The sequence below is a fragment of the Streptomyces sp. NPDC002669 genome (genome assembly GCF_042889165.1).
Lineage (GTDB): Bacteria > Actinomycetota > Actinomycetes > Streptomycetales > Streptomycetaceae > Streptomyces.
Window position 1 is genome coordinate 62,118 of sequence record NZ_JBIAQQ010000013.1, and the last position, 115,343, is coordinate 177,460.

The 115,343-nt window shown below is 71.5% G+C and carries 88 protein-coding genes and 2 tRNA genes (1 of these 90 only partly in view); 56 read left to right on the forward strand and 34 right to left on the reverse strand.

Annotation, left to right across the window (positions count from 1 at the left end):
* Window positions 1-151 precede the first annotated feature (151 nt).
* From ACFYW1_RS20485 to ACFYW1_RS20525, 9 genes are all read right to left on the reverse strand, one after another.
* Window positions 152-1,201: a glutamate ABC transporter substrate-binding protein gene (locus tag ACFYW1_RS20485; RefSeq protein WP_388994730.1), complete on the reverse strand. Its 1,050-nt coding sequence runs from the start codon at window positions 1,199-1,201 to the stop codon at window positions 152-154.
* 11 nt (window positions 1,202-1,212) lie between these two features.
* On the reverse strand, window positions 1,213-2,592 hold the full coding sequence (locus ACFYW1_RS20490) for a hypothetical protein (protein WP_388994733.1): 1,380 nt from the start codon (window positions 2,590-2,592) through the stop codon (window positions 1,213-1,215).
* 327 nt (window positions 2,593-2,919) lie between these two features.
* Window positions 2,920-3,894, reverse strand: coding sequence for an N-acetylglucosamine kinase (locus ACFYW1_RS20495; RefSeq protein WP_388994737.1), 975 nt, complete (start codon window positions 3,892-3,894; stop codon window positions 2,920-2,922).
* Entirely contained in the window at window positions 3,885-5,150 is a 1,266-nt protein-coding gene (locus ACFYW1_RS20500) for a 6-phospho-beta-glucosidase (RefSeq protein ID WP_388994740.1), read from the reverse strand. The genes ACFYW1_RS20495 and ACFYW1_RS20500 overlap by 10 nt, the downstream gene beginning before the upstream one ends.
* A 2-nt stretch (window positions 5,151-5,152) precedes the next feature.
* Complete coding sequence (locus tag ACFYW1_RS20505; protein WP_388994743.1) at window positions 5,153-6,055, reverse strand: carbohydrate ABC transporter permease; 903 nt, start codon at window positions 6,053-6,055, stop codon at window positions 5,153-5,155.
* A gap of 1 nt (window position 6,056) precedes the next feature.
* Complete coding sequence (locus ACFYW1_RS20510) at window positions 6,057-7,025, reverse strand: carbohydrate ABC transporter permease (RefSeq protein ID WP_388994746.1); 969 nt, start codon at window positions 7,023-7,025, stop codon at window positions 6,057-6,059.
* A gap of 7 nt (window positions 7,026-7,032) precedes the next feature.
* On the reverse strand, window positions 7,033-8,370 hold the full coding sequence (locus ACFYW1_RS20515; protein WP_388994749.1) for an ABC transporter substrate-binding protein: 1,338 nt from the start codon (window positions 8,368-8,370) through the stop codon (window positions 7,033-7,035).
* A 50-nt stretch (window positions 8,371-8,420) separates the two neighbouring features.
* Window positions 8,421-9,644, reverse strand: a complete 1,224-nt coding sequence (locus ACFYW1_RS20520) for an ROK family transcriptional regulator (protein ID WP_388994752.1) — start codon at window positions 9,642-9,644, stop codon at window positions 8,421-8,423.
* Window positions 9,645-9,936: 292 nt separating this feature from the next.
* Window positions 9,937-11,004 carry a mechanosensitive ion channel family protein gene (locus tag ACFYW1_RS20525; protein ID WP_388994755.1) on the reverse strand — a complete coding sequence of 356 codons (1,068 nt, stop codon included), beginning with the start codon at window positions 11,002-11,004 and terminating at the stop codon, window positions 9,937-9,939.
* 376 nt (window positions 11,005-11,380) lie between these two features.
* Between ACFYW1_RS20525 and ACFYW1_RS20530 the strand changes: the two genes are divergently transcribed.
* On the forward strand, window positions 11,381-11,917 hold the full coding sequence (locus ACFYW1_RS20530) for an HNH endonuclease (RefSeq protein WP_388994758.1): 537 nt from the start codon (window positions 11,381-11,383) through the stop codon (window positions 11,915-11,917).
* A 107-nt stretch (window positions 11,918-12,024) separates the two neighbouring features.
* On the opposite strand, the gene ACFYW1_RS20535 is transcribed toward ACFYW1_RS20530, so the two are convergent.
* Window positions 12,025-15,042 carry a beta-N-acetylglucosaminidase domain-containing protein gene (locus ACFYW1_RS20535; RefSeq protein WP_388994761.1) on the reverse strand — a complete coding sequence of 1,006 codons (3,018 nt, stop codon included), beginning with the start codon at window positions 15,040-15,042 and terminating at the stop codon, window positions 12,025-12,027.
* 313 nt (window positions 15,043-15,355) lie between these two features.
* On the opposite strand from ACFYW1_RS20535, the gene ACFYW1_RS20540 reads away from it, so the two are divergent.
* The 5 genes from ACFYW1_RS20540 to alc all read left to right on the forward strand — a co-directional run bounded on the left by ACFYW1_RS20540 (window position 15,356) and on the right by alc (window position 20,504).
* Window positions 15,356-15,610: a hypothetical protein gene (locus ACFYW1_RS20540; RefSeq protein WP_388994764.1), complete on the forward strand. Its 255-nt coding sequence runs from the start codon at window positions 15,356-15,358 to the stop codon at window positions 15,608-15,610.
* Window positions 15,611-15,625: 15 nt separating this feature from the next.
* Complete coding sequence (gene malQ, locus ACFYW1_RS20545; protein WP_388994767.1) at window positions 15,626-17,848, forward strand: 4-alpha-glucanotransferase; 2,223 nt, start codon at window positions 15,626-15,628, stop codon at window positions 17,846-17,848.
* A 103-nt stretch (window positions 17,849-17,951) separates the two neighbouring features.
* Window positions 17,952-18,182, forward strand: a complete 231-nt coding sequence (locus ACFYW1_RS20550) for a hypothetical protein (protein ID WP_148835232.1) — start codon at window positions 17,952-17,954, stop codon at window positions 18,180-18,182.
* A gap of 203 nt (window positions 18,183-18,385) precedes the next feature.
* Window positions 18,386-19,309 (forward strand): LysR family transcriptional regulator, encoded by a 924-nt coding sequence (locus ACFYW1_RS20555; protein ID WP_388994772.1) that lies wholly within the window; start codon window positions 18,386-18,388, stop codon window positions 19,307-19,309.
* 55 nt (window positions 19,310-19,364) lie between these two features.
* Window positions 19,365-20,504: an allantoicase gene (gene alc / locus ACFYW1_RS20560; RefSeq protein ID WP_388994775.1), complete on the forward strand. Its 1,140-nt coding sequence runs from the start codon at window positions 19,365-19,367 to the stop codon at window positions 20,502-20,504.
* A 175-nt stretch (window positions 20,505-20,679) separates the two neighbouring features.
* Here alc and pepN (ACFYW1_RS20565) read toward each other — a convergent pair whose 3' ends face one another.
* Window positions 20,680-23,256: an aminopeptidase N gene (gene pepN, locus ACFYW1_RS20565; RefSeq protein ID WP_388994778.1), complete on the reverse strand. Its 2,577-nt coding sequence runs from the start codon at window positions 23,254-23,256 to the stop codon at window positions 20,680-20,682.
* Between the two features lie 99 nt (window positions 23,257-23,355).
* On the opposite strand from pepN (ACFYW1_RS20565), the gene ACFYW1_RS20570 reads away from it, so the two are divergent.
* Window positions 23,356-23,586: a ribbon-helix-helix domain-containing protein gene (locus tag ACFYW1_RS20570; protein ID WP_356931459.1), complete on the forward strand. Its 231-nt coding sequence runs from the start codon at window positions 23,356-23,358 to the stop codon at window positions 23,584-23,586.
* Window positions 23,573-23,920, forward strand: coding sequence for a type II toxin-antitoxin system PemK/MazF family toxin (locus ACFYW1_RS20575; RefSeq protein ID WP_388994782.1), 348 nt, complete (start codon window positions 23,573-23,575; stop codon window positions 23,918-23,920). The genes ACFYW1_RS20570 and ACFYW1_RS20575 overlap by 14 nt, the downstream gene beginning before the upstream one ends.
* A gap of 70 nt (window positions 23,921-23,990) precedes the next feature.
* Here ACFYW1_RS20575 and ACFYW1_RS20580 read toward each other — a convergent pair whose 3' ends face one another.
* From ACFYW1_RS20580 to pepN (ACFYW1_RS20595), 4 genes are all read right to left on the reverse strand, one after another.
* Entirely contained in the window at window positions 23,991-25,019 is a 1,029-nt protein-coding gene (locus ACFYW1_RS20580; protein ID WP_388994785.1) for an aspartate-semialdehyde dehydrogenase, read from the reverse strand.
* A 193-nt stretch (window positions 25,020-25,212) separates the two neighbouring features.
* Window positions 25,213-28,524 (reverse strand): S8 family serine peptidase, encoded by a 3,312-nt coding sequence (locus tag ACFYW1_RS20585; protein ID WP_388994788.1) that lies wholly within the window; start codon window positions 28,522-28,524, stop codon window positions 25,213-25,215.
* Window positions 28,525-28,749: 225 nt separating this feature from the next.
* Window positions 28,750-29,832 (reverse strand): hypothetical protein, encoded by a 1,083-nt coding sequence (locus ACFYW1_RS20590; protein WP_388994791.1) that lies wholly within the window; start codon window positions 29,830-29,832, stop codon window positions 28,750-28,752.
* A 112-nt stretch (window positions 29,833-29,944) separates the two neighbouring features.
* Window positions 29,945-32,572 (reverse strand): aminopeptidase N, encoded by a 2,628-nt coding sequence (gene pepN, locus ACFYW1_RS20595; protein ID WP_388994794.1) that lies wholly within the window; start codon window positions 32,570-32,572, stop codon window positions 29,945-29,947.
* A gap of 132 nt (window positions 32,573-32,704) precedes the next feature.
* Between pepN (ACFYW1_RS20595) and ACFYW1_RS20600 the strand changes: the two genes are divergently transcribed.
* Complete coding sequence (locus ACFYW1_RS20600; RefSeq protein WP_388994797.1) at window positions 32,705-33,355, forward strand: DsbA family protein; 651 nt, start codon at window positions 32,705-32,707, stop codon at window positions 33,353-33,355.
* A 104-nt stretch (window positions 33,356-33,459) separates the two neighbouring features.
* On the opposite strand, the gene ACFYW1_RS20605 is transcribed toward ACFYW1_RS20600, so the two are convergent.
* Complete coding sequence (locus ACFYW1_RS20605) at window positions 33,460-34,698, reverse strand: MFS transporter (protein WP_388994800.1); 1,239 nt, start codon at window positions 34,696-34,698, stop codon at window positions 33,460-33,462.
* 87 nt (window positions 34,699-34,785) lie between these two features.
* Here ACFYW1_RS20605 and ACFYW1_RS20610 point away from each other — a divergent pair, with 87 nt between their 5' ends.
* Both ACFYW1_RS20610 and ACFYW1_RS20615 read left to right on the forward strand, forming a co-directional pair.
* Window positions 34,786-35,763: an ArsR/SmtB family transcription factor gene (locus ACFYW1_RS20610; protein WP_388994803.1), complete on the forward strand. Its 978-nt coding sequence runs from the start codon at window positions 34,786-34,788 to the stop codon at window positions 35,761-35,763.
* Between the two features lie 153 nt (window positions 35,764-35,916).
* The gene (locus ACFYW1_RS20615; RefSeq protein WP_388995084.1) at window positions 35,917-38,016 is read left to right on the forward strand and encodes a LamG-like jellyroll fold domain-containing protein; all 2,100 of its coding nucleotides are present in this window, start codon (window positions 35,917-35,919) and stop codon (window positions 38,014-38,016) included.
* Window positions 38,017-38,118: 102 nt separating this feature from the next.
* On the opposite strand, the gene ACFYW1_RS20620 is transcribed toward ACFYW1_RS20615, so the two are convergent.
* Together ACFYW1_RS20620 and ACFYW1_RS20625 are read right to left on the reverse strand one after the other, a co-directional pair.
* The gene (locus tag ACFYW1_RS20620; RefSeq protein ID WP_388994806.1) at window positions 38,119-38,958 is read right to left on the reverse strand and encodes an MOSC domain-containing protein; all 840 of its coding nucleotides are present in this window, start codon (window positions 38,956-38,958) and stop codon (window positions 38,119-38,121) included.
* Window positions 38,955-39,080: a hypothetical protein gene (locus tag ACFYW1_RS20625; RefSeq protein WP_388994809.1), complete on the reverse strand. Its 126-nt coding sequence runs from the start codon at window positions 39,078-39,080 to the stop codon at window positions 38,955-38,957. The genes ACFYW1_RS20620 and ACFYW1_RS20625 overlap by 4 nt, the downstream gene beginning before the upstream one ends.
* Before the next feature lie 153 nt (window positions 39,081-39,233).
* Between ACFYW1_RS20625 and ACFYW1_RS20630 the strand changes: the two genes are divergently transcribed.
* Together ACFYW1_RS20630 and ACFYW1_RS20635 are read left to right on the forward strand one after the other, a co-directional pair.
* A complete protein-coding gene (locus ACFYW1_RS20630) occupies window positions 39,234-40,079 on the forward strand; it encodes a hypothetical protein (RefSeq protein ID WP_388994813.1) in 846 nt (281 codons plus the stop codon).
* 107 nt (window positions 40,080-40,186) lie between these two features.
* Window positions 40,187-41,059 carry an alpha/beta fold hydrolase gene (locus ACFYW1_RS20635; RefSeq protein WP_388994816.1) on the forward strand — a complete coding sequence of 291 codons (873 nt, stop codon included), beginning with the start codon at window positions 40,187-40,189 and terminating at the stop codon, window positions 41,057-41,059.
* Between the two features lie 123 nt (window positions 41,060-41,182).
* Here the strand turns inward: ACFYW1_RS20635 and ACFYW1_RS20640 are convergent, their stop codons facing one another.
* The 4 genes from ACFYW1_RS20640 to ACFYW1_RS20655 all read right to left on the reverse strand — a co-directional run bounded on the left by ACFYW1_RS20640 (window position 41,183) and on the right by ACFYW1_RS20655 (window position 45,441).
* Window positions 41,183-41,824, reverse strand: coding sequence for a superoxide dismutase (locus ACFYW1_RS20640; protein ID WP_388994819.1), 642 nt, complete (start codon window positions 41,822-41,824; stop codon window positions 41,183-41,185).
* 165 nt (window positions 41,825-41,989) lie between these two features.
* Window positions 41,990-43,405, reverse strand: a complete 1,416-nt coding sequence (locus tag ACFYW1_RS20645; protein ID WP_388994822.1) for an FGGY family carbohydrate kinase — start codon at window positions 43,403-43,405, stop codon at window positions 41,990-41,992.
* 2 nt (window positions 43,406-43,407) lie between these two features.
* The gene (locus ACFYW1_RS20650) at window positions 43,408-44,472 is read right to left on the reverse strand and encodes an NAD(P)-dependent oxidoreductase (protein ID WP_388994825.1); all 1,065 of its coding nucleotides are present in this window, start codon (window positions 44,470-44,472) and stop codon (window positions 43,408-43,410) included.
* A 195-nt stretch (window positions 44,473-44,667) separates the two neighbouring features.
* Complete coding sequence (locus tag ACFYW1_RS20655) at window positions 44,668-45,441, reverse strand: DeoR/GlpR family DNA-binding transcription regulator (RefSeq protein ID WP_388995087.1); 774 nt, start codon at window positions 45,439-45,441, stop codon at window positions 44,668-44,670.
* 383 nt (window positions 45,442-45,824) lie between these two features.
* Between ACFYW1_RS20655 and ACFYW1_RS20660 the strand changes: the two genes are divergently transcribed.
* Window positions 45,825-47,252 carry an FGGY-family carbohydrate kinase gene (locus ACFYW1_RS20660; protein ID WP_388994828.1) on the forward strand — a complete coding sequence of 476 codons (1,428 nt, stop codon included), beginning with the start codon at window positions 45,825-45,827 and terminating at the stop codon, window positions 47,250-47,252.
* The gene (locus tag ACFYW1_RS20665) at window positions 47,249-47,884 is read left to right on the forward strand and encodes a histidine phosphatase family protein (protein WP_388994831.1); all 636 of its coding nucleotides are present in this window, start codon (window positions 47,249-47,251) and stop codon (window positions 47,882-47,884) included. Before ACFYW1_RS20660 ends, ACFYW1_RS20665 begins: the two co-directional genes overlap by 4 nt.
* Window positions 47,885-47,915: 31 nt before the next feature.
* Here the strand turns inward: ACFYW1_RS20665 and ACFYW1_RS20670 are convergent, their stop codons facing one another.
* On the reverse strand, window positions 47,916-49,370 hold the full coding sequence (locus tag ACFYW1_RS20670; RefSeq protein ID WP_388994833.1) for an amino acid permease: 1,455 nt from the start codon (window positions 49,368-49,370) through the stop codon (window positions 47,916-47,918).
* 462 nt (window positions 49,371-49,832) lie between these two features.
* Between ACFYW1_RS20670 and ACFYW1_RS20675 the strand changes: the two genes are divergently transcribed.
* Window positions 49,833-50,426 (forward strand): biotin transporter BioY, encoded by a 594-nt coding sequence (locus ACFYW1_RS20675; protein WP_388994836.1) that lies wholly within the window; start codon window positions 49,833-49,835, stop codon window positions 50,424-50,426.
* 92 nt (window positions 50,427-50,518) lie between these two features.
* On the opposite strand, the gene ACFYW1_RS20680 is transcribed toward ACFYW1_RS20675, so the two are convergent.
* Window positions 50,519-52,009, reverse strand: a complete 1,491-nt coding sequence (locus tag ACFYW1_RS20680) for an amino acid permease (RefSeq protein WP_388994839.1) — start codon at window positions 52,007-52,009, stop codon at window positions 50,519-50,521.
* A 282-nt stretch (window positions 52,010-52,291) separates the two neighbouring features.
* On the opposite strand from ACFYW1_RS20680, the gene ACFYW1_RS20685 reads away from it, so the two are divergent.
* The gene (locus tag ACFYW1_RS20685) at window positions 52,292-52,780 is read left to right on the forward strand and encodes a ribose-5-phosphate isomerase (protein ID WP_148835186.1); all 489 of its coding nucleotides are present in this window, start codon (window positions 52,292-52,294) and stop codon (window positions 52,778-52,780) included.
* A gap of 119 nt (window positions 52,781-52,899) precedes the next feature.
* The gene (locus tag ACFYW1_RS20690) at window positions 52,900-53,709 is read left to right on the forward strand and encodes an Fpg/Nei family DNA glycosylase (protein WP_388994843.1); all 810 of its coding nucleotides are present in this window, start codon (window positions 52,900-52,902) and stop codon (window positions 53,707-53,709) included.
* 21 nt (window positions 53,710-53,730) lie between these two features.
* On the opposite strand, the gene ACFYW1_RS20695 is transcribed toward ACFYW1_RS20690, so the two are convergent.
* Entirely contained in the window at window positions 53,731-54,963 is a 1,233-nt protein-coding gene (locus tag ACFYW1_RS20695) for a GNAT family N-acetyltransferase (protein ID WP_388994846.1), read from the reverse strand.
* A 105-nt stretch (window positions 54,964-55,068) separates the two neighbouring features.
* Here ACFYW1_RS20695 and ACFYW1_RS20700 point away from each other — a divergent pair, with 105 nt between their 5' ends.
* Window positions 55,069-56,214, forward strand: coding sequence for a PP2C family protein-serine/threonine phosphatase (locus ACFYW1_RS20700; RefSeq protein ID WP_388994849.1), 1,146 nt, complete (start codon window positions 55,069-55,071; stop codon window positions 56,212-56,214).
* A gap of 263 nt (window positions 56,215-56,477) precedes the next feature.
* Here the strand turns inward: ACFYW1_RS20700 and ACFYW1_RS20705 are convergent, their stop codons facing one another.
* Entirely contained in the window at window positions 56,478-57,680 is a 1,203-nt protein-coding gene (locus tag ACFYW1_RS20705; RefSeq protein ID WP_388994852.1) for a cation:proton antiporter, read from the reverse strand.
* 362 nt (window positions 57,681-58,042) lie between these two features.
* Between ACFYW1_RS20705 and ACFYW1_RS20710 the strand changes: the two genes are divergently transcribed.
* The 3 genes from ACFYW1_RS20710 to ACFYW1_RS20720 are packed head-to-tail and all read left to right on the forward strand — an operon-like array spanning window position 58,043 to window position 61,875.
* Window positions 58,043-58,894, forward strand: coding sequence for an ABC transporter ATP-binding protein (locus tag ACFYW1_RS20710; RefSeq protein WP_388994855.1), 852 nt, complete (start codon window positions 58,043-58,045; stop codon window positions 58,892-58,894).
* Window positions 58,894-61,359: an ABC transporter permease gene (locus tag ACFYW1_RS20715; RefSeq protein WP_388994858.1), complete on the forward strand. Its 2,466-nt coding sequence runs from the start codon at window positions 58,894-58,896 to the stop codon at window positions 61,357-61,359. Before ACFYW1_RS20710 ends, ACFYW1_RS20715 begins: the two co-directional genes overlap by 1 nt.
* Before the next feature lie 9 nt (window positions 61,360-61,368).
* Window positions 61,369-61,875 (forward strand): HD domain-containing protein, encoded by a 507-nt coding sequence (locus tag ACFYW1_RS20720; RefSeq protein ID WP_388994861.1) that lies wholly within the window; start codon window positions 61,369-61,371, stop codon window positions 61,873-61,875.
* A 78-nt stretch (window positions 61,876-61,953) separates the two neighbouring features.
* On the opposite strand, the gene ACFYW1_RS20725 is transcribed toward ACFYW1_RS20720, so the two are convergent.
* A complete protein-coding gene (locus tag ACFYW1_RS20725) occupies window positions 61,954-63,105 on the reverse strand; it encodes an acyltransferase family protein (protein WP_388994864.1) in 1,152 nt (383 codons plus the stop codon).
* Between the two features lie 478 nt (window positions 63,106-63,583).
* On the opposite strand from ACFYW1_RS20725, the gene ACFYW1_RS20730 reads away from it, so the two are divergent.
* The gene (locus ACFYW1_RS20730) at window positions 63,584-63,778 is read left to right on the forward strand and encodes a hypothetical protein (protein ID WP_148835170.1); all 195 of its coding nucleotides are present in this window, start codon (window positions 63,584-63,586) and stop codon (window positions 63,776-63,778) included.
* Between the two features lie 183 nt (window positions 63,779-63,961).
* Here ACFYW1_RS20730 and ACFYW1_RS20735 read toward each other — a convergent pair.
* Window positions 63,962-64,035, reverse strand: a tRNA-Gly gene (locus ACFYW1_RS20735).
* A 168-nt stretch (window positions 64,036-64,203) separates the two neighbouring features.
* Here ACFYW1_RS20735 and ACFYW1_RS20740 point away from each other — a divergent pair.
* From ACFYW1_RS20740 to clpX, 5 genes are all read left to right on the forward strand, one after another.
* Window positions 64,204-64,280: transfer RNA gene (locus ACFYW1_RS20740), tRNA-Pro, on the forward strand.
* A gap of 212 nt (window positions 64,281-64,492) precedes the next feature.
* Window positions 64,493-65,902, forward strand: a complete 1,410-nt coding sequence (gene tig / locus ACFYW1_RS20745; RefSeq protein WP_388994869.1) for a trigger factor — start codon at window positions 64,493-64,495, stop codon at window positions 65,900-65,902.
* A gap of 265 nt (window positions 65,903-66,167) precedes the next feature.
* Entirely contained in the window at window positions 66,168-66,773 is a 606-nt protein-coding gene (locus ACFYW1_RS20750) for an ATP-dependent Clp protease proteolytic subunit (RefSeq protein WP_187438547.1), read from the forward strand.
* Between the two features lie 79 nt (window positions 66,774-66,852).
* Window positions 66,853-67,533: an ATP-dependent Clp protease proteolytic subunit gene (locus tag ACFYW1_RS20755; protein ID WP_148835164.1), complete on the forward strand. Its 681-nt coding sequence runs from the start codon at window positions 66,853-66,855 to the stop codon at window positions 67,531-67,533.
* Window positions 67,534-67,691: 158 nt separating this feature from the next.
* Entirely contained in the window at window positions 67,692-68,990 is a 1,299-nt protein-coding gene (gene clpX, locus ACFYW1_RS20760) for an ATP-dependent Clp protease ATP-binding subunit ClpX (protein WP_148835162.1), read from the forward strand.
* 66 nt (window positions 68,991-69,056) lie between these two features.
* Here clpX and ACFYW1_RS20765 read toward each other — a convergent pair whose 3' ends face one another.
* Complete coding sequence (locus tag ACFYW1_RS20765; RefSeq protein ID WP_388994874.1) at window positions 69,057-70,049, reverse strand: hypothetical protein; 993 nt, start codon at window positions 70,047-70,049, stop codon at window positions 69,057-69,059.
* A gap of 150 nt (window positions 70,050-70,199) precedes the next feature.
* On the opposite strand from ACFYW1_RS20765, the gene ACFYW1_RS20770 reads away from it, so the two are divergent.
* The 18 genes from ACFYW1_RS20770 (at window position 70,200) to ACFYW1_RS20855 (ending at window position 98,177) form a co-directional block, all read left to right on the forward strand.
* A complete protein-coding gene (locus ACFYW1_RS20770; protein WP_388994877.1) occupies window positions 70,200-72,821 on the forward strand; it encodes a valine--tRNA ligase in 2,622 nt (873 codons plus the stop codon).
* A gap of 312 nt (window positions 72,822-73,133) precedes the next feature.
* Window positions 73,134-74,657, forward strand: coding sequence for a bifunctional folylpolyglutamate synthase/dihydrofolate synthase (locus ACFYW1_RS20775; protein ID WP_388994880.1), 1,524 nt, complete (start codon window positions 73,134-73,136; stop codon window positions 74,655-74,657).
* A gap of 3 nt (window positions 74,658-74,660) precedes the next feature.
* A complete protein-coding gene (locus ACFYW1_RS20780; RefSeq protein WP_356931422.1) occupies window positions 74,661-75,020 on the forward strand; it encodes a DUF4233 domain-containing protein in 360 nt (119 codons plus the stop codon).
* Window positions 75,021-75,116: 96 nt separating this feature from the next.
* Window positions 75,117-75,530: a nucleoside-diphosphate kinase gene (gene ndk / locus ACFYW1_RS20785; RefSeq protein ID WP_093898216.1), complete on the forward strand. Its 414-nt coding sequence runs from the start codon at window positions 75,117-75,119 to the stop codon at window positions 75,528-75,530.
* Between the two features lie 290 nt (window positions 75,531-75,820).
* Window positions 75,821-76,840: a rod shape-determining protein gene (locus ACFYW1_RS20790; RefSeq protein ID WP_388994885.1), complete on the forward strand. Its 1,020-nt coding sequence runs from the start codon at window positions 75,821-75,823 to the stop codon at window positions 76,838-76,840.
* 112 nt (window positions 76,841-76,952) lie between these two features.
* The gene (gene mreC / locus ACFYW1_RS20795; protein WP_388994888.1) at window positions 76,953-78,005 is read left to right on the forward strand and encodes a rod shape-determining protein MreC; all 1,053 of its coding nucleotides are present in this window, start codon (window positions 76,953-76,955) and stop codon (window positions 78,003-78,005) included.
* A gap of 11 nt (window positions 78,006-78,016) precedes the next feature.
* Window positions 78,017-78,679 carry a rod shape-determining protein MreD gene (mreD, locus tag ACFYW1_RS20800; protein WP_388994891.1) on the forward strand — a complete coding sequence of 221 codons (663 nt, stop codon included), beginning with the start codon at window positions 78,017-78,019 and terminating at the stop codon, window positions 78,677-78,679.
* A 61-nt stretch (window positions 78,680-78,740) separates the two neighbouring features.
* On the forward strand, window positions 78,741-80,906 hold the full coding sequence (gene mrdA, locus ACFYW1_RS20805) for a penicillin-binding protein 2 (RefSeq protein ID WP_388994894.1): 2,166 nt from the start codon (window positions 78,741-78,743) through the stop codon (window positions 80,904-80,906).
* A complete protein-coding gene (rodA, locus tag ACFYW1_RS20810; RefSeq protein ID WP_388994897.1) occupies window positions 80,906-82,096 on the forward strand; it encodes a rod shape-determining protein RodA in 1,191 nt (396 codons plus the stop codon). The genes mrdA and rodA overlap by 1 nt, the downstream gene beginning before the upstream one ends.
* A 51-nt stretch (window positions 82,097-82,147) precedes the next feature.
* On the forward strand, window positions 82,148-83,689 hold the full coding sequence (locus ACFYW1_RS20815; RefSeq protein ID WP_388994900.1) for a CHAD domain-containing protein: 1,542 nt from the start codon (window positions 82,148-82,150) through the stop codon (window positions 83,687-83,689).
* A 50-nt stretch (window positions 83,690-83,739) separates the two neighbouring features.
* Window positions 83,740-85,665 carry a TIGR03960 family B12-binding radical SAM protein gene (locus ACFYW1_RS20820; RefSeq protein ID WP_388994903.1) on the forward strand — a complete coding sequence of 642 codons (1,926 nt, stop codon included), beginning with the start codon at window positions 83,740-83,742 and terminating at the stop codon, window positions 85,663-85,665.
* A gap of 409 nt (window positions 85,666-86,074) precedes the next feature.
* Window positions 86,075-86,857, forward strand: coding sequence for a TIGR03936 family radical SAM-associated protein (locus ACFYW1_RS20825; protein WP_388994906.1), 783 nt, complete (start codon window positions 86,075-86,077; stop codon window positions 86,855-86,857).
* Between the two features lie 233 nt (window positions 86,858-87,090).
* Window positions 87,091-91,164 carry an Rne/Rng family ribonuclease gene (locus ACFYW1_RS20830; protein WP_388994909.1) on the forward strand — a complete coding sequence of 1,358 codons (4,074 nt, stop codon included), beginning with the start codon at window positions 87,091-87,093 and terminating at the stop codon, window positions 91,162-91,164.
* A gap of 375 nt (window positions 91,165-91,539) precedes the next feature.
* Window positions 91,540-92,658, forward strand: a complete 1,119-nt coding sequence (locus tag ACFYW1_RS20835; protein WP_388994912.1) for a DegT/DnrJ/EryC1/StrS family aminotransferase — start codon at window positions 91,540-91,542, stop codon at window positions 92,656-92,658.
* Window positions 92,655-93,674, forward strand: a complete 1,020-nt coding sequence (locus ACFYW1_RS20840) for a Gfo/Idh/MocA family protein (RefSeq protein WP_388994915.1) — start codon at window positions 92,655-92,657, stop codon at window positions 93,672-93,674. The genes ACFYW1_RS20835 and ACFYW1_RS20840 overlap by 4 nt, the downstream gene beginning before the upstream one ends.
* Window positions 93,664-95,241 (forward strand): glycosyltransferase family 4 protein, encoded by a 1,578-nt coding sequence (locus ACFYW1_RS20845; RefSeq protein ID WP_388994918.1) that lies wholly within the window; start codon window positions 93,664-93,666, stop codon window positions 95,239-95,241. The genes ACFYW1_RS20840 and ACFYW1_RS20845 overlap by 11 nt, the downstream gene beginning before the upstream one ends.
* The gene (locus ACFYW1_RS20850) at window positions 95,238-96,890 is read left to right on the forward strand and encodes a glycosyltransferase family 2 protein (protein WP_388994923.1); all 1,653 of its coding nucleotides are present in this window, start codon (window positions 95,238-95,240) and stop codon (window positions 96,888-96,890) included. The genes ACFYW1_RS20845 and ACFYW1_RS20850 overlap by 4 nt, the downstream gene beginning before the upstream one ends.
* Window positions 96,891-96,893: 3 nt before the next feature.
* Window positions 96,894-98,177, forward strand: coding sequence for a nucleotide sugar dehydrogenase (locus ACFYW1_RS20855; protein ID WP_388994926.1), 1,284 nt, complete (start codon window positions 96,894-96,896; stop codon window positions 98,175-98,177).
* 138 nt (window positions 98,178-98,315) lie between these two features.
* Here ACFYW1_RS20855 and ACFYW1_RS20860 read toward each other — a convergent pair whose 3' ends face one another.
* The 3 genes from ACFYW1_RS20860 to ACFYW1_RS20870 all read right to left on the reverse strand — a co-directional run bounded on the left by ACFYW1_RS20860 (window position 98,316) and on the right by ACFYW1_RS20870 (window position 101,098).
* Window positions 98,316-99,947 carry a glycosyltransferase gene (locus tag ACFYW1_RS20860; RefSeq protein ID WP_388994929.1) on the reverse strand — a complete coding sequence of 544 codons (1,632 nt, stop codon included), beginning with the start codon at window positions 99,945-99,947 and terminating at the stop codon, window positions 98,316-98,318.
* A gap of 51 nt (window positions 99,948-99,998) precedes the next feature.
* Window positions 99,999-100,409, reverse strand: a complete 411-nt coding sequence (locus ACFYW1_RS20865) for a hypothetical protein (RefSeq protein WP_388994932.1) — start codon at window positions 100,407-100,409, stop codon at window positions 99,999-100,001.
* 86 nt (window positions 100,410-100,495) lie between these two features.
* Window positions 100,496-101,098, reverse strand: a complete 603-nt coding sequence (locus ACFYW1_RS20870; protein ID WP_388994935.1) for an acyltransferase — start codon at window positions 101,096-101,098, stop codon at window positions 100,496-100,498.
* A 283-nt stretch (window positions 101,099-101,381) separates the two neighbouring features.
* On the opposite strand from ACFYW1_RS20870, the gene rplU reads away from it, so the two are divergent.
* The 10 genes from rplU (at window position 101,382) to ACFYW1_RS20920 (ending at window position 112,945) form a co-directional block, all read left to right on the forward strand.
* Window positions 101,382-101,702: a 50S ribosomal protein L21 gene (gene rplU, locus ACFYW1_RS20875; RefSeq protein ID WP_042812502.1), complete on the forward strand. Its 321-nt coding sequence runs from the start codon at window positions 101,382-101,384 to the stop codon at window positions 101,700-101,702.
* 14 nt (window positions 101,703-101,716) lie between these two features.
* Window positions 101,717-101,974 carry a 50S ribosomal protein L27 gene (rpmA, locus tag ACFYW1_RS20880; protein ID WP_018103204.1) on the forward strand — a complete coding sequence of 86 codons (258 nt, stop codon included), beginning with the start codon at window positions 101,717-101,719 and terminating at the stop codon, window positions 101,972-101,974.
* Window positions 101,975-102,150: 176 nt separating this feature from the next.
* Window positions 102,151-103,587 (forward strand): GTPase ObgE, encoded by a 1,437-nt coding sequence (gene obgE, locus ACFYW1_RS20885; protein ID WP_388994941.1) that lies wholly within the window; start codon window positions 102,151-102,153, stop codon window positions 103,585-103,587.
* A 287-nt stretch (window positions 103,588-103,874) separates the two neighbouring features.
* The gene (locus tag ACFYW1_RS20890) at window positions 103,875-105,374 is read left to right on the forward strand and encodes a D-ribitol-5-phosphate cytidylyltransferase (RefSeq protein WP_388994944.1); all 1,500 of its coding nucleotides are present in this window, start codon (window positions 103,875-103,877) and stop codon (window positions 105,372-105,374) included.
* 132 nt (window positions 105,375-105,506) lie between these two features.
* Window positions 105,507-107,555, forward strand: coding sequence for a hypothetical protein (locus ACFYW1_RS20895; RefSeq protein ID WP_388994947.1), 2,049 nt, complete (start codon window positions 105,507-105,509; stop codon window positions 107,553-107,555).
* 195 nt (window positions 107,556-107,750) lie between these two features.
* Window positions 107,751-108,923: a glycosyltransferase family 2 protein gene (locus ACFYW1_RS20900; protein WP_388994950.1), complete on the forward strand. Its 1,173-nt coding sequence runs from the start codon at window positions 107,751-107,753 to the stop codon at window positions 108,921-108,923.
* 136 nt (window positions 108,924-109,059) lie between these two features.
* Entirely contained in the window at window positions 109,060-110,130 is a 1,071-nt protein-coding gene (locus ACFYW1_RS20905; protein ID WP_388994953.1) for a glucose-1-phosphate thymidylyltransferase, read from the forward strand.
* Window positions 110,127-111,113, forward strand: a complete 987-nt coding sequence (gene rfbB / locus ACFYW1_RS20910; protein ID WP_388994955.1) for a dTDP-glucose 4,6-dehydratase — start codon at window positions 110,127-110,129, stop codon at window positions 111,111-111,113. Before ACFYW1_RS20905 ends, rfbB begins: the two co-directional genes overlap by 4 nt.
* 32 nt (window positions 111,114-111,145) lie before the next feature.
* Window positions 111,146-111,994 (forward strand): dTDP-4-dehydrorhamnose reductase, encoded by an 849-nt coding sequence (gene rfbD / locus ACFYW1_RS20915; protein WP_388995091.1) that lies wholly within the window; start codon window positions 111,146-111,148, stop codon window positions 111,992-111,994.
* Window positions 111,995-112,150: 156 nt separating this feature from the next.
* Complete coding sequence (locus tag ACFYW1_RS20920; protein ID WP_388995094.1) at window positions 112,151-112,945, forward strand: class I SAM-dependent methyltransferase; 795 nt, start codon at window positions 112,151-112,153, stop codon at window positions 112,943-112,945.
* A 73-nt stretch (window positions 112,946-113,018) separates the two neighbouring features.
* On the opposite strand, the gene rfbC is transcribed toward ACFYW1_RS20920, so the two are convergent.
* Both rfbC and ACFYW1_RS20930 read right to left on the reverse strand, forming a co-directional pair.
* Entirely contained in the window at window positions 113,019-113,618 is a 600-nt protein-coding gene (gene rfbC / locus ACFYW1_RS20925) for a dTDP-4-dehydrorhamnose 3,5-epimerase (protein WP_385599088.1), read from the reverse strand.
* Window positions 113,619-113,702: 84 nt separating this feature from the next.
* Window positions 113,703-115,343: the 3' portion of a glycosyltransferase family 2 protein gene (locus tag ACFYW1_RS20930; protein WP_388994958.1), read on the reverse strand. It continues 399 nt past the right edge of the window; 1,641 of the gene's 2,040 nt are visible here — the last part of the coding sequence; the start codon falls outside the window, past its right edge — the gene reads right to left on this strand; the stop codon is at window positions 113,703-113,705.

Below are 115,343 nucleotides of genomic sequence, written 5' to 3' on the forward strand. Positions count from 1 at the left end.
CCCCCCGCGCCCCCCGGCGCCCCCCCCCCGCCCCCCCCCCCCCCCCCCCGGCCCCCCCCCCCCCCCCCCCCCCCCCCCCCCCCCCACGCCCGGTGCCGGTGCCCTTCTCGATAACGTCTGCCCCGTCGTGCCGTCCGGTGCCGGGCTGCGGTCAGCCGGCCTCGGACCCGGGCTTCCCGGGCGCCGTCTTGCCGGGCAGTTTCTCCTCCAGCCACTTCTCGTACGACTTCGTCCAGCGGCCGTCCCTGCTGTAGTCGGCCAGCACCCGGTTGACCCGGGCCACCAGGTCGGTGGCGCCCTTCTTGGCGGCCACGCCGTAGTACTCCTCGGTGAACGGGGCGCCCTTGAACTCGACCGCCGGATCCTGGGCTATCTGCGCGGCCGCGAGGGCGTCGTCCGTGACCACGGCGTCGACCTCGCCGAGCTGCAACCGCGCCAGGCAGTCCAGCTGGTTGGAGACGTGGAGCCGGCTCCTGTCCTCCTCGCGGCGGGTCTGCGCGGGATCCTGGATGGCGTCGGGCACCTTCTGCTTCAGCACCGTGCGGGCGCTGGAGCCGTCGGCGGTGCACACCCGCTTGCCGGCCAGGGACTCGTACCCCTCGATGTCCGAGTCCTTCGACGCGATGACCTGCTGACCGGCCTGGAAGTAGGGCGTGGAGAAGGTGACGTTCTTCTCGCAGTTGATCGACATCGTGCGGACCACGAGGTCGATGTCGCCGTTCTCCAGCATCTTCTCCCGGTCGGCTGTGGAGACGACCCGGAAGACCACCCTCACATCCTTGCGCACCTCGGGCAGGATGTCCTCGGCGATGGCCTCGGCCAGGTCGATGTCGAAGCCCACGATCTCGTTCTCTTCGCTCTCCGGGTCGCGGGACGCCCAGAAGAGGCTGTTCTGGTCGACGCCCACGATCAGCCGGCCGCGTCTCTTGATCTCCCCGACCTTGTCGCCGGTCGCGTCGGCAGGGGAGACGCTCGCCCACGGGTCCGTCGTGCAGTCGGCGGCCCGGGCCCGCGTCACGTGCGTCGTCGACGTCGTCCCCGGGGCACCGGCGGAGGCGTCGGCGGCCGCGCCGGAACCGCCGAGGAGGAGCGGCAGCAGCGTGAACGAGGCCGTCACCGCGCAGGCCGCGGCCATGCCCGTCACACCGCCCCAGCCGCGCAGCCTGCCGGCGGCGTTGCCCGTCGTGCGTTTCCTGGTCATCGCTCCCCCTCTCACCGGTACTCCGAGACCCTGCGGTTGACACCGGCGATCACGGCGCCCGCCCCCAGCAGGGCGAGCAGGACCGCCCCGAACGGCAGCAGCGACAGTGCTCCGCGCCCGCTCTCCGCGGCCGTCCGGAACTGATCCCTCTCGTGGACGCGCGCGGCCTCCAGCTCGTCGCCCACCTGCTTGTACGAGGACGTCTTCGACCGGCCGATCTTCTCCCGCGCGTCCGTGTAGTCGCCCCTCTTCTCGCTCTCGCGGGCGGCCGTATGGCTCCGCCGCCACTCCTCGGTGGCGTTGAGCGCCCTGTTCACCGGGCCTTTCCCCTTGGAGTCCTCGGCAAGCTTTTCGGCCTTCGCCAACTGCCGACCGAGTTCTTCCATCTCGGTGGTGAAGCCGCTCTCGTACTTGTCCTCGCCCTCCGGGGTGAGGACCGAGCCCCGGGCGACCAGCGCGAGGTTCTCGTTGGCGCGGGCCTTCAGGGAGTCGATCCGCGCGGAGTTGAGCACGTCGAGGGACCGCTGGCCGTGCACGTCGGCGTCGCGCAGTCCGGACCTGGCCATCGTGTGCCCCACGGCCAGCCACAGCAGGACGACGGTGGACGCGGCGGTCGCGACGAGCAGACCGCGGTTGAAGACCCGGTTCGTCCTGCGGTAGTCGCGGCGCTGCGCCCAGTACAGCGCGCCCAGGGTCACGAAGCCCAGCCCGATCGAGAGGAACGGCCAGGTCCGGGCGTCGTCGCGGTCCCTGCCGAGCCGCTCGGTCTCCGAGACGTACAGGCTCTCGGCGGCCGGCAGCAGGCCCTCGGTCATCTTCTCGTTCGCGTAACGCAGGTACGCGCCGCCCAGCGGGAAGCCCTGGCGGTTGTTGTCGCGGGCCCGCTCGACCAGTCGCACGTACTCGGGAAGCTTCTCGTAGAGCTCGGTGATCCGGGCCCTGGACTCCTGCGACGCGCTCGTGTCGCTCGCCGCCGCCTGCAGCCACTTGTACGTGTTGCCGATGGCCTCGTCGTACTCCTTGCGGGTACCGGCGGGTTCCTGCCGTCCGGCCAGGAAGCCCTCGGTCACCGCGGCGTCGGCGGCGGCCAGGGACCGGAAGATGTCGGCCGCGTGGCTGCTCAGCGGCTGGCTGTGCTCCACCACGTCGTTGGCGGACCCCGCCCGGTCCTGGACCTCCAGCGCCGTCACGCCCCCGAACGCGACGACGATCAGGGCCAGTACGGCCCCGATGACCCGGAGCCTGCCCGGCTCGGTCGTGGCGGCGGCCCGCATCCGGTCGGTCGCCCGGGGCCGGGGCGTGCGCCGGTCGGGGCCGGGGGCGGTCACGGGCACGGACGGCTGAGCCCGCGCCTTTTCCGGCGCGGTGCGCGCGGTCGGCGGGTGTGTCACCTGACCTCCCCCTCGGTCGTCGACGTGGCCCGGCCCCGCCCGGTCCGGGGAGCCGTCGCCCGGCCAGAAGTATGGCCGCAGGGACCGCATCCGCACCAGGAACGTTCTGGATCGCGCACCGGTCCGTGACACGATCACAGCATTCGATCAAGGCGTGCGCCGTCGATCAAGCCCGATCGGCGGTCCGGTCCGCGGAACGGACCTTCCTCCCCATCCATGAACACGTGCGGAGCGACCGAACGGTTCCCGTCCGGCGCCGGTGCGCGAGGGGCGCCCCGCGACGCCGTGCGCCGTGGAACGCCCCTCGAAAGGACCGCAGTTGCGGGTTCAGGAGTACTGCGCGCGCAGCCTCCCGTGCACCTCGGCGCTCGCGCCCACGTGGTCCAGGCCCAGCAGCGCGGCCCCCAGCACCGGAGGCTCCGTCACCACCCGGATGTGTGCCCTCGGGGCCCGCGCCGCGAGACGTTCGGCGATCCCCCCGTCCAGCCGCGGGTGACGGGCCGCCAGCACACTGCCGCCCAGCACCACCGGCGCCTCCTCGTCCAGCAGCCCGAGCCGGCCCAGCGCGACCGAGGCCATCGCGACGACCTCGTCCGCCATCCGGTCCACCAGCGCGACCGCCGCCGGATCGCCGTCCGCCGCGGTCGCGAAGAGCACCGGGGCCAGCTCGTGCCGGCGCTCGGGCCCGATCCGGCCCAGGTGCAGGGCCTCGATCAGGGCGTACATCGAGTCCAGCCCGAAGTGTCCGGGCAGCGTGCGGGCCAGCTCGGTCGGACCGCCGCGGCCGTCCTCGGCCCGCGCGGCGACCCACATCGCCTCCTCGGCCAGACCGCCACCACCGCCCCAGTCGCCGGAGATCCGGCCCAGGGCGGGGAACCGCGCGGTCCGGCCGTCCGGCACCATGCCGACGCAGTTGATCCCCGCGCCGCAGACGACGGCCACGCCCCGCGGCTCGTCCACCCCCGCGCGCAGTATCGCGAAGGTGTCGTTGCGCACCTCGACCGAGGGGCTCCAGCCGCGGGCGTGCAGCGCCGCCGCCAACTGCTCCTCCTCCACCGGGAGATCGGCGTTGGCGAGGCAGGCCGAGACGTGGGCGACGGCGCCGGCGGGCACGCCGGCCCGCTCCAGCGCACGGTCGACGATCGCGCCGAGAGCGTCCACGGCCACGTCCACACCCACGAACGGTGGCTGGAAACCACCGCCGCGGGCCGTCGACAGAATCGTTCCGTCAGCGGCGATCAGCGCCACGTCGGTCTTGCTGTTCCCCGCGTCGATGGCGAGGACCGCAGTGTTCACGCCCACGCCAGGTGCTCCCGGTTGTGTGCGATCAGCTTGTCGGTGAGCGCCTCGGCGTAGGCGAACTGACCGATCAGCGGATGGGCGAGCAGGGCCTTGAACACCCGGTCCCGGCCACCGCGCAGGGCCGCCTCCAGGGCCAGGTCCTCGTACGCCGTCACATCGGCGATCAGCCCGGCGTACAGCGGGTCCAGCTCCGGCACGGCGAGCGGGACGGCGCCCGTGCCGTCGACCCGGGCCTGCACCTCGATCACTGCGTCGTCCGGCAGGAACGGCAGCGTCCCCCGGTTGTACGTGTTGACCACCTGCACCGCGGAGCCGCCCGAGCCGAGCAGTGAGGACGCCAGGTCCACGGCGGCCTCCGAGTAGAAGGCGCCGCCGCGCTTGGCGAGCAGCGCGGGCTTCTCGTCCAGCGCCGGATCGCCGTACATGGCCAGGAGTTCCTTCTCCATCGCGGCGACCTCGGCGGCGCGGGACGGCTTGGTGCCGAGCTCCCTGACGACCTCGTCGTGCGCGTAGAAGTAGCGCAGGTAGTACGAGGGGACGACGCCGAGCCGGTCGACGAGCGCCCGGGGCATGCGCAGGTCGTCCGCGATGGTGTCGCCGTGCTCGGCGAGCAGCCTCGGCAGGACGTTCTCGCCGTCCGGGCCGCCCAGGCGCACCCCGAGCTCCCACGTCAGGTGGTTGAGCCCGACGTGGTCGAGGTGCACCTCGGCGGGGGTGACGTCGAGGAGCCGGGCGAACTTCCGCTGGAAGCCGATCGCCACGTTGCACAGGCCGACGGTCTTGTGACCGGCCTGGAGCAGTGCCCGGGTGACGATGCCGACCGGGTTGGTGAAGTCGATGATCCAGGCGTTCGGGTTGGTGCGGCGGACCCGTTCGGCGATGTCCAGGACGACCGGCACGGTGCGCATCGCCTTGGCGAGGCCGCCGGCGCCGGTGGTCTCCTGGCCGACGCAGCCGCACTCCAGCGGCCAGGTCTCGTCCTGGTTGCGGGCGGCCTGGCCGCCGACGCGCAACTGGAGCAGGACCGCGTCGGCGTCGGCGACGCCCGCGTCGAGGTCCGAGGTCGTGACGATCCGCCCCGGGTGGCCCTGCTTGGCGAAGATCCGCCGGGCGAGGCCGCCGACGAGTTCCAGCCGGTCGGTCGCCGGGTCGACGAGGACCAGCTCCTCGATCGGCAGCGTGTCCCGCAGCCGGGCGAAGCCGTCGATCAGTTCAGGCGTGTAGGTGGACCCGCCACCAACTACTGCGAGCTTCATGGTCAGCCCTTTACTCCGGTCAGTGTGACGCCCTCGACAAACGCCTTCTGGGCGAAGAAGAAGACGAGGATCACGGGGGCCATGACCAGTACGGTCGCGGCCATGGTCAGGTTCCAGTCGGTGTGGTGCGCGCTCTTGAAGGACTCCAGCCCGTAGCTGAGCGTCCAGGCGGCCGAGTTCTCCGAGGCGTAGATCTGCGGCCCGAAGTAGTCGTTCCAGGCGTAGAAGAACTGGAAGAGCGCGACGGCGGCGATGCCCGGTTTGGCCATCGGCACGACGACCTTGAGCAGGGTGCGCAGTTCGCCGCAGCCGTCGACCTTCGCGGCGTCCAGGTACTCGTCCGGGATGGTCAGCAGGAACTGCCGCAGCAGGAAGATGGAGAACGCGTCGCCGAACGCCATCGGGATGATCAGCGGCCAGAGCGTGCCGGACAGGTCCAGCTGCTTCGCCCAGAACAGGTACATCGGGATGACGATGACCTGCGGCGGCAGCATCATCATCGAGATGACGAGCATCAGCGACAGGTGCCGGCCGCGGAAGCGGAACTTGGCGAGCGCGTACGCCACGGGCAGCGAGGAGACGACCGTGAGGACGGTGCCGAGCCCCGCGTACAGCAGGGTGTTGCGCCACCAGAGCAGGAAGCCGTCGGTCTCGAAGACCTTCCGGTAGTTGCCCCACTCGAAGGGGTGCGGCCACAGGTCGCGGGTCAGCGCCTGCTGGTCGCTCATCAGCGAGGTGAGCAGCAGGAAGACGAAGGGCAGCACGAAGAAGAGCGCGGCCGCGACGCCGAGCGCGTGCACGGCGATCCAGTTCAGCAGCGCCTTGCGGCGCGCGGTGCGTTCGGACGGCGTGGCCGGGCCGGGAACCGGTCCGGTCGTCTTCACGGGGTCGAGAACCTGCGCCACGTCACCCACCTGCCTGGATCAGCCCGCTGCGGCGCCGCATCAGCAGTGCGGTGAACGCCATGGCGAGGACGAAGAGAACGAGCGCGACCACGCAGGCGGAGCCGTAGTCGAAGCGCTGGAAGCCGAGGTTGTAGATCACCTGCGGAAGCGTCAGTGTCGACTTGTCGGGATAGCCCGGTTCGAACTGCTGTCCGGAGCCGCCCATCACCCCGGAGGCGACCTTCCCGGCCACGAACGGCTGGGTGTAGTACTGCATCGTCTGGATGATCCCGGTGACCACCGCGAACATGATGATCGGTGAGATGTTCGGCAGCGTGACGAAGCGGAAGCGCTGGAACGAGGACGCCCCGTCCAGCTCCGCCGCCTCGTACTGTTCCTTCGGCACGTCGAGCAGCGCGGCCATGAAGATCACCATCAGGTCGCCCACCCCCCACACCGCGAGCGCGGTCAGGGCCGGCTTGGACCAGGTGGGGTCGGTGAACCAGCCCGGCGCGGGCAGCCCCAGCTCGCCGAGGAACGAGTTGACCGGCCCGGTGCCGGGGTTGAGCAGGAAGACGAAGCCGAGGGTCGCCGCCACGGGCGGGGCCAGGTAGGGCAGGTAGAACAGGGTGCGGAAGACCCCGGTGCCGGTCTTGATCTTCGTGATCAGCAGCCCGACGCCGAGACCGAACACCACCCGGCAGCTGACCATGACCACGACCAGCCAGAGCGTGTTGCGCAGCGCCGGCCAGAACAGCGGGTAGTCGTTGAGGACGAACGACCAGTTCTTCAGGCCGCTGAACTCGGGGGGCGTGAAACCGTCGTAGGAGGTGAAGGAGAAGTAGACCGTGGAGATCAGCGGGTAGGCGAAGAAGACGCAGAACCCGATCAGCCACGGCGACATGAAGGCCGCGGTCCGCAGCGCCGAGCGGCGGCGCCTCGTGGCGAGCGTCGAGGGACGGCGCTTCGGACGGAGCGTGTGCGTGCTCATCGCGCTACTACTTCGCCTGCTCGATCGCCGCGTCGATCTCCGCGGCGGTCTTCTTCAGGCCCGCCGCGATGTCCTTCTGCTCGCCTTTCTCGACGGCGAACCCGAGGTTCTGCAGGGACACCAGGTACGCGCCGCCGTTCACCGAGGGCGGGGTGGTGGTGCTGGCCGGGTTCGCGGCGATGTCCAGGAAGGTCTTGAAGCGCGGGTCGTACTTCAGCTTCGGCGACTTCAGCGCCGCCAGGGTGGAGGGCACGTTGTGGATGGCGTTGGCGAAGTTCACCACCGCGCCGGTGTCGGTGGTCATGAACTTCACCAGCTCCCAGGCCGCGTTCTGCTTCTGCGAGGTGGCGGCGATGCCGGCGATGGTGCCGGTCAGATAGCCCCTGCCGTAGGTGTCGGCCCGGTCGTCGGGGACGGGCATCGGGGCGACGCCGATCTCGAACCCCGGCTTGGCCTCCTCGGCCATTCCCAGCCGCCACTCGCCGTCCAGCTGCATGGCCACCTGGCCGGTGTGGAAGGGGTGCTTGGCGCCCCATTCGTCGCCGAGCGAGGTGCGGAACTTCTCCAGCTTCTCGTACCCGCCCAGGTCGTCGACCAGCTTCTTCTGGGTGCTCAGCATGTCGGCGAACGCCGGGTCCTTCGCGATGTTCGACTTGCCGTCCGCGTCGAAGTACTTCGGGTCCCAGCCGCCGAGGTAGTGCTCGGTCGTCGTCTCGTACCCGTGGTAGTTCGGCATGAAGCCGAGCCGCTCGTACGAGTCGCCCCTGGTCTTCGTCAGCTTCTTGGCGACCTCGGCCAGCTGGGACCAGGTCCGCGGCGGCTCGGTGATGCCGGCCTTCTCGAACGCGTCCTTGTTGTAGTAGAGGCCGTAGGCGTCGCCGAGCAGCGGCACGGTGCACCGCACGCCGTCGAACTGCGTGTACTCGTTCATCGCCTTCGGGAAGGTCTTCTCCGGGTCGATGCCGTCCTTCTTCAGGAACGGGTTCAGGTCGACGAACGCCTTCGACGAACAGAACTTGCCGACGTTGTTCGTGGTGAACGAGGAGACGACGTCCGGGGCCTTCGAACCGCCCGCCCGCAGCGCCTGGTTGATCTTGTCGTCGGTCATGTTGCCGACGACCTTCACATGGATGTTGGGGTGTTCCTTCTGGAAGGCGTCGACCGTCGCCTGGATCGCCTTCGCCTCGCCCGGGTTGACCCAGCCGTGCCAGAAGGTGATGGCCGTCTCCTTGGACGGATCATCGCCGGCACCGGAGTTGTTCTGGCCGGTACAGGCCGAGGCGAACAGAGAGAGGGCGGCGGTCGCGGCGAGTGCGACGGCCGACTTCCGGCGGTTTCCGGACATGGGGGCGTCTCCCGGTGAAGGAATGGGGGCGGAGGGAAGGGACGATCGGGTCAGCGGGACGTGTCGAAGACCTCGTCACGGGTGGTGACGAGGGCGCTCTCCAGCGCGCCGCGCAGCACGGGACGGTGCGTCACCTCACCGGCGATCAGCCGGGGCCGGGAGGCGGCCAGTTCGGAAAGCTCGGACTCCACCCGGCCGCGCAGCGGTTCCCCGCCGGCCGCGATCACATCGCCGGACAGCACGACGACCTCCGGGTCCAGCACGGCGGTCATCGAGGCGAGACCGGTCGCGATCCCGGTGGCGAACAGGTCGAGCAGCCGGGGGTACGGGCCGTCCTCGCCGGCCTGCGCGGCCTCGGCGGCGCGGGCGAGCAGCCGGGCCGCGACCTCGTGGTGGGTGCCGGAGGAACGGATCAGCTCGTCGTCGATGCCCAGCTCCCGGCCCAGCCGGGACAGCACCTGCGCCCCCGCCAGCTCCTGGAAGCCGCCCGCGTTCACCTTGGTGACCTGACGGACCAGCGGGGCGCCCGGCACCGGCAGGAAACCGACCTCGCCCGCGCCGCCGGTGAAGCCGCGGTGCAGCCGTCCGTTGATGACGAGGGCGGCGCCGAGCCCCTCCTCGTTCCACAGCAGGACGAAGTCCTCGTGGCCGCGCGCGGCGCCGAGGCGCTGCTCGGCCACCGCGACCAGGTTCACGTCGTTCTCGTACTCCACCGGCATCGGCAGGAAGGCGGCCAGCTCCTCCAGCAGCGTGGGGGAGTGCCAGCCCGGCAGGTGCGAGGCGTACCGCAGCCGTCCGGTGCCGGGGTCGAAGGCGCCGGGGGTGCCGATGACGACCCGGTGCACGTCGGAGCGGGTGAGCCCGGCGTCCTTGACCGCCCCGTCCAGCGCGTCCGCCACCTGCCGCACCACGCTGTCGGCGCGCCGCCCGGGGGTGCGCAGCTCGAACTCCCCGACGGTCTGCCCGGTCACGTCGGCGACGGCGGCGACGATCCGGCGGGCGGTCACGTCCAGCCCCGCGACATGGGCGGCCCGCGCGTTCACCCCGTACAACTGCGCGTTGGGCCCCGGACGGCCGGCCACCGTGCCGGTCGCGACCACCAGCCCGGCCGCCTCCAGCCGCGCCAGCAACTGCGAGGCGGTGGGCTTGGACAGCCCGGTCAGCTTCCCGATCCGGGTCCGCGAGAGCGGCCCGTGCTCCAGCAGCAGGTCGAGGGCGGCCCGATCGTTCATGGCGCGCAGAACGCGGGGGGTTCCCGGTGTGGTTCCGGCCATGCGTGCGGCACCTGCCCTCTGTTAGGAAAGTTTCCTATTTGGTGAGAGGACCGTATGCGCGCGTAACCGGGCCGTCAATGGGGGGAGGCCCGGCGGCAACCAAAGCGTTACCCGCGACACTTACCGGAACGTGTGGGTCCATGACGGCGCGCCCCCAACCGCATCGTGCGTCCACGCAGTTGACGGGGTATGGGAGTGCCTCCGCCCGCCTCGCCCCCATGCGCCGTGTCCCCGGCGCCGGTGGTGACCGGCCGGGGACACGGGACGCACGGCATGACCCGGACGAGGGACCCTACTTCCCCTTGTTCAGCGGCGGGGTGATCGGGGCCGTGGCCAGGGACTGGGGCGAGGTGGCCGAGGCGTAGGCGGACGGGGCGGCCACGGAGGCCGAGGGGTCGGGGGCGGTCGCCTCCTCGGCCTGGGCCGGGACGCCGCCGACGATGCGGATGCCCGCCTCGTCGAAGGCCCGCTTGATCCGCCAGCGCAACTCGCGCTCCACGCCCAGCGACTTGCCGGGCATCGTCTTCGCGGAGACCCGGACCGTCATCGAGTCCAGGAGCACGGCGTCCAGCCCCAGCACCTCCACCGGGCCCCAGAGCCGCTCGGACCAGGGCTCCTCCTTGGCCATGGCGGCGGCGGCCTCGGTGATGACCGTACGGACCCGGTCCAGGTCCTCGGTGGGACGCACCGTCACATCGACGCCGGCCGTGGACCAGCCCTGGCTGAGGTTGCCGATCCGCTTCACCTCGCCGTTGCGGACGTACCAGATCTCGCCGTCGGCACCGCGCAGCTTCGTGACCCGCAGGCCGACCTCGATGACCTCGCCGGAGGCGACGCCCGCGTCGACGGTGTCGCCCACCCCGTACTGGTCCTCCAGGATCATGAAGACGCCGGACAGGAAGTCGGTGACCAGGTTGCGCGCGCCGAAACCGATCGCCACACCGGCCACCCCGGCGGAGGCCAGCAGCGGGGCCAGGTTGATCTGGAACGCGCCCAGGATCATCAGGACGGCCGTGCCGAGGATCAGGAACGACGCGACCGAGCGGAGTACGGAACCGATCGCCTCCGAGCGCTGGCGGCGGCGTTCCGCGTTGACCAGCAGTCCGCCCAGCGTGGTGCCCTCGACCGCCTGGGCGCTGCGGTTCATCCGTTCTATGAGCTTGGTGAGAGCACGCCGGACCGCGATGCGGAGCATGATCGCGATCGCCGCGATGAGCATGATGCGCAGACCGGTGCTCAGCCAGGTGGACCAGTTCTCCTCCACCCAGCTCGCGGCGTGGCCGGCCTGTTCGGCGGCCTCGTCCAGCGAACCGACGGGCTCGGGTGACGGGGCTGCGGCCAGCAGGGCGGACAGGGACACGGCGGAACCTCCAGATGGACTACGGCAGACCAACCACACTAACGGGGCATCGCACGTCGTCCAGGGGCGCGTCCGGGGCGGGAGGAGCCCCCCGCGAGGGGAAACGGAGGACGGAACGAGGCAGAGGGGCACAGGCCGCCGGGGCGGCGTGTGGCCGATCGCACACCACGCGCGACCGCCGTCGGCCCCCGGCCGGAACCTTCCGCTCCGGCGCGCGCCCGGGGCGCGGGCGGCGGTCCGCGGCGGCCGGCGGCGGAAAAATCCTTCCGGCCCGTTACCTGCACGTGGTGGCGCTCCGACCAGGCAGGAGGAGAAACTGAGAGCGGATCGTCCCGGCGCGAGCCACGCGCCGCCGGCGTACAAGGAGGCATCCACCGTGCCGCATGTCCTGGTTCTCAACGCGTCGTACGAGCCACTCGGCGTCGTACCGCTCCGCCGCGCGCTCGTCCTCGTCCTCGAAAACAAGGCCATCTGCCTAGAGGAGTCCGGCGCCTTCATGCACAGTGCCACCCGGGCCGTTCCGGCCCCCAGCGTCGTCCGCCTGAAGCGGTTCGTACGCGTCCCGTACCGGGGGCCCGTACCGCTGACCCGCCGGGCGCTCTTCGCCAGGGACGGGGGACGCTGCATGTACTGCGGTGCCGCCGCGACCAGCATCGACCACGTGATTCCGCGCAGCCGCGGCGGACAGCACCGCTGGGACAACGTGGTGGCGGCCTGCCGCCGCTGCAACCACGTCAAGGCGGACCGGCACCTGCCGGAGCTCGGCTGGCGGCTGCACCAGCAGCCCGCCCCGCCCACGGGCCTCGCCTGGCGGATCATCGGCACGGGACATCGAGACCCGCGCTGGTTGCCGTACTTGCAACCCTTCGGCGCGGACGACGCGATGGCCCGGATCGACGGCATATCGGCCTGAGATCCGGGCCATCGTCGTCCCCGGGGCCGGGAAGGGGCCCCGGGGCGGTCCGGGATGCCCTCGGACCGGGCGGGTGCCGGGGCCCGGTGCGGGGCGGGCCGTGAGTCCTATTCCTCGCCGGCGACGGCGTACGCCTCCACGGACCACAGCGAGTAGCCGAACTCGGTGCCCCGGGCGTCGCCCTGGACCCTGAGGAAGCGGGTGTCCTTCGCGTCCATCCGGACCGACTCGCGCCCGCCCCCGCCCTCCCGGACGGTGGCCGCCGTGCGCCAGTTGCGGCCGTCGGGGGAGACCTGGACGCGGTAGCGGGAGGCGTACGCGTCCTGCCAGTGCAGCACCACCTTGCCGACCCGGGTGGCCCGGGGCAGCTCCGCCTGCCACCAGGCGCCGTCCTCGACGGGCGAGGACCAGCGGGTCCCCGGATCGCCGTCCGTGGCGGCCGACGCCGGGAAGTCGGGCGTCTCGTCGCCGGACGAGGACGCGGTGGCGGTGCGCAGCAGGTCGGGGCCGCCGGTGCGCGGGAACGCCCGGACGGTGAGGGTGCTGCGCTCGTCGCCGAAGCCGATCGGCACCTCGTACTCGCCGGCCGGGGTGCCCGCCGGGACCGTGATCTCGACGGGGACGGCGGTGTGCGAACCGCGCGGCACCCTCGTCCGCTTCGGGACGTTCACCTCGATGCCCTCGGGCGCCTTCGCGGTGAGTTCGCCCCGCACCTCGGCGGGGCGCCGGGCGGCCAGGTGCGCCTCGACCCGCTGCGGACCGCCGCCGATCACGGCGTCCGTCTCGCCGCGCGCGAGGTCGAGCCGGGCGGCGGGCTCGTCCCCGAACCAGGGCACGAGCGCCCGCACGTCCAGGGGCCGGGACGACGTGCTCCCGTCGCCCGCCCGGCTCCCGGGCACGAACGGCGGCAGGGAGCCCGTGACGACGGAGGGCGTCACCGGGACCTCCGCGGGACGGCTGATCCGGATCGCGTCGGTCCGCAGCCCCTTGGCCGTCGTCTGGGTCCAGCCGGTCGCCGACAGCGTGCCGAGCGTGCGCCAGCCCTCGCCGGGCACATGGGCCTCCAGCGTCGCACCGGCCACCGAGCCGCTGCCCGGCGCGGTCATCGCCGTCACCGTCTCCACCGGGCGGGGCCGGTCCAGCCGGACCGTGTAGCCGTCCGGCGTCCTGGAGACCGTACCGGCGTCGCGGTCCGCGCCCGTCCAGGCGTCCGCCTCCCGGCGCACCCGGTCCAGGAACGGCCCGAGGACCCCCTTGCCGACCGTCGCGCCGCCCGCCTTCACGGCCTTGTGCACCGGCTCCAGCGCCAGCGACGCCCGCCACGCGGCGGCGCCGTCACCGCGCGACTGGGCGCCCAGCAGATCGAGGGCCAGCTCGCCCGCCCGGCCGTACCGGGACAACTGCTCGCTCCACGGCCGCACTTCCTCGCCCAGCCGTCCGTCCGCCACCTCCGCCAGCCGCTCCGGGGCCCGGCGCATCACGGTGAACGCCGCCCGCAGCTCACGGGCCGCAGCGTCCCGCGCCGCGGCGTCCTCGCCGGTGCGGGACTTCCAGAACGCGGCCAGCAGCGGCCGCAGATACGCCGACTCGTCACCGCCCAGCACGGACGCGGCGCTGTTCCCGGCGAGCGCGCGCAGCGCGTCCCCGGTGCGCGCGTCGCCGCCCGCCAGGTCGTCGATCGCCGCCCGCCAGGACTCCTGCGGCCGGTAGCCCCGCGGGTTCCAGGCGAAGTCGGCGGCGGTGAACAGCGGGATGCGGGACGCGGAGGACTGCTCCATCGCGTTGGCGATCAGCGCCGCGGAACCGGTCGCCACCGCCGGGTCCCGGCCGGTGTACGGGCCGAGGAAGAGCCGGTCCTGGGCATAGTCGTTGACCGGGTAGTTGTCCAGCGTGACCAGCGGGTGCCGGAACGCGGCACGGGCCCCGGCCAGCTCCCCGCCGGTGATGGTCCGCGGCACGACCCCGACGCCGGTCCAGGCCACCTGGACCCGGCCGTCCAGCTCCTCGGCGAGCGCCGTGCGGTACTCGGTCGCCCCGTCCTGGTAGAACTCCGTCGGCATCACCGACAGCGGCGGCGCGTCCGGGTGACGGTCCGCGAGGTGCCGGGCCACCGCGCTGGCCACGCGCGCCTGCGCCCGGGCCGCGGCCTCGGGGCCCCGGCCGAAGGTGTCGGCGTCGGCGTCGCAGTGCCACTCGCTGTAGCTGACGTCCTGGAACTGGAGCTGGAAGGCCCGCACCCCCAGCGCCCACATCGCGTCGAGCTTCTTCGTCAGCGCCCGCACGTCGTCGTCCGACGACATGCACATGGCCTGGCCCGGCGAGACGGCCCAGCCGAGCGTCACGTGCGCCGCCCGCGCCCGCTCGGCCAGCGCCCGGAAGTCGGCGCGCCGGTCGGCCGGGTACGGGTCGCGCCAGCGGGCCTGCCGGTACGGGTCGTCGCCCGCCGCGTACAGGTACCTGTTCTGCTTCGTGCGCCCCATGAAGTCGATCTGCGCCAGCCGCTCGGCGCGGGACCACGGCTGCCCGTAGAAGCCCTCGGCCATGCCGCGCACGGCGGTGGCCGGCCAGTCCCGGACGGTCACCCCGGCGACGTCGCCGTCCCGGATCAGCTGACGCAGCGTCTGCACGCCGTGGAAGAGGCCGTCCTCGCCGACGCCGTCCAGGGCGACGGTGTCCCGGCCCCCGGTCCGGCCGGCCGCGATCCGGTACCCGCCGGAGGGCAGATCGCCGCGGGCGGGGGCACGCAGGGCGCGCAGCGCGTTCCGGGCGCCGTCGCCGCCGAGCCGGACGACCGGGCCGCGGCCGGGCAGGGACTCGTGGAGGGTCCGTACGCCCGCGTCCCGCAGGACCCGGCGCAGCGCGTCGACCGCGTACGGATCGGCGTGCGCGTCGGCGACGAGGGTGGCCTCGGAGGTGAGCGGCACGGACCGGCCGGCGGCCTCGACGGACTGCGGCCGGGGCCACACGGCGGGCGGCGTCCCGTCCGTGCGGTCGGGCGTGGTGGCGGCGGGGGAGGAGCCGGGCCCCGGAGGGGCCGCGACGGCGGCCGGGGCCTGGGCGGAGAGCAGCCCGCCGAACACGGCCACCGCGATGGCCGTCGCCTGCCCCCTGCGTGTGAGCCGCATGGCTCTCCTCACCTCGTTCCCGCCGATGGGTTCCGAGCCCACCACCCGCGTGCGAGGGTGTCAATGCGCATGGTTGTTGTGCCTGAAATGCCCGGTATGACGGTTGGGGTGAGGGGTGGTCGGCCGGGGCCGTCCGGCATCAAGGATGACGCCGGATGGCCGAAAACGGCGGACAACTTACGGGGAAACGGCCCCGGGGGAACGGAATGTGACCCGGAGCACGTTGAACTCGTTGTGGTAACGCCTACGTCTGTGGCAGAGCCCGCTGGGTAGGTCTGCCGTGTCCTGCTTCCCCCACGGCCAGGAGGCCGCCATGCCCGCCGCCGCGCAGCTTCTGCTCTCCGCCCTCTCCGGACAGGTCCCTTCCCCCGCCGCCCCGCCGGCCGATCCGGCCCCGGAGACCGGCCCCGGACCGCTGACCAGCGAGCCGCCGCTCGGTGACGCGATACCCCTGACCAGCGAGCCGCCGCTCGCCGACGTCACCCCCCTGACCAGCGAACCCCCGCTCGCCGTCAACGCTCCGCTGACCAGCGAGCCGGCCACCTCCGGCGGCGTGTGGGGCCCGTAGTCCCCAGGAGTCCGCATGGGCTTGACCCGGCTCGCCGCACTGCACGGCGTCGCCACCTCCCACTCCCCGTCCGCCGGACCGGCGGTCCCCGTCCCCGACGACACGGTCGTCGCGGTGCTCGCCGCGCTCGGCGTGGACGCCACCACGCCCGAAGCGGTACGGGAATCGCTCGCCGCCGCCGAATCGGCGGCCCGTTCCCGGCTGCTCCCGCCGACCGTGGTGGTGTGGACCGGGGAGCCGCTGCCGCCCGCCCTGACCGCCCTGCCGCCCGGCACCACGCTCGACATCAGGCTGGAGGACCCCGGAGCGCCCCCGGCCGCCCCGCACACGCGCGTCCCGGCCGGGCGAACGGATCCGGCCGCCTCGCCGTCAGCCATGCTGCGATCGGTCGTTTCACGGTCGACCGTTTCGTCATCGGCCGGTTCGCGAGCGGCCGCCGGGACGGACCCGCCGGTGACGCCCGACTGGTGGACGGAGCCGCCGCTCGGGGTGCACCGGCTGGCCGTGCGCGCGCCGGGCGGCCGGACCGCCGCCTGCACGCTCGTCGTCGCCCCGCCCCGGGCGCCCGCCCCGCCCGTCCGCGGCCACGGTTTCCTGGTCCAGCTCTACTCCCTGCTCTCCGCCCGCTCCTGGGGCATGGGCGACCTCGGGGACCTCGCCGACCTCGCCGCCTGGTCCGGGCGGGCCCTCGGCGCCGGCTTCGTCCAGGTCAACCCGCTGCACGCCGCCGTGCCCGGCGACCCCACCGACCCGTCCCCGTACCGCCCCTCGTCGCGGCGCTTCCCCGACCCCGTGCACCTGCGCATCGAGGACATTCCCGAGCACGGGCACGTGACCGACCGCGCCGCCCTCGACGACCTGCGCCAGAGCGCGGCCTCGCTCACCGACACGGTCCTGTACAAGGGCGCCCTGATCGACCGCGACGCCGTCTGGGAACTCAAGCGCCGAGCGCTCGAACTGGTACGGGAGGTGCCCCTCACCCCGGGCCGCCGCGCCGCTTACTGCGACTTCCTGGCCGCACAGGGGCAGGCCCTGGAGGACCACGCCCTGTGGTGCGCCCTCGCCGAGGTGCACGGCCCCGACTGGCACGCCTGGCCCGCCGCGCTCCGCGACCCCCGCTCCCGGGAGACCGCCCGCGCCCGCGGCGAACTCCTGGACCGGGTCGACTTCCACTGCCGGCTCGCCTGGCTGACCGACGGCCAGCTCGCCGCGGCCCAGCGCGCCGCCCTGGAGGCGGGCATGTCCATCGGCGTCGTCCACGACCTCGCCGTCGGCGTGCATCCCGGCGGCTCGGACAGCTGGGCCCAGCAGGACGCCCTCGCGCACGGCATGTCCGTCGGCGCACCCCCGGACGCCTTCAACGCCCGGGGCCAGGACTGGGGCCTGCCGCCCTGGCGCCCCGACGCCCTCGCCGCCACCGGCTACGCCCCCTACCGCGGACTGCTGCGCGGACTCCTCGCCCACGCGGGCGCGCTGCGCATCGACCACGTCATGGGCCTGTTCCGGCTCTGGTGGGTGCCCGAGGGCCGCCCGCCCACCGAGGGGACCTACGTCGGCCACGACGCGGAGGCGATGCTCGCCGTCCTCGTCCTGGAGGCGCACCGGGCCGGCGCGGTCGTCCTGGGGGAGGACCTCGGCACCGTCGAACCGGGGGTCCGCGAGGCCCTGGCCCGGCGCGGCGTCCTCGGCACCTCCGTGCTCTGGTTCGAGCGGGACTGGACGGACACCGGCCGCCCCCTGGCCCCCGAGCGGTGGCGCGAGAACTGCCTGGCCACGGTCACCACCCACGACCTGCCGTCCACCGCCGCCCGGCTGAGCGGCGACCACGTGACGCTGCGCCACCGCCTCGGCCTGCTCACCCGCCCCCTGGCGGTGGAGGCGGCGGCGGACGCGACCGACACCGCCGAATGGCTCGCACACCTCTCCCGCCTCGGTCTGCTGCCCGAGGGCGAGGGCGACGAGGAGGGCGCCGTCCGCGCCGCCCACCGCTTCCTGCTGCGCACCCCGGCCCGGCTGGTCGGCGTCTGGCTCCCCGACGCGCTGGGCGACCGCCGCCCGCAGAACCTCCCCGGCACCTGGGACCAGTACCCCAACTGGCGGCTGCCCGTCGCCGACGCGGAGGGAAACCCGGTCACCCTGGAGGAACTGGCCGCCGCACCCCGGCTGCACCGGCTGATGGAGGTCCTCGCGCCCCTGCGGAAGGGGCCGGGACCCCTTCACGGGCCCGCCCGCGAATGAATGCGCCGGAATTCCGGGCCCGCGCCGGGCCCGGGGCCGGTCCGCGACCCCGTACGGCACCCCCGGGCGCGCGCCCGTCCAGGGCGTTCGCTACGTTTGCACCGTGGACAAGAAGAACGCTATGCGCGCCGGTGCCGTCGCGGCCGGAACGACGCTGATGATGCTGCTCATGTCGTCCCCCGCGCTCGCGCTCACCCGCGACGACGGTGACGACCCGGGACCCGGCCTGAGCGCGATGGAGACCATCGGCCTCTACGTCGTGGCACCCATCGTGCTGTTCCTGGTCATCACGGGCCTGGTCATGGTCCTCGACAAGTCCAGGAAGCAGGCCTAGGACCGCAGGTCCGGGCCGCCCCGGACGCCGACGGACCGCCCCGTACGGCAGACGGCGGCCCGGCGGCCGGACCCGGCATCCCGCTCCTTCCGTGTGCGCCGCGGGTACTCGTACCGCGCGGCGCACACGCATGTCCGGAACGCGGCGCGCACCCGGCCGGTCGGGGGCGGTGCCGCCCGTGGGGCGCCGGGTAGGTTTCGGCCATGACCGAGTGGGACCTCAAGAAGCTCCGCATCCTGCGCACCCTGCGCGACCGGGGCACGGTCACCGCCACCGCGGAGGCCCTGCTGATGACCCCGTCCGCGGTCTCGCAGCAACTCTCCAACCTGTCCAGGCAGCTGGGCGTACCGCTCCTGGAGGCCCGGGGCCGGCGGGTCCGCCTCACCGACGCCGCACACCTCGTCCTGCGCCACGCCGAGGCCGTCTTCGCCCAACTGGAGCGCGCCGACGCCGAACTGACCGGCTATCTGCGCGGTGAGGCCGGCCAGGTGCGGATCGCGGCGTTCTCCACGGCGGTGCCCGCCCTCGTCGTCCCCGCCGTCCGGCTGCTGCGCGCCGAGGACCGCCCGGGGCCCGGCGTCCGGGTGCGGGAGGCGGAGGCCGCGCAGGCGTACGAGCTCCTGGCGGCCGGCGAGGTGGACCTCGCGCTGTCCCTCGCCGCGCACGCCCCGACCGCCCGCGACCCCCGGTTCACCGTGCTGCCCCTGCTCGCGGACCGCCTGGACGTGGCGCTGCCCGCGGACCACCGCCTCGCCGCCGCGCCCGCCCTCCGCCTGGCGGACCTCTCCGGCGACCCGTGGATCTTCGGCGGCTCGGGCCCCTGGTCGCAGATCACCACCGCCGCGTGCGAGGCCGCCGGATTCGTGCCCGAACAGGCGCACAGCGCCTCCGGCTGGACGGCGATCCTGGCCATGGTCGAGGCGGGCATGGGCGTCGCGCTGGTCCCGCGCATGGCCTCGGCGCAACGGTGCGTCCGGGACGGCGTGGTGATGCGCGCGCTCGACGCCGACCAGCCGCGCCGCCACGTGGTGGCGGCGGTGCGGCACGGCGCCGAACGGGGCCCCGGGGTGGCCCGGGTCCTGGCGGCGCTCACCGCGGCGGCCGAATCGTTCACCTCAGCTGAATAGACGATGCAAAAACATTCGATGGACCTGATGGTTCGTTCGCCGCGACAGTGGACGCATGACCTTCGACCAGGATGAGAACCACCACGACGACCCCCACGCCAACGACGCGGCCCCGTACGGCGGCGGTGACCCGTACGCCGACTACCGCACCACCGACCTCCCCTTCACCGAGCTCGTCGACCTCGCCGACCGCCGTCTCGGCGCGGGCGTGATCGCCGCCAACGACGAGTTCTTCGCCCAGCGGGAGAACCTCCTGCTCCGGGAGCGCGCGGTCTTCGACCCCGAGCGCTTCGGCCACAAGGGCAAGATCATGGACGGCTGGGAGACCCGCCGCAGGCGCGGCGCCGACGCCGACCACCCGTTCCCCGCCCCGGACGAGCACGACTGGGCCCTCATCCGGCTCGGCGCCCCCGGCGTCATCCGCGGCATCGTCGTCGACACCGCCCACTTCCGCGGCAACTACCCGCAGCGCGTGTCGATCCAGGCGGCCTCGGTCGAGGGCACCCCCGGCCCCGAGGAACTCCTCGCCGACGACGTGAAGTGGGAGGAGATCGTCCCGCCGACCCCCGTGCGCGGCCACGCCGCCAACGGCTTCGAGATCACCGGCGGACGCCGTTACACCCACGTACGGCTGTGCCAGCACCCCGACGGCGGCATCGCCCGCCTCCGCGTCCACGGCGAGGTCGTCCCCGACCCGGCCTGGCTCGCCACGCTCGGCACGTTCGACCTGATCTCGGTCCTGAACGGCGGCAGCTACGAGGACGCGTCGGACCGCTTCTACTCCTCGCCGACCCAGATCATCCTGCCCGGCACCTCGCGCAAGATGGACGACGGCTGGGAGAACCGGCGCCGCCGGGTCCGCGGCACCAACGACTGGGTCCGCTTCCGCCTCCCCGCCCAGGGAGCGGTCCGCGCGGTCGAGATCGACACGGCCTACCTCAAGGGCAACTCGGCCGGCTGGATCGCCCTCCAGGGCCGCAACGGCGAGACCGGCGAGTGGTTCGAGATCATCCCCCGCACCCGGCTCCAGCCCGACACCAATCACCGCTTCCCGCTCCGCGCCCGAGCGGTCGTCACCCACGTCCGGCTCGACGCCTTCCCGGACGGCGGCGTCGCCCGGATGCGCCTGCACGGCAGCCTGACGGAGACGGGCGCGGCCGAACTGGCCCGCCGTCACGAGGAGTCGAGCGCCTGACCCGGCTCCGTGCCCCCGCTCCCGCCCGTCGGACGGCTGCGCGACGGCGCCCGACCGACGGGCGGGTCTCCACACCGGCGGCACCCGGCCGGGCTCCACGGGGGAGTGACCGGCCGGGTGCCCCGGACCGGCGAGCGGTCCGGGGCGGGTGGCCGGGGCGGCCTGCGGCCGGCCGTTACGCCGTGGCCGCCGCCGCGTCCGCGGCCCGGGCCCTGAGCGCGCGCTCCACGCCCGAACGGGACTCCGAGATCAGCCGGCGCAGGGCCGCGCCCGGCTCGGCCGAGGCCAGCCAGGCGTCCGTGGCGTCCAGGGTCTCCTGCGCGACCTGGAAGGTCGGGTAGAGGCCGATCGCGATCTGCTGCGCCATCTCATGGCTGCGCGCGTCCCAGACGTCCTTGACCGACGCGAAGAACTTCTCCGCGTACGGGGCCAGCAGTTCGCGCTGGTCGGACTGGACGAAGCCGGAGATGACCGCCTCCTGGAGGGAGTTCGGCAGCTTGTCGGACTCGACGATGGAGGCCCATGCCTCCGCCTTCGCCTCCTCGGTGGGGCGGGCCGCGCGGGCGGTCGCCGCGTGGCGCTCACCCGCCGCCGTCCTGTCCCGCTCGTACTCGGCGGCGATCCCGTCCTCCTCCATGAGGCCGGTCGCGGCGAGCCGCTCGACGAACGCCCAGCGCAGCTCCGCGTCGACGGCCAGGCCCTCGATCGCCTCCCGGCCGTCCAGCAGGGCCTGCAACAGGTCCGTCTGCTGCGGGGTGCGGGCGGTCTCCGCGAAGGCGCGGGCCCAGGCCAGCTGGTGGTCGCTGCCCGGCTCCGCCGCGCGCAGGTGCGCCAGCGTCGCCTCGGTCCACCGGCTCAGCCCGGCCTCGCGCCACTCCGGCGCCGCGTACAGGTCCAGCGCCAGCTTCACCTGACGGTGCAGCGACTGAACGACGCCGATGTCCGACTCCTTGCCGATCCCGGAGAGCACCAGTTCGAGGTAGTCCCGGGTCGCCAGCTCGCCGTCCCGGGTCATGTCCCAGGCGGAGGCCCAGCACAGGGCCCGGGGCAGGGACTCGGGGAAGTCGCCCAGGTGCTCGGTGACGACGCGCAGCGACTCCTCGTCGAGCCGGACCTTCGCGTACGACAGGTCGTCGTCGTTGAGCAGGACCACGGCGGGGCGGGCGGTGCCGGCCGGGAACGGCACGACGGTGCGCGGGCCGTCGACGTCCAGCTCGATCCGGTCCGTGCGGACCAGCTTGCCGTCGGCGTCGAGGTCGTAGCAGCCGATGGCGATGCGGTGCGGGCGCAGCGTCGGCTCGCCCTTGGCACCGGCGGGGAGGGCCGGGGCCTCCTGGAGGACCGCGAAGGACGTGACGTGACCGTTCTCGTCCGTCTCGATCTCCGGGCGCAGGATGTTGATGCCCGCGGTCTCCAGCCACGCCTTCGACCAGGTCTTCAGGTCGCGGCCGGAGGTCTCCTCCAGCGCGCCCAGCAGGTCCGACAGCCGGGTGTTGCCGAACGCGTGCGCCTTGAAGTACGCCTGGACGCCCTGGAAGAACGCGTCCTTGCCGACGTACGCCACCAGCTGCTTCAGGACCGAGGCGCCCTTGGCGTAGGTGATCCCGTCGAAGTTGACCAGCACGTCGTCCAGGTCACGGATGTCGGCCATGATCGGGTGCGTGGACGGCAGCTGGTCCTGGCGGTAGGCCCAGGTCTTCTCGGAGTTGGCGAAGGTGGTCCAGGAGTTCGGCCACTTCGTGCCCGGCGCGTCCGCCTGGCAGGCGACCGAGGTGTACGTGGCGAACGACTCGTTCAGCCACAGGTCGTTCCACCACTCCATGGTGACCAGGTCGCCGAACCACATGTGCGCCAGCTCGTGCAGGATGGTCTCGGCGCGCCGCTCGTACGCCGCGTCCGTCACCTTCGACCGGAACACGTACTGGTCGCGGATGGTGACCGCGCCCGCGTTCTCCATCGCCCCGGCGTTGAACTCCGGGACGAAGAGCTGGTCGTACTTGGCGAACGGGTAGTCGTAGTCGAACTTCTCCTGGAACCAGTCGAAGCCCTGCCGGGTCACCTCGAAGATGTCGTCCGCGTCGAGGAACTCGGCCAGCGAGGGGCGGCAGTAGATGCCGAGCGGGACGGTCCGGCCGTCCTTCTCGTAGCTGCTGTGCACCGAGTGGTACGGGCCGACGATCAGGGCCGTGATGTACGTCGAGATGCGCGGCGTCGGCTCGAAGGACCAGACGTCGTCCTTCGGCTCGGGCGTCGGCGAGTTCGAGATCACGGTCCAGCCGGAGGGGGCCTTCACGGTGAACCGGAAGGTCGCCTTCAGGTCGGGCTGCTCGAAGCTCGCGAACACCCGGCGGGCGTCCGGCACCTCGAACTGGGTGTAGAGGTAAGCCTGCTGGTCGACCGGGTCGACGAAGCGGTGCAGGCCCTCGCCGGTGTTGGTGTACGCGCAGTCGGCGACGACCTTCAGCTCGTTGGAGCCCGCGACCAGGTGCGGGAGCGCGATGCGGGAGTCGCGGAACACGGCCGCGACGTCGAGCGACTTTCCGTTCAGCTCGACCTCGTGCACGGCGGGCGCGACCAGGTCGATGAACGTCTCCGCACCGGCTTCGGCGGAGTCGAAGCGCACGGTGGTCACGGACCGGTAGGTGCCGCCCTCCTGCGCTCCGGAGAGGTCGAGATCGATCTCGTACGCGTCCACGGTCAGCAGGCGCGCCCGCTCCTGTGCCTCTTCGCGGGTCAGATTCGTGCCAGGCACGCGGTCATCTCCTTGGGATGTGACGTTTTCGGTCATCCTTCCACGTCGCGCACTTCGGTGCGGTAGCCATCCATGAGCTACTTCGGTAGCATCAATGGTATGAAGATCAGTGTGAGTCTGCCGCAGGAGGACGTCGCATTTGTCGACGAGTACGCCACGAAGACCGATGCCGACTCCCGGTCCGCGGTGATCCACGCCGCGATCGAGCTGCTGCGCGCCTCGAATCTGGAGGCCGACTACGAGGCGGCGTTCGCGGAATGGGACGCGAGCGAGGACGCCGCGTTCTGGGACCAGTTCTCGGGGGACGGGCTCAACGATGAGGCGCGGTGACATCTACCTGGTCGAGTACGAGCCGGTCCGGGGCAGCGAGGCGAACAAAGCCCGCCCGTCGGTGGTCGTCTCGAACGACGGGGCCAACGCTGTCGTCTCCAGGACGGAGCGCGGTGTGATCACCGTGGTGCCGCTGACGTCGAACACCTCCCGGATCTACCCTTTCCAGGTGCTGCTCCCCGCAGAGGAGTGCGGCCTGCCGAAGGACTCGAAGGTGCAGTGCGAGCAGGTGCGCGCGATGGCTCACGAGCGGTTCCTCCGACGCGTCGGCACCGTCCCCCGCCCGCGCATGGCCGAGATCGATGCCGCCCTGCGCCGCCACCTCGCCCTCTGAGCACACCCGGACGCACGCATGCGAAAGGGCGGCCACCGCACCCGGTGGCCGCCCTTTCGCGCGTTCGGCGTCAGCCCTTCAGCTCCGCCGCGACCAGCTCCGCGATCTGCACCGCGTTCAGCGCGGCGCCCTTGCGCAGGTTGTCGTTGGAGACGAAGAGCGCGAGGCCGTTCTCGATGGTCTCGTCGACCCGGATGCGGCCGACGAACGAGGCGTCCTTGCCGGCCGCCTGGAGCGGGGTGGGGATCTCGGAGAGCTCGACGCCGGGGGCGTCCTTCAGCAGCTCGTGGGCGCGCTCCACGCCGATCGGGCGGGCGAAGCGGGCGTTGATCTGGAGGGAGTGGCCGGAGAAGACCGGCACCCGGACGCAGGTGCCGGACACCTTCAGCTCCGGGATCTCCAGGATCTTGCGGGACTCGTTGCGGAGCTTCTGCTCCTCGTCGGTCTCGAAGGAGCCGTCGTCGACGATCGAGCCGGCCAGCGGCAGCACGTTGAAGGCGATCGGGCGCTTGTAGACGCCCGGCTCGGGGAACTTCACGGCCTCGCCGTCGTGGGTGAGCGCGTCGGCCTCGGCGGCGACCTCGGTCACCTGACCGTGCAGCTCGGCGACGCCGGCCAGGCCGGATCCGGACACGGCCTGGTAGGTGGCGACGACCAGCGCCTGGAGGCCGGCCTCGTCGTGCAGCGGGCGCAGCACGGGCATGGCGGCCATCGTGGTGCAGTTCGGGTTGGCGATGATGCCCTTGGGGCGGTTCGCGATCGCGTGCGGGTTGACCTCGGAGACGACGAGCGGGACCTCGGGGTCCCTGCGCCAGGCGGAGGAGTTGTCGATCACCACGGCGCCCTGGGAGGCGACCTTCTCGGCGAGTGCCTTCGAGGTCGCGCCGCCGGCCGAGAACAGCACGATGTCCAGACCGGTGTAGTCGGCCGTGGCGGCGTCCTCGACGGTGATCTCCCGGCCCTGCCACTCGATGGTGGAGCCCGCGGAGCGAGCGGAGGCGAAGAGCCGCAGTTCGTCGGCCGGGAACTCGCGCTCGGCCAGGATCCTGCGCATGACTGTGCCGACCTGACCGGTGGCGCCGACGATTCCGACCTTCACGGGAACTCCTTCGAACGTACGAACCGGCAGGGTTGCCGCATTCATGAAGCGTATGTCCACGGCTTCCCCGTCCAATCCATTGTCCGGGGTTCGGACAGCGGCCGTCCTGCCGGGCGGACACGGCAGTGGGGCGGGAGCCCGGATGAGCGCCCGCCCCACTGCCGTGCGTGTCGCACGGATCACATGGTGACCGTTACTGCGTGACCTTCTCGATCACGACGCTGCCGGTGCCCGCGGCGGTGCCGCGGCCGTTCACCAGGCTGACCTCGCCGAAGAACTGCCGGCCCTCGGGGGCGGCCCCGCCGACCGAGACCTCGGCGTCGATCTGTGCCGAGGCGCCGTTGGCCAGGTTCACGGCCTTCGACTCGTCGACCTTGATCGTGCCGAGCGACGCCGAGTAGTACACGTCGCGGTAGTCGTACGTGCTGGTGCCGGCCGGGACGCTGTAGCCGTCGATCACGACGGTGTACGTGCCCGCGGCGGGCTTGACCAGGCTGACCGCCTCCTCGGAGCCGGCCGTGGTGGAGGCACCGACCTCCTCGTCGCCCCGGTAGACGTACAGGTCCAGGTCGGCGTTGGCGTCCGAGGTGCCGCCGATGGCGACGTCCAGCTTCTCGACGCCCTCACCGATGGTGACCGTGTACTCCTGGGTGTCGCCCGTCTTGATCGACGGCTTGTCGACCTTGGCCGAGCCCAGCGAACCGCCCTTCAGACGGCCCTCCAGGTCACCCGCGTTGTTGGTGACCTTCCAGTTCACCGCGGCCGGCGTGCCGACCTTCGCCTCGGCGATGGTCTGCACCGCGGGGTCGAAGGTCGCGCCGAGCAGTGAGACGTTCAGCTTGTACGGGTTGTCCAGCAGCGGCGACGTGCGCCGCGACTCGACCTCGATCTCCCAGACGCCCGGCTGCGGGTCCTTGTACGAGCGCACGTCCGGACGGCAGGTGTTGGCCGGGTTCTCGTAGTTCGGGTAGCAGAAGACCGTGGAGCTGTCCTCCACCTGTACGCCGTACGGGTGGATGGAGATGAAGCGGGTCTGGCTGCCCGAGCGCAGCGCGCCCAGCGAGACCTCAAGGGTCTTGGCACCCTTCGGCACGGTCACGAAGTACGAGTCGCTGCTGTTGCGCTGCACCGAGCCGGACGCCTTGAACGTGTAGGCGGGCTTCACGAGCTCCTTGGAGACGACCACCGTGGTGAGGATCTGCTGGTCCACGCCGACGGTCCTGGAGTCGTCCACCTTCAGGATCGCGCTGTGCACGCCCGCGCTGCCCGGCTTCGCCTGGACCTTGACGGTCACCGGCTCGTCGAGCGGCAGGGAGACGGTCTTCGAGCCGAGGAGCTTGAAGGTGCCGTCGTTGTTCTTCCACGACAGCTTGTGCTTGACGTTCTTGTCCGGGCCCGTGGTGCGGGTGATCGTGACGTCGTACGTCTTCTTCTGGCCGGCCTGCAGGCCGCCCTCGCGGTCGTACAGACCGGTGCCGAAGCCGGGGGTCTTCAGCGCGAAGTCGATCGCGGTGTCGACCGGGGCCTTCACCGTGTACTCGTGCGCCGGGGAGCCCTGCTTCACGATCTGCTTCCAGGCGCCGACGATGTCGATCAGACCGGAGCCCTGGGCGTGCGCGGGCACACCCTTGATGTGGGTGGCGGTGCTGGTCAGCGCGGTCCGCAGGTCGGCCGGCGGCAGCTCGATGCCCTGCTGCTTCGCGGCGGACAGCAGCAGCGCGGTCGCGCCCGCGGCCTGCGGCGAGGACATCGAGGTGCCCTGCAGCATGGAGTAGCCCGCGGGAAGCGAGTAGCCCGCCTCCTTGACCGGGCCGCCGGGCAGCCAGGTCTGGGTGGTGTTGATGGACGCGCCGGGGGCCGTCAGGATCGGCGCGAAGCCGCCGTCCTCACGCGGACCGCGCGAGGAGAAGGGCAGCATGTCGTACTTCTTGGTGACGTTCGAGCCGTAGTTGGCGGCCCATGTCTCCTTGGAGATCGACGCACCGACGGAGATGACGTGGTCGGCGAGACCGGGGTCACCGATGGTGTTGACGCCCGGGCCGTCGTTGCCGGCCGAGATGACCAGCTGGACGCCGTAGATGTCGATGAGCCGCTTGTACAGCTCCGAGCGGGCGTTGTTGCCGTCGTTGAGCGGCGGCAGGCCGCCGATCGACATGTTGACGACGTCGACGCCGCGGTTCACGACGAGGTCGATCATGCCCTCGGTGAGCGCGATGTTGGTGCAGCCGCCGGACCAGGTGCAGGCACGCGAGGAGACGATCTTCGCGCCGGGCGCGGCGCCGTTCATCTCGCCGCCGAACAGGCCGTTCGCGGCGGTGATGCCCGCGACGTGGGTGCCGTGCTCGCCCTCGATGACACCGATGTTGACGTAGTCGGAGGTGTCGCCGGCGGCGTTGTACACGACGTCCTGGCGCGTCTCGACGACGAACGGGATGCGCTCGGCGACCTCGGTCCGCGGGTCGTCCTTGCCGAAGTAGGAGACCTGGTGCTTCTCCTTGTACGGCTTGAGGACGGCGTCGTCGGAGAAGTCCGCGTTGCTGTTCAGGTCGACGCGGGTGGTGCCGGTGACCGGGTCGTAGAGCACGGCCCAGACGTCGGTGGTGTCGCCGTCGCGGTTCAGGTCGCCCGCCATGTCGCCGCCCTTGGTGGCGGCCTCGGCGAACAGCTTGATCCGGTAGTCCCCCTTGGGGGCCTTGTACGTGAGGCCCTTGTAGGTGAACGTCGGGCCGGACACCGCGTCCGTCATCCGCAGCCAGGTGCCGTCGCCGTCGCTCACCGGGTCGGTGGCGGTCACCCAGTCGACGATCTTGCGCTCACCCGTGGTGGTCTTCTGCAGCGCCGGGTGGGCGACGTCGACGCCCGAGTCGAGGACGCCGATGGTGATCCCGCGGCCGTCGGCCTTCGGGTGCTGCTCGACGAAGTCGACCGCGCCCGTCTCGAAGGACGGGTTGTACGGGTTCTTCGCCGGGGTCTTCTTGCCGGGCGCCGGGTAGGAACCGGACGCCTTGACCCGGGACTTGGCACCGGCCGCGCGGTCGGCGGCGGGCGTCGGGTCGTCCAGCTTGATCTCCTGCTTGAGATCGATGCCGTGGACGGACGACAGCTTGGCCGCTGCCCGGATGGTCGCGTCGGCGGACGCGGTGGGCACGGTGGCCCGCACGTAGCCGAGCTTGTCGTACGCACGTCCCAGCACGGACCCCTTGACGGCGTCGAGCTGCTTGGTGACCTGCTCGGTCGCACCGGGAGCGGTGGCGACCATCATCGTGACGTTCTTCTGCCCCTTGGCCTTGGCCTTGGCCAGAACGTCGGCGTCCGCCGCGCCGAGCTTGTCGGCGGTGGTGCCCTCGGCGGCGGTCTTGACGGGGGCGGGGTCGGGTGCATCTGCGGCGAAGACGGGGGTGACGCCGGTGGCGGCCAGCGCGGCCACCAGGCCGGCTGCGGCCGCCACTCGGGCCGCACGTCTCGCCCCGGGTATGTAACTGGGGGACTCGGTGGTCATCAGCATCCCTGCAATAGGCAAAGAGAGAGTCCGGAATTCGGTACCGGATGACCGCTCACCCTTTCGTAAATGACAGGGGTTTGTGGAGAGTTGAGGTGGGTGAGATGTGGACATGGCAGAATCCCGCCACTGGTACTGATGCGCCATCAGGGACGAAGTGGTGAATAAGTGGTGCCGGTAGGGCGTGTTTCCGCCATGTACGGTTCCGCTCCCGGCCACCCGGGCGGGCTCTCAGCGGGGCAGGACCACCACCCGAGCCGCCGGTTCCCGGTCGGCCGCCGCCCTCAGCGCCGTGCGCACCGCGGCCGCCTGCCGCCCCCCGGCGTCGCGGAGTCCCTCCGGCGCGAGGCGGACGACGGTGATCCCGAGCCGCTCCAGATGCTCCCGCTCGGCGGCGTGCGCGGCCCATCGGGCCTCGCGTTCCGTCCGGTGCCGGCCGCCGTCGCCCGGCCCGCCGCGCCCCGGGCCGCCGGCGACGAGTGCCACGGCGACCGCCCGGCCGGGCCAGTAGGCGTCCACGGCCCCGAGGCGCGGACCGCCGGGCAGGCGGAGACACACGTTCCACAGGGGCTGCGGCAGATCGTGTTCCATCACCAAGTCGTAAAGTCGACTTTCGGCCATGGCTCGGTCCTCGGCGAGGAGCGCGTCCGCGGCCCGCGCCACGGGCGGACGGTCCAGCAGTCCGATCCGGCCCAACTCGTCCACCGCGGCGCCCGGTTCGCAGTGCCCGCCGCGGACCGCCCCGACGAGCAGACGGCGTACGGCCGACGGGGCCCGGAGCCCGGCGACCGCGTCCGCGAGCGCCCGCTCCACGGGGGCGACGGGCAGACCGCGCACCCACCCGGGCGGCGGCACGGCCGCGGAACGCACCGGGCGCACGTACCCGACCGGGCGCGACCGCCGGGCGTGCGGCACCAGCACGTCGATCCCGGACCACTCCCCGGGCGGCGGCACGACCGCGAACCCGCGCAGGGCGAGCGCGGCGAATCCGGTGACCACCGCCCCGCCGTACCCGGCCCCCGGGTCACCGCCGGGTGCGCCCCGACGGCCGGGGGCCGGCGGCCGTCCGGCGTACAGCAGGGCGGCGCGCAGCCGCTCGTCGGCGGTGAGCGGCCGCCGGTGCAGGACGTACACACCGGGCAGGGTCCGCTGCCACGGCCCGTCGGCCCCGCACCGCGCGGCGGCCCGCGCGGGGGAGACCCCGCACGCCCTCAACTGCGCCCGGGACAGCACGCTCGGGCGGACGTCGCGGACGTCGCGGACGTCGCGGGGACGGCAGGGGAGGGACGGGGGCTGCTGGATGTTCCGGGTCATGCTCCGGGACATGCCACGGGCCGCCGCGGCGCCAACCCCGTGTTACACGACCGTGGACCAGTCGGGACGACACCGCCCGCAGAAGACGCCCCCGCCCCCTGCCGTCCGTCCGTCAGATGCCGGTACCGCTCGCGGCCGCGGCCTCCGCGGCCGCGTCGCACTCCTGCGCCCGCAGCGCCCGCGCCAGGTCGTCCCGGGACTCCAGCACCAGCCTGCGCAGGGCGGGCGCCGCGTCCTCGTGCGCGGTCAGCCAGGCGTCCGTCGCCGCCAGCGTGGCCGGGTCGTCCTGGAGCGCCGGGAACAGGCCCTTGACCACGATCACCCCGATCTGGATCGACCGCTCGGCCCAGACCCGCTCGATCGCCTCGAAGTACTTGTCCGTGTACGGCGCCAGCAGCTCCCGCTGCGAGGACTGGGCGAAGCCCGCGATCGTCGCCTCCACCAGCGCGTTGGACAGGGCGTCCGACTCCACGACGCCCGCCCACGCCTGCGCCTTGACCGCGGCGGAGGGCCGCGACGCCAGGCACCGCACCTGGTGCCGCTTGCCGGACGCCGTGTCGTCACGGGCCAGCTCGGCGTCGATCGCCGACTCGTCCGCCACCCCGTGCGAGGCCAGCGGGGACAGCAACGCCCACCGCAGCTCCTGGTCGACGTCGAGCCCGTCGATCCGGGCCGACCCGTCGAGCAGCCCCGTCAGCAGCTGGAAGTCCGTCTCCGATGCGGCGACCGACGAGAAGAACCGCGCCCACGCCAACTGGTGCTCGCTGCCCGGCTCGGCGACCCGCAGCTCCCGCAGCGCGCCCTCGGCCAGCGCCCGGCCGCCCTCCTCGCGCCACCCGGGCGCCGCGTACTGCGTGAGCACGGTCCGGGTCCAGGAGTGCAGCATCTGGAGCACCCCGATGTCGGACTCCCGCCCGGCGAAGGCCAGCACCAGCGCGGCGAAGTCGCGGGCCGGCATCAGCCCGTCCCGGGTCATGTTCCACAGCGCCGACCAGCACAGCGCCCGCGCGAGCGGGTCCGTGATGTCGCCCAGGTGCTCCCGCAGCGTGGCCAGCGACACCTCGTCGAAGCGGACCTTGCAGTACGTGAGGTCGTCGTCGTTGACCAGGATCAGCTCGGGCCGCTCCGCCCCCGCCAGCTCCTCGATCACCGTGCGCGGCCCCGCCACGTCCGCCTCGGCGCGCGCGTACCGCACCAGGCTCCCGTCGGTGTCGCGGCGGTACAGCCCGACCGCGACCCGGTGCGGCCGCAGCTCCGGGTGGGACTCGGCCGCCTCCTGGAGCACCGCCAGTTCCGTGATCCGGCCCGCCGCGTCGTACGTGGCCACCGGGGTCAGCGAGTTGACGCCCGCGGTCTGCAGCCACGACCGCGACCAGGCGGTCATGTCGCGCCCGGACGTCTCGGCCAGCACGGACAGCAGGTCGCCCAGCTGCGTATTGCCGTAGGCGTGCTTCTTGAAGTAGCGCCGGGCGCCCTCCAGGAACGCGTCCCGCCCCACGTACGCCACCAGCTGCTTCAGGACCGAGGCGCCCTTGGCGTACGTGATGCCGTCGAAGTTCAGCTTGGCGTCCTCCAGGTCACGGATGTCGGCCGTGATCGGGTGGGTGGAGGGCAGCTGGTCGGCGCGGTACGCCCAGGACTTGCGGTTGTTGGCGAAGGTGACCCAGCCGTTCTCGAAACGGGTCGACTCCACCATGGAGAACGCGCCCATGAAGTCGGCGAACGACTCCTTCAGCCACAGGTCGTCCCACCACTGCATGGTGACGAGGTCGCCGAACCACATGTGCGCCATCTCGTGCAGGATGACGTTGGCCCGGCTCTCGTACGCCGCCTGCGTCACCTTGCCGCGGAAGATGTACTCCTCGCGGAACGTGACGCAGCCCGGGTTCTCCATCGCGCCGAGGTTGTACTCGGGCACGAACGCCTGGTCGTACTTCCCGAACGGGTACGGGTAGTCGAAGTTGTCGTGGAAGAAGTCCAGGCCCTGCTTGGTGATCAGGAAGACGTCATCCGCGTCGAAGTGCCGGGCGAGCCCCTTGCGGCACATCGCGCCGAGCGGGATCTCCAGCGTCGTGCCGTCCTCGAACGTGCGGCTGTAGGAGTCCGTCACGTAGTGGTACGGACCGGCGACGACCGCCGTGATGTACGTGGAGATCGGCTTCGTCCCGGCAAACCGCCAGACCCCGCCCTCCCGCGACTCCTCGGCCCCGTTGCTCCACACCGTCCAGCCCTCGGGGGCCGTCACAGTGAAACGGAAGGGGGCCTTCAGGTCGGGCTGCTCGAAGTTCGCGAAGACGCGCCGCGCGTCGGCCGGCTCGTACTGCGTGTAGAGGTAGACCTCGCCGTCCTCCGGGTCGACGAACCGGTGCATGCCCTCGCCGGTCCGGCTGTACGCGCACTGTGCGTCGACCACCAGGACGTTCTCGCCCTCCGGCAGGTCCTCCAGCGCCACCCGCGTGCCGTCGAAGACGACGGCGGGGTCGAGCGGGGAGCCGTTCAGCGTCACCGCGTTCACACCCGGTGCCACCAGGTCCGCGAAGGTCGACGCCCCGCCCCGCGCGCTGCGGAACCGGATGGTCGTCACCGAGCGGAAGGTCCGCGGACCGGACCCGGCGGCCTCCTCGTCCCCGTCGGGTCCCCCGAGGGCGGAGCGCAGATCGAGATCGACCTCGTAGCCGTCGACGCTCAGCAGCTCGGCCCGCTCGCGGGCCTCGTCGCGGGACAGGTTCTCACCGGGCACGGGCGCACTCCTTTGTGTCACGTTCGAATACTTTGATCCTCCCATGCCGCCACTCGGCCCGGCAGGCGGGAATGACCGGTGCGCCCGAAGGTGTTCTCGCGCACAGGTGCGCACGCTCTTACGAGGAGAGACATGTCTGACAACAGCACGGCGACGACCGGAAAGACCCCCGCCGACTTCTGGTTCGACCCGCTCTGTCCGTGGGCCTGGATGACCTCCCGCTGGATGCTGGAGGTGGAGAAGGTCCGTGACGTCGAGGTCCGCTGGCACGTGATGAGCCTCGCCGTGCTCAACGAGGACCGGCTCGACGAGCTGCCGGAGGAGTACCGCGAGCTGCTGTCCAAGGCGTGGGGCCCGGTCCGGGTCGTCATCGCCGCCCAGCAGAAGCACGGCGACGAGGTCGTCGGCCCCCTCTACACCGCGCTCGGCACCCGCTTCCACAACCAGGGGGAGGGCCCCACCCGCGAGGCGGTCCTGGGCGCGCTCCAGGACGTCGGCCTGCCCGCCGAGCTGGCGGACTTCGCGGACTCCGACGAGTACGACGCCGAGCTGCGCGCCTCCCACAAGGAGGGCATCGACAAGGTCGGCCAGGACGTCGGCACGCCGGTCATCGCCGTGCCGGGCGCGGACGGCGAGCAGATCGCCTTCTTCGGCCCGGTCGTCACCCCCGCCCCGAAGGGCGAGGAGGCCGCGAAGCTGTGGGACGGCACGCTGCTGGTGGCGTCCATCCCCGGTTTCTACGAGATCAAGCGGACCCGGACGCAGGGCCCGATCTTCGACTGACCCGTACGCCCCGGCCCCGCCCCGGCAGGGGGCGGGGCCGGGGCATCGGACGGCCCCTCTTCGAGCACACCATGGCGGAGGCCCGCCGCTGCTGGAGTACGGCCTCACGACGGGCTGAGCCCCGACCGGTCGGCGGCCCCTTCCCCGGCGGCCTCTTTCGCCGAGGACCGTTCCCCGGCGGGGCCGGCGGTCCGGCGCTCCACCGCGGCCAGGGCCAGGGTGACCGCGAGGGAGGCCCCCGCCATCACGGTCATCGCCGAGGCCGGGGAGGTCCACTGGGCGAGCGAACCGGCCAGCGCCGCCGCGACGCCCTGCATGGTGAGCATTCCGGAGGAGTGCAGCCCCAGCGCCTGCCCGGTGATCCCGTCCGGGGTCAGGGCCATCAGCCGCTCCTGGTACAGCAGGCTCGCGGCGAAACCGACCGAGGCGATCATCGCCAGCGCGAACGCCACGGGGAGCGCCGGGTGCACGGCGAAGAACAGGTACGGGGCGGCCAGGAGCAGCTGCAACGGCGTGGCCAGCCGCCCCCGCCGGGCGTGCGGGACGAACCGGCCCGTCACGACGTCCCCGACGAGCATCCCCAGCGCGGCGAAGGCGAAGAGGAGCCCCGCGTGGCCGGGGGCGTACGGGACGAACAGCGACTCGCAGCCGACGACCAGTCCGTTCGGCACCCAGAGCGCGAGATAGGTGCGGCGGCGCGGCCCCGAGGACCACAGCTCGGCGTTGGTCCGCCAGGTCTCGGCGACCGAGGGCCGCCCGGTGGTGCGCGGCGGCCGGCGGGCCAGCCCGAACCGGGCGACGGCCGCCCCCGTCAGATACAGGGCGGCGGCGACCAGCAGCGTGCCGCGCGCGGACAGCGTCACCACGAGGAGCCCGCCGAGCGCGTACCCGCCGATCTGCATCAGGCCGCCGCACATGTTCAGCACCGAACGGCCCAGCAGATAGCCGTCCTTGGGCAGCACCTCGTTCAGCAGCCCGTACCGCACGCCGCCGCCCACCGCGGCGACCACCCCCTGGGCCAGGACGATCGCGAAGGCCACCGGAAGCGGCAGCCCCGGAACGGCGAGGGCGGCGGCGGCCAGGGCGAAGACGAGCGCCAGGCCGGTCGTCGCGGCCCGGGGCGGCAGCCGGTCCGCCGCCGACATCAGCAGGGCCGCGCCGATCATCTGGGCGAGCGAGGGACCGAACATGGACAGGGCGGCGAGCAGCGGCGATTCGGTGGCGGTGTAGACCAGGGTGCCCAGGGCCAGTCCGCTCATCGTCGACGCCGCCACCTGCACGGCACTGGTCGCGAAGAACGGCCGGAACTGCGGCGTGCGGAAGAGTTCCCGGTAGGTGTGCATGCGGGGAGTCTCGGAGGACACGCGCGGCGACCGTTACTGTTTCGCACGGGGGCGAAACCTGGGGGCGGGACGCGGAGGCGTGACGGCATGGGCCTGTGGCGGATCAGCGCGGACACGCTGGCCGGGAGCCGGTTCGTCGTCTCACCGCTCGCCGAGACCGTCTCCGCCCTGGAGGCCCTGGAGCGGGGCCGTCCGGACCACCCCGGCGAACGCGCCTGGCTCGACGCCCATCTGCCCGCCCACCGCGCCCGCCGGGCCGCCGACCCGGTGACCGCGCTGCTGGTCGCGGTGGCGCTCGGCGGCAGCTGGAACGCGGACTTCGTCACGCCCACACCGACGGGCGAGGGCGCCCCGTCCTTCGAGGAGGAACTGGCCCCGGTCCGGGCGACCGCGCCCGACCGCGCCCGGGCCGACCTCGTGGTCTCGCTCGGCGGCGGCCCCCTCCCGCCCCTCCTGGACCGCGACGACCTGGCGCATCGCTTCGCCGACGTCCTGGAGTGGGTCTGGCACCGCACCGTGCTGCCCGACTGGCCGCGCCGCCGCCGGATCATCGAGGCGGATGTCGTCGCGCGGACCGGGGAGCTGGGCCGGGCCGGCTGGGCCGCCGCCCTGAGCGGTCTGCGCCCGGGGATGCGGTGGCTGGGCGACGGGCGGCTCCGGATCAACGCGCACGACTACCCTCCGAAGCAACTGACCGGGGTGAGGCTGCTGTTCGTCCCGGTCACCCGGCGTTCGGGCTGGGTCTCCTGGGACGACGGGGCGCAGCGGTACGCGATCGTCTACCCGTGCTCCGGAGCCCTGGCCGACGTGGGCCGGGCCAGGGTCCCGGACAGCCTGTCGCGCCTCCTCGGCCCCGCGCGGGCGACCGTCCTCGTCCTGCTCGCCGACCCGAAGAGCACCACCCAGCTCGTCGCCCTGACCGGCCAGGGCCTGGGCTCGGTCGGCCGTCACCTCAAGGTCCTCCTGGACGCGGGCCTGGTGGACCGCCGCCGCACCGGCCGCTCGGTCCTGTACTTCCGTACGGCCGCGGGCGACGTGCTGGTGGGGGCCCGGCGGGACGGCTGAGAGGGGGCTTCTGGGGGCGGGAGGAAAATCCCTCCGGCATTGTCGGTGACCTCTGTTAGCTTCGGGCGGCCCGTGCGTCCCACGGGCCTCGAAACGTTCACAGGGGAGGGCCAATTGACCGGATCAGGGAGAACGGGCAGACGCAGACGGACGGTGGTGGCCGGCTGCGTGGTGGCGCTGCTGGCCACGGCCGCCGGCCCGGCGCAGGCGTTGGACAACCTGCCGCCGAAGCAGCCGCTGGTCCAGGACCTCCGGACGGAGAACAGCCCCTGCGCGACCGGGGACGACCCGACGTACGTCTCGCAGCCGCCCAGGCTCAGTGCCGTGCTGTACGACCCGGAGGAGGACAACCAGCCCGTCGAGGCCAACCTGGTCAAGGGCGAGTTCGAGGCGTGGTGGACGGACGGGGCGGGGGTGGAGCAGCGCCGTACCCACACCACCCTCGTGTCGTTGTCGGGGACTCCCCGGTACTGGACGGTGCCGGACGACATCCCGGCGAACACGGTCGTCTCCTGGCACGTCCGCGCCGACGACGACGAGGCGACTTCCTCATGGAGCGACGAGGGCGACGGCTCGGCCTGCTCGTTCGTGTACGACGACGTGAGCCCCGAGAAGCCGACGATCAGCTCCCCCGAATACCCCGAGCCCGAGGACGTGTTCTGGGTGGACGGGGTCGGTGTCTACGGGCACTTCACCATGGACTCGCCCTCCGAGGACGTGGTGTCGTACAGGTACGAATTCCCGGGAAGCCCTCCCAGGACGGCCCCCGTCGAGCAGCCCGGCGGGCCCGCGACCATTTCGTACCTGCCGCTCACCTCGGGGCCCAAGTGGCTGAGGGTCCGCGCGGTCGACCGGTCGGGCCGGTGGAGCGCGGAGTCGGAGTACGAGTTCAACGTGCAGTCCGGGCGCGCCCCCGTCGCCCGCTGGAGGCTGGACGATCCGGCGGGCTCCCGCTCCGCCACGGCCGAGACGGGCACCGCAGCCCGGGCCGGCACCGGCGTGACCTTCGGCGGCCCGGCGCCCTCGGGCACGGGGGCCACCGCCACGGTCGGCCTCGACGGCAGTGGCCACGGCTTCCTCACCACCGACGCCCCGGCCACCGACATCCGCAAGTCCTTCGCCGTCAGCGGCTGGGCGCGGCCCGCCGAGACCGGTCGGAACATGACCGTCGCCAGTCAGGACGCGGACGGGGGGCCCGGCTTCGCCCTCGGCCTGCGCAACGGGGAGACCGGCCCCGCCTGGTCGTTCGCGATCGGGGACGCGACGGTGTCCGGCGGCGCGCCCGAGACCGGTGAGTGGGCCCATCTGCTGGGGCTGTACGACGCGGAGACGGGCCGCGCCCGGCTGTACGTCAACGGCCACGAGGTCGGCACCGAAGTGGCGGCGACCCCCGCCGAGGCGGCCGGCGCGTTCCAGATCGGCCGCGCCCGCGGGGCCGTGGGCTACCGCGACCGGTGGCACGGCGACATCGGCGACGTACGGGTCCACGACCGGGTCGTGGTGCCGGACGAGGTGACCGAACTGGCACGGCGCAAGCCGAAGCTGCTCGGCCGCTGGGCGTTGGAGAACGCGACGGACGGCACGAGCCCCGAGCAGTCGGGCGGCGCCCCGCTGCGGCTCGGCGCGGGAGCCTCGATCCACCGGGGCTCCGACGACTCCTGCATCCCGGAGCTGGACCCCGACTGCCCCTACGTGCCGCCGGCACTGGTCGGCAACGGGCATCTCGCCCTGGACGGCGAGACCGGGTACGCGGCTGCCGACGGGCCCGTCGTGGACACCACGGAGAGTTTCACCCTCGGAGTCGTGGTGCGGCTGACGGACTCCGCTTTGGACCGACCGATGACCGTGCTCTCGCAGGCCGGTGAGCACACCGACGTGTTCAAGGTGCGCTACGACCCGTCCACGCACAGCTGGCAGCTGGTGATGCCGGAGAAGGACGAGGCCGGGGCCCCCGAGAAGGTGGTGGCCCAGATCAAGAGCGCGGAGGGCGGTCAGAAGCGCCGTCTCGCCGTGGTCCAAGACGACGGGACCGACACGATCACGCTCTTCCTCGACGGTTCCGTCAAGGCGACCGCGAGCCTCCCGCGCGGGCTGCGCAGCACCGGCGCCCTCCAGATCGGCCGGGCCGGGGCCGGTGGCGGGTGGGGCGAGTACTTCCACGGGGACGTGGACGAGGTGCAGGCATACTCCGGCGCGCTGCGGGAGAGGGACGTGCCGTTCCTGGGCACGGGCGTGGACTACTGCCCGTGCTGATCCGTCAGCACTGAGCCGAGAGGCGCGACGGCCCGCGGGAACCCCGGTTCCCGCGGGCCGTCGGGTTCGGCCGGGCCCATCGACGGTGCCCGGCCGGGGACTTCACGCGTCGAGCCACTCCGTCACCTCGACCGCGTCCCCGACGCTCACGACGCCCTCGCGCACCACCGCGTTCTTCGCGCCGAAGCTGACCTTGTTGCCGTACTCCGGTTCGCGCCGGTACGTCGACAGGGTGCGGATCGGTTCCGGGCCCGCGCGGTGACCGGTGGCCTGGTCGACCATGGGGACGGCGCACCGCATCGCCCGTACCGAGTGGGCGAGTTCGACGGAACCGATGGTCATCCGGCGCACCCGGTCCTCGAAGTGGGGTTCGTCGTCGCCGGTCAGGACGATGTTGGGGCGGAAGCGGTCCATGGGGACGGGGGCGGCGTCACCGCCCGCGGTGATACGGGTGTTGAGGTCGTCCAGCGAGGCCGTCGAGGCGATCAGCACGGCGTGCGCGTCCGCGAAGTTGACCTTGCCGGGGGTGTCGCCCCAGCCGTCCCGGTCGAAGCCGGGCGCCACCCGTACCAGGCGGGACTTCGCGCCGAGCACGGCGGAGAACCACTCCGCGATCTCGTCCCCCTGGTCGACGGCCTCGCCGAGAGGGCGGTCGAACATGCTGACCTCGCGGCGCGGGCCGTCCGGGTCGACGTCCAGGCGCAACGGCTCGACGTCCTCGGCGGACAGCCCCAACGCCGCGCCGCCGTCCAGGACCCCGACCCGGACCGCGGCCATGGCGGGGTGCGTGCGCTGGCTGCGGAACGCGCCGTCCGCCGCGTCCACCACCATGAACGTGCGGTCGTGTTCGAGGCCGGTGCCGAGGACGTGCGCGGAGTCGACCGTGGTCCCGGCGCAGCCCTTGACCGGGTAGTAGGTGAGGCGGTGAACGGTGATGGTCACAGGACACTCTCCGGGGCGGCCGCTTCGAGGTCGTCGATGCCGCCTGATGCGATGGTGCGGATGTGGCGGGTGGGATTCCCGGTCCGGGAACCGCCCGCGGGGGCGGCGGGAGCGGGAGTCATGGCGCCCATCATCGCATCCACCTCACACGATGTGAGTTCCTTTTGGGGACTTGAAGGTGCCGGCCGGCGGAGGGGCCCGGAGCCGCGTTGGTACGATCGCGCGTTCGATGCCGACGGCGCTCCGGTGCCCGGCCATCACCCCGTGGAGAAACCATGCAGCGCCCCCTCGTCCCCCTGGTCACGTTCGTCGTCGCCGCGGCCCTGCTGTGCGCCGGATGTTCCGGGGAATCGGGGTCCGGATCGGGTGCGGCGCGGGGGTCGGGGAAGCCCGCGAGGGCCGCCGGGGCCGACTCGGCGGCGGACCACGGAGCGGCGGTACGGGCCGCGGTGGCCGCGACGGAGCGGAGCAGCGCCCGGATCGACGAACGGATCGAGCTGGGGGACGGCACCACCCAGTACGTCATCTCGATCAAGGGGGCCTTCGACTGGGCGGGCGACAGGGGGCACCTCGCGGTCGACCTCCGGGACCCGGCGGTCCCCGGGAAGACCTCGCCCCGCATGGACGAGGTCTTCGCCGGCGACACCGTCTACTTCGGCGGGTTCGCCGAGATGGAGGGCTCCTGGGGATCGATCCGCCGGGACAGGGCGGAGGCCCACTACGCGCTGCGGGCGCCGATGAACGACCCCGGACACGTCCTGCGCCAGGTGGCGCAGATGCGCCGGATCTCGAAGGTCGGCGAGGAGACGGTGAACGGCGTGCGCGCGGTCCACTACCGCGGCACGCTCACCGAGAAGACGGTCACGCAGCGGATGGCGAAGGACATGAGGGCCAAGGTCGCCACCATGCGGAAGCAGATCGGTGGGCTCACCGTGTACGCGGACGCCTGGATCGACCGGAGCGGACGGATCGTGCGCACCCGGCTCGACTGGCCCCTGGGGACGGCGGGCGTCAAGGCGACGATGGACCTGACGGACCACGGCAAGCCGGTACGGGCGAAGGCCCCGGCCCCCGACGAGGTCGTCACCGTGCCGCAGGTCGGCGGCCCCCTGTCGGGCTGACCCGCCCCCTGCCGCGCGACGTGTCCCCCGGAAGGGCCTCGTCCGCCACGCGCCTCCCGGCGGAAAGTCCTTCGACACAGGGGGCAGATCCGGCCATGATCGGGTGCATGAGTTCGTACGTGAGTGACCCGGTTCGTGTCGGTACGGAACAGCTGCCGGGAGGGCGGTTGCTGGGGTGGGCCGAGTGGGGGCCGGGGGACGGGGTGCCGGTGCTGTTGTCGCCCGGCGCGGCCACCAGTCGGCACCTCGGGTTCGGCGCCGACGCGGTGGCCGGGCTCGGGGTGCGGCTGATCTCCGTCGACCGTCCCGGGCTGGGGGCCTCCACGCCGCTGCCGGGCCGTACGTTCGACGACTTCGCCGAGGACATCCGCGCGTTCGCCGCGCTGCGCGGCCTGGAGCGGCCCCTGATGGTCGGCAACTCCCAGGGCGCGCCCTTCGCTCTGGCGTGCGCCGCCGCGGGGGCGGTCGGTGCGCTCGCGGTGGTCTCCGGCGCGGACGAGGTCGCCGAGCCGCGTTTCGCCGACGCGCTCCCGGAGGACCTGCGCCGCCTCGTCGGCCTGGCCGTGTCCGACCCGGCCGCCGCCGAGCAGGTCTTCGCCGGGTTCACCGCGCAGGGCATGTGGGACATGGTCATGGCCCACAGCCCCGAGCGCGACCTCGCCGTGTACCGGCAGCCCGCGTTCGCCGCCGCCTACCGGCGCGCACTCGACGAGGCGTTCGCACAGGGCGCGGCCGGCTACGCCCGGGACACCCTCCTGGCCATGGGGCGCTGGGGGATCGGGCTGTCGGACATCGCCGTGCCCGTCGACCTCTGGTACGGGCAGGAGGACACCGGCCACTCGCCCGACCACGGGGCCGGACTGGCCTCGCGCATCCCGGGCGCGGTCCGGCACCTGGTGCCGGAGGCCGGCGGGTCGGTGCTCTGGACCCACGCCGAGCAGGTGCTGCGCACCCTCCTGGCCCACGTCCCGGCCCCCTGAGCCCACGAGGGCGACAGAAGGGCCCCCGCCTGTCACGTCCGGGCGGGGGCCCTTCCTCCATCCGCCCGCCGGGTGAAGGTTGAGAAGACGATCACGAGGCAGGACGATTCACGCGCCTCCCGGTCAGGGGGCGAGCAGCAGCACGTCGGCGCGCTCCTTGGCGGCCGCGTAACGCTTCGCCACGTCCTGCCAGTTGACGACGGCCCACATCGCGTCGATGAAGTCGACCTTCTGGTTCTTGTACTGGAGGTAGAAGGCGTGCTCCCAGGCGTCGAAGACCAGGATCGGGACCGAGCCCTGGCCGACGTTGCCCTGGTGGTCGTAGACCTGCTCGACGATCAGCCGGCCGCTCACCGGCTCGTACGCCAGAACGCCCCAGCCGGAGCCCTGCGTGGTGGCCGCGGCCTTCGTCAGCTGGGCCTTGAAGCCGGCGAACGAGCCGAACGACTCGGTGATCGCGTCCGCGAGGTCGCCGACACCGTCCGCCGCGAGGGGCTCGCCGCCGCCGTCGCCGGTCATGTTGTGCCAGTAGATCGAGTGCAGGATGTGGCCGGACAGGTGGAACGCGAGGTTCTTCTGGAGTCCGTTGATGGCTCCCCACGCACCCTTGTCGCGCGCCTCCTCCAGCTGCTCCAGGGTGTCGTTCGCGCCCTTCACGTACGCGGCGTGGTGCTTGTCGTGGTGGAGCTCGACGATCTGCGGATTGATGACCGGTTCGAGCGCCGCGTAGTCGTACGGGAGTTCCGGAAGCGTGTACGTGGCCATGTGGTCGAACCCTCCAGCTGCTGCCAGGTTGTTATTGCAAACTCTGTGCAGGAGCAGGCTAACAGCAGGAGGGGGTCCGAAGTGATCAGTCCTTCGACCTAGGACGTGTCCCGGTCCGCCTCCGCCCCGACGGGTCCGGTGGGGCGGAGACGGCGGGGCGGGCGGTCAGGCGCGGGCGCGGGTCCGGGCCGCGGCGAGGCGGGTCAGGTGGTCCTCGTACGCCTTCGCGTAGTGCGCGGCGCGTGCCGGGTCCGGCTCGACGATCTCGGTCGGGGCCGTCCACGCCGCCGTGTCCAGCTCCGCCCCGAAGCGCCGCGCCGCGGCCAGCACCGCGCCGCGCGCACCGACCTCGCCCTCCACGATCCGGACCGGCCGGCCCAGCACGTCGGCGAACAGCCGCATCCACGCGGGCGAACGGGTGCCGCCGCCGCACAGGGCGAGGGTGCCGGTGAGGCCGGCGGCCTCCAGGCAGTGCCGGGCGGCGAAGCCGATGCCCTCGCAGACCGCCCGGATCAGGTCCCCCGGCGTGGTCTCCAGCGACACGCCGGTCAGTTCGGCGCGCAGCCTCGGCTCGACGAACGGGGCGCGTTCGCCGGACGGGGCGAAGTAGGGGAGCACCCGGACCCCGTTCGCGCCGGGCGGAGTGGCGGCGAGCAGCGCGTCCACCTCGGTGTGGCGCACCCCGGTGGTGCCCAGGACCCAGTCCAGGGCCGCGGTGCCGACCATCGCGGGCATGGCGCGCAGCCAGTGGCCGGGACGGTCGGTGGAGATGTGCAGCCCGGCCGGTTCGCCCTCCAGGTCGAGCCGTTCGGTGGCCACCAGCGCGGCCAGACAGGTGCCGACGATCAGCAGTCCGTCGCCCGGCCGGGTGACGCCCGCGCCCAGGGCACAGGCCGCCAGGTCGTACGGGCCGTTGGAGATCCGTAACCCGGAGGGGAGTTCGGCGGTCGCGACCGGGTCGCTGACCGGGGCGAGGAGCGCGGCCCGGTGGGTGAGGCCGAGCGCGGCCACGACCTCGGGGGAGTACGCCCGGGTCAGCGGGTCCAGGAACGGCATCGACGCGTCGGAGACATCCGTGGCCCGGACCCCGGTGAGCCGCTGGAACACCATGTCCTTGCAGTACAGGGCGGTCGCCGCCGCGTCGAGCGAGGCCGGGTCGTGCCGGTCCAGCCAGGCCAGCACCGGGCCCGGACAGCCCGGGAACATCGCGCTGCCGGTGCGCCGGTAGACCGTCTCGAAGACACCGGACTCCAGCCAGGCGTCGACCAGTTCATGGGCCCGGCCGTCCATCCAGGAGATCGCCGTACGGACCGGCCGGCCCGCCCCGTCGACCAGCCAGACGCCGTCGCCCTGACCGGTGAGACCGGCGAACGCGGCCCCGTCGCAGCCGAGTGCGGCCAAAACCTCGCGGACCGCCCCGTACAGCTCGTCCATGTCCTGTTCCACGCAACCGCCGTGGATCGCGAGGCCCACCGGGCGGGACTCGACCGCCAGGGTGCGGCCCCGCGGGTCGAAGGCCGCGGCCTTCACCACGGACGTGCCGACGTCGATGCCGATGTAGCGCGGCTCGGTTCCGGTCACGGTCACAGCTCCCCTCGGAGCGCGTGGGCGAGCGGTTCGCCCCGCACATGGCGGGCCACCTCGGCCGCCGCGATCCGGGCCGCCTTCTGCGCGACGGCCCGGCTGGCCCCCGCCACGTGCGGGGTCATCAGCAGGTTCGGGGTGCGGAAGAGCCGCGACGTGGCGGGCGGCGGCTCCTGCTCGTACGTGTCGAGCGCCGCGGCCCGCAACTGCCCCGAGTCCAGGGCGTCGCACAGCGCGTCCGTGTCCAGCAGCCCGCCCCGGGCCGCGTTGACCAGCACCGCGCCGCGCGGCAGCAGTGCCAGTTCACGGGCCCCGATCAGATGCCGGCTCTCCGGGGTGAGCCTGGCGTGCAGGGTCAGCACCCGGGAGCGGGACAGCAGCGACTCCAGCGACGGGGCGCGCATGCCGTGCACGTCGCCGCGCACGTACGGGTCGTACACCTCGACCTCGGCACCGAACGCGGCGAGCACCCGGGCCACCCGGCTGCCCACCGCGCCGTAGCCGATCAGTCCGACCGGGGTGTCCTCCAGTTCCAGGCCGCAGTGCTCGTACGTGTAGTGGGAGGCGTCCCAGAGGCCGTCGACGGCCAGGGAGTGGTGGGACTCGGGGATGCGGCGCAGGGCGGAGAGGATCAGCCCGACGGTGAACTCGGCGGTCGCCGCCGCGTTGCGCCCGGGGGCGAAGCACACCCGCACGCCCCGGGCCCGCGCGGCGGCGGCGTTCACATTGACCGGACCGCCCCGGCAGACCACGACCAGCCGCAGGTCCGGGGCGGCGGCCAGGACCCGCTCCGTGAACGGGGCCATCTGGGTCACGCACACCTCGACCCCGTCCAGGGCGGCGATCAGCGCGTCCTCGACGTCGCTGGCCTCGTCGACCTCGGCGACCCTGCCGAAGGGCTCCAGCGGCCAGGGCAGGGTGAGCTCGGTCAGGCGCGTCCCGGTGTCCGGGGATTCGGTGCCGAGGGCCCGGTCCAGGGCCTCGGCGAGCAGGGAGTTGCGGACGAAGTGGTCACCGGCGAGCAGGATCCTCGTCGGGGGGCGGACCGTCTCGGGGCGGGTCATCGCGGAGCGTCTCCTTGTCCGGGGGGCGGGGACACGGGCGGCCCGGGGGCCGGCGGTGATGCCTGGTGATGCCTACGGTGTCATCGGGGACGGGTCACGGCCCCGGACCGGCACGCGGGTCCGGCCCGGTCGCCCGCCATCTCCACCCCCGCGCCGGATCGGACGTCCGCCGGTTCCGGGTCCGCGCCGGATCGGTCATCCGTCGTCGTCACCTCCCGCGCCGGAGCTCCGGCCGGTGGCGCAGACCTCGTAGGGCACCTTGTGCTCGTCGAGTTCGCGCAGCGCCCGGGGGGACGCCCCGTCGTCGACCAGCAGCAGGTCGAAACGGGAGAGCGGGGCGAGCCGGTGCAGGGCGACCCGGCCCAGCTTGGAGTGGTCGAGCAGCAGCACGTTGCGGCTCGCCGAGTCGAGCATCGCCCGCTTCACGGAGACGATGTGCTGCTCCTGGTGGTAGGCGAAGCCGCCGGACGCGGCGGAGGTCGAGGTGAAGCAGACGTCCACCTGGAGCGACTGCACCGCCTCCACGCACGAGACGCCGAGGAACGAGGAGTGCAGCGGGTCGAAGTCGCCGCCGAGGCCCATCAGACGTATGCCGCGCTCCTGCGACAGCAGGTTGATCGCCTCCAGGAAGTTGGTGACGACGGTCAGCGGGGTGATGGAGCGCAGCCGCCGCGCGATCTCCAGGGTGGACGTCGAGTCGTCGAGCATCACCGCCATGCCCGGTTCTATGAGCTCCAGGGCCCGTTCGGCGATGGCGGCCTTCTCGGCGCGCATCGTCTTCAGCCGGTAGGAGACGTTCGACTCGAAGACACCGGACGGCTGGGCGGTGACGCCGCCGCGGAACTTGCGGACGATGCCCTGCCGTTCCAGCTCGTCCAGATCCCGGTGGATGGTCATCAGACTGACGTCGAAGCGCTCCGCCAGTTCCGCGGCGCTCACCTCGCCCTGTGCGAGGACGTACTCGGCCATGGAAGCCTGCCGGGGGGCGGGCCCCCGCTGTGGAACGTTGCTCACGTGCTGATCCTTCGTCCTGGACGTGCCGGCCGGTCGGCTCCGGGGCGTGCTCCCGTCCGGGGGGAGCACGGGTGGAACGGCTCCGGTGCCGGACCCGGCCGTCGTCGCGCGGGCGGCCGGCGCCGGACGTGCGGGTGTACGGACGTGCGGGCGTACGGGGAGGCGCGGGCCCGGCCGTGATCTCCACGGTCCGGCCGGGGACGGGCAGGTGGCGACGGGCGGCGTTCACACATTGAGCCGACTGGTTAACAGAGCTTGGAACAATGGAAGTTGGCCGTCAATCCCTCGCGCAACGGAAATTCTCGGTGCAGAGTGAGAAGTTCACAGAGGGGACCGATATGTGGATGGGCATCGATCTCGGCACGCAGAGCGTCCGCGCGGTGGTGGCGGGGGACGACGGCGAGATCCTCGGCAGCGGCTCGGCGCCGCTCACCGGCAGACGCGACGGCGCACGGCACGAGCAGCGGCCCCTCGACTGGTGGACGGCCGTCCGCGCGGCGAGCCGCCAGGCCCTGCGCGGCGCCCCCGCCCCGCGGGCGCTCGCGGTCTGCGCCACCTCCGGCACCGTACTGCTCGGCGACGCGGCGGGCCGGCCGCTGACCCCGGGCGTGATGTACGACGACGGCCGGGCCGCGGCGGAGGCGGCCCGGGCCGGGACCTCGCCGAGCTGGGGCCTGCCCAAGGCGATGTGGCTGCTGCGGGAGCGCGGGGGAGCGGCGGGCGGCGCCGTACGGATCATGCACCAGGCCGACGTGGTCCTGGCCCGGCTCGCCGGGACACCGCTGCCCACCGATTCCAGCCACGCCCTGAAGACCGGCTACGACCCGGAGCGGGACGCCTGGCCGTGGCGGCGGCTCGGGGAGCTGGGGCTGCCCGGCGAACTGTTCCCGGACGTGGTGCGGCCGGGGACGCGGATCGGCGAGGTGGGGCGGGCGGCGGCCGAGGAGACCGGGATCCCGGCGGGCACGGCCGTCGTCGCCGGGATGACGGACGGGTGCGCGGCGCAGATCGCCTCGGGTTCGCTGGCCGTCGGCTCCTGGAACTCGGTGCTCGGCACGACGCTGGTCCTGAAGGGGGTCACCTCGTCGCCGGTCGAGGACCCGGCGGGCGTCGTCTACAACCACCGGGCGCCGGACGGGAGCCGGCTGCCGGGCGGGGCCTCGGGGGTCGGCGGCGGGGCGCTGACCGCCGCCTTCCCGGCTGCGGACCCGGCCCTCATGGACCTGCTGGCCCGCCCCCACGAACCGGCGCGTGTGGTGGCGTACCCCCTGGTGGCGAGGGGGGAGCGGTTCCCGTTCGTCGCGCCGGAGGCCACCGGGTTCCTGCTCGGCGAACCCGCCTGTGACGCCGAGCACTGGGCGGCCCTGCTGACCGGGGTGGGCCTGGTCGAACGGCTCTGCTTCGACTACCTCGACCTGCTCGGCGCCCCGGTGGACGGCGCGCTCACGTTCACCGGCGGCGCGGTCCGCAGCGGCCACTGGAGCCGGCTGCGCGCCGACATCCTGGGCCGCCCGGTGCGCATCCCGCGCTCCAGCGAACCCGCGCTCGGCATGGCCGTCCTCGCCGCGTACGGGGCGGGGGCGACGGACACCCTGCACCGGGCCGCGGACCGGATGGTGCGGCTGCGGCACGTGCTGCACCCCCACCCGACGCGCACGGCGTGGTACACCGAGCCCTACCTCGCCCTGGTGGACGAACTGGAGCGCCGCGGCTGGCTCCCCGGCCCCGTCGCCGCCCACGCCCGTACCCGAACGGAGAACGCATGACCGGGAGCCCGGCCACCCTGCTGCTGGCCCGCCACGGACAGACCGTCTGGCACGCGGAGAACCGCTACGCCGGCGTCAGCGACATCGCCCTCACCGACGAGGGCCGCCGCCAGGCCCGGCAACTGGGCGAGTGGGCGGCCCGCAACCGGATCGACGCGATCTGGACGTCCACGGTCGGCCGTGCGATCGAGACCGCCCGCCCCGCGTGCGAGGCGCTCGGCATCACGCCCCGGCGCGAGCACGAGCTGCGCGAGTGCGACTTCGGCGAGGTGGAGGGGCGCACCCTGGCGGAGTTCGCGGCGGAGCACCCCGAGCGGGCCGCGCGGTACCGCGCCGACCCGGTGGCCCACCCCTTCCCCGGGTCCGAGGACCCCCGGACGGCCGCGGCCCGGGGGGCGGCGGCACTGCGCCGGATCTCGGCCGGGCACCCGGGACAGCGGGTGCTGGTCGTCGCGCACAACACCCTGCTGCGGCTGGTGCTGTGCGAACTGCTGTCGATCCCGCTGGGCTCCTACCGCCGGGTCTTTCCGCAGCTGCGGAACACGGCGGTGAGCGAGGTGCGGATCGGGGAGTCGGGCGGGGCACTGCTCTCCCTCAACGTGCCCTGCGCCCCGGACACCCCCGCCCGCTGAGCACCGCGCCCCGCCCGCCGGATGCCGGACGTCAGTCCCCGGCGGGCGCGGCCCGGCGTTGGCGCACGACGCCGACGGCGATCAGCGCGGCGGTCAGCGCCCCGCTCGCCAGCAACTGGTCGCGGGTGTCGGGCCGGAGCAGCATCAGGACGAAGACGCCGACCATCGCCACCAGCGCCAGCACCGTCAGGCCCGGGAAGAGCCACATCCGTACGACGAGCTTCTCCGGGGCCGAGCGCTCCAGCCGGCCGCGCAGGATCAGCTGGGAGACGGCGATGAAGATCCAGACCACCAGGATCACCGCACCGATCATGTTGAGCAGCCAGTGGAAGACGTCGTCGGGACGCCAGTAGCTGAGCAGCACGCACAGGAAGCCGAACCCGGACGACACCAGGACGGCGGTGCGCGGGACCCCCGAGGAGATCCTGCCGAGCCGCTTCGGCCCCTGGCCCCGGGCGACCAGCGAGCCGGCCATGCGCGAGGCGCCGTAGATGTTGGCGTTCATCGCGGAGAGCAGGGCGACCAGGATGACCACGTTCATGATCTGGGCCGCGCCGTGGATGCCGAGGTGGTCCAGGGTCGCGTAGAACGGGCCGACCTTCGCCACCTTCTCGTCGTCCCAGGGCACGAGCGTGACGACGACCGCCATCGAGCCGACGTAGAAGAGCGCGATCCGCCACATCGCCGTCCGCACCGCACCGGCCACGCCCCGCACCGGGTTCTCGGACTCGGCCGCGGCGATGGTGACGGTCTCCAGGCCGCCGTACGCGAAGACCGAGGCGAGCAGGCCGACGACCAGGCCCTCGACGCCGTTCGGCATGAAGCCGCCCGCGCCGGAGAGGTTGGCGGTGCCGGGCGCGTCCGTGCCGGGCAGCAGCCCGAGGATCGCCAGCAGGCCCAGCACCAGGAAGAGCGTGATCGCCACGACCTTGAGGGTGGCGAACCAGAACTCGAACTCGCCGAACTTCTTCACCGAGGCCAGGTTCGCGCCCAGGAACACCAGCATGAACAGCGCGACCCAGATCCACTCCGGGGTGCCGGGCAGCCAGCCGGTGACGATCTTCGCGGCACCGATGCCCTCCAGGCCGACGGCCACGCAGAGCAGCACCCAGAACGCCCAGCCCACGGTGAATCCGGCCCACGGCCCGATCGCCCGCTCCGCGTGGACGGAGAAGGAGCCGGAGGCCGGGTTCGCGGCCGACATCTCGCCGAGCATCCGCATCACGAGCATGACCAGCAGCCCGGAGACGGCGTACGCGATGACGATCGACGGGCCCGCGGCCGCGATGCCCTCGCCGGAACCGACGAAGAGCCCGGCACCGATGACGCCGCCGAGGGCGATCATCGAGAGGTGGCGCTGCTTGAGCCCGTGGGTGAGTGCGGAATCGGCCCCGGCGCCCCCGGCACCACCGGTGTCGGGGGAGGCGGGGGAGGCGGAGGTGTCGGTCGGGACGCCGGTGGGGGGAGGCGCGGAATTCCGGGACATGGACGTGCTCTGTTCGATAGGTGAGACGTGGGGGGACATGCGCGGACAGTCTGGACACGCACCCCGGCGACGGGGAACCGGTGTCCGCTATCCGGGCGCGACGCTCACCCAGGGTACGCACCCGGACACGGTGGGGCGGTGGCCCGGTCGCGTCGGGCGCCGGGGCGCTTTCCGGGGTGCCGAGGCGGCCCGGCTCCCGGTGGCTCCCCGGTGGTTCCTCGGCAGATTTAGCGGGAACCTACAGTTCCGCAAGGATGCCCGAATCGGTGGAGCGGAGGGCATCCCGCCCCCACCTCAGTGACGAGCATCACGCCGCCGCATGATTGTGCGCGGCCCTTTGTGCGGACCCCACCAACGCCCGGACCAACGCTTTGTGGGCCACTGATGGTGATCGGGCGTTAACCCGTGGGCTAACGTCAGCCCCAGTCTGTCCCCACCTGCCCTCACCCCCGCGGAGTCCCGATGAGCACTGCTGCCGCCCCTGCCCGTACCGGAGTGGTCCTCGCCGACCTGCTGCCCGCCGCCCGGAACCGTTACGCCGTCGACACGGCGCTGGTCCTCGGCGGCGCCGCGCTCACCGGGATCGCCGCCCAGATCGCCGTGCCGATCCCCGGCTCGCCGGTCCCGGTCACCGGCCAGACGTTCGCCGCGCTCCTGGTCGGCACCGCGCTCGGCGCCCGCCGCGGCTTCCTCTCCCTCGGGGTGTACGCCCTCGTCGGCATGGCGGGCATGCCGTGGTTCGCCGAGGCCCGGTCGGGGATGGCCTTCCCGTCGTTCGGCTACGTCCTCGGCATGCTGCTGGCCGCCGTCGTCGTCGGCGCCCTCGCCCGCCGCGGCGGCGACCGCTCGATGCTGCGCACCGCGGGCACGATGGTGCTGGGCTCCGCGATCATCTACGCGGTCGGCGTCCCGTACCTGGCGCTGTCCACCGGCATGTCGGCGAGCGCCGCGATCGCGGCGGGTCTGGTGCCGTTCCTGCTCGGCGACGCGCTGAAGGCGGCGCTGGCCATGGGCGCGCTGCCCGCGGCCTGGAAGCTCGCCGGCCGCCGCGGCTGACGCCGCCACCACCCGTACGGGGAGGCCCGCCGGATCGCGACACGCACGCGACCGGCGGGCCTCCGCCGTGTCCGGGGGAAACCCCGGCGCCGTCAGGCGTCGACGGGCGCCTTGGCGGCCGTGCCGTTGCGGCGGTTCCTGGCCTCGCGGACCAGCGAGACGGCCACCACCAGCGCCGCGACGAGCAGCGAGAGCAGCACCTGCTCGCGTCCGCCGTCGTCGGTCAGCATGTAGACCAGGACGAACGAGATCATCGCGATGGTCGCCCAGGTCAGGTACGGGAAGAGCCACATCCGCACGATCAGCTTCTCCGGCGACTCGCGCAGGATCATGCCGCGCATCCGCAACTGTGTGAAGCAGATGACCAGCCAGACGAACAGGGCGACCGCGCCGGAGGAGTTCAGCAGGAACTGGAAGACGGTGTCGGGCCACTGGTAGTTGAAGAACACGGCGACGAAGCCGAAGACGACCGAGGACAGGATGGCGGCCTGCGGCACGCCCCGCTTGTTCGTCCGGGCGAACGCCTTCGGCGCGTCCCCGCGGCCGCCGAGCGAGAAGGCCATCCGCGAGGCCGTGTAGAGGCCGGAGTTCAGGCACGACAGCACGGCGGTGAGCACGATGACGTTCATCACCTGTCCGGCGTGCGGGATGCCGATGGAGTTGAGGGCGGCGACGTAGCTGCCGTCCTTCACGATCGACGCGTCGTTCCACGGCAGCAGGGTGAGCACGATGAAGATCGAACCCAGGTAGAAGACGGCGATCCGCCAGATCACGCTGTTGGTGGCCTTCTGGACGGCGCGCTGCGGGTTCTCCGACTCACCGGCGGCGAGGGTGACGATCTCGCTGCCCATGAAGGAGAAGACGACCATCAGCACACCGGTGAGGATGGCGCCCGGCCCCTGGGGGAAGAACCCGCCGGTGTCGGTGAGGTGCGCGAGGCCCGCGCCGGGGTTGTCCGAGCCGGGCAGCAGCCCGAAGACGGCGAGCAGCCCGACGACCACGAAGGCGCCGATCGCCACGACCTTGATCCCGGCGAACCAGAACTCGAACTCGCCGTACGACCCGACCGAGACCAGGTTCGTCGCGGTCAGGACCACCATCACGATCAGCGCCCACGCCCATTGCGGGACGCCCGGCACCCAGCCCTCCAGGATCTTGGCCCCCGCCGTGGCCTCGACGGCGAGCACCACGACCCAGAAGAACCAGTACAGCCAGCCGATCGAGAAACCGGCCCAACGGCCCAGCGCCTGGTCGGCGTAGGCGGAGAAGGAGCCCGAGCTGGGGCGGGCCGCTGCCATCTCGCCGAGCATCCGCATCACGAAGACGACCATCAGGCCGACCAGCGCGTAGGAGAGCAGGATGGCGGGTCCGGCGGCGGCGATGCCGGTGCCGGAGCCCACGAAGAGGCCCGCTCCGATGACGCCGCCGATGGCGATCATCGAGAGGTGGCGGTTCTTGAGGCCCGCCTGGAGGCCGTCGGAGGAGTTCGTGGGGTCCGTGGAGCGGGGGGTGTCCTGGCCGTTCGGCCGGTCCGGGTCGCCGGGGTGGGGGCCCGGCCCGATCAGAGTCGTCTGCGACGTCATGGATCGAATTCCTTACGTTCTCGGGTCACGCGACACGTGCCCGGCTGCGGCAGTGGGGTGCGGCAGCGAGTGATGCATTGAAGCCCGGCGAACGGCGAAAGCGGAACCCCGTATTCCGATTCGTTGACCGGATCTTTACCGAAGTGGCCTTGCTCACATCCGGTCCGCGCGTCCCGGCCCTCCGAGGTCTCCCGGGGTCCGCCGCGCGTTCCGGGCCGACCGGCCGAAGGGGCCCGACCCCGATGGCGCCCGCCGCGCGGGGCTCGTGCCACACTCGGATGCATGCGCGTGTACCTCGGCTCGGACCATGCCGGTTATGAACTGAAGAACCACCTCGTCGAATGGCTCACGGCCCAGGGCCACGAAGCCGTCGACTGTGGCCCCCACATCTATGACGCCCAGGACGACTACCCGCCGTTCTGCCTGCGCGCCGCCGAGCGGACGGCCGCGGACCCGGACAGCCTCGGCATCGTGATCGGCGGCTCCGGCAACGGCGAGCAGATCGCCGCGAACAAGGTCAAGGGCGTGCGTGCCGCGCTCGCCTGGAGCGAGCAGACCGCCGCCCTGGGCCGCGAGCACAACAACGCCAACGTGATCGCCATCGGCGGCCGGATGCACTCGGTGGAGGAGTCCACCAAGTTCGTCGAGGTCTTCCTCGCCACCCCGTACTCGAACGAGGAGCGTCACACCCGTCGCATCGAGATGCTGACGGCGTACGAGACGACCGGCGAGCTCCCCCCGATCCCGGCCCACCACCCGCAGCAGGGCTGACCGGCCTCCACCTCCTGTGCCGCCGGAAACCCCGGCGGCACAGCCGTTTCCGCGCAGCCGGTCCCGTACCGTCGTTCTCGTACCACTGCGCCCGTACGTCACCGAGGAGAGTCGCCGCCGTGCCCGAGGGACACACGATCCACCGCCTCGCGGCGGACCACCGGGACAGGTTCGCCGGGCGTCCGGTGCGGGTGAGCAGTCCGCAGGGCAAGTTCTCGGACAGCGCCGAGCTGCTCGACGGCCTGACCTTCACCGGTGTCGACGCCCACGGCAAGCACCTCTTCCTCGGCTTCGGGGACACCGGCTGGGTCCACATCCACCTGGGCCTGTTCGGCAAGCTCGGCTTCGGCACGGTCCCGGCCCCGCCGCCCACCGACACGGTGCGGCTGCGGCTGCTGAACGACGAGCACCACGCGGACCTGCGCGGCCCCACGACGTGCGCGCTGATCACCGAACCCGAGAAGCGTGCGATACACGACCGCCTGGGCCCGGACCCGCTGCGGACCGACGAGGACGGCGAGCGGGCCTGGCAGCGGATCTCGCGCAGCAGGATCACCGTCGCGGCCCTGCTGATGGACCAGAAGGTCATCGCGGGCGTCGGCAACGTCTACCGCGCGGAGGTGCTGTTCCGGCACGGGATCGACCCGTACCGCCCCGGCCGGGACCTCCGGCGCGCGGAGTGGGACGCGATCTGGGCGGACCTGGTGGTGCTGATGCGCGAGGGCGTGCGGAACAACCGGATCGACACGGTCCGCCCCGAACACATGCCGGAGGCGATGGGCCGCCCGCCGCGGGTCGACGACCACGGCGGCGAGGTGTACGTGTACCGCAGGGCCCGGCAGGCCTGCCACATCTGTGGCGGCGAGATCCGCACCGCCGATCTCGCCGCCCGCAACCTCTTCTGGTGCCCGGGGTGCCAGCGGGCCTGAGGCAGGCCCCCGGGCCCGGTCCTAGAACCCGTGGGGCAGCCACGGCTCCGCGTCCGAGGAGAACGCCAGCGACGCCTCCGCCAGCGCGCCGGGCCGCAGCTCCCGCACCCGGCCGGCCAGGGCCAGCGAGCTCAGCGACTCGCCGCCCAGGTACGCCGCCCCCAACTCCCGCACCGAGAGCGCGAGATCGGCCGGATCCTCGGTGCGTCGGCACGAGGCGGTGCCCTTCGCGTCACCCGTGAGCCGCCAACGCCCCGCGTTCCAGGGGCAGAACGTGTCCTCGACCTCGAACACCACGTCCACCGGCGCCCGGTACGCCCGCGCCTCCAGCGCCGCTCCCAGCTCCACCAGCCGTACGTGGAGCGAGTCCCGGACCCGGATGTCGCACCGCCGCACGTCCGACACCATGTGCAGCACCGCGTCGTCGACCGGCCGGTTGTTCGCCACGACGGTCGACGTCAGGTCGATCTCGAAGAGGAACCGCCACAGCGCCGCGTACGCCGCCGGGTCCAGCGCCCCGAGGTCGTTCACCACCACCTTGCCCATGGGGCCGGTCGCCTCCCACTTGGGATGGAGGCGGTAGGTCACACAGCCGACGAGCTCGCCGTCCCGCTCCGCCAGCACGTACTGCCGGGCGGAACCGCCCTGCCGCTCGTCCACCGGGTCGACCACGGCCTTCCGGTCCCAGGCCGCATTGTGCGCGGGCGTGCCGGGACGCCCGGCCACCAGCCGCTCGTACACGCTCGCGCACGCGGCCAGAGCCTCGTCCGGCTTCGCGTGGCGCAGCCGGATGCCGTCGGTGCCCTCCGGCACCGTCAGCCCCACCCGGCTCGTGTCGATGGTCAGGGACATCTGCCGCGAGGCCGCGCCGTACCCGAACCGGCCGTAGATCACCGGCTCCGACGCCGTCAGCACCGCGATCGGCTCGCCCAGGGCCCGGACGTCGTCCAGCTGCCTGCGCATCATCGAGGTCAGCAGGCCGCGCCTGCGATGGGTGGCGGCGACGCTCACCATCGTGACCCCGGCGGCGGGCACCAGGGCCCCGCCCGGCACGGCCAGCCGGAAGCTGAACGCCCCCGCCGTGCCCACGACGTCGTCACCGTCCCAGATGCCGAGCGACCGCTCGTGCTCGGTCAGCTGCTCCTCCAGCTCGCGCTGCTCGGGCGGCTCCGCCACCCCGCCGAATGCGAGTTCCAGGCACTCGAACCACTGGTTCCATTCGGACGGACGCAACACGCGAAGCTCTGTAGTCATACGGCCATGACTACCAGGGGCAAGGCTTCGGGGCGAACCGATTTCGAACGCATTGTCACAGGGGCCCCCTGCACCCGGAGCCGTCGGCTAGATAGGGTCCCCGCAATGGCACGACGCGCGGCAACAGACTCGTACCCGGCACGATTGCGGAAATCGGTGCACCGGGCACGCATCACGCTGCGCAGATCCGGGGTCGACTACTTCCGCGGCGACGGGTCGGACTGGATCGCGCTGGCCGGGCTGCTGCTGACCGTCCCGGTCATCACCTGCGCCACCCTGATCAACCCGCTGTGGTTCTCACCGGCCGCCCTCGTCCTGCCGATCGTCGCGGGCGGACTGCTGCTGCGGCCCGCGAGCCTGCTGGGCCTGTACGCGACCGCCGCCACGGCCCTGATCGTGGAGTCGCTCGGGCTGGGCCGGTACGACCACGGGCCGGGCCGGGTGACGCCCGGCATCGTCCTGGTGGTCGCCGCCTGCGGCTTCTTCGGGCTGGTCCTCGCCCAGTTCCGGGCCCGGGTCGGGGTGCCGTGGCGGCGCGGCGGCACCATGCTCTTCGACCTGCGCGAACGCATCCGGGTGCAGAGCGCCCTGCCCCGGCTGCCGCAGGGCTGGCACCGCGAGATGGCGCTGCGCCCGGCGGGCGGGCAGTCCTTCTCCGGCGACTTCGTCGTGGCTGCCCGCACCAACGGCGGCCGGACCCTGGAGGCCGTCCTCACCGACGTCTCCGGCAAGGGCATGGATGCGGGCTCCCGCGCCCTCCTGCTGTCCGGGGCCTTCGGCGGACTCCTCGGATCGCTGCCCCCGCACGGCTTCCTGCCGGCGGCCAACGGCTATCTGCTGCGCCAGGACTGGGACGAGGGCTTCGCCACCTCGATCCATCTGGTCCTGGACCTCGAATCGGGCGACTACGAACTCTTCTCGGCCGGGCACCCGCCCGCCCTGCAACTCCACTCGGGCAGTGGCCAGTGGGAGGAGAAGGCGGCCGAGGGGCCGCTGCTCGGGGTGTACGACGGAGCCCAGTTCGACGCCGTGAAGGGCTCGTTGGCCCCCGGCGACGTACTGATGCTGTTCACGGACGGCCTGGTGGAGGCGTCCGACCGCGACATCGCGGAGGGCATCGACCGGCTGACCGGCGAGGCGGACCGGTACGTCACCACGGGGTTCGAGGGCGCCGCCTGGCATCTGATCGAGGCGTGCGCCAAGGACGTCAACGACGACCGGGCGTTGCTGCTGCTGTCCCGCAGGGCCTGAATCCGGAACCGTACGCAAACCGGCCGAACCGGGCGTGCGTCAACGGGAGTCGGCCCCTCACCGGATCGGGGACACGATGTGCCGGGGGAGCGGTGCGGGGAAGAGCGCCAAGGCGGTACGGACACGGGGCAGGGGTGGGGCAGGGCGGCGAGGCGGTACGGAAACGGGGCGGGGCGGGGCCGCCGGGACGTTGCCCGCTGCCGCCGCGCCCGCCCCGTCGCTCCGGGTCGGGGACCTGTTCCGCGGTCCCGGTCCGGGGCCGTTCAGGCCGGGACCGTAAGTCTTCCGGCATCGGCGCCGTCACCGCTTCCGTCGTTCTCGCCCCCGTTCCGTTTGCCCGGCAGGATGCGGGCCAGCCAGTGCGACCGTCCGGCCGCCAGCGGGGAGAGGACCGCGAGGACGAGCACGTAGCCGGCGATGAACGGCGGCAGCCGCTCGTCCAGTCCCGCGCCGGCGGCCATCGTGGCGAGGATCAGCGCGAACTCGCCGCGGGCCGTCAGGGTGGTGGAGATGTTCGCCGCGGCCTGCGGGCCGAAGCCGTAGACCCGTGCGGAGACCAGGCCGGAGGCGATGTTCATCGCCGCGGTCAGCACGACGGCGGCCAGCACCGGCCACATCACGCCCGGCAGGTCACCGGGGTTGATGGAGAGCCCGAAGGCGAAGAAGAAGACCGCCCCGAAGGCGTCGCGCAGCGGATGGACCAGCTTGAGGATGCGCTCGCCCGATGTGGTGCTGCCGAGCATCAGGCCCACCATGAAGGCGCCGATCGCGTCCGCGACCCCGAACCACTCGGAGACTCCCGCCACGAACACGGCGGCGCCGAGGAAGGAGATGACGAGAAGTTCGTCGTCCGAGGTGTGGATCAGCTTGCTGATGAGCTTCGTGCCGAACCGGGCGGTGAGCGCGAGCAGCAGCAGGAAGCCGAACGCCTTGCCCCCGTCGAGCACCGCGGCGCCGAGGCTGTCCGAGCGCGACAGGATCGGCTGCAGGGCGGCGAGGTAGAGGGCGAGGAAGATGTCGTCGACGACGATGATGCCGAGGATCGTCTTGGTCTCGGGGCTGGCCAGGCGCTTCGTGTCGACCAGGATCTTGGTCACGATGGCCGACGACGAGATGCCGATGACCCCGGCCATGACGAGGGCCTCCGAGGTGCCCCAGCCCAGGGCGAAGCCGAAGGCGAGTCCGGCGCCGACGTTCAGCGCCAGGTAGACGGAGCCCGCGATGAGCATCTTCCGTCCGCCGGTCTTGAGGTCGTCGAGGTGGAATTCGAGACCGAGGTAGAAGAGCAGCAGCACCAGGCCGAGCGCGGAGAGCATCTCCAGCTCGTGCGGATCGGAGACGAGCACGATGCCGGGCGTGTGCGGGCCGAGCAGGATTCCGGCCAGGATGAACAGGGGGATGGTCGGCAGTCCGATGCGGCTGCCGAAGCGGGCGAGGACGGCGGCGGCGAGGAAGGCGCCGCCCATGGCGATGAGCGTGTCTGCGTGTCCGATGAGCCTGATCCTTCGTTCGGTCAAGAGAGCGTCAAGAAGTCGTCAGTAATTAGTTTACCGAACGATTGACGTCGAAACTATGTCGCTTCGTGGACCCGGCCGCCCGCCCCCGTCGCCCCGGCCGCCCGCTCCCCGTCGCCCCGGCCGCCCGTTCCCCGCCGATCCGGCGCCCCGCTCCTCGTCGACCCGGCCCCGGGACTGCACACCCCCGGTACAACCTGGGGTTTTCCCCACCCCCGATCCGCCAGCAGCCGCCATGTTCCGGGGCCCCTCCACTCCGTAGGTTCGAAGCACGGTCGGAGAAACGGCCGACCGAGCAAGGAGAGGCGGAGATCATGGGGCTGCGAGCCACCCGGCGCACGCAGGACGGGCAGTACCCGGCGAACACCCACTGGGAGGCCGGGCTTCCCGACCTCGCGGTCGAACTGCGCGGGGTCCGCAGGCAGTACGGCCGGGGCGGATCCGCCGTCCACGCGCTGCGGGGCATCGACCTGGCCCTCCCGCGCGCCTCCTTCACCGCCGTCATGGGCCCCTCCGGCTCCGGGAAGTCGACCTTCCTCCAGTGCGCGGCCGGGCTCGACCGCCCCACCGAGGGCTCCGTACGCCTCGGCGGCACCGAGATCACCGGCATGAGCGAGAACCGGCTCACCGAACTGCGCCGCACCCGACTCGGCTTCGTCTTCCAGTCCTTCAACCTGCTCCCGTCCCTGACGGTCGAGCAGAACGTCATCCTCCCCATGCGACTGGCCGGGCAGAGCCCCCGCTCCGCCAGGGGCCGCCGCGAGGCGGCCGAGATGCTCGCCCGGGTCGGCCTCGGCGACAAGGGCGGCCGCCGCCCCGGCCAGCTCTCCGGCGGCCAGCAGCAGCGCGTCGCCGTCGCCCGCGCCCTGGTCACCCGGCCCGACGTGGTCTTCGCCGACGAGCCGACCGGCGCCCTCGACACCACCACGGCCGCCGAGATCCTCGCCCTGCTCCGCGACGCGGTGGACGGCCTCGGCGCCACCGTCGTCATGGTCACCCACGACCCGGCGGCCGCCGCCTACGCCGACCAGGTGCTCTTCCTCGCCGACGGGGCGATCGCGGACAGCCTGCCGCGCGCCGACACCGCCCGGATCGCCGCCCGGATGACCGCGCTGACCGCCCGCACCGCCCGCACCACCCCCGTTCACGCAGGAGCAGCAGCCTGATGTCCCTCGTCCCCAACGGTCTCGCCCGCGCGGCCGTACGCTTCAAACCCTCGTCGTTCGTCGGGACGTTCGTCGCGCTCCTGCTGGCCGCGGCCGTCATCTCCGCCTGCGGCATCCTGCTGGAGACCGGCGTGCGCGCCTCCGTGCCCGCCGAGCGCTACGCGAAGGCCCCCGTGGTGGTCGCCGCCGACCAGCAGATCCATCTGAAGGTCCGGGAGGACGACCCGGACACGCCCGTGACCGTCCCGGACACCGCCCGGCTGCCCCTGGCCCTGGTCGACAGGGCCGCGTCGGCCCCCGGCGCGGCCACCGTGATCGGCGACGTCACCTACCCCGTGCACCGGGACGGCACCACCCTCACCGCCCACGGCTGGGGCTCGGCCACCCTCACCGACACCCGGCTGGCCACCGGCGAGGCACCCCGGACCGGCGAGGTCGTCGTCCCCGCCGGCACCGGGGCCGCGGCCGGCGACCGGATCACCCTCGACACCCCCGCGGGCCCGAGGGAGTTCGAGGTCTCGGGCACCACCGCCGCCGGCACCACCGTCTGGTTCGCCGACCGGCAGGCCGTACAGCTCTCCGGCCACCCCGGCCGGGTCGACGCCCTCGCCGTGCTCGCCGCACCGGGCACCTCCACCGACGCCCTCGCCGACCAGGTGCGCGAGGCCGTCGGCCACACCGCCACGGCACAGGTCCACACCGGCGACGACCGGGGCGCCGTCGAGGACCCGGCCCTCGTGGGCGCCAGGGAAATCCTCTTCGGCCTCGGTGCCTCCTTCGGCGGCGTCGCCGCCATGGTCGCCGTCTTCACCGCCGCCGGTACGGTCGCCCTCTCCGTGGGCCAGCGCGGCCGCGAGTTCGCCCTGCTGCGCGCCATCGGCGCCACCCCGCGCCAGCTGCGCCGCAGCATCGCCGCGGAATCCCTGCTCGTCGCCCCGCTCGCCGGGGCACTCGGCTGCCTGCCCGGAACGGCCCTGGCCACCTGGTGGTTCGGCCAGCTCCAGGACCGGGGGGCCGTCCCCGAGGCCGTCGGCCTGCACGTCTCCCCGCTGCCCCTGGCCGTCGCCGTACTCACCACCATGGCCACCGCGCTGGGCGCCGGCTACCTCGCCGCGCGCCGCCCCGCGAAGATGAAGCCGGGCCTGGCCCTCGCCCAGACGGCCGTGGAACGTGCCCCGTTCGGCGCGATCCGCACCCCGCTCGGCATCGTGGCCCTCATCGGCGGCATCGTCCTCGCCGGCATCGCCACCGCCTCCTCCGGCATGGACGCGGCGAACGCGGCCCTGGGCGTCGTCATGCTCTTCATGGTCGCCGTCGGACTGCTCGGCCCGGTCATCGCCCGGATCTGCGCCGCCGTCATCGGACTGCCGCTGCGCGCCGCCGGGGCGTCCGGCTCGCTGGCCGCCGCCAACTCCCTCACCAACTCCCGCCGACTGGCCTCCGCGATCACCCCGATCGTGCTCGCGATGGCCTTCTCGTCGACGCTCGTCTTCATGCACACCAGCGAGGAACGGGCCACCGCGCACCAGCAGCGCGACGCGATCACCGCCGACCACATCGTCTCCGCCCCGGCGGGACTCGCCTCCGACGCGACCGGTCGGGCCGCCGCCGCCCCCGGCGTCTCCACCGCCGTCGGCCTGCTCCGCACCGCTGTCCTGGTGCCCGGCGGATCGGAGGGCCCGATGCTCCAGACCGCCTCCGCCCAGGGCGTCATCGGCTCCGGCGAGGAACTCTCGAAGGTCCAGGACCTCGACGTCAGGAGCGGCTCCCTCACCGCCCTGCGGCCCGGGACCGTCGCCGTCGACACCACCCTCGCCCAGTCGCTCGGCCTGGACCCCGGCGACCGGCTCGCCCTGCGGATGCCGGACGGCACCAAGGCGTCCGCGAAGGTCGTCGCGGTCTACGGACGGGGCCTGGGCACCAGTCTCGTCACCCTGCCCGCGGCCGACCTGAAGCCCCATGTGACCTCGCCGTACGCCTCCGACCTGCTGGTGCGCGCCACCCCCGCCGCCGCGCGCGGACTCGCCGCGCTCGGCACCGTCTCCGACCGCTCCGGCTACGCCGCGGCACAGGACGAGGGCCGCGAGCTCAACGCCTGGGCCAACACCACCATGGCCTCGGTCCTCGGCGGATTCGCCGGCATCGCCGCCGTCAACACCCTCGTGATGACCGTCCTCGACCGCCGCCGCGAACTGACCATGCTCCGGCTGGTCGGCTCCACCCGCCGCCAGGTCATGGGCATGATCCGCTGGGAGACGCTGCTGGTCACGGTCGCCGGGACCGCGCTCGGCACCGGGATCGCGCTGGCCACCCTCGTTCCGATGATGAAGGGCCTGACGGGCGAGTCCCCGTACATCCCGCCGGTGGTGTACGGCTCCTTCGTCGCCACGACCGTCGGACTCGGCCTCCTCGCCACCACGGTCCCGGCCAGGGCGGCCCTGCGCACGGCGGCCGCCCGTCCGTAGAGTCGGTCCATGACCACTCCACACGGTGACTTGACCCTGGCCGAAGTCGAGGCGATCGCCCGCGCCGCCCACGCCGGGCAGCGGGACAAGGCGGGCCGCCCGTACACCGAGCACCTCGCGGCCGTCGCCGAGGGCGTACGGGCCAGGGGCGGCAGCGACGAACAGATCGCCGCGGCCTGGCTGCACGACGCGGTCGAGGACGACGCGCTGTCGGAGGAATGGCTGGCCGGTGCCGCACTGCCGCAACAGGTCAAGGACATGGTCCTCGCCGTCACCAAACGGGACGGCGAGGACCTCGTCGCGTACACCCGGCGCATCCTCGACACCCCGGGCGCCCTGCTGGTCAAGGAGTCCGACCTGGCCCACAACGCCGACCCGGACCGCCTCGCCGTCCTGGAACCGGCGACCCGTACCCGGCTGACCGAAAAATATGCCCGGGTACGGAAGCTGCTCGGTCTCACCCCGCCCCGACACGCCGGTGAACAACAGGTTCAAGCCAACACGGCGCGGTCCTGACCCTCGGGGCTCTGACCCCCGGGGCAGAGCCCCGAGGGTCAGGACCGCAGAGCCGGGACCGGGGCCGGAGCCGTGGAGTCAGCGCCCGGCCGGTTCCCGCCGGAACGCCCACTTCATGTCCGGTTCCGTCACGGCGCGCAGCGCCCGCCGCACCGGCGGCGTGCACATCACCGTCACCGCACCGGCCGCGACCACGGAGACGAGGACCAGGCCACCGGGCGCCGCGAGCCACCCGTAGAGGTCGAACACTCCGGCGTAACCGGCGCCCTTGATCAGGAAGCCGTGCAGCAGATAGCCGCAGATCGTGCCGGCGCCGAGCACCGTGAACCACATGTGACGGCGCGGCACCCAGGACAGGAACCCGACGGTGAGCAGCAGCGCGCAGCCGAACATGACCAGCGTCATCACGGCACCGGACCACCACGGGGCGCCCATCTCCTGCGCGCTGTTGCTGCGGTAGAACCAGCCCAGTTGCATCCGCGGTGCCGCCCAGTACGCGCACAGCAGGGCCGCGGCGAACAGCGGGAGCGCGCACATCCGCACCTCGCGCCGGCGCACCGCGTGGAAGTGCTCGGGCCGCAGTTGCAGTCCCAGCACGAAGAACGGCAGGAACTGCAGGACGCGCTGGAGGTCGAGGTCGTCGCCGATCGTCGGGGAGAGGGAGGCGAGCACCGCGATGGCCAGCGCGACCGGCAGCGGATGGCGCAGCGCCTGCCACAGGGGTGTGGTGATCCGCCAGACGAACAGCGCGATCAGGAACCAGGTGAGGTACCAGGGGTCGATCAGGCTGATCGGCTGGTCCGGCGAGTCGTCCGCGTACCGCTTGAACAGGGAATACGCGGTCTCGAACACCACGTAGGGCACGGCGACGCCGGTGATCAGGCGCCGCACCTTGGCGGCGGACATGTCGAAGGAGCGGGAGAAGTAGCCGGAGACGATGATGAACGCCGGCATGTGGAAGGTGTACGCCACCATGTACAGCGCGCGGGCGGTCCGGCTGCCCTCCATCACCGGTTCCCACGAGTGCGCCACCGCGACGAGCACGATGGCCAGATATTTGACGTTGTCGAAGTAGGCGTCGCGCTTCTTCGTCGGCGGGGGCGCCGACGGCTTGTTCGCCACGGGTGCGGGCGCCGCCGTGGCAGTCGTCGTCCCTCGGTGTCTGGGCTCCGACTCCCGGGTCGCCGATGGGAGCGGGGCCCTCTGAAATGCGTTCGGAGCGTGGAACATCTCACGCACCTTAGACGCCCGGATTGCAATTCGTAAAACCGTCCGTGAGATATCTCGCGCTCTCGCCCAATCGAAAGCGAAACCGCCGTCAACTGCCCGCTATGCACCGATTCATCCACCTTAAATGGTGCATAGCGGCAGGCTGTTGTGGGTCGTTAATTTCATCGCACCCGAACCTTGGAATTGCGTGTGAATGAAGTGTGGGGATATGGAAACCGTCTTATTCGCGGCCTTGTTCGGATGGATTGTTCACAGTCGGCGCACAGGCGCGGGGAGCTCGTGGCGGCCTCCGTGCGACCCGCGTGCGGTCGTGCGCCCCTGGCGTGCGCGGGGCGCGAGGATGGCGCGATCTCGTCAGTGGGATCCGTCACCCGGCAGCGACCACAGGGGAGTTGGTGGCACGATGGAGCGCGACGGAGGGTGCTCGGCCGCACATCTCCGGGCCGGCAAGGTGTACCGACCAAGGGTGTGATCAGTCGTGGCCATTTCACTGTCCGTGGTGCTCATGTTTGCGATCATCCTGGTGGTCATGATCCGGGGTGGTTCCATCAAGCCCGGGCCCGCGGTCGTCGCGGCGCTCTTCGGCTTCTTCCTGGCGTCGACCGGCATGGCGCCGTCGATCAACCGGTTCATGAACTCGATAGCCGAGACCATCAACCAGATCTCCTTCTGACCCCTCCGGCCCCGTCGCCCCCGCCGGCGCCGCTGACCCCGCGACAGATGCCGTACGGGGTCCGGCGCGTGAACCCCCCTCCCGGTCCGGTGCGGGGCGTCTTTGCGTGGGCCGTGGGCGCGAAGGGAACACAACGCAAAGGGCCCGGTCCGGCGAGTGATCTCGCCGGACCGGGCCCGAGCATGGAGCGGGCGACGGGAATCGAACCCGCGTAGCTAGTTTGGAAGACTAGGGCTCTACCATTGAGCTACGCCCGCGAAGCGGCACCGCGGGTCCGATGACCCGGCGGCACGTGAAGCATCGTAGCGGGTCGTGGGCACTGCCCGCACACCCGTTGTCACGACGACCCGGCACGGCGTCCGACGGCGCCCGCCGGAAGGGGCCGACGCACTGTCCGACTGCATGTACCCTACGTGTCGCACCGACGGGGTGTGGCGCAGCTTGGTAGCGCGTCCGCTTTGGGAGCGGAAGGTCGTCGGTTCGAATCCGGCCACCCCGACCACCGGCAAGATCCAGTGACCATCGCAGGCGGCGTTCCGGGGCCGTTCGCGGGATCGCGGAGCACGGGCAAGATCGCATTGTGGGAGTCCGACTCCTTGCCGTTACTATGCAAATTGCGTGCCCGTGTGTCTGATGTACCGGGCTCGGTCCGCGAAGCCGCCTCCCGTGCGGCGGAGCAGAACCCCAAGAAGTCAGCCACAAGGAGACCGAACCGTGAAGAGCGCCGTGGAGACCCTGAACCCGACCCGGGTTCGGCTCACTGTCGAGGTGCCCTTCGAGGAGCTCAAGGACAGCCTCGACGCGGCGTACAAGAAGATCAACCAGCAGGTCACGGTGAAGGGCTTCCGCAAGGGCAAGATCCCTGCCCGGGTCATCGACCAGCGGTTCGGTCGCGGTGCGGTGCTGGAGGAGGCCGTCAACGACGCGCTCCCGAAGTTCTACACCGAGGCCGTCAACGAGGGTGAGCTCAACGTCCTCGGCCAGCCCGAGGTCGACATCACCGAGCTGAAGGACGGCGAGCTGCTGGCCTTCACCGCCGAGGTTGACGTACGCCCCGAGATCGAGATCCCGGACTACTCCGGCATCGAGATCACCGTCGACGCCATCGAGGTCACCGACGAGGACGTCGAGAAGGCCGTGGAGCAGCTCCGCGAGCGCTTCGCCTCCACCAACCCGGTCGAGCGCGCCGCCGCCGAGGGCGACGTCGTGACGATCGACCTGGAGGCCAAGGTCGACGGCGAGGTCCTGGAGGACGGCGTGGCCGAGGGTGTCTCGTACACCATCGGTTCCGGCGAGCTCCTCGACGGCATCGACGCCGCGGTCACCGGCCTGGAGGCGGGTGGCGAGGCCACCTTCACCTCCGAGCTGAAGGGTGGCTCGGCCGAGGGCAAGGAGGCCGAGGTCACCGTCAAGGTTTCCGCGGTCGCCGCCCGTGAGCTCCCCGAGCTGGACGACGAGTTCGCCCAGATGGCCAGCGAGTTCGACACCCTCGACGAGCTGAAGGCCGACAGCCGCAAGCGCCTGGAGAACACCAAGCAGTACGACCAGGCCACCCAGGCCCAGGAGCGCGTCCTGGACGAGCTGCTCAAGCTCGCCGAGGTCCCGATCCCGGAGAAGCTGCTCGCGGACGAGGTGCAGACCCGCAAGCACAACCTGGAGCACCACCAGCTCGGCCAGATGGGCCTGACCCTCGAGAAGTACCTGGAGATCCAGGGCAAGACGGTCGAGGAGTTCGACGCCGAGACCTCCGAGCAGGCGATCAAGGGCATCAAGACCCAGTTCGTCCTGGACGAGATCGTCAACAAGGAGAAGCTGAACGTCAACCAGGAGGAGCTCACCGAGCACCTCATGCGGCGTGCGGCCTCCTCCGGCATGAGCCCCGACCAGTTCGCCCAGGCCGTCGTCGAGGGCGGCCAGGTGCCGATGCTCGTCGGCGAGGTCGCCCGGGGCAAGGCGCTGGCCGTGGTCGTCGAGGCCGTCAAGGTCGTCGACACCAACGGCGAGGTCATCGACCTGGAGGACGACGAGGAGGAGGCCATCGAGGCCGTCGAGGCCGCCGAGGGCACCACCGAGGCCGCAGCCGACGCCGCCGCCGAGGCCGCCGAGGAGAAGAACGAGGCCTGAGCCTCGCGCTGAACCCCTTCGACGGGCTCCGGACGCAGTCGCGTCCGGAGCCCGTCGCCATATGGCACGCAGTGCCCCACAACCCTTGTGCGGACTGCGGACCTTGCGCTCCGAGCGAACAGTTGCGGAAGCGGGATGGCGTTGTCCCACCTGCGCGTTAGGGTCCATGAATAGGAAGGGCAGGGGAGTCCCCGCCCACCCGGTACGAAGACGCTGAGACGGCCGGAGCCGTCAGAGACGAGCAGGTGGATACGTGACGAATCTGATGCCCTACGCCGCCGGAGAGCCGTCCCTCGGTGGAGGCCTCGGTGACCAGGTCTACAGCCGGCTGCTCGGCGAGCGCATCATCTTCCTCGGTCAGCAGGTCGACGATGAGATCGCCAACAAGATCACCGCGCAGCTGCTTCTTCTCGCCGCGGAGCCCGAGAAGGACATCTACCTCTACATCAACAGCCCCGGTGGTTCGGTGACGGCCGGCATGGCGGTCTACGACACCATGCAGTACATCCCGAACGACGTGGTCACCATCGGCATGGGCATGGCGGCTTCCATGGGCCAGTTCCTGCTCACCGGCGGTACCGCGGGCAAGCGCTTCGCACTCCCGAACACCGACATCCTCATGCACCAGGGTTCGGCCGGCATCGGCGGTACGGCCTCGGACATCAAGATCCAGGCCCAGTACCTGCTGCGCACCAAGCAGCGCATGGCGGAGATCACCGCCCGTCACTCCGGCCAGACCGTCGAGACGATCATCCGCGACGGCGACCGCGACCGCTGGTACACCGCGGAGGAGGCCAAGGAGTACGGCCTCATCGACGAGATCATCACGGCCGCATCGGGCGTTCCGGGCGGCGGCGGCACCGGCGCCTGATCCGGCACCCACCGGATCGGCTCCACCGCCCCGCGCACCTCTCGTACGCCGAGACACCCAGCCACAGAACGCCACCAGGATGGTGAACACCCATATGAACAACTTCCCCGGCGCCTCCGCGAGCGGCCTCTACACCGGCCCGCAGGTGGACAACCGCTACATCGTCCCGCGCTTCGTGGAGCGCACCTCGCAGGGCGTGCGCGAGTACGACCCGTACGCGAAGCTCTTCGAGGAGCGCGTGATCTTCCTCGGCGTGCAGATCGACGACGCCTCCGCCAACGACGTCATGGCGCAGCTGCTGTGCCTGGAGTCGATGGACCCGGACCGGGACATCTCCATCTACATCAACAGCCCCGGCGGCTCGTTCACCGCGCTCACCGCGATCTACGACACGATGCAGTTCGTGAAGCCGGACATCCAGACGGTCTGCATGGGCCAGGCGGCCTCCGCCGCGGCCGTGCTGCTCGCCGCGGGGACCCCCGGCAAGCGCATGGCGCTGCCCAACGCCCGTGTGCTGATCCACCAGCCGTCCTCGCAGACCGGCCGTGAGCAGCTCTCCGACCTGGAGATCGCGGCCAACGAGATCCTGCGGATGCGCACCCAGCTGGAGGAGCTGCTGGCCAAGCACTCCACCACCCCGCTGGAGAAGATCCGCGACGACATCGAGCGCGACAAGATCCTGACCGCCGAGGACGCCCTCGCCTACGGTCTCGTCGACCAGATCGTCTCGACCCGCAAGCAGGCGGCCTCGGCCGTCTGACGTCCGCCTTCGCCCCTTGGCACACGGGGTTCGTCCGGTTCTTTGCCGTGTGAACCGTGCCAAGGGGGCCCCGAACGGGGGGCAAGGCAAGGTACCGTCTGATAGAGGCACCAGGAGCCGCTGAACCAAGCTGCTCCCAGGCGAAGGGGAAGCACCTCGTGGCACGCATCGGTGATGGCGGCGACCTGCTCAAGTGCTCGTTCTGCGGAAAGAGCCAGAAGCAGGTGAAGAAGCTCATCGCGGGTCCCGGTGTGTACATCTGCGACGAGTGCATCGATCTCTGCAACGAGATCATCGAGGAGGAACTCGCCGAGACCTCCGAGGTGCGGTGGGAGGAACTCCCGAAGCCGCGCGAGATCTACGAGTTCCTCGAGGGGTACGTCGTCGGGCAGGAGCCTGCGAAGAAGGCCCTCTCGGTCGCTGTGTACAACCATTACAAGCGGGTCCAGGCGGGCGAGAACGGCGGCGCGCAGGGCCGGGACGACGCCATCGAGCTGGCCAAGTCCAACATCCTGCTGCTGGGCCCCACGGGCTCCGGCAAGACGCTGCTCGCGCAGACGCTGGCCCGCATGCTCAACGTCCCGTTCGCCATCGCCGACGCGACGGCGCTGACGGAGGCCGGCTACGTCGGCGAGGACGTCGAGAACATCCTGCTGAAGCTGATCCAGGCCGCGGACTACGACGTCAAGAAGGCCGAGACCGGGATCATCTACATCGACGAGATCGACAAGGTCGCCCGCAAGAGCGAGAACCCGTCGATCACCCGTGACGTCTCCGGCGAGGGCGTCCAGCAGGCCCTGCTGAAGATCCTGGAGGGCACCACCGCCTCCGTGCCGCCGCAGGGCGGCCGGAAGCACCCGCACCAGGAGTTCATCCAGATCGACACGACGAACGTGCTGTTCATCGTGGGCGGCGCCTTCTCCGGCCTGGAGCGGATCATCGAGTCCCGGGCGGGTGCCAAGGGCATCGGCTTCGGCGCGACCATCCGTTCCAAGCGGGAGATCGAGGCGAGCGACCAGTTCCAGGAGGTCATGCCGGAGGACCTGGTGAAGTTCGGGATGATCCCGGAGTTCATCGGCCGGCTGCCCGTCCTGACCTCGGTCCACAACCTGGACCGCGAGGCGCTGCTGCAGATCCTCGTCGAGCCGCGCAACGCCCTCGTGAAGCAGTACCAGCGGCTGTTCGAACTCGACGGCGTGGAGCTGGACTTCGACCGCCCGGCCCTGGAGGCCATCGCAGACCAGGCGATCCTGCGCGGCACCGGCGCGCGCGGTCTGCGGGCCATCATGGAGGAGGTCCTCCAGTCCGTGATGTACGAGGTGCCGTCCCGCAAGGACGTCGCCCGCGTGGTCATCACGGCGGACGTCGTCCGCAACAACGTCAACCCGACCCTGGTCCCGCGCGAGCCGCGCACGATCGGCAACGGCGACGGCGGCCGGCACGAGAAGTCCGCGTAACGGTACGTACGCATACGGAAGAGGGGCGCCCGGCCGGGCGCCCCTCTTCCGTATGCCGTGAGGTGATCAGGCCTTGACGCGGGCCGTGTTGTAGAGCTGGGCGGTCAGGTCGGCCAGGGTCTCCTTGGGCATGCCCCCGCCGGAGAGGGAGAGCGCCACGTCGACGCCGTTGATCACGCCGACGGTGCTGTAGTCGGCCCAGGCGCAGACCGGCGTCGTGAACTCCTTCGGGCCCTTCTGCATGGTGCCGTCGCCCTCGGGGTTGGTGATCTTCACGTCCTGGCACTTCATCAGCGCACCGCTGAACCCGGACGGCTCGAAGGACTGGGGGCTGCCGACGAGCTCGACGCCCCACTTCTTCTCGCCCTTCGACAACCCCGCCTTGACGAGGTCGAAGGACTGGTCGACCGCCTTGGCCGGGTCGGTGACCTCACCCCAGTAGCCCTGGAAGCTGAGCGACTTGGCGGTGAGCTTGTTCGTCTCGGAACCGGCCTGGTACTTGGCGCTCGCCTGCTGGGCGTTGTTGACGCCCAGCGTCGCGGCCTCGGCCTTCTCCGTGTCGCTCAGCGATCCGGAGCGGTCCCCCAGCGACTGCTTCTTGTACTCGCCCACGGAGGCGGGGGTCTTCAGCTTGTAGCCCTTGGTGGAGTCCGCCACGTCGCTGTTGTCCGGGCCGCCCGAGGTCAGGAAGTACACCCCGCCCCCGATGACCGCCAGCGCCACGACCACGGCGGCGACGATCAGGCCGGTCTTCTTCTTCGGCTCCGCCGGGGGGAACGGGGGCTGCCCGCCGTAGGCCGGCTGGCCGCCGTACGGGGGAGTGGGGGGCTGCTGGCCGTACGGGCCGGGCTGCTGGGCCGGCGGGTAGCCGTAGCCCTGCTGGGGCTGCTGCTGGGGGTAGCCGTACCCCGGCTGCCCCTGCGGGGGCTGGCCGCCGTACGGGGGAGCGGGCGGCTGCTGGCCGTACGGGCCGGGCTGGCCCTGGGGCTGACCACCGTAGGGCCCGGGCTGGCCCTGGGGCGGCTGGCCGCCGTACGGGCCCGGCTGGTTGTAGCTCATCTGCGGTGTCCCCTGTTCGTCATGCCTATACGTTCTTATGCGCTCCGGACATCCTGACGGAAGGTTCATCCGAGTGGAGCACCGGGAGGAACACCGTTACCGAACAATCCCGTTTCAGTGCACGACTGTGACGGCCCTAAACTGTCCCCCGTGACCGAGAACACTCAGCAGACGCCAGCCAGCAACCCCGAACTGCCGACCCAGTACGCACCGGCCGAGGTAGAGGGGAAGCTGTACGAGCGCTGGGTAGAACGGGGTTACTTCGAGGCCGACGAGCACAGCGAGAAGCCGCCGTACTCCATCGTCATCCCGCCGCCGAACGTCACGGGCAGCCTCCACCTGGGGCACGCCTTCGAGCACACGCTGATCGACGCCCTGGTCCGCCGCAAGCGCATGCAGGGCTACGAGGCGCTGTACCAGCCCGGCATGGACCACGCCGGCATCGCCACCCAGAACGTCGTCGAGCGCGAGCTCGGCAAGGAGGGCAAGTCCCGCCACGACCTGGGTCGCGATGCCTTCGTCGAGCGCGTCTGGCAGTGGAAGAACGAGTCCGGTGGCCAGATCTCCGGCCAGATGCGCCGCCTCGGCGAGGGCGTCGCCTGGTCCCGCGAGCGCTTCACCATGGACGAGGGCCTGTCCACCGCCGTCCAGACCATCTTCAAGAGGATGTACGACGACGGTCTGATCTACCGCGCCGAGCGCATCATCAACTGGTGCCCGCGCTGCCTGACCGCGATCTCGGACATCGAGGTCGAGTACCAGGACGACGACGGCGAGCTCGTCTCGATGACGTACGGCGAGGGGGACGACACCATCGTCGTCGCCACCACCCGTGCCGAGACGATGCTCGGTGACACCGCCGTCGCCGTCCACCCCGACGACGAGCGCTACAAGCACCTCGTCGGCAAGCAGATCAAGCTGCCGCTGACCGACCGCACGATTCCCGTCGTCGCCGACCACCACGTCGACCCGGAGTTCGGCACCGGCGCCGTGAAGGTCACGCCCGCGCACGACCCGAACGACTTCGAGATCGGCAAGCGCCACGACCTGCCGTTCCTCACGGTCATGGACGAGCGCGCCGTCATCACGGTCCCCGGCCCCTTCGAGGGACTCGACCGCATGGAGGCCCGCTCCGCCATCGTCGCCGCGCTGCGCGCCGAGGGCCGGATCGTCGCCGAGAAGCGGCCGTACACCCACTCCGTCGGCCACTGCTCGCGCTGCAAGACCACCGTCGAGCCGCGGCTGTCCATGCAGTGGTGGGTCAAGGTCGGCCCGCTCGCCGAGGCGGCCGGTGACGCCGTCCGCGACGGCAAGGTCAAGATCCACCCGCAGGAGATGGAGAAGCGGTACTTCGACTGGGTCGACAACCTCCACGACTGGTGCATCTCGCGCCAGCTCTGGTGGGGCCACCGCATCCCCGTCTGGTACGGCCCGAACGGTGAGGTCGTCTGCGTCGGACCGGACGACGAGGCGCCGACCGGCGAGGGCTGGACGCAGGACAGCGACGTCCTGGACACCTGGTTCTCCTCCGGCCTGTGGCCGTTCTCCACGCTCGGCTGGCCGGAGAAGACCGACAGCCTCGCGAAGTTCTACCCGAACTCCGTCCTGGTCACCGGCTACGACATCCTCTTCTTCTGGGTCGCCCGGATGATGATGTTCGGCCTGTACGTCAACGAGGGCGTCCCGCCCTTCGGGACCATCGTCCTGCACGGCATGGTCCGCGACGAGTTCGGCAAGAAGATGTCGAAGTCCTTCGGCAACGTCGTCAACCCGCTGGACTGGATGGACAAGTACGGCTCCGACGCGCTGCGCTTCACCCTGGCGCGCGGCGCCAACCCCGGCGTCGACGTCCCGATCGGCGAGGAGTGGGTCCAGGGCTCCGCCAAGTTCTCCAACAAGATCTGGAACGCCACCCGCTTCGCGCTGATGAACGGCGCGACGATCGAGGGCGAGCTGCCGTCCGCCGACGAGATGTCGGTGACCGACCGGTGGATCCTCTCCCGGCTCAACAAGACGGTCGCCGAGGTCGACGCGTACTACGACGACTTCCAGTTCTCCAAGCTCAGCGAGGCGCTGCGGCACTTCGCCTGGGACGAGGTCTTCGACTGGTACGTCGAGCTGTCCAAGACGACGTTCTTCGGCGGCGGCCGTCCGGCCGAGGTCTCCGGCCGGGTCCTCGGCGAGGTCCTCGACGTGATGCTGCGCCTGCTGCACCCCGTGGTCCCCTTCGTCACCGAGACCCTGTGGACCGCGCTCACCGGCCGCGAGTCCGTCGTCGTCGCCGACTGGCCGAAGGACTCCGGCTTCCGCGACGACGCGGCCGAGCAGGAGATCGAGCTCGTCCAGCAGGTCGTCACCGAGGTCCGCCGGTTCCGCTCCGACCAGGGGCTCCAGCCCGGCCAGAAGGTTCCGGCCGAGCTGACCCTGGACGGGACGGCGCTCGCCCCGCACGAGGCGGCCATCCGGCAGCTGCTGCGTCTGCAGCCGGCCGAGGAGGGCTTCCACGCCACCGCCTCGCTGCCCGTCGCCGGGGCCACGGTGGCCCTCGACCTCTCCGGCACCATCGACGTCGAGGCCGAGCGCAAGCGCCTGACGAAGGACCTGGGCGCCGCCGAGAAGGAGAAGGCCCAGGCCCTCGGCAAGCTCTCCAACGAGGCGTTCCTCGGCAAGGCCCCGGACAACGTGGTCGACAAGATCCGCGGTCGGCTCGCCAAGGCCGAGGCGGACATCGAGCGCATCTCCGGTCAGCTGGCGAAGCTGCCGCAGGGCTGATGACCTGAGCACGGAGCCCCCGTCCCCCTGACCGACCAGGGGACGGGGGCTCCGCCCTTCTCCGCGTACGTCCTCGGGCCCGCCCTCGCGCGCGTCGGGCTCCGGCGCCACCGGATCGGAGGTCACCCGGGCGAGTGCCGGACGAGGGCTCCGGATGCGGGCTTTCGGGCGCGGCGATCGGCGGACGGGAGCGCACGCCTCCCACCACGCTCCCGCCGGGCGCGACACGCAGGCGGCGGGCCCGGCGCACCCGGTCCGGTCCGCTCCCCGGGCGCTGCGCACGTTGTCGGCGCCCATCCGTAGACTGGCCCCGTGAGTGAGCCCCGCCCTTCCGACCGGTACGACGACTCCGATCCCGACGAGACCTTCGCGGGCATCGTCGACGAAGAGACCCAGCGTGACCCAGACCTGGCGGTGATCGAGGCCGGGAGCCGCACGCTGCGCACCCGTTCCGGGCCGCCGCAGGGCGACGCGGTCCCCGCCCGCCCCGCCGACCCGGAGGTGGACAAGGCACTGCGCGCCGTGGAGCAGGAGCTCGCCGGGCGCTGGGGCGAGACCAAGCTGGAGCCCTCCGTCACGCGCATCGCCGCGCTGATGGACGTGCTCGGCGAGCCGCAGCGCGCCTACCCCTCGATCCACATCACCGGCACCAACGGCAAGACGAGCACGGCCCGCATGATCGAGGCGCTGCTCGGCGCCTTCGACCTGCGGACCGGCCGCTACACCTCGCCGCACGTCCAGTCGATCACCGAGCGGATCAGCCTGGACGGCGCCCCGATCGACCCCGAGCGCTTCGTCGAGGCGTATCAGGAGATCAAGCCGTACGTGGAGATGGTCGACAACTCCCAGCCGTACCGGCTCTCCTTCTTCGAGGTGCTGACGGGCATGGCCTACGCGGCCTTCGCCGACGCACCGGTCGACGTCGCCGTCGTCGAGGTCGGCATGGGCGGCAGCTGGGACGCGACGAACGTCATCGACGGCTCGGTCGCCGTCGTCACCCCCATCTCGCTGGACCACACCGACCGGCTCGGCTCCACGCCCGCCGAGATCGCCACCGAGAAGGCCGGGGTCATCAAGCAGGGCGCCACGGTCATCCTGGCGCAGCAGCCCGTGGACGCCGCGCAGGTCATGCTGAAGAAGGCCGTCGAGGTCGACGCCACGGTCGCCCGCGAGGGCATGGAGTTCGGCGTCGTCTCCCGCGAGGTCGCCGTCGGCGGGCAGCTGCTGACGCTGCGCGGCCTGGGCGGCGAGTACGAGGAGGTCTTCCTCCCGCTGTACGGCGCCCACCAGGCACACAACGCCGCGGTGGCGCTCGCCGCGGTGGAGGCGTTCTTCGGGATCGGCGCCGAGCAGCCCGGTTCGCTCGACATCGACACGGTCCGCCGGGCGTTCGCCTCGGTGATCTCCCCGGGCCGCCTCGAAGTCGTCCGCTCCAGTCCCACCGTCGTCCTGGACGCGGCGCACAACCCGGCGGGCGCCCGCGCCACCGCCGAAGGGCTCTCCGAGGCGTTCGGCTTCTCCCGGCTGATCGGGGTCGTCGGCACCAGCGCCGACAAGGACGTCAAGGGACTCCTCGAAGCCTTCGAGCCGATCTTCGCCGAGATCGTCGTCACACAGAACTCCACCGCCCGCGCGATGGACGCCGACGCGCTGGCCGCCGTCGCCGTCGAGGTCTTCGGAGAGGACCGGGTCCAGGTGGAGCCCCGCCTGGACGACGCCCTGGAGGCGGCGATCACCCTCGCCGAGGAGGAGGACGAGTACGCGGGCGCCGGCGTCCTGGTGACCGGCTCCGTGATCACGGTCGGTGAGGCCCGGCTGCTTCTGGGAAGGCGTTGACCCGTGCGTACGCTCTGTGCATCGACACTGATCGGTGAGTTCTTCGTGATCGGCTTCGCCGGACTCGTCGCGATGAAGTCCGACGGCCTGTCGGACGCCACGGTCTGGACGGTCTGCGGCATCGGCATGCTGCTGTCCGTGCTGCTCTGCGGCATGATCACCCGCCCCGGCGGGGTGCAGCTCGGCTGGGCCCTGCAGATCGCCCTGGTGCTGAGCGGCTTCGTCGTGCCGACGATGTTCTTCCTCGGCGCGGTCTTCGGCGGACTGTGGTGGGCCTCGGTGCACTACGGCCGCAAGGTCGACGAGGCGAAGGCCCGCTGGGCGGCCGCGCAGGAGGCGGCCGAGGCCCCGGCGGGTGGCTGACGGGCCGCCTACCGACCGGGCCCGGCCACCGGCCCGCCCCCGTACACCTGTAGCCTCGGTGCACCGCACCCGCATGCCTGCAAGGAGCAGCACACCATGACCCAGCGCACCCTCGTTCTCCTCAAGCCCGACGCGGTCCGGCGCGGACTGGTCGGCGAGATCGTCGGGCGGATCGAGCGCAAGGCCGGCTGGCGGATCACCGCGCTGGAGCTGCGCACCCTGGACCGGGCCACGCTGGAGCAGCACTACGCGGAGCACGTCGGCCGTCCGTTCTACGAGCCGCTCGTCGAGTTCATGCAGTCCGGTCCGATCGTGGCGCTGGTCGCCGAGGGCGAGCGGGTCATCGAGGGCATCCGTACGCTGGCCGGCCCCACCGACCCGATCGCCGCCGCGCCCGGCTCCATCCGGGGCGACTTCGGCACGATCACCCGGGAGAACCTCATCCACGCCTCGGACTCCGAGGAGTCCGCCGAGCGGGAACTGAAGCTTTTCTTCCCCGGACTCTCCTGACCCCCGATCAGCCGAACAGCGCTCATGACCTGGGGCGACCGAATTAATTCGGTCGCCCTTCGGCATAGGGTTCCGGATCGCGGGAACGCATGCCACAGACGTAACGTCACCATGAGTGGAACGGCCACCCGTTCCGCCCACAATGGCGAAGGACCCTCGCGCAGTGTTCGCGTACGCGGCACTACGATGGACTCTTCCACGCCCACAGCGCTCACCTCGCCGTCCAGAACCAGCCACATCGCTTTTTTTGGAAGGCCCGACGCATCCTCATGGGGAACAAGGGGAAATCAATGTCGTTCATCGGTCGTGACATGGCTATCGACCTCGGGACTGCCAACACGCTGGTGTACGTCAGGGGGCGCGGCATCGTTCTGAACGAGCCGTCCGTCGTGGCCATCAACACCAACACCGGCGGCATCCTGGCGGTCGGCTCCGAGGCGAAGAAGATGATCGGGCGCACTCCGGGCAACATCGTTGCCGTGCGCCCCCTGAAGGACGGCGTGATCGCCGACTTCGAGATCACCGAGCGGATGCTCCGCTACTTCATCCTGAAGATCCACAAGCGTCGCTACCTGGCCCGTCCGCGGGTGGTCGTCTGCGTGCCCTCCGGCATCACCGGGGTCGAGCGCCGCGCCGTGATCGAGGCGTCGACGCAGGCCGGCGCGCGCCAGGTGCACATCATCGAGGAGCCCATGGCGGCGGCCATCGGCTCCGGGCTGCCGGTCCACGAGGCCACCGGCAACATGGTCGTCGACATCGGTGGCGGCACCACCGAGGTCGCGGTCATCTCGCTCGGCGGGATCGTCACCGCGCAGTCGATCCGGGTCGCGGGCGACGAGCTGGACAACGCGATCATCCAGCACATCAAGAAGGAGTACTCGCTCCTCCTCGGCGAGCGTTCCGCCGAACAGATCAAGATCACGATCGGTTCCGCGCACGACCTGGAGAAGGACGAGCACACCGAGATCCGCGGCCGCGACCTGGTCTCGGGCCTCCCCAAGACCGTGGTCATCTCGGCCGCGGAGGTCCGCAAGGCCATCGAGGAACCGGTCAACGCGATCGTCGACGCCGTGAAGACCACGCTCGACAAGTGTCCGCCGGAGCTCTCCGGCGACGTCATGGACCGCGGCATCGTCCTCACCGGCGGTGGCGCGCTGCTGCGCGGACTGGACGAGCGGCTGCGCCGCGAGACCGGCATGCCGATCCACATCGCGGAGGACCCGCTGGACTCGGTGGCCCTGGGATCGGGCAAGTGCGTCGAGGAGTTCGAGGCGCTCCAGCAGGTGCTGGACGCCCAGCCCCGCAGGTAGCACATCAGATGGACAACCATGCGGTCCGCCGTACGGAACGCTGCCGATCCGTACGGCCGATCGTTGATATACAGGCACGAACATTCCGACGAGGAAGGCACGGCCGCCGCACGTGAGGGACACACGAGAGAGCCGGCTGCTCCTGGTGCTGCTGATCGCCATCGCGTTCGCATTGATCACGGTGGACATCCGCGGGGGCGAGGAGTCACCGGTGGACGGCGCCCGGCGGGTCGCCGCAGCGGCCCTCGGGCCGGTCGAGAACGGCGTCGCGGCCGCCGTCGACCCGGTGGGCAACGCCATAGGGGCGGTGCGCGACTCCGGGGAGCGGCACAACCGGATCGCCCAGCTGGAGAAGCAGAACGCCGAGCTCAAGGCGAAGCTCGGCAGCGACGACCGCAACCGCAGCCGGGCCCGCGAGCTCGACCGGATGCTGAAGAAGTCGGCCGCCGGACAGTACGGGATCAAGGGCGCCGAGGTCATCGCCATAGGAGCGGCCCAGGGCTTCTCCTGGACGGTCACCATCGACGCGGGCTCCCGCGACGGGATCAAGCGCGACATGACCGTCATCAACGGCGACGGGCTCGTCGGCCGGGTCACCACCGTCGGCCCGGAGACCGCCACGGTGCTCCTGGCCAACGACCCCGACTTCACCGTCGGCACCCGCATGGAGAAGACCGACGAGCTGGGCTTCGCCACCGGCCAGGGCACCCGGCCGCTGTCGGTCCAGTTCCTCAACGGCAAGGCCAAGGTGAAGAAGGGCGACCGGCTCGTCACCTTCGGCTCCAGCAAGGACAAGCCGTTCGTGCCCGGCGTCCCGGTCGGCGAGGTGGTCCGCGTCGACCCGTCCGGCGGCGACCTGACCCGTACCGTCTACGTCCGCCCGTACGTCGGGTTCAGCAAGCTCGACATCGTCGGCGTCGTGGTCCAGGCACCGCGCGAGGACCCCCGCGACATGGTCCTGCCGAAGAAGCCCGCCAAGCCCGCCAAGCCGAAGCCCACCCCCACCGTCACCGTCACGATCTCACCCAACGGCGACATCGTCGACACCGAGGGGAACGTCGTCGGCAACATCCACGAGAGCCCGGATCCCAGCGGGAAACCGGACCCCAGCGGCGGTCCGGACGCCACCTTGAACGCCGGCACCGCGGCAACCGAGCAGAGGTAGAGCTGATCTCCATGCGTCTGAACCGGATCCTGCTCTCCACGGTCCTGGTCGTGGTCGCCCTCGTCGTCCAGGTCTGTGTGCTCGCCCGCCTCCAGCTCCCCGGCGCCGTGCCGGACCTGCTGCTCCTGGTCGTCCTCGGCCTCGCCTTCGTGTACGGACACGTCAGCGGCGCGCTCATCGGCTTCGGCGCGGGGCTCCTCGCCGACCTGGCACCGCCCGCCGACCACGCCGCCGGCCGCTACGCGCTGGTCCTCTGCGTCATCGGCTACCTGGCCGGACTGCTGAAGCCGGAGAACGGGCAGCTGAAGTCGGCGATGGTCCCGATGGCCGGGGTCGTCGTCGCGGCCGTCGGCTCGACCCTGCTGTACGCGCTGGTCGGCGCGCTCGTCGGGGACACGGCGGCCCGTCACGTGGGCCTGGGCGGACTGCTGTTCACCGCCGCCGTCTACGACCTGCTCCTCGCGCCCTTCGTTGTACCGCTGATCATGGCCGTCGCCAGACGCACGGTGAACGATCCGCTCGCCGAGACCTCCGGCGGCGGGGACGTGGCCGCGGGCTGGCTCGCCTCCGGCACCGGACTGCGGATCGGCAGCCAGCGCGGCGGACTGCGCGTCAGGGCCGCCCGTACCCGCGCCTCCCGCGCCGGACGGATCAAGGGAGTCAAGCGACTGTGAGGCCGCACCACAGGGGCGCCGCCCCCGCGACCGACGGACCGACGACCAGCAGGGGCATCGCGTGAGCAACATCCCCGAGACCGGCCGGACCCAGCGGGTCCGGATCAGGCTCGCCGTCATCCAGGTCCTCGTCTTCTCCCTGCTGCTCACCCTCGGCGGACGTCTCTGGTACCTCCAGATCCGAAACGGCCAGGAGTACAGCGACGAGGCGAAGAACAACCACGTCCAGCAGGTCGTCCAGCCCGCCGTCCGCGGCTCCATCCTCGACGCGCGCGGCGTGCCCCTCGCCGACAACGAGACCCGGCTGGTGGTCTCCGCGAGCCGCACCGAGCTGATGAAGATGAAGGACGACGGCAGGAGCGTGCTGACCCGGCTCGCCGGCGTTCTCGACATGAAGCCCAAGGAGGTCCTCGACAAGGTCCGGCTCTGCGACTCCAAGACGCCGCAGCCCTGCTGGAACGGCTCCCCGTACCAGCCGATCCCGGTCACCGACGAGGCCACCACCCAGCAGGCCCTGACGATCCGTGAACGGGCCGAGGACTTCCCCGGCATCACCGCCGAACCCACCGCCGTACGCCGCTACCCCGCCCCCGGCAAGGCCAACACCGCCCAGGTCCTCGGGTACCTCTCGCCGGTCACCGACGAGGAGATCACCAAGGCCCAGGACACCGACTCGCCCTACCTCCGCTCCGACCAGGTCGGCCGCTCCGGACTGGAGCGCACCTACGACAAGGAGCTGCGCGGCAAGGCGGGCGTCACCCGCTACGAGGTCGACAACCTCGGCCGGGTCATCGGCCAGGCGAAGAACGACAAGGCGAAGCCCGGCTCCACCGTCGTCACCTCCCTCGACGCGCGGGTCCAGGCCGTCGCCGAGTACGAGCTCGACAACGCCATGAAGGAAGCCCGCAAGTCCTTCGACAAGAACACCGGCGAGAACTACAAGGCCGACTCCGGCGCCGTCGTCGTCATGGAGGCGAAGACCGGCCGCGTCGTCGCCATGGCCTCCCTGCCCAACTACGATCCCAACGCCTGGGTCGGCGGCATCTCCGCCAAGGACTACGCCGCGCTCACCGGCAAGAAGTCCAACTACCCGCTGCTGAACCGGGCCATCCAGGGCCAGGCCGCCCCCGGCTCCATCTTCAAGGTCATCTCGTCGACCGCCGCGGTCAACGCCGGCTACCCCTTCGACGGCAACTACCCCTGCCCCAGCTCGTACAGCATCGGCGGCCAGACCTTCAAGAACTTCGAGTCCCAGGGCTACGGCTCCATCACCATCGGCCGGGCCCTGGAGGTCTCCTGCGACACCGTCTACTACGCCCTCTCGCACAAGGAATGGGCCAAGGACGGCGGCAACAAGCCGAAGAAGCACCCCAAGGACTGGTTCTACAGGACCGCCCACCAGTTCGGCCTCGGCAAGGAGACCGGCATCGACCTCCCCAACGAGGTCAGCGGCCGGGTCCCCGACCGCAAGTGGAAGCAGGACTTCTACGACGCGAACAAGGACGCCTGGTGCAAGCAGGGCAAGAAGGGCGGCACGTACGTCGAGCAGATCGCGTACGAGAACTGCCTGGAAGGCAACAAGATGCGCGCCGGTGACTCGGTCAACTACTCGATCGGCCAGGGCGACACCCTCGTCACCCCGATCCAGATGGCCACCATCTACGCCGCGATCTCCAACGGCGGCACGCTCTACGACCCCACCGTCGGCAAGGCGATCGTCAGCGGCGACGGCAGGACCGTCGAGAAGATCGCGCCCAGGGCGCACGGCAAGCTGCCCTTCACGCGCCAGACCCGCAACGACATAGACGAAGCCCTCGCGGGAGTCGCGACCCGCGGTTCGGCCGCCTGGCGATTCGGCGGCTGGCCGCAGGACAAGATCCCGATGCACGCCAAGACGGGTACGGCCGAGGTCTACGGCAAGCAGACGACCTCCTGGTTCGCCACGTACACCAAGGACTACTCGATCGTCATGACGATCTCCCAGGGCGGCACCGGCTCCGGCGCGTCCGGGCCCGCCGTGCGCAACATCTACGACGCCCTCTACGGACTCGACGACTCCGGCAAGCAGGATCTGAAGAAGGCACTGCTGCCCACCCCGCAGAAGTCCCTGCCCAAGATCCAGTCGGACGGCTCGATCGACGCCCCGCAGATCAAGCCCTACGACCCCGGCTCGCAGAAGACCGCCGGGGAACAGACCCTCGCGGCGGTCCTGGGGAGGCGCGACTGATGGCCGGCTTCTCCGTCCAGCGGTACGCCCCCGAGCGCTCCGCCTGGGGCAGGCTCACCGCCCGCGACTCCGTCGTGCGCAAGCTCGACTGGCCGCTGCTCGGGTCCGCGATCGCGCTCTCCTTCATCGGCTCGCTGCTGGTCTACTCGGCGACCCGGGGCCGCGACTCGCTCACCCACGGCGACCCGTACTACTTCCTCTTCCGGCACGTGCTCAACACCGGCATCGGCTTCGCCCTGATGGTCGGCACGATCTGGCTCGGCCACCGGACCCTGCGCGGCGCCGTCCCGATCCTGTACGGGCTGTCGGTGGTCCTGGTCCTGGCGGTCCTCACCCCGCTCGGCGCCACCGTCAACGGTGCCCACGCCTGGATCATCATCGGCGGCGGCTTCTCGCTCCAGCCCTCCGAGTTCACCAAGATCACCATCATCCTGGTCATGGCGATGCTGCTCGCCGAGCGCGTCGACGCGGGCGACCAGCTCCACCCCGACCACCGGACCGTCGCCAAGGCCCTCGGGCTGGCCGCCGTCCCGATGGCCATCGTCATGGGGATGCCGGACCTCGGCTCCGTGATGGTCATGGCCGTCATCGTGCTCGGGGTGCTCCTCGCCTCCGGGGCCTCGAACCGCTGGGTCTTCGGACTCCTCGGCGCGGGCGCGGGCGGAGCCGTCGCCATCTGGCAGCTCGGCCTGCTCGACGACTACCAGATCGCCCGCTTCGCCGCCTTCGCCAACCCCGCGCTCGACCCGGCGGGCGTCGGCTACAACACCAATCAGGCCAGGATCGCGATCGGCTCCGGCGGCCTCCACGGCACGGGCCTCTTCCAGGGCACCCAGACCACCGGCCAGTTCGTCCCCGAACAGCAGACCGACTTCGTCTTCACCGTCGCGGGCGAGGAACTGGGCTTCCTCGGCGCCGGGCTGATCCTCGTCCTGCTCGGCGTCGTCCTGTGGCGCGCCTGCCGGATCGCCCGCGAGACGACCGAGCTGTACGGCACGATCGTCGCCGCCGGGATCATCGCCTGGTTCGCCTTCCAGTCGTTCGAGAACATCGGGATGACGCTCGGCATCATGCCGGTCGCCGGCCTCCCGCTGCCCTTCGTGTCGTACGGGGGATCCTCGATGTTCGCCGTCTGGGTGGCCGTCGGACTGCTCCAGTCGATCAGGGTGCAGCGACCGATAAGCGCCTGAACCGGTCCGGCAGCACTGCGCATTTCCGGACAGCACGGATAGATTCGGGTCATGGCGGACTCGAAGCGCGAGATCGAGCGGAAGTACGAAGCCACGGCCGGGACCCGGCTGCCCGACCTGAACCGGGTGCCCGGAGTCTCGGCCGTCGTCCATCGAGGCGTCACCGAGCTGGACGCCGTCTACCACGACACCGAGGACCACCGGCTCGCGGCGGACTCCCTCACCCTGCGCCGCCGCACCGGCGGCAGCGACGCCGGCTGGCACCTCAAGTTCCCGGTCGCCTCCGGCATCCGGGACGAGCTGCGCGAACCCCTCTCCGCCACCCTGCCGCGCTCCCTGGCCGGCCTGGTCCGCTCCCGGGTCCGGGGCGCCGCGCTCCTCCCGGTCGTCCGGCTGCGTTCCGCCCGCGACGTCCACCACCTGGTCGACGATCGGGGCGAGCCGCTCGCCGAGGTCGTCGTCGACGAGGTGCGGGCCGTACGGCTGACGGCCGGCGGTGCCACGGCCACCTGGACCGAGATCGAGGTCGAACTCGCCGACGACGGCGACCCGGCGCTCCTGGACGCCGTGGAGCGCCTGCTGCGCGAGGCCGGCATCCGCCCGTCCGCGGCCGCGTCGAAACTGGCCAGGGCCCTCGCCGAGACGGAGCCCGGCTCCATGAAGAAGGCGGAGAAGTCGGAGAAGGCGGCCCGCGAGGAACCCGTGCCCACCACCGCGGGCGACCACGTCCTGGCGTACGTACGCCGCCAGACCGAGGCGATCGTCGCCCTCGACCCCGCCGTGCGCCGGGACCTCCCGGACTCCGTGCACCAGATGCGGGTCGCCACCCGCAGACTGCGCAGCGCCCTGCGGACGTACCGCAGGATCCTGGACCGCGACGCCACCGCCCCGCTCGGCCGCGAGCTGAAGTGGCTGGCCGCCGAGCTGGGGGTCGACCGCGACCAGGAGGTGCTCGACGCCCGGCTGCGCGGCCGTCTCGACGAACTGCCCCGCACCCTGCTCCTCGGCCCGGTCCGCGGGCGGCTCCGGATCAGGTCGACGGCCTGCCGGGCGGGCTCCCGCCGCCGCACCGTGGCCGTGCTCGACGGGAAGCGGTACCTGGCGCTCCTGGAGGGCCTCCACGCCCTGCTCGCGGACCCGCCGCTGCTGCCCGCCGCCTCCCGCGCCCCCGGCCGGGCACTGCCCCGCGCCCTGCTGAAGGAGTACGGGCGCCTCGCCGAACGCGTCGGCCACGCCCTGGACCTGCCGCCCGGACACGACCGGGACCTCGCCCTGCACGAGGCCCGCAAGGCCGCCAAACGCACCCGTTACGCGGCGGAGGCGGCCCGTCCCGCGCTCGGCAAACCCGCCAAGCGGTTCGCCAAACGGATGAAGGCGGTGCAGAGCCTCCTCGGCGACCACCAGGACAGCGTGGTGGCCCGCGAGGCCCTGCGGACCCTGGCCGCCCAGGCCCACGGGGCGGGGGAGTCGGCCTTCACCTGGGGACTGCTGTACGGGCGGGAGGAGGCGGCCGCGGCCGCATGCGAGCGGGAGCTGCCCGGGGTCTGGGAGCGGGCGTCGAGGCCGGGGCTCCGGTCGGCGCTGGGAGGCTGAGCATCGGGGTACGCTGGATGGTCACCCCTGCCGGCTCTCGAAAGTTCGCGATGTCAGTCGATTCGGTCTTCCCACAGCTCGAAGCTCTGCTCCCGCATGTGCAGAAGCCCATCCAGTACGTCGGCGGTGAGCTGAACTCCACCGTCAAGCCGTGGGACGAATGCGACGTCCGCTGGGCGTTGATGTACCCCGACGCGTACGAGGTCGGGCTCCCCAACCAGGGCGTCATGATCCTGTACGAGGTGCTCAACGAGCGCCGGGGCGTCCTCGCCGAGCGCACCTACAGCGTGTGGCCGGACCTGGAGGCGCTGATGCGCGAGCACCGGGTCCCGCAGTTCACCGTGGACAGCCACCGCCCGGTCAAGGCGTTCGACGTCTTCGGGCTGAGCTTCTCCACCGAGCTCGGCTACACCAACATGCTCGCCGCCCTGGATCTCGCGGGCATCCCGCTGAACGCCGCGGACCGCACCCTCGACGACCCGATCGTGCTGGCCGGCGGCCACGCCGCGTTCAACCCCGAGCCGATCGCCGAGTTCATCGACTGCGCGGTCATCGGCGACGGCGAGCAGGCCGTCCTGGAGATCACCGAGATCATCCGCGCCTGGAAGGCCGAGGGCCGCCCCGGCGGACGCGAGGAGGTGCTGTTCCGCCTCGCGAAAACCGGCAGTGTCTACGTGCCGGGCTTCTACGACGTCGAGTACCTCCCCGACGGCCGCATCGGCCGCGTCGTGCCGAACAGGTCGGGCGTGCCGTGGCGGGTGTCCAAGCACACCGTCATGGACCTCGACGAGTGGCCGTACCCGAAGCAGCCCCTCGTGCCCCTGGCCGAGACCGTCCACGAGCGGATGTCCGTCGAGATCTTCCGCGGCTGCACCCGCGGCTGCCGTTTCTGCCAGGCCGGCATGATCACGCGCCCCGTGCGGGAGCGAAGCATCACCGGCATCGGCGAGATGGTCGACAAGGGTCTCAAGGCGACCGGCTTCGAGGAGGTCGGCCTGCTCTCGCTCTCCTCCGCGGACCACACCGAGATCGGCGAGATCGCCAAGGGCCTCGCCGACCGGTACACCGAGGACAAGATCGGCCTCTCGCTGCCCTCCACCCGCGTCGACGCGTTCAACGTGGACCTGGCCAACGAGCTGACCCGCAACGGCCGCCGCTCCGGTCTCACCTTCGCCCCCGAGGGCGGCTCCGAGCGGATGCGCAAGGTCATCAACAAGATGGTCTCGGAAGAGGACCTCATCCGTACCGTCGCCACCGCGTACGGCAACGGCTGGCGCCAGGTGAAGCTGTACTTCATGTGCGGCCTGCCCACCGAGACCGACGAGGACGTCCTCCAGATCGGCGACATGGCGGTCAACGTGATCGCCAAGGGCCGCGAGGTCTCCGGCCAGAACGACATCCGCTGCACCGTCTCCATCGGCGGTTTCGTGCCCAAGCCGCACACGCCGTTCCAGTGGGCCCCGCAGCTGAGCGCCGAGGAGACCGACGAGCGCCTGGCCAAGCTCCGCGACAAGATCCGCGGCGACAAGAAGTACGGCCGCTCCATCGGCTTCCGCTACCACGACGGCAAGCCCGGCATCGTCGAGGGCCTGCTCTCGCGCGGCGACCGCCGGGTCGGCTCCGTCATCCGCGCGGTGTACGAGTCCGGCGGCCGTTTCGACGGCTGGCGCGAGCACTTCAGCTACGACCGCTGGATGACCGCCGCGGACAGGACGCTGCCCGAGTACGGCGTGGACGTCGACTGGTACACCACCCGCGAGCGGACCTACGAGGAGGTCCTGCCCTGGGACCACCTGGACTCCGGCCTCGACAAGGACTGGCTCTGGGAGGACTGGCAGGACGCGCTCGACGAGACCGAGGTCGAGGACTGCCGCTGGACCCCGTGCTTCGACTGCGGCGTCTGCCCGCAGATGGACACCAGCATCCAGATCGGCCCGACCGGCAAGAAGCTGCTGCCGCTCACGGTCGTGAAGTAACCGCCACCGGCGGGTGTGATCGACGAGAGGTGCCCGGACAGAATTCTGTCCGGGCACCTCTCGGTGTTTCCCGGGCCCGTCGTCGGAGCGGCGGGCGCGGGTGTGCTCCCGGGTCCCCCGGACGGCCGTACCGACGGCTCCTCGCCCCCCGGCGCGGCGGCGATGGCCGAGCCCCGGGAACCGGGAAGCCCCCTTGCGCGTACTCTGGGTAGTGCAACGACTGTGCCCAGCGCGGCGCCCGAACCAGAGATCTCCCCGCCCGGAGCGAAGTGAGCCGAGCGGGGGTGAGCCGGACCGGGCCCCCGGGCCACCCGTATTTCGAGGGCGGCGTGCCACCGCGTCCGCCCCGCACCGAGGAGAAGAACCACTGGGCAAGCGACAGCCCGAAGGCCCGCCGCCCGCACCGGCGGTGCAGCGCATCCGACTGCGCTACACCAAGCGCGGCCGCCTCCGGTTCACCAGCCACCGTGACTTCCAGCGTGCCTTCGAGCGGGCACTGCGCCGCTCCGAGGTGCCCATGGCCTACTCGGCCGGCTTCACCCCGCACCCGAAGGTGTCGTACGCCAACGCCGCCCCCACCGGTACGGGCAGCGAGGCCGAGTTCCTGGAGATCGCACTCACCGAACACCGCGATCCGGCCGTGCTGCGCGAGCAGCTCGACGCCTCGCTGCCGGACGGTCTCGACATCATCGATGCCGTGGAGGCCCGTACCTCGGGTCTCGCCGACCGGCTGACCGCCTCCATCTGGGAACTGCGCCTGGAAGGCGTGGACCCGGCGGACGCGGCCGGGGCCGTGGCCGCCTTCAACGGGGCCGAGACCGTCGAGGTCCAGCGCCGTGCGAAGAACGGCATGCGCACCTTCGACGCCCGTGCCGCCGTGGTCGACCTGCAGGCCCTCGATTCCCGGCCCGATAGGTCGGGGGACGGGCCCTGTGCGATACTGCGGCTGGTTGTTCGGCACGTGACACCTGCCGTGCGACCTGACGACGTCCTGTCCGGTCTCCGCGTTGTGGCCGACCTGGCGCCGCCGGTCCCCGCAGCGGTGACCAGGCTGGCGCAGGGGCTCTTCGACGAGGAGTCCGGCACGGTGACCGACCCGCTCGCGCCCGACCGCGAGGCAGCTCCGGCCGCTCCACCCACGGCCGCCGGGACCGCCGTCGCGACGGCGCCGGAAGGTGCAGGTTCCGCGTAAGGCGGTCGTTGCAGCGCGGCCCCACGACTCGGGAGCCATCCGGTTCGGGCCGCGCGATGACCCAATAAGACTTTCGCCAGGCCGTACGCCCAGCGCGTACGGAACCGGCGAGCCAGACATTGAGCTCCCGTGCGGCGCCCGCGCCCCGGACGGCGGGCCCGCGTACATCGCGCGGACCGCGCCGGACCGGAAACAGACGCGGCGCCCGGGAGCCTGACGGGAGAACCGCCCGCATGCCCCAGTCCAATGAGCCCGGCACGACCGGGAACGACGAAGAGAACAACGCACCCGGCGACAAGCTGCCGCCGCGCCGCAGGCGCCGCGCCGCGTCCCGCCCGGCCGGACCGCCGATGGCGGAGGCGCCGGACACGGCGACGCCGGCCATACCTGCCACTGACGCCGAGGTGGCCGAGGGCGACGCCGTGACCGGCACCGGAAGCGCCCCGCAGGCGGAAGCCGCGGCGCCCGCGCGTCCGCGTCGTCGTGCGGTGCGCAAGGCGACTGCTCCGGCGGGTGCGCCGAAGGCCGTGGAGGCTGTGGAGGAGGTGCCCGCGCCCGAGGTCGAGGCCGAGGTGGAGGTCGTGGAGGAGGCGGCGCCCGCGCGTCCGCGTCGTCGTGCGGTCCGTAAGGCGACTGCTCCGGCGGGTGCGCCGAAGGCCGTGGAGGCTGTGGAGGAGGTGCCCGCGCCCGAGGTCGAGGCCGAGGTGGAGGTCGTGGAGGAGGCGGCGCCCGCGCGTCCGCGTCGTCGTGCGGTGCGCAAGGCGACTGCTCCGGCGGGTGCGCCGAAGGCCGCCGAGGTGGTGGAGGTCGTCGAGGAGACGCCCGCCGCCGAGCCCGAGCCCGTCGTGGAGCCGGAGCCCGCCGCGCCGCGTGGCCGTACCCGGCGCAGGGCGTCGGCCCCGGCCGGTGCGCCGCAGCACACCGAGGCGCCCGCGGCCGTGGAGGCCGTGGGGGAGGTGCCCGCGCCCGAGGTCGAGGCCGAGGTGGAGGTCGTGGAGGAGGCGGCGCCCGCGCGTCCGCGTCGTCGTGCGGTCCGTAAGGCGACTGCTCCGGCGGGTGCGCCGAAGGCCGCCGAGGTGGTGGAGGTCGTCGAGGAGACGCCCGCCGCCGAGCCCGAGCCCGTCGTGGCGGAAACGCCCGCGGCCGAGGCCGAGGAGGCCGCCCCGCGCGGCCGTCAGCGTCGCCGGGCCACCGCCGCCGCGGGCCGCCCGGAGTTCACCGGGAAGCCGGAGTTCACCGGGAAGGACGAGGAGCCGACGCGCCGGAGCCGCCGTGCTTCGCGCCCCGCCGTGGCCGTGTTCCAGGCACCGGTCTTCGCCGAGCCGATGTTCCAGACCCCGGAGACGGCTGCCGCCGCCGCTGCCGCGTCGCGCCACGACGAGGTCGAGGAGGAGGCCGAGACCGTCGAGGAATCGACGGCCGTCGTCGAGGCCCCGGCCGCCGAGGCCGCGCCGCAGGGCGGTTCGCGCCGTCGCCGCCGCCGTCGCGGTGAGGCCGTCGAGGCCGCTGAGACCGCCGAGCCCGAGCAGGTCGCGGTTCCCGTGGAGGAGCCGGCCGAGGAGGAGCCGGAGACCGAGGCCGACGCCGAGCACGAGGGCGACGAGACGGACGAGTACGGGGAGCGCCCCTCGCGCCGCCGCCGGCGCGGAGGCCGTCGCCGCCGCCGCGGCGAGGCCAGCGAGAACGACGAGGCCCTGGAGCAGCACGGCGAGGAGGCCACCGCCGACCACTCCGAGGACGAGCCGGAGCAGGCTCAGGAGTCCGAGGAGGAGGACGAGGAGCACGAGGCGGCCGCCGGGGGTTCCAGCAGCAGCCGTCGCCGGCGCCGTCGCCGGCGTCGCAGCGGCGATGTCGCGGCCGACGCCGAGAGCGGTGCGGACGACCCGGAGCGTACGGTCGTCAAGGTCCGTGAGCCCCGCAGGAAGGACTCCGAGCGCGAGGCCGGCACCGGCTTCGACGAGGTCCAGTCCATCAAGGGCTCGACCCGTATGGAGGCGAAGAAGCAGCGCCGCCGCGAGGGCCGCGAGCAGGGCCGCCGCCGGGTCCCGATCATCACCGAGGCCGAGTTCCTGGCCCGCCGCGAGGCCGTGGAGCGGGTCATGGTCGTCCGCCAGAACGGCGAGCGCACCCAGATCGGCGTCCTCGAGGACAACGTGCTCGTCGAGCACTACGTCAACAAGGAGCAGGCCACCAGCTACGTCGGCAACGTCTACCTGGGCAAGGTCCAGAACGTGCTGCCGTCCATGGAGGCCGCCTTCGTCGACATCGGCAAGGGCCGCAACGCCGTGCTCTACGCCGGTGAGGTGAACTTCGAGGCGCTCGGCATGGCCCACGGGCCGCGCCGCATCGAGACCGCCCTCAAGTCCGGCCAGTCCGTCCTGGTCCAGGTCACCAAGGACCCGATCGGCCACAAGGGCGCCCGCCTGACCAGCCAGGTCTCGCTGCCCGGCCGCTATCTGGTCTACGTGCCCGAGGGCTCGATGACCGGCATCAGCCGCAAGCTGCCCGACACCGAGCGGGCCCGGCTGAAGACCATCCTCAAGAAGATCGTCCCCGAGGACGCGGGCGTCATCGTCCGTACCGCCGCGGAGGGCGCGAGCGAGGATGAGCTGCGCCGTGACGTCGAGCGGCTGCAGCAGCAGTGGGAGGACATCCAGAAGAAGGCGAAGAGCACCGGCAGCTCCAACGCGCCGACCCTGCTCTACGGCGAGCCGGACATGACCGTCCGGGTCGTCCGCGACATCTTCAACGAGGACTTCTCCAAGGTCATCGTCAGCGGCGACGACGCGTGGGAGACCATCCACGGCTACGTCTCGCAGGTGGCGCCGGACCTCACGGACCGCCTGTCGCGGTGGACCTCCGAGGTCGACATCTTCGCGACGTACCGGATCGACGAGCAGCTGATGAAGGCGCTGGACCGGAAGGTCTACCTGCCGAGCGGCGGCTCGCTGGTGATCGACAAGACCGAGGCGATGGTCGTCGTCGACGTCAACACCGGCAAGTTCACCGGTCAGGGCGGCAATCTCGAGGAGACCGTCACCAAGAACAACCTGGAGGCGGCCGAGGAGATCGTGCGCCAGCTGCGGCTGCGCGACCTCGGCGGCATCGTCGTCGTCGACTTCATCGACATGGTGCTGGAGTCCAACCGGGACCTGGTGCTGCGGCGCCTGCTGGAGTGCCTGGGACGCGACCGCACCAAGCACCAGGTCGCCGAGGTCACCTCGCTGGGCCTGGTCCAGATGACCCGCAAGCGGGTGGGCCAGGGCCTGCTGGAGTCCTTCTCCGAGACCTGTGTCCACTGCAACGGACGCGGCGTCATCGTCCACATGGAGCAGCCCTCCTCGGTCGGTGGCGGCGGCAAGCGCTCCAAGAAGCGCGGCCGCGGCGGCGCGGGCCACGAGCACGAGCACGCCGTCGAGCAGGGCCACGAGCCCACCGCCGGAACCGAGGTCGAGACCGAGGCAGAGGTGGCCGCCGAGGTCGCCGCCCCGGTGGCGCTGCCCGAGCCGGAGTTCGTCCCGGACGAGGAGCTGTACAGCAGCCCGGCCGAGGCCGAGGCCGCCGTGCGCGGCCGTGGCCGTCGCCGTGCGACCCGCAAGGTGTCGGCCCCGGCCGGCGCCCCGAAGGCCGCGGCCGAGCCGGTCGTCGAGCCGGAGCCGGTGGCGAAGCCGGAACCGGTCGCCGTGGAGCCGGAGCCGGTCGTGGCGGCCGAGCCGGTCGACGCGTCGCCGGTGGCCGAGGAGACCCCCGTGGAGGCCCCGCAGGGCCGTACGCGGCGCAGGGCGACCCGGAAGGCGACCGCCCCGGCGGGCGCCCCGAAGGCCGCTGCCGAGCCGGTCGTCGTCGAGGAGACCGCCGAGCAGGCCGTACCGGAGCAGGCCGCCGAGCCGGCTCCGCAGGCCGAGGAGGCGCCCGTCGTCGAGGCCCCGAAGGCCGAGGCCGCGCCCGAGGAGGTGGCCCCCGAGGCCGCCCCGCCGAGGGCCCGTCGCCGGGTGACCCGCAAGGTCACCGCCCCCGCGGGCTCGCCCGCCGGTGCGGACGGGGCGGAGGTCGTCGTGGTGACCGCCCCGAAGACCGAGCCGAAGCCGGACGCGGAGCCGGAGGCCGGCACCGAGTCGGCCGAGACCGTCGAAGAGGCGGCCCCGGCCAAGAAGACGGCCCGGAAGACCGCCAAGAAGGCCACGGCCAAGAAGGCGGCGACGAAGAAGACGGCCGCGAAGAAGACCGCTGCCAAGAAGACCGCCGCGAAGAAGACGACGGCCAAGAAGGCGGCGAAGGCCGCCGTCCCGGCCGACGCCGAGAGCTGACCGGCGGCCGGAACACGACGAAGGGGTGCGGGTCCCTCGGGGCCCGCACCCCCTTCGCGTGCGGTGGCACGGGGGAACGCATCACCCTGGCCTTAACCCCCACGAAACCCCCCGTGAAAACCCTGATAATGTGACGCGGCTGCCGTCTGACAAGCTGATTCCGAGAAGGCTGATCGGGCGCGTCGGCCCACTTCAGGCAGGATCAAAAAGCCTCTTTGCCCTGGGTGTGCTACTCCCGGGGTAAAAGGGCGTTTTGTGCACAATGTTTTGGTACAGAATCGGCCATGCGCCGGGGCGGCGGAGCCTCATCCGACATTCGCAGGCCCTTGGAGCCATCGCCTCTCAAAGCTCTTGCGGTGTTCAAGGAGGGTGTCCATGTCGAGCGACAACAGGGGAATGATCCCTGCTGCCCGGCCAGTGATCGGCGAGGAAGAGATCGAGGCCGTGGTGCGCGTGCTGCGCAGCGGCCGCGTCGTACAGGGTCCGGAGGTCGCGGCCTTCGAGGAGGGCTTCTCGGAGCTGGTGGACGGGCGCCACTGCGTGGCGGTCAACTCCGGCACCTCCGCCCTCCACCTCCTGCTGCTCGCCCTCGGGGTCGGCCCCGGCGACGAGGTGATCGTCCCGTCGTTCTCCTTCGCGGCCTCCGCGAACGCGGTCCGCCTGGCGGGCGCCGACGTGGTCTTCGCGGACATCGAGCCGGGCAGCTTCGGTCTGGACCCGGCCGCCGTCGAGGCCGCCATCACGCCCCGGACGGCCGCGATCATGCCCGTCCACCTGTACGGCCACCCGGCCGCGATGGACGCGCTGATGCCGATCGCGCGGAAGCACGGGCTCGCGGTCGTCGAGGACGCCTGCCAGGCGCACACCGCGGCGGTGGGCGGGACGCCGGTCGGCGCCTTCGGCTCCGGCGGCACCTTCAGCTTCTACCCCACCAAGAACATGCACTCCCTCGAAGGAGGCATGGTCACCACCGCCGACGCCGAGGTCGCACGCACCCTCAGGCTGCTGCGCAATCAGGGCATGGAACAGCGGTACGCCAACGAGATCGTCGGCGCCAACATGCGCATGACCGATGTGTCCGCCGCCGTCGGGCGCGTACAGCTCGGGAAGGTGCACGGCTGGACCGAGCAGCGGCGCGCCAACGCCGCGTACCTCGACCAGCACATCAGCGCGCCCAACGTCACGGTTCCGCCTGTTGCCGAAGGCGCACGCCACGTTTACCACCAGTACACCATCCGGGTGCAGGGTGACCGGGACGCCGCCATGGCCAGGCTGAGCGAGGCGGGCATCGGCAACGCCGTGTACTACCCGACTCCGATCCACCGGCTGAAGCCGTACTGGGAGCCCGACCAGAAGGCGGGCCGGAACTGGGACCTGCCGCAGACCGAGCGGGCCGCCGCCGAGGTCGTCTCGTTGCCCGTGCACCCCTCGCTGACGACGCAGGACCTGGAGCGCATCGTCACCGCCGTGAACTCGCTGGGAGAAATGCAGTGACCGCAGGACTGAGAGCGGGCCTGGTCGGCCTGGGCTCGATGGGCCGCCACCACGCCCGTGTGCTGGCCGGTCTGGAGGACGTGCAGCTGGTCGGCGTCGTCGACCCGATGGGGGACAAGAACGGCTGGGCCCAGGGCGCCCCCGTGCTGTCCACGGTCGACGAGCTCATCTCCCTCGGCATCGACTACGCGGTCGTGGCCTGCCCCACCGCCCTGCACGAGGAAGTCGGCCTCCGCCTGGCCGAGGCCGGTGTCTGCGCGCTGATCGAGAAGCCGGTCGCGGACACGGTGGAAGGCGCCCGGCGCCTGGTCGAGGCCTTCGAGTCGCGCGGCCTGGTGGCCGGCGTCGGCCACATCGAGCGCTGCAACCCGGCGCTGCGGTCGATGCGTGCCCGGCTGGAGGCGGGCGAGCTGGGCGAGGTGTTCCAGGTCGTCACCCGTCGGCAGGGCCCCTTCCCGCACCGGATCGCCGATGTCGGCGTGGTCAAGGACCTCGCCACCCACGACATCGACCTGACGGGCTGGGTGACGGGACAGACCTACACCTCGATCGCCGCCCACACCGTGTCGAAGTCCGGCCGTCCGCACGAGGACATGGTCTCCGCCGTGGGCCGGCTCTCCGACGGGACCATGGTCAACCACCTGGTCAACTGGCTGAGCCCGTTCAAGGAGCGGTTCACCTCCGTCACCGGCGAGCGCGGCACGTTCATCGCCGACACCCTCACCGCCGACCTCACCTTCCACTCGAACGCCGCGGTGACCACCGAGTGGGAGGCCCTCCAGGCCTTCCGCGGCGTCTCCGAGGGAGACATGATCCGTTACGCCATCCCCAAGCGCGAGCCGCTGCTGGTCGAGCACGAGCTCTTCAGGGACGCCGTGCGCGGCACCTCGAAGGACATCTGCACCCTGCGAGAGGGGCTCCGCACGGTCGAGGTGGCCGCGGCGGTACTGGAATCGGCGAAGAGCGGACGCACCGTCATGACCTCTGCGGGAGAACTGACCATCCATGGATCCTGAGAACATCACCACGCCGCGCCCCGGCAGCCGCGGCCGGATCGTCATGCTCGTCGACAACGGGGTGAACGGGGACTCCCGGGTCCAGAAGGAAGCGCGCTCCGCGGCCGAGGCGGGCTGGGACGTCATCCTGCTCGGCAAGTCCCCGGGCAAGGGCGAGCAGCACTGGATGCTCGGCGACGCGCAGGTCCGGCTGCTGAAGGTGCCCGGGCCGATGCAGCGCCGTCGGCACGAGTACCGGCGCGCCCCGCTGCGCGCCCCGCTGGCCTACCGGCCGGGCCCGCTCGCCGCCTACCGCAAGCAGAAGATGAAGGCGTGGCGGGCCGACCTCAACATCCGTCTCATCGAGGCGGGCGAGAACGGGTCGGCGCTGTCGAAGGCCCTGCTCCTTCCGGAGCGGGTCGGCGCGAAGGTGGCCTCCCGCTGGGTCGGTGTGCGTCTGCGGCGCACCCACGCCCTGGAGCAGCGGCGCAAGCGGATGGACTCCCCGCTGGATCGTTTCACCACCGCGTTCTGGCAGCGCGCGATGGGCAAGCGGGCCTGGCGGAAGCTCGACCCCTACCTCCTCGACCTCGACCTCGCCTACGGCAAGGTGATCGACGAGCTGAAGCCCGACCTGATCCACGCCAACGACTTCCGCATGCTGGGCATCGGTGCCCGGGCCGTGCTGCGGGCGCGCGCCGGGAAGCGGGACGTCAAGCTGGTCTGGGACGCTCACGAGTTCCTGCCCGGCATCAAGCCGTGGGACCCGCACCCCCGCTGGCACATCGCGCAGTGCCTGCACGAGCTGGCCTATTCCAAGTACGCCGACGCGGTGACCACCGTCTCGGCGACCCTCGCGGACATGCTGGTCGAGCGGCACGGACTGGCCGAGACGCCCGTGGTCGTGCTGAACGCCCCCGACGCGGAGATCTCGCCCGAGCAGGCCGCGGAACCGGTGCCCGACCTGCGCGAGCTGTGCGACATCGGCCCGGACGTCCCGCTCGCCGTCTACAGCGGCGCGGCGGCCCCGCAGCGCGGCCTGGACATCATGATCGAGGCGCTGCCGCAGCTGCCGGACATGCACGTGGCGTTCATCGTGCTGCGGCCGAACTCGCCGTACATGACGGGGCTGGCACAGCGCGCGGAGGAACTCGGGGTCGCCGACCGGGTGCACATCCTCCCGTACGTGCCGCACTACCAGGTGGTGCCCTTCCTGGCGGCGGCGGACCTCGGCGTCATCCCGATCCACCACTGGCCGAACCACGAGATCGCCCTCATCACCAAGTTCTTCGAGTACTCGCACGCCCGGCTGCCGTTCGTGGTCAGCGACGTGAAGACGATGGGGGACATGGTCGCCCAGACCGGCCAGGGAGAGGTCTTCAAGGCCGAGGACGTGGCGGACTACGTCCGTGCGGTGAAGGCGGTCCTCGCGGACCCGAAGAAGTACCGGGAGGTCTACGACCGCCCCGGCCTGCTCGACCAGTGGACCTGGGAAGCCCAGGCGGCGGCGCTCGACGCGGTGTACACGAAGCTGCTGCCCGGTAGTGAACGCGCATCCGTCGAGAGAGCCACCGAGGTGACCGTGTGACCGGAAGACCCGACGCCCCCGCTGTGCCCGACGTCACGGTCGTCGTGGCCGTGTACAACACGATGCCGTACCTCACCGAGTGCCTGAACTCGCTGGTGGGACAGTCCATCGGACTGGACCGGCTGGAGGTCGTCGCGGTCGACGACGGTTCGACGGACGACAGCGGCGCCGAGCTCGACCGGTTCGCCGAGCGCTTCCCCGACACGGTCAAGGTCGTCCACCAGGCGAACTCCGGCGGCCCCGCGATGCCGAGCAACCGGGCACTGGAACTCGCCACCGGCCGGTACGTCTACTTCATCGGCTCCGACGACTACCTCGGCGAGGAGGCGCTGGAGCGGATGGTGTCCTGCGCGGACGCCAACGGCTCCGACGTCGTCATCGGCAAGATGGTCGGTACCAACGGCCGGTACGTGCGCCAGTCGCTCTACAAGGCCAACGACCCCGACATCAGCCTCTACGGGCCCGAGCTGCCGTTCGCGCTGGCCAACACCAAGCTCTTCCGCCGCGACCTCGTGGAGCAGCACAAGCTGCGCTTCCCCGAGGACATGCCGGTCGGCAGCGACCAGCCCTTCACCATCGAGGCGTGCGTCCGCGCCCGCAAGATATCCGTGGTCGCCGACTACACCTGCTACTACGCGGTGAAGCGTGGGGACGCCAGCAACATCACCTACCGGGCCAACCACCTGGCGCGGCTGCGCTGCACCGCCGCGATCATGGACCGGACGGCGGAGCTGATCGAGGCCGGCCCGAAGCGGGACGCCGTCCTCAAGCGCCACTTCACCTGGGAGCTCTCCAAGCTCATCCAGGACGACTTCGTCGGGCTCGACGACGAGACGAAGCGGGACATCTGCGCGGGCATCACCCACCTCGCCGACACGTATCTGACGGATCCGCTGAGCGACTCGCTTCCCGTCAAACTGCGTGCCCGGCTCCGGCTCGCGCAGCGCGGCGCCGTCGATGAGCTCTGTCGCGCGATCACCGAGGAGGCCGAGCACGGCGCGCCGCCCTTCCACCTGGAGGACGGCCGGGCCTTCGCCCGCTACCCCGGTTTCCGCGACGCGGGCCTGGAACTGCCCGACCGCTGCTTCGAACTGGTCGGGGAGATCGTCCCGGGCCGGCTCGCCAACAAGACCGCGCTGGTCGATTCGGAATGGGTGCAGACCGGTGAGGACCTGGCACTGGCGCTGACGATACGGATCGGCGTCCTCGGGGACACCGGCTCCGCGGTCGTCCGCCTCGTCGAGGGGGCCATGCCCAAGAGCGCCGACAAGGCGCGCGCCCGACGCCTTCCGGACGGGCACGAACTGCCCCCGGCGCAGGGAGAGTTCACTCGGGAGATCGCGGACGACGGCAATGCCACCCTGCTGCGCGCCCGCATCCCGCTGGAGGCCCGCACCAGCAGGCGCGGGGTGCGCGTCTTCGTCGACGTGGCCGGAGGGACGTACGAGATCCCGGTGCGCGGCGACGGGCAGCCCATGCCGCTGGCCCGCAAATGGCACGGTGAGACGGACCCGTACCGTGCCACGGCGCGGCTCAACACCAAGGGGCGCATGGTGATCAGCACCGGCCCGCTCCACCCGCCCAAGAAATCGCTGGGTTCGCGGCTGCGATCCCGGCTGATCGGTGCCAAGCGCTCCAAGAGGAAGTAACTCATGAACATCTGTGTAGTCGCCCTGGGCAAGATCGGCCTGCCGCTGGCCGTGCAGTTCGCCGCCAAGGGCCACCGGGTGATCGGCGCCGACGTCAACGAGAAGGTCGTCGAGCTGGTCAACGCCGGTGTCGAACCGTTCCCCGGCGAGCACGACCTCGACGTCAAGCTCAAGGAGACCGTCGAGGCGGGCCTGCTCACCGCGACGACGGACACCGCGGCCGCGGTCGCGCAGTCCGAGGCCGTCGTGGTCGTGGTCCCGCTCTTCGTGGACGCGGAGGGCACTCCGGACTTCGGCTGGATGGACTCCGCGACGAGGGCGATCGCGGCCGGCCTCAAGCCGGGCACCCTCGTCAGCTACGAGACCACGCTCCCGGTCGGCACCACCCGTACCCGCTGGGCGCCGATGCTCGAAGAGGGATCCGGCCTCAGGGCCGGTGAGGACTTCCACCTGGTGTTCTCCCCGGAGCGGGTGCTCACCGGCCGGGTCTTCGCGGACCTGCGCCGCTACCCGAAGCTGGTCGGCGGAATCGACGAGGCGTCGGCCGAGCACGGTGTGTCGTTCTACGAGTCGGTCCTGGACTTCGACGACCGTGACGACCTGCCGCGCCCCAACGGCGTCTGGGACCTGGGCACCGCCGAGGCGTCCGAGCTGGCCAAGCTCGCCGAGACCACCTACCGCGACGTCAACATCGGCCTGGCGAACCAGTTCGCCCGCTTCGCCGACCAGCAGAACATCGACGTCCTCAAGGTCATCGAGGCGTGCAACTCGCAGCCCTACAGCCACATCCACCAGCCGGGCATCGCCGTCGGTGGCCACTGCATCCCGATCTACCCGCGGATGTACCTCTGGAACGACCCGTCGGCGACCGTGGTGCGTTCGGCGCGCGAGGCCAACGCGGCCATGCCCGAGTACGCGGTCGACCTGCTCGCCGCCGCCTACGGCGACCTGGAGGGCGCGGGTGTGCTGGTGCTGGGCGCGGCCTACCGCGGCGGCGTGAAGGAGACGGCCTTCTCCGGTGTCTTCCCGACCGTCGAGGCGCTCAAGGCACGCGGCGCGGTGCCGTTCGTCTCCGACCCGATGTACACGGCCGAGGAGCTGGCCGCGCACGGTCTCGTCCCGCACGAGGGCCAGACCGTCACCGCCGCGATCCTCCAGGCCGACCACGCCGAGTACCGCGAGCTGGCCGCCGCAGACCTCCCGGACGTCCGCGTCCTGGTCGACGGCCGTCGCACCACGGACCCGGCCCGCTGGGAGGGCGTCCGCCGCGTGGTCATCGGCGGCTGATCCCCGTACGCGCAGGGGCCCGGCCCGACCACCTCGATGGTCGGACCGGGCCCCCTCGTGCGTCCTGCCCAGGGCCGGCCTCGACGAGCCCACGACCCGGGGAACGGCGGAGAACCGGATCCCCCGGTCGTGGTGGCCTCACCCGCGGCGGTCGGTGGTGTCCCGGTTCCCCGGGCCCGCGCCGGTGGCACCGGCTGTCGCGGGCGGGTCCGTCACGTCGCGGTCCGTGCCCAGCAGCAGGTGGTCGTAGTCGTCCCGCACGATCTCCCAGTCCCAGGTGGAAAGGGCGTGGCGGGACGCCTCGCGCCCGGCTGCGGCCCGGACCTCCTCGGACGCGGTGAGGGAGAATATGCGGTCGGCGGCCTGCTGCGGGGTGGTGACGACCCAGTCCTCGGGGAAGAGGGTGCGCGTGCTGTGCGGGCGCCCGGCCACGAACGGCCAGTCCCGGACGACGGGCACGGCGCCGGACGCCGCCCCCTCCATCAGGCCGACGTGGCAGCCCTCGCGGACGGAGCTGCTGAGGATCACCCCCACTCCGGCGAGCACCCCGGCCACGTCGTCGCTCGGCCCGAGCCTGTGCACCGCACCCGAAGGCTCCAACTCGGCCAGTTCCTTCTCCAGAGCCGCGTGGTAGGCGCCGGCCGCGGGGCTCGGCGCCGGGTTGATGCCGTCACCGACCATCAGCAGGCGGTAGCGCTCGTCCCGGGCCCGGAGCAGCCGGAGCACATCCAGGGCCCAGCGCGGGTCCTTGGCGATCTGTCCGATCCCCACCAGGCCCACGGTGAACCGCGCGTCGTCGTTCTTGGGCCGGTCGAACCGGCGCAGATCCAGCGCGTTGTGCAGGAAGTGCAGGCGCGGCGCGTCATCGGCGAGCAGCCGGGGGACGGCGGCGGTGGTCATCTCCCGCATGTGCTCCGCGATGAAGACGATGTCGTCGACCCGGGAGAAGTCCATGATGTGCGGCCAGTAGGTGAACGACTCGTACTTGTGGAGCCGGACCACGACCCGGGTGCTGCCGGGGTCGACCAAGGTCATGAACGCGGCGGCCAGGGAGCACCATTCGACGAAGACCGTGTCCGCCCAGTCCAGATGGGGCCGGAGTGCCGCCTCCACCGCGGCTCCGTACGCGGCCTGGCCCCCGAGCGGCAGCTCGATCATCCGCTGGAGACCCTTGGCCAGCGGCGCGAGCTCGGGGTCGGCCGCCAGGTCCAGGGTGCGCAGCTCGACACCGGGATGATTCGCGTAGCGCTCGGTGAGCAGACCCAAGAAGTTGGCGTTGGCCCGGTTCACCACCAGCAGCCGCAACGGCCGGTCGGCCGGGGGAGCGGCGGGGGGCGTCTTCCGGCCGCGGGGCGCGGCCACCGCGCGGGCGGTGGCGCTGGACCGCAGCCGGGCGGTGAAGCCGGCTGGGTCGTCGGAGAGGGGGGAGTGGAGCCGGTCGATGTGCGGGACCCGGTGGAAGGCCAGCAGCAGTGCCCGGGTGAGGGACGCCGCGGCCTCCTTCCGGAGGCCCGCCTTCAGCTGGGTGTCCGCGCAGGCCAGCTCGGCGCCGTAGGCCTGGACGAGGTGGCGGGGGGTGAGGCCCCGGCCGAGTTGGGCGTCGGCCGCCTCGCCCAGCAGATCCGCCCTGAGCCGACGGTCCCGGACGCGTTGCGCGCAGACCCCCAGGACCCGCTCGGCGATGGATGGCCGATCGGCGCGGGCCAGCCGGGCGACTGCGCGGCGGCCAACTTTGGCCAGGAGTGCATCGGGGATCTGTGGTCTTGGCACGGTTCGGCTCCACTGTCTCGGTAGAAAATGGACCGTACGATCAAATGCCAGTCAGGGAAAGTCGCGAACAGCCTTGTAATCAAGGGGTGTCACAGGGTCACCGGTGTTCACGGGAGAAGCCCGCGGAAGATGGTGGTCCGGCTCGCGGAGATCCGATGCGACCACCCTGGGCGACCCCACCACCTTGCCCGTCACCGCGCCGCTGCCGGCCACCCGGCAGGGAACGCGATCCTTCGCTCCGACCGCGGGCGGCAACGCACGTCCCGTCAATTCCACTCGCCGCCGGGCGCGTCGGACATCCGGCGGAGCGCCGGACACGCCGGTTCGTGTTTCGGCCACGCCGTAGCGGCCGGCTTCTTCGCAGTCCTGGAAGCGAAGACCGGTACGACCGTCCGGGAAACCCGGGCGCAGGCTCGGCAGGACGTTTTCCGGCAGCTCGCGGAACGCGCCCACGACGACCACGTCGCCTCTCTCGGCCGCGGACGCTTCAACGACGGCGGCCCCGACGCGTCTCCGCACCGGGGCCGCCTCGTAGGGCTTTCGCGGGGTTACGCGGTGTGCTCCGTCAGTACCCCGTCCTTCTCCTCGTACAGCGCACCGGTCTGCGGGCATTCCCAGATGCCCTGCTCGCCCTCGCGTTCCACGAGCTTCACGCCGGTGTGGCCGACCCAGCCGATCTGCCGGGCCGGGACGCCGACCACCAGGGCGAAGTCGGGGACGTCCTTGGTGACCACGGCGCCGGCCGCGACCATGGCCCAGCGGCCGATGTGGACCGGGGCGACGGCGACGGAGCGGGCACCCAGGGACGCGCCCTCGGCGATCTTCACGCCCACGGCCTCCCAGTCGCCGCCGCGCTTCTGCTTGCCGTCGGGGTCGACGGAGCGCGGGTTGTGGTCGTTGGTGAGGACGACCGAGGGGCCGATGAAGACGCCGTCGGCGAGTTCGGCGGGTTCGTAGACGAGTGCGTAGTTCTGGATCTTGACGTTGTCGCCGATCCGGACGCCTGTGCCGACGTAGGCGCCGCGTCCGACCACACAACCCTCGCCGAGCCGGGCCCGCTCGCGGATCTGGGCGAGTTCCCAGACGCTGCTGCCGGTGCCGATCTCGGCGGTCTCGTCGACCTGGGCGGTGGGCTGGACTCTGTAGTTCACTGAACGTCTGCCTTTCGGAGTGGGACCTCGCGCGGCGAGCCTACGACCTGGCACGACGCGAGCCCGCCCGAGGCGTCCGACAGCGGCCCGGTTTGACCGGCCGAAGTCGGCCCCGTAACCTTGTCCATCGGCGTGTTTCCCATGCGCGCCTTCCCCTGAGCACATTCCTTCCGGCGGATTCGTCCGCCTGGAGAGGCCGCTCATCCTTCCGGATCGTCGCGGGCCCCGGCCTGCGCGGGCGGCTGGCATCAGGGGCTCCGTTCCGAGCGAGAGAGAGATCCGCGTGTACGCCATCGTGCGCAGCGGTGGCCGCCAGCACAAGGTTGCTGTCGGTGACATCGTTGAGGTTGACAAGATTTCCACTGCCAAGGTTGGCGACACGGTCGAGCTCTCGACCCTGCTCGTGGTCGACGGCGACGCCGTGACCAGCGACCCGTGGGTTCTGGCCGGCATCAAGGTCCAGGCCGAGGTCGTGGACCACCACAAGGGCGCGAAGATCGACATCCTTCGCTACAAGAACAAGACCGGCTACCGCCGTCGCCAGGGTCACCGTCAGCAGTACACGGCGATCAAGGTCACCGGTATCCCCGCGGCTGCGAAGTAAGGGACTGAGGAGACATGGCACACAAGAAGGGCGCATCGTCCACCCGGAACGGGCGCGATTCCAACGCTCAGCGGCTCGGCGTGAAGCGCTTCGGCGGTCAGGCCGTCAACGCCGGTGAGATCCTGGTCCGCCAGCGCGGCACCCACTTCCACCCGGGCACGGGCGTCGGCCGTGGCGGCGACGACACGCTGTTCGCACTCGCCGCCGGTGCGGTCGAGTTCGGCACGCACCGTGGCCGCAAGGTCGTGAACATCGTTCCGATCGCCGGCTGATTTCCGGCGCTCGTCGAGCGGTTTCTGCGGAGGCGGACCTCACTTCCCGTACGGGAAGCGGGTCCGCCTCTCGCGTGTTTCTCCCATGAGAAACGGCTTCCCACAGCAGTACGGCACGGGCTGGCGGGCGGCACGAGTGAGACATTTCTGCATGTATGTAACTGGAGGTTCCCACCATGACCACCTTCGTGGACCGCGTCGAGCTGCACGTCGCCGCGGGTAACGGAGGCCACGGCTGCGCCTCCGTACACCGTGAGAAGTTCAAACCGCTCGGCGGCCCGGACGGCGGCAACGGCGGCCGCGGCGGCGATGTGACCCTGGTCGTCGACCAGGCGATCACCACGCTCCTCGACTACCACCACCACCCCCACCGCAAGGCCACCAACGGCCAGCCCGGCGCGGGCGACCACCGCTCCGGCAAGGACGGCCAGGACCTGGTCCTGCCGGTGCCCGACGGCACGGTCGTGCTCGACCGCAACGGCGAGGTGCTCGCCGACCTGGTCGGCCAGGGCACCACGTTCGTCGCCGGTCAGGGCGGCCGCGGCGGCCTCGGCAACGCGGCGCTGGCCTCCGCCCGGCGCAAGGCCCCCGGCTTCGCGCTGCTCGGCGAGCCCGGCGAGTCCCGGGACATCGTCCTGGAGCTCAAGACCGTCGCCGACGTCGCGCTGGTCGGCTACCCGAGCGCGGGCAAGTCCTCGCTGATCTCCGTCCTGTCCGCGGCCAAGCCGAAGATCGCCGACTACCCCTTCACGACCCTCGTCCCGAACCTCGGCGTGGTCACCGCGGGCAGCACCGTGTACACCGTCGCCGACGTGCCGGGCCTGATCCCCGGCGCCAGCCAGGGACGCGGCCTGGGCCTGGAGTTCCTGCGGCACGTGGAGCGCTGCTCGGTGCTGGTGCACGTGCTGGACACCGCGACGCTGGAGTCGGACCGCGACCCGGTCTCCGACCTCGACATCATCGAGGAGGAGCTGAAGCAGTACGGCGGTCTGGAGGACCGGCCCCGCATCGTCGTCCTCAACAAGATCGACATCCCGGACGGCCAGGACCTCGCCGACATGATCCGGCCGGACCTGGAGGAGCGCGGCTACCGCGTCTTCGAGGTGTCCGCCGTGGCCCGCACCGGCCTGAAGGAGCTCTCCTACGCGCTCGCGGGCATCATCGCCGAGACGCGCGCGGCCAAGCCCGTGGAGGTGGCGACCCGCATCGTCATCCGCCCGAAGGCCGTCGATGACGCGGGCTTCACCGTCACCAGGGAGGGTGACGACCTCTACCGGGTGCGCGGCGAGAAGCCGGAGCGCTGGGTGCGCCAGACCGACTTCAACAACGACGAGGCCGTCGGCTACCTCGCGGACCGGCTCAACCGCCTCGGCGTCGAGGACGAGCTGATGAAGGCCGGTGCCCGGGCGGGCGACGGCGTGGCCATCGGCGCCGAGGACAACGCCGTCGTCTTCGACTGGGAGCCGACCATGGCCGCGGGCGCGGAGATGCTCGGCCGCCGGGGCGAGGACCACCGGCTGGAGGCGCCGCGCCCGGCGGCGCAGCGCCGCCGCGACCGCGAGGCGGAACGCGACGAGGCGCAGCGCGAGTTCGACGACTTCAACCCGTTCTGATCCGGTCGGGCTGGGTCCGGTCGGCCGTGCGGGCCCGCACGGCCGACCGAAGCGCGTTTCTCATGTCACACGTCCGAGGGAACCAAACCTGCTCAGGAGTGATTCATGCCGCTCGGGTCTGTGGCATCGGTCACCCGGTCAGGAAGCGTCAGTTCCGGTATTCGCCCTGATCGCAGGGCGACACAAGGTTTCGTCGCGGCGTGCAGTGGCCGACGTCCACCTTGCGAGACGGTAACGGAGAGTGCAACCATCGCTGTATCTCCCAGCCCTCGCAAGGTAGGTCGTCTGTGTCTGCTCAGCACATAGCCAAAGCCCGAACCACAGCAGTCGTGCTCGCCGGCGGTACCGGCCAGCGCGTGGGTCTGTCGATCCCCAAGCAGCTGCTGAAGATCGCAGGCAAGGCCGTCATCGAGCACACGCTGTCGATCTTCCAGCAGGCCGACTCCATCGACGACGTCATCGTGCTGATGGCGCCGGGCTACGTGCCCGACGTGGAGAAGATCGTCGCGAAGGCCGGACTGACCAAGGTCACCAAGGTGATCGAGGGCGGCGCCACGCGCAACGAGACCACCGAGCGCGCCATCGCGGCCCTCGGCGAGGGCCTGGCCGAGGGCGAGGACCGCAACGTCCTCTTCCACGACGCCGTGCGCCCGTTGCTCTCGCAGCGCGTCATCAAGGACTGCGTCGACGCCCTCGACCGCTACCAGGCGGTCGACGTCGCCATCCCGTCCGCGGACACGATCATCGTGACCCGCACCCACGGCGGCGACGGCGAGTTCATCACCGACGTGCCCGACCGCTCCCGGCTGCGCCGCGGCCAGACGCCGCAGGCATTCAAGCTCTCCACCATCCGCCGGGCCTACGAGGTCGCCGCCGGCGATCCGAACTTCCAGGCCACCGACGACTGCTCGGTCGTGCTGAAGTACCTGCCCGACGTGCCGATCTACGTCGTGGCGGGCGACGAGTACAACATGAAGGTCACCCAGCCGGTCGACGTCTTCATCGCGGACAAGCTGTTCCAGCTGGCCTCCACGGCAGTCCCGCAGCCGACCGACGACGCCGCCTACCGCGAGCTGCTCGCCGGCAAGACCCTTGTCGTCTTCGGCGGTTCGTACGGCATCGGCGCGGACATCGCGTCGCTCGCCGAGTCCTACGGCGCCACCGTCTACGCCCTGGGCCGTTCCACCACGGGTACGCACGTGGAGAACCCGGAGCACATCGACGACGCGCTCTCCAAGGCGTACGCGGACACCGGCCGCGTCGACTACGTGATCAACACCGCGGGCGTGCTCCGCATCGGCAAGCTCGCCGAGACGGACAACACGACCATCCAGGAAGCGCTCAACGTCAACTACCTGGCACCCGTTCAGATCGCCCGGGCCGCGTACAAGTATCTCGCCGAGACCAAGGGGCAGTTGCTGCTCTACACCTCCAGCAGCTACACCCGGGGCCGCGCGGAGTACAGCCTCTACTCGTCGACCAAGGCGGCCATGGTCAACCTCACCCAGGCGCTCGCGGACGAGTGGGCGGCCGACGGGGTGCGGGTGAACTGCGTGAACCCCGAGCGCACCGCCACCCCGATGCGCACCAAGGCGTTCGGTGAGGAGCCCGCGGGCACGCTGCTCTCCTCCGAGGCGGTCGCCAGGACCTCGCTCGACGTGCTGCTCTCCGAGATGACCGGTCACGTCATCGACGTGCGCCAGCAGGACCCGACCCGCGGCGCCTCCGAGGCGTCCGGTTTCGAACAGGCCCTTGCCGCCGTCCTGGACCGACAGGCCGATGTGTAATACTGCTTGACAATCGATTATTCGGACCCCTGCAGTCGTCAAACGCGACCACAGGGGTCCGAATTCGTGAAGCTCTGCCTTCACATTCCCCTCGTAAAGTAAAAAAGTCGGCACCCTCGGGAGCGGTACTTCGTGATTTCGAAAGCCATGCGCTTGGCTCGGGTGGGCAGCGGTTCGGAGCTGGTCGCCGCGCTCCTGATGGCTCTGGGGTTCCCGTGCATAATGCTCGCGGCAATACTCCCCAATCTCTGGTTCTTCGCCGGGGCCGCTGCGGTCACCTATCTCGCGGACCGGTATCTGCACCACTGCGGCAGCTACCTCATCAACCGGCTCACCGCGATCCGGGCCGGACTTTCGATCCGCTTCCTGGTCCGCCAGCTGCTGCTCATCCTGCTGCTCTCCCGCATGGGATTCGGCGAGGAGCCGCTCTTCTACGTGACGGTCGCCTGCCTGCTGGCGTTCTACGGGCTCCAGGCACCGCAGAGCGCGATCGTCACGCTGATCAGGCTGCGCCGCAAGCTGCCGGTGGTCACCCGCAACGTCGACCTCGAACGGGTCCGGATTCCTGACGCCCCGTCGCTGCTGCTGATGAACCGTCCTGCGGAGAAGATGCTCCACCTGGACGTCTTCGCGATCGCCGGCGTACTGATCGCGGCCGAGACCGGCACGGACGCCATCGCCTACGCGGGCCTCGGCCTGACGCTGCTGCTGGCGCTCGGCTACCTGCTGCTGCTCCTGCCCTACATCCGCCCGAAGCAGCTCGTGGGCTCCGCGGACAAGGTACTGAGTGCGGTGGACGCCTGGCTGGGCGAGTACAAGCCCACCGTGGTCCTCTACTTCTCGGGTTCCAAGGAGTCGGCCTACCAGGCCAACATGTGGCTGGAGACCATGGCGCAGGTCGAGGGCCGGCCGATGATCCTGCTGCGCGAGCGCAACATCCTGCCGCAGCTCGCCGAGACCTCGGTGCCGGTGCTCTGCGTTCCCGGTGGCGTGCACCTGATGAACCTGAACCTCTCGTCGGTGCGGGTCGCGCTCTACGCGGCCAACGTCGGCAAGAACATCCACCTGCTCCGGGTGCCGACCATGAAGCACGTCTTCATCGGCCACGGCGACAGCGACAAGATCGCCAGCGTCAACCCGTACAGCAAGGTCTACGACGAGGTGTGGACCGCGGGCCGGGCCGGCCGCGACCGTTACGCGCTGGCCGACGTCGGCGTGCGCGACGAGGACATCGTGGAGGTGGGCCGCCCGCAGCTGGCCACCATCCAGTCGTGGACCGGTACGCAGCGCAACCCGATCCCGACCGTGCTGTACGCCCCCACCTGGGAGGGCTGGGACGACAACCCGGGCAACACCTCCCTGCTGCTGGCCGGCGAGAACATCGTCCGGCGGCTGCTGGAGGCCGAGCGGCCGGTCCGGCTGCTGTACAAGCCGCACCCCTTCACCGGCACCCGCAGCGCCAAGGCCAAGGCGGTGCACCAGCGCATCACCGCGATGATCGAGCAGGCCGCCGCCGCACGGGCCACCGACCCCCGGTGGGCCGAGCAGACGGCTGCCGGGCAGGGCGAGCGGGCCGAGGCGCGGGCCGAGATGGCCCGTATCGAGGCACGCCTGGCCGAGCTGGCCGCCGGCGGCGCGCGCGTTGCCCGGGACGAGGCGGAGCTGTCCCGGGACTCGTTGGCCGACCCGGCCCGCGAAGCCGAGACCGCCCGGCTCAAGAACGAGTGGAACGCGGCGTCCTGGCGCTCGCAGGGCTGGTGGGAGCACCGGGTCATCACCGGTGCGCAGATGCGGCTGTACGACTGCTTCAACGAGTCGGACGCCATGGTCTCGGACATCTCCAGCGTGGTGTCCGACTTCATCGCGAGCGGCAAGCCCTACGCGGTCACGGACTCGGCCGAGCTGGGCGAGGAGGAGTTCCGCCGGCAGAACACCGCGGTGCGTGCCGCGGTGATCCTCTCCAACTCGGCGGCCGAGCTGGACGAGCTGCTCGCCGCGGTGACGGATCCGGCCTCGGACGCGCTGGCGGATGCCCGCCGGGAGCTGAAGCAGTACCTCCTCGGCCCGGACGAGCCCACCTCGATGGTGCAGTTCAACACGGCGGTGAAGGAACTGGCGGCCAGGTCGGAGGCCCGGAACGTCGGGGTGAGCAAGAGCCTGGGCGCACCGGTGAGTGGCTGAAAGTCAACCATCTGCATTACATGATTGAGCAAGGCCCGGCATAGCCCTCAAAGGGTTGTGCCGGGCCTTTGTGATGAGTGTCACCATTTGGCCGTGTGGCGTGGGACAACCAACGGGTGGGTCCGGCTGTCTTCTGTTTGTGTGAACGAGACGCAAATTCCTGACGTGACCGTGGTTGTCGGCGCATATGAGGCAATGCCCTATCTCATTCGCTGTCTCGAATCGGTGGAGGCGCAGACCATCGGCGCCGACCGGATCGAAATTGTCGCGGTCGACGACGGCTCCACCGATGGCACGGGGGAGTACCTGGAGGAGTTCGCGGCCAGATCGAAGGTCCCGACCAGAGTGGTCAGGCAGAAGAATTCCGGTGGACCCAGCGGCCCGCGGAATGTGGGCATCGGTATGGCCCGCGGCCGTTACGTCTTCTTCCTGGACGCGGACGACTACTTTGGCGACGAGGCCCTGGAACGGATGGTGGCCATGGCGGACCGGGCCGGCACCGATGTGGTGCTCGGCAAGGTGGTCGGCGTGAACAGGGGGGCGCCCCAGTCCATGTGGCGGGCCACGAAGGAACGCGTCGACGTCTACAACTCCAAGGTCATTTACACGCTGAGTGCCCAGAAGCTCTTCCGGCGCGAACTCCTGGAACGTCTCTCCCTGCGGTTCGACGAGAATCTCAGGACCGGTGAGGACGCCCTCTTCACCATGGAGGCGTATCTGCGCGGGTCCGGCGTCTCGGTGATCTCCAATTACGTCTGCTATTACCTGGTGGGACGTGAGGACGGGAAGCACGTCACCAAGAGCGGCAACTACGAATGGCGTTTCGACTCGATGCGCGCCATGATGGCGCTCATTCACCGTCTCGAACCCGCGGGGCCGAAGCGGGATTTCCTGATGGTCCGGCCCTTCACGGTCGGAATGCTCCAGCAGTTCGGCCCCGTCGTGCTGAGGGAATCCGAGGAAGTCCGCCGGCACAAGATGGAACTCGCGGCTCCGCTGATGGCCACGTACTGGGACGACGGCGTGGCCCGGCTGATCAAGGTGTCGGAGCGGCTGCGCCTGGCCTGTGTGGCGCTGGGCAGGACGGACCTGCTCGTCGAGATGGTGCGCTACATCCGGGCGAAGACGGTTCCGGACGTGGTCGCCTCGCGCGACGGCCGGACGCTCTACCTCGCGTACCCGCACTTCCGCGACAAGTCGGCCGGACTGGCCGATTCCAACTACGAGGTCACGGTGCCGGACTGGCACGACGGCAAGCGCATCGACCGGCCGAAGGTCGCCGCCCGTCGGGCCTCGCTGTCCCGGCGGGTGGTCCGCAGGATGCGCCGTGACATGCGGCGTTGGAAGGAAAAGCTGAACGCAGGGTGACGAACACTCGTGCACCGTGCGCATCCCCGGGGGTCCATAAGACGGATTCACCGGATATCAGGCAGGGAAGCTCAGTAAAATCGGTCGGGCGGTATGCCCGCGACAGGACCGACAGATCGTTATGGGGACTGCTCACGTGAAGGCTCTCGTACTATCCGGAGGGGCCGGCACCCGCCTGCGTCCCATCACGCACACCTCGGCCAAACAGCTGGTGCCCGTGGCGAACAAGCCCGTGCTGTTCTACGGCCTGGAAGCCCTCGCGGAAGCGGGCATCACCGAGGTCGGCATCATCGTGGGCGACACCGCGCCCGAGATCCGCGAGGCGGTCGGCGACGGTTCCGCGCTCGGCATCGAGGTCACGTACATCCCGCAGGAGGAGCCGCTCGGCCTCGCCCACGCGGTGCTGATCGCCCGGGACTTCCTGGGCGACGACGACTTCGTCATGTACCTCGGCGACAACTTCATCGTCGGCGGGATCACCGGGCTGGTGGACGAGTTCCGCTCGGACCGGCCCGACGCGCAGATCCTGCTGACCCAGGTGCCCAACCCGACCTCCTTCGGCGTCGCGGAACTCGACGCCTCGGGCCGGGTGGTGGCCCTGGAGGAGAAGCCGAAGGAGCCCAAGAGCGACCTGGCGCTCGTCGGCGTCTACCTCTTCACCCCCGCCATCCACGAGGCCGTCCGCTCGATCGAGCCGTCCTGGCGCGGCGAGCTGGAGATCACGCACGCCATCCAGTGGCTGATCGACCAGAAGTGCGACGTGCGGTCCACCACGATCCGCGGCTACTGGAAGGACACCGGCAACGTCACCGACATGCTGGAGGTCAACCGGACCGTCCTGGAGGCCGTCGAGCCGTGCCAGGAGGGCGCCGAAGTCGACGAGGACAGCGAGATCATCGGCCGGGTCCGGATCGAGCCGGGCGCCAAGGTCAGCGGCAGCCGGATCGTCGGGCCCGCGATCATCGGCGCCCGTTCGGTGATCAGCGGCGCCTACGTGGGGCCGTTCACCTCGGTCTCGGAGGACGTCCGTATCGAGGACAGTGAGATCGAGTACTCCATCGTCCTGCGGGGCGCCTCCATCGCGGGTGTCCGCCGCGTCGAGGCGTCGCTCATCGGCCGCGACGTCGAGGTGACCCCCGCCCCCCGTTCCCCGTCCGCCCACCGACTCGTGCTCGGCGACCACAGCAAGGTGCAGATCTCCTCATGACCACCAACATCCTGGTGACCGGCGGTGCCGGCTTCATCGGCTCGCACTACGTCCGTACGGTGCTCGGCCCCCAGGGCCCCGGCGACGTCGCCGTCACCGTGCTCGACAAGCTCACCTACGCGGGCAACCCGGCCAACCTCGACGAGGTGCGCGACCACCCCGGCTTCAGGTTCGTCCAGGGCGACATCTGCGACCCGGAGCTGGTCGCCAAGCTGATGGCCGAGCACGACCAGGTGGTGCACTTCGCCGCCGAGTCCCACGTGGACCGTTCCATCGACGGCGGCGCGGAGTTCGTCCGCACCAACGTCGTGGGCACCCACACCCTGATCCACGCCGCGCACCTGGCCGGCGTCAAGACCTTCGTGCACATCTCCACCGACGAGGTCTACGGCTCGATCGACGAGGGCTCCTGGCCCGAGACCCACCCGCTCGCGCCCAACTCGCCGTACTCCGCGGCCAAGGCGTCCAGCGACCTGATCGCGCTCTCGTACCACCGCACCCACGGCCTCGACGTGCGGGTGACCCGCTGCTCCAACAACTACGGGCACCACCACTTCCCCGAGAAGGTCATCCCGCTCTTCGTCACCAACCTGCTGGACGGCGGCACCGTCCCGCTCTACGGCGACGGCGCCAACGTCCGCGACTGGCTGCACATCGACGACCACGTCCAGGGCATCGAGCTGGTCCGCACCAAGGGCCGGGCCGGCGAGGTCTACAACATCGGCGGCGGCACCGAGCTCTCCAACAAGGAGCTCACCCAGCTGCTGCTGGACGCCTGCGGCGCCGACTGGGACACCAGCGTCACCTACGTCGAGGACCGCAAGGGCCACGACCGCCGCTACTCCGTCGACTGCACCAAGATCCGCGAGGAGCTGGGCTACGAGCCCCGCAAGGACTTCCGCACCGGCCTCGCCGAGACCGTGCAGTGGTACCGCGACAACCGCGCCTGGTGGGAGCCGCTGAAGGAGAGGGCCGCCCTGTGAGCGCCGTCTGGCTGGTCACCGGCGCCGGCGGGATGCTGGGCGGGGACGTCCTGACCCGGCTCGCCGCCGAGGACGTCACCGCGGTCGCCGCGGACCGGGCGGCCGTCGACGTCGCCGACCCCGCGTCGGTGCGCGCGGCCTTCGAGGAGCACCGTCCCGCCGTCGTGGTGAACTGCGCCGCCTGGACCGCGGTCGACGACGCCGAATCCCAGGAGGACGCCGCGCTGCGGGTCAACGGCACGGGCCCGGCCGTCCTGGCCGAGGCGTGCCGCGAGTACGGCGCCGTGCTCCTCCAGGTCTCCACCGACTACGTCTTCGCCGGCGACGGCGAGAAGCCGTACGCCGAGGACGACCCGACCGGACCGCGCAGCGCCTACGGCCGCACCAAGCTGGCCGGCGAGCGGGCCGTGCTGAGCACCCTGCCGGACACCGGCTACGTGGTCCGCACGGCCTGGCTGTACGGCGCGGGCGGCGGCAACTTCGTCCGTACGATGATCAAGCTGGAGGGCGTCAAGGACACCCTCGACGTGGTGGACGACCAGCGCGGTCAGCCCACCTGGACCGTCGACCTGGCCGACCGGCTGGTCCGGCTCGGACTGGCCGCCCTCGCGGGCACCGCCCCCGCCGGCGTCTACCACGGCACCAGCGGCGGCGAGACCACCTGGTTCGGCTTCACCCGGGAGATCTTCCGGCTCCTGGGCACCGACCCGGCCCGCGTCCGCCCCACGACCAGCGAGGCGTTCGTGCGGCCGGCCCCCCGGCCCGCGTACAGCGTGCTGGGCCACGACGGCTGGGCACGGGCCGGGATCGAACCGGTCCGGGACTGGCGGGAGGCACTGGAGGAGGCATTCCCGGCGCTCCTCGCGGCCGAGCGGCCGTGATCACGAATTGACCACCTTCGTGGTCAAGTTCCGTCGAATTTCAAAGATGTTCACAACGAGGGTTTACATAAGGGAGAACGGTTACATCGCAGTGTGGTCATGAGGTAACTTCGCCGGGAACCGGACCAGTTGGTTTCCTCCGAAGGGCTGCTCCACGTGAACCGCCACGAGTTCCTGCGCCATCTGCACCGCATCTACCGTCCTCGGAACTATCTGGAGATCGGGGTCAACGACGGCAGAAGCCTGGCCCTCTCACGGGTCCCTTCCGTCGCCGTCGACCCCGCCTTCCGGGTCGTGACGGACATCAGCTGCGACGTCCACCTGGTCAGGGCGACGAGTGACGCCTTCTTCGCCCGGAAGGATCCGCTGCTGCACCTGCGCAACGGCCGCAACCCGTTCCGCGCGCTCGCCCGCCGGGACCCGCTCAACCTGATGGGCGGGGACCCGAAGCTGGAGCTCTCCTTCATCGACGGCATGCACCTCTTCGAATACGCGCTGCGCGACTTCATGAATGTGGAGAAGCACTCCCGCTGGTCGAGCGTGATCGTGCTGGACGACATGCTGCCCCGCGACGTCGACGAGGCGGCCCGCGACCGGCACACCAAGTACTGGACCGGCGACGTGTACAAGGTGGCGCAGGTGCTGCGCCGCTACCGCCCCGACCTGGTGGTCGTCGAGGTGGACACGGAACCGACCGGTGTGGTCGTGGTGTTCGGCGCCGACCCGGAGAGCACCGTCCTGAAGAACGCGTACGACAAGATCATCGAGGAGTACGTCGTACCCGACCCGCAGGACGTGCCCGAGGAGGTGCTGGTGCGCAAGAACGCCGTCCGGCCCGAGGCACTGCTCCGCGCCGACTTCTGGCCGGCCCTGATCCGTGCCCGCAACCTGCACCGCCCGCGCTCGGCCTTCGCCCCGGTGCACTCGCGCATCAGGAGGGTGACGGGCTGACCGCCCCCCGACAGCACGGAGCCCCTGCGACCCGTACGGATCGCAGGGGCTCCGGCGTTGCCCCGCCCGGGACTCAGCCGCGGGCGCGCAGCTGCGCGTAGTACTCCTGGCACGCCTCGTACGAGGGCAGCAGGCCCTGCGCCTCCGCCTCGGCCAGCGAGGGCGCCGCGGCGTCCTTGTCGGACAGCAGCGGGGTGATGCCCTGCGGCCACTCGATGCCCAGCTCGGGATCGAGCGGGTTGACGCCGTGCTCGCGGCCGGGCGAGTAGCCCTCGGAGCACAGGTAGGCGACCGAGGCGTCGTCCGTCAGCGCCATGAAGGCGTGGCCGAGCCCCTCGGCGAGGTAGACGGAGTGGTGGTCGACGTCGTCGAGCCGGACGGCCTCCCACTGCTTGTACGTGGGGGAGCCGACCCGGATGTCCACGATCACGTCGAGCACCGCGCCGCGCACGCACTTGACGTACTTGGCCTGGCTCGGCGGCACGTCGGCGAAGTGCACGCCGCGCAGCGTCCCCCGGCTGGAGACGGAGAAGTTCGCCTGCGCGAGCCGCAGCGTGTGCCCGACGGCCTCGCTGAGTTCCGATGCCTTGAACCACTCGTGGAAGCTGCCGCGGCTGTCCGGGAAGACCTTGGGTTCATGCACCCAGGCTCCTGCGATGGAGAGCTGCCGCATGCGATCACGTCCTTGTTCCGATGTGTCTGGTTCTGGTTCCTGTGGGCCGTCCCCTTCGGGGACGGTGGATGCGCGGGGCGCGGGTCAGCCGGTGAGGCGAGCGGCGAGACGGCGCGCGCGCTTGCGGCTCTGCGGCGGGAGCTTGCGCACGATCGGGCCGCCGACGGCGCGCAGCGCGCGGCGCAGGGTGGCCTTCCGGCGCTTGGTGGCCACATCGGCCATGAGCTCCGCCGGGACCTCGGGCAGCTTCGGGTCCACCTGGATCCGGCCGCCCTCCGTGATGGTGACGTCGCAGAGCGCGAGCGCGGGGCCCTTCTCGCCGTCCAGCCGGACTGCGAGGTTCCAGGCGCCCGGCGTCACGCCGGAGGCGCGGGCGGGCACGGTGATGTGGGCCCGGCCGCCCATCGGGTGCAGCGAGGTGCGCAGCGTGTGCACGGGCGAGCCGGTCTCGCCGGGCCGGCTCAGGACCAGCCGGACGTCGGAGACGGCGGTCGTGGAGGTGGTGAAGAGCTCCAGCCGCAGTTCGGTGCGGCGGCCCGGGGTCCGCATGACGGGCCGGTCGGCCAGGTGGGTCGCGAGCTTCTTGCTGCGCCGGGCGACGTCGAGAGTGAGGTTGCCGAACGGGTCGGTGAAGTACGGGATGACGGCGCGGGCCGGCGAGCCGAGCGAGGCGGGCAGGCAGTCGGCTTCCACGCCCGGCGCGCGGTCGGCGCCGAGCCGTGCCTTGCGGACCAGGCCCAGGCCGCGCAGCGGCACCCAGATGTCCCAGAAGCCGCGGGAGACCCGGCCGCGGCCCTTGACCGCCTCCGAGGAGACGTGGCCGCTGCCGCGCAGGACCACCTCGCAGGATCCGTCGCCGAGGTCCTCGATCTGCCGGGTGAACGTCGCGGGGCAGGGCCACTCGACGGCCGTCTCGCGGTTGCGCAGGGACAGTTCGGCGGAGAAGCCGTCGAGGTCGTCGGTGACGTCGAGGAGCTCGTCCTCGGCCAGCTGCCCGCCCCCGTTGTCCGGGTGCAGGAAGTAACGGTCGTCCCGGCGCAGCAGTTTCACCGGGGTTTCGTCGTCGCCCTGGACCAGCCGGGCGGTGACGGTGACGGCGGCGCGGCCGTCCGGCTGCCAGACGAACTCCTCCAGGCGGGCCGCCGCCTTGACGGATCCGGCGAACCGGGCGATTCGGAGCAGCCCCTCCCGGTCGTCCTTGCGCAGCAGGGAGGAGCGGACCCGCAGCAGCGGGCCGAGGCCGTCGTGCACCCCGTCGCCCATGAAGTCGCGGGCCAGCGGCTCGATCGCGTCGCACATCTGGTCGAAGAAGTCGGGCTGGTACTTGACCACGGCGGGTTCACTGAGTCGGCTGAGCATCTCGACGCGGTAGAAGCGGCGCAGCAGCAGATCCCGGAACTCGCCCGGCTCGGTGTTGGCCACCACCACGTCCAGGACCTCACGGAGGTTCCCGTAGTAGTCGGCCGGGACGATCCTGGTGGATCCCGCGTTCTTGCCGTCGTCGCGCCGGGAGTAGAAGTAGCAGGTGTAGTCACCCAGGATGGAGACGACTTCCGCCGGGAAGTAGGCCTCCATCATGTAGAGCTGGTCCTCCAGGCGCCGCTTGCCCTCGGGGTAGGCGATGCCGTTCTTGCGGAGGAACTCGGTACGGAACATCTTGTGCGGCGTGAGGCTGTCGTACAGCGGGGCGTCGCGCAGTGTGCACTTCTCACGGTTCTTCTTGAA

Coding starts and splice junctions, on each gene's coding strand:
- rpmA (WP_018103204.1), top strand. CDS start 101,717: ATGGCACACAAGAAGGGCGCATCGTCCACCCGGAACGGGCGCGATTCC.
- ACFYW1_RS20570 (WP_356931459.1), top strand. CDS start 23,356: ATGAAGATCAGTGTGAGTCTGCCGCAGGAGGACGTCGCATTTGTCGAC.
- ACFYW1_RS20540 (WP_388994764.1), top strand. CDS start 15,356: ATGCCCGCCGCCGCGCAGCTTCTGCTCTCCGCCCTCTCCGGACAGGTC.
- ACFYW1_RS20700 (WP_388994849.1), top strand. CDS start 55,069: ATGGCACGACGCGCGGCAACAGACTCGTACCCGGCACGATTGCGGAAA.
- ACFYW1_RS20765 (WP_388994874.1), bottom strand. CDS start 70,049: ATGAGCTACAACCAGCCGGGCCCGTACGGCGGCCAGCCGCCCCAGGGC.
- ACFYW1_RS20635 (WP_388994816.1), top strand. CDS start 40,187: ATGAGTTCGTACGTGAGTGACCCGGTTCGTGTCGGTACGGAACAGCTG.
- ACFYW1_RS20650 (WP_388994825.1), bottom strand. CDS start 44,472: ATGACCCGCCCCGAGACGGTCCGCCCCCCGACGAGGATCCTGCTCGCC.
- ACFYW1_RS20555 (WP_388994772.1), top strand. CDS start 18,386: ATGACCGAGTGGGACCTCAAGAAGCTCCGCATCCTGCGCACCCTGCGC.
- ACFYW1_RS20660 (WP_388994828.1), top strand. CDS start 45,825: ATGTGGATGGGCATCGATCTCGGCACGCAGAGCGTCCGCGCGGTGGTG.
- ACFYW1_RS20655 (WP_388995087.1), bottom strand. CDS start 45,441: ATGGCCGAGTACGTCCTCGCACAGGGCGAGGTGAGCGCCGCGGAACTG.
- ACFYW1_RS20755 (WP_148835164.1), top strand. CDS start 66,853: ATGGTGAACACCCATATGAACAACTTCCCCGGCGCCTCCGCGAGCGGC.
- ACFYW1_RS20485 (WP_388994730.1), bottom strand. CDS start 1,201: ATGACCAGGAAACGCACGACGGGCAACGCCGCCGGCAGGCTGCGCGGC.
- ACFYW1_RS20720 (WP_388994861.1), top strand. CDS start 61,369: ATGACCACTCCACACGGTGACTTGACCCTGGCCGAAGTCGAGGCGATC.
- rfbB (WP_388994955.1), top strand. CDS start 110,127: ATGACCACCAACATCCTGGTGACCGGCGGTGCCGGCTTCATCGGCTCG.
- ACFYW1_RS20695 (WP_388994846.1), bottom strand. CDS start 54,963: ATGACTACAGAGCTTCGCGTGTTGCGTCCGTCCGAATGGAACCAGTGG.
- ACFYW1_RS20535 (WP_388994761.1), bottom strand. CDS start 15,042: ATGCGGCTCACACGCAGGGGGCAGGCGACGGCCATCGCGGTGGCCGTG.
- ACFYW1_RS20600 (WP_388994797.1), top strand. CDS start 32,705: ATGTCTGACAACAGCACGGCGACGACCGGAAAGACCCCCGCCGACTTC.
- ACFYW1_RS20610 (WP_388994803.1), top strand. CDS start 34,786: ATGGGCCTGTGGCGGATCAGCGCGGACACGCTGGCCGGGAGCCGGTTC.
- obgE (WP_388994941.1), top strand. CDS start 102,151: ATGACCACCTTCGTGGACCGCGTCGAGCTGCACGTCGCCGCGGGTAAC.
- ACFYW1_RS20585 (WP_388994788.1), bottom strand. CDS start 28,524: ATGCTGATGACCACCGAGTCCCCCAGTTACATACCCGGGGCGAGACGT.
- ACFYW1_RS20900 (WP_388994950.1), top strand. CDS start 107,751: ATGCCCTATCTCATTCGCTGTCTCGAATCGGTGGAGGCGCAGACCATC.
- ACFYW1_RS20520 (WP_388994752.1), bottom strand. CDS start 9,644: ATGGCCGGAACCACACCGGGAACCCCCCGCGTTCTGCGCGCCATGAAC.
- ACFYW1_RS20605 (WP_388994800.1), bottom strand. CDS start 34,698: ATGCACACCTACCGGGAACTCTTCCGCACGCCGCAGTTCCGGCCGTTC.
- ACFYW1_RS20675 (WP_388994836.1), top strand. CDS start 49,833: ATGAGCACTGCTGCCGCCCCTGCCCGTACCGGAGTGGTCCTCGCCGAC.
- ACFYW1_RS20625 (WP_388994809.1), bottom strand. CDS start 39,080: ATGACTCCCGCTCCCGCCGCCCCCGCGGGCGGTTCCCGGACCGGGAAT.
- mreD (WP_388994891.1), top strand. CDS start 78,017: ATGCGTCTGAACCGGATCCTGCTCTCCACGGTCCTGGTCGTGGTCGCC.
- ACFYW1_RS20710 (WP_388994855.1), top strand. CDS start 58,043: ATGGGGCTGCGAGCCACCCGGCGCACGCAGGACGGGCAGTACCCGGCG.
- ACFYW1_RS20630 (WP_388994813.1), top strand. CDS start 39,234: ATGCAGCGCCCCCTCGTCCCCCTGGTCACGTTCGTCGTCGCCGCGGCC.
- ACFYW1_RS20575 (WP_388994782.1), top strand. CDS start 23,573: ATGAGGCGCGGTGACATCTACCTGGTCGAGTACGAGCCGGTCCGGGGC.
- ACFYW1_RS20830 (WP_388994909.1), top strand. CDS start 87,091: ATGCCCCAGTCCAATGAGCCCGGCACGACCGGGAACGACGAAGAGAAC.
- rodA (WP_388994897.1), top strand. CDS start 80,906: ATGGCCGGCTTCTCCGTCCAGCGGTACGCCCCCGAGCGCTCCGCCTGG.
- ndk (WP_093898216.1), top strand. CDS start 75,117: ATGACCCAGCGCACCCTCGTTCTCCTCAAGCCCGACGCGGTCCGGCGC.
- ACFYW1_RS20670 (WP_388994833.1), bottom strand. CDS start 49,370: ATGTCCCGGAATTCCGCGCCTCCCCCCACCGGCGTCCCGACCGACACC.
- ACFYW1_RS20845 (WP_388994918.1), top strand. CDS start 93,664: ATGGATCCTGAGAACATCACCACGCCGCGCCCCGGCAGCCGCGGCCGG.
- ACFYW1_RS20515 (WP_388994749.1), bottom strand. CDS start 8,370: ATGTCCGGAAACCGCCGGAAGTCGGCCGTCGCACTCGCCGCGACCGCC.
- malQ (WP_388994767.1), top strand. CDS start 15,626: ATGGGCTTGACCCGGCTCGCCGCACTGCACGGCGTCGCCACCTCCCAC.
- ACFYW1_RS20640 (WP_388994819.1), bottom strand. CDS start 41,824: ATGGCCACGTACACGCTTCCGGAACTCCCGTACGACTACGCGGCGCTC.
- rfbC (WP_385599088.1), bottom strand. CDS start 113,618: ATGCGGCAGCTCTCCATCGCAGGAGCCTGGGTGCATGAACCCAAGGTC.
- ACFYW1_RS20680 (WP_388994839.1), bottom strand. CDS start 52,009: ATGACGTCGCAGACGACTCTGATCGGGCCGGGCCCCCACCCCGGCGAC.
- ACFYW1_RS20510 (WP_388994746.1), bottom strand. CDS start 7,025: ATGAGCACGCACACGCTCCGTCCGAAGCGCCGTCCCTCGACGCTCGCC.
- ACFYW1_RS20790 (WP_388994885.1), top strand. CDS start 75,821: ATGTCGTTCATCGGTCGTGACATGGCTATCGACCTCGGGACTGCCAAC.
- ACFYW1_RS20665 (WP_388994831.1), top strand. CDS start 47,249: ATGACCGGGAGCCCGGCCACCCTGCTGCTGGCCCGCCACGGACAGACC.
- ACFYW1_RS20725 (WP_388994864.1), bottom strand. CDS start 63,105: ATGTTCCACGCTCCGAACGCATTTCAGAGGGCCCCGCTCCCATCGGCG.
- ACFYW1_RS20835 (WP_388994912.1), top strand. CDS start 91,540: ATGTCGAGCGACAACAGGGGAATGATCCCTGCTGCCCGGCCAGTGATC.
- ACFYW1_RS20705 (WP_388994852.1), bottom strand. CDS start 57,680: ATGGGCGGCGCCTTCCTCGCCGCCGCCGTCCTCGCCCGCTTCGGCAGC.
- ACFYW1_RS20820 (WP_388994903.1), top strand. CDS start 83,740: ATGTCAGTCGATTCGGTCTTCCCACAGCTCGAAGCTCTGCTCCCGCAT.
- ACFYW1_RS20750 (WP_187438547.1), top strand. CDS start 66,168: ATGCCCTACGCCGCCGGAGAGCCGTCCCTCGGTGGAGGCCTCGGTGAC.
- ACFYW1_RS20685 (WP_148835186.1), top strand. CDS start 52,292: ATGCGCGTGTACCTCGGCTCGGACCATGCCGGTTATGAACTGAAGAAC.
- ACFYW1_RS20715 (WP_388994858.1), top strand. CDS start 58,894: ATGTCCCTCGTCCCCAACGGTCTCGCCCGCGCGGCCGTACGCTTCAAA.
- ACFYW1_RS20815 (WP_388994900.1), top strand. CDS start 82,148: ATGGCGGACTCGAAGCGCGAGATCGAGCGGAAGTACGAAGCCACGGCC.
- alc (WP_388994775.1), top strand. CDS start 19,365: ATGACCTTCGACCAGGATGAGAACCACCACGACGACCCCCACGCCAAC.
- ACFYW1_RS20500 (WP_388994740.1), bottom strand. CDS start 5,150: ATGAAGCTCGCAGTAGTTGGTGGCGGGTCCACCTACACGCCTGAACTG.
- rfbD (WP_388995091.1), top strand. CDS start 111,146: ATGCTGGGCGGGGACGTCCTGACCCGGCTCGCCGCCGAGGACGTCACC.
- ACFYW1_RS20590 (WP_388994791.1), bottom strand. CDS start 29,832: ATGACCCGGAACATCCAGCAGCCCCCGTCCCTCCCCTGCCGTCCCCGC.
- ACFYW1_RS20855 (WP_388994926.1), top strand. CDS start 96,894: ATGAACATCTGTGTAGTCGCCCTGGGCAAGATCGGCCTGCCGCTGGCC.